Below are 87,954 nucleotides of genomic sequence, written 5' to 3'. Positions count from 1 at the left end.
ATAACAATAAATAAATACTTATGAAAAAGTTCCTTTTTATGTTGCTGTTAGTACTTGTTTACTCTATGGCATTTGTTAGTTGCATTAATGATGATGAATCAGAAGATAAGATAGATAAAGTAGAAATCTATATATCTCCATATACTAGTTTCTCCGGAGTAATACTCTCTCCTTTTGTTATTGAAGGAATGACTGTTAAGGCAAATAATAATAGTAATTATCAATTCATGGGATTTCAAGAAATTGAAGGATTTAATTTCAATCGCGGTAATGAATACAAATTGAGCGTGCAACGTACTACATTAGCAGATCCACCTCAAGATGCTTCATGTTATAGATATAAACTTATTAAAATTGAATCTGAAATTTCAAAAGGAGAAAAATCAGATGCTACACTATATATTTCATCTGAAACAGAGCCATTTAAAATAATAGATGATGCAAATATACAACCATCTCCAGGCATGAAATATAAAGAAAACGAATCGGATGAATGGAGAGTTGGACCATTTAACAGAGTATCCGGTTTTGTGTATGAGCCAGGATATAACTATGTACTCTCTGTAGAAAAAATTGTCTTGCCAGAGACAAAAGAATCATTATATCAACATATACAATACACACTAAAATCTATTATATCAAAACAGAAGGCAAACTGATCTCAGTTTTGGGATAGAATAAACAATATAACTTAAATAATATTTTATGAGAAACTTAATTTACCTTGTATTAATATCACTCTTTTCTATTTTTCAGAGCTGTGACAAATGTGATAATGAAGATGGAAAATGGGAAGCTATGAAATGGGAAAACGAAATTAAACTTCTGATTATAATAATATAATAGTTCCCGCTGCAGGTGGTGAATACACTTTCTCATGTCTTAATTATTCTCCATGGCTAATAAATGCAACAGAAATCTATAAAAATGATTGTAAAGAATTTATACGGGATAATGATTTATATAAAATTGAGACTAGTTTTGCATCAATAAAAATTATTAATAAAAAACTTATTGTTACAATTCTCCCAAATGGTACTCCAGAAAGAACTCTTAAAGTTCTTGTGACAGCCGGCGACGTCTTTGCCTATTTTACTTTTAATCAAGGGACCTTATTATGTTACTAACCAATAGCTTAATTTATATTATTCCTAAAATGCTAGTATTACTTGAGGTAGAATTTATCGAATAAAGCATATCATTTTTTATAAAAAATAGAAATATAATATATGTGAAACAAAATCTATAGTTTTCAAATAGCCACTCCATTTATACAAAAAAACGACTTCACACAAGTGAAGTCGTTTTCGTTTCTATATTGGTAAAAGAATATTAATAACCTAATTCTTTTTCTAAAGCCTCATATTCAGCTTTATTAAGTTTCCAATAGATGTTTAGAAGATAGTTACCCCAAAGCTGCTTGTTGTCTGGTTTCAACTGTTTAGCCTTTTCATAGAGAGGTTTAGCTTTCAAGTAAAGATCCTTGATCTTAGCTTCATTAGCAGTATATTTTGCATCTCCGATAGCAAGTTTTGAATTCTCCTCAACAATAGTCTGAGCTGGGAAGAAATAGCAATCGCCTAATTTTGAATAAGCTTCAGCTACTAACTCAGCATTCTTAGCTATGATTTTGTTGAATTCAGCAATTGCTGCATCATATTGTTTCTTCTCATAAAGGATGATACCTTTTACATACAAGAAATAAGGAGTCTCATTTTTTGCAATAAGAGAGTTGATTTGATTTAGTGCATCGTCCAATTTACCTTTCTGGATATAATAATCCATGATGTTTCCAACGAAATATTCCTGTTTTGGGAATTTCTCAGAACCTTCTTTAATAGTCTCGAGCCATTTTGCAGAGTCACCTGTCTCCTTGTTGCCATAAACTTCAGCAAGGCACATAAGAGCTCTATAACCCTCATCCTTATGATTCTTTCCTATTGCACCATACTTCAAGATTGCTTTATTGTCTTTCAAAGAATTAGCAGCTAAAGTTGCATAGCAAGATATCAAAGGAATCAATGTATCCTGTTTTACAACCTGGTTTTCTTCAAAGATTGGTTCGTTAACTACATCAACAAACATACCAAAGAACTTCAACGCTTTCTCATAATTACCATTGTTATAATAATCAGAACCACCGTTTGTCAAATTTGGACGAAGTTTAGCTAACACTTCAGCATTCTTTTTTCTGTATTTTGCTTTTTCAATTCGCCACTTTTCACTTTAGACTGTTCAGCCTCATCACATTTCAGATAATAATCATACATCTTAGCAAGGCTATTATACAACTTAGTTGTATCAGCTTTTCCACCTGGCAAGAATAATTTCATATTCTCTTCATCGTAAATTGATTTCTGAAAATCACCAGCAAGTTTCCATGTTTCAGGATCTCCAGCCGTTTCAGAGTTTGTCAAAGCTGGCTCAAGGATTTTTGCAGCTTCTTCAGGTTTACTTTTGTTTGATTTTGCCTCTTTTACAACGCTTACCTGAGCTTGAGCTAAGCAAGCAGTGAGCATAAGAGCAACCGTGAATAATACTTTCTTCATGATTTTACGGATTTAATAATAATATTTATTCTTCCTTATTTTCTTCATCGATAGAATCATCATCAAATGATTCGTTATCATCATACTGAGAATCATCAGTTAGGTTTTCTGTCAATATTACATCATTATCATCTGTATCCATATCTACAACATTATCCTCTTCTGATTCAGAAACTACCTTACAAACAGATCCGATAGTGTCATTTCTCTTCTCTAGATTTATCAGACGTACACCCTGAGTAGCACGACCCATTATACGTACATCTTTAACACCGAGGCGAATAGTGATTCCTGATTTGTTTATAATCATCAAGTCATTCTCGTCAGTAACTGTTTTTATAGAAACAAGTTTACCTGTCTTATCTGTGATATTCAAAGTCTTAACACCCTTACCACCTCTATTTGTCTTTCTATAATCTTCAATTTCAGAACGTTTTCCATAGCCCTGCTCAGAAACAACCATAATTGATTCCTTCTCAGGATCCTTAACGCAGATCATTCCTATTACCTCATCTTTATCAACTATATTTGGATCATTAGGATCTACAACATCCTCATCAAGAGTGATACCACGAACACCGGTAGCTGTTCTACCCATTACACGTACAGCACTCTCATGGAAACGTATAGCACGACCATTACGGTTTGCAATAAGAATCTCATTGTTACCATTAGTCATTCTTACCTCTATAACCTTGTCGTCTTCACGTATAGTGATAGCATTAACACCATTCTGACGAGGGCGAGAATACTGTTCAAGTAAAGTCTTCTTGATTACACCATTCTGAGTACAGAAGAGAACGTAATGTGAATTGATATAATTTGTATCAGTAAGAGTCTTAACGCGAAGGAAAGCTGTAACGCTATCATCCTTATCAAGATTCAATAGATTCTGTATAGCACGTCCTTTTGAATTCTTTGTTCCCTCAGTAATTTCATATACTTTAAGCCAGTAGCACTTACCTTTCTGAGTAAAGAACATCATAGTATTGTGCATAGTAGCTGGATAAATATACTCTACAAAGTCTTTATCACGAGTTTCACTACCCTTAGATCCTACCCCACCACGGTTCTGCGTACGGAATTCGCTCAATGGAGTACGTTTGATATATCCAAGATGAGAGATAGTAATAACCATCTGATCATCAGCATAGAAGTCTTCAGGATTGAACTCTTCTGAAGAGTATACTATTTCAGAACGACGAGCATCACCAAATTTCTCCTTAACGCCAATAAGTTCATCTTTAATAACTTTCCAGCATACTTCAGGATTATCAAGTATCTCTTGCAATGAAGCTATAAGTTTCATTAAATCTTCATATTCAGCATGAAGTTGATCCTGCATAAGTCCTGTGAGTTGACGAAGTCTCATCTCAACAATAGCCTTTGCCTGAATCTCGTCAAGTTCAAAACGATTCATAAGATTCTCTATTGCCTCATTCGGTGTTTTAGCGGCACGGATAATTCTTACTACTTCGTCAATATTATCTGATGCAATGATAAGTCCTTCAAGGATATGAGCACGTTCCTGAGCCTTACGTAAATCGAATTTAGTACGGCGAATAACTACATCATGTCTATGTTCAACGAAATTGCTTATAAGATCCTTAAGATTAAGCATCTGTGGACGACCATGTACAAGAGCAATATTGTTTACTCCGAAAGATGCCTGAAGAGCAGTCATTTTAAAGAGTTTATTGAGGACAACGTTAGCATTAGCATCACGTTTCAAATCAATAACAATACGCATACCTTCACGGTCAGACTCATCATTTATATATGAAATATCTTCTAACTTCTTATCTGATACAAGAGAAGCAATATTTTCAATAAGTTCCTTCTTATTTACATTATAAGGAATCTCATTAACTACTATTTTATCGTGATTTGTATGACTCTCTATCTCAGTTTTTGCACGCATTATAACACGTCCTCTACCTGTTAGGAAAGCATCTTTCACGCCACTTATACCATATATATATCCACCAGTTGGGAAGTCAGGAGCCTTAACATAATTCATCAACTCCTCTATAGTAATTTCATTATTATCTATATAAGCTACACATCCGTCAATAACCTCAGAGAGATTGTGAGGAGGCATATTTGTAGCCATACCAACTGCAATACCAGATGCACCATTAACCAATAGGTTAGGTATGCGAGTAGGCATAACAGTAGGCTCCTGAAGTGTATCGTCGAAGTTATTCTGAAAATCAACAGTCTCTTTATAAAGATCCTCCATCATCTCCTCACCGACTTTCTTCAAACGCGCCTCTGTATAACGCATGGCAGCCGGGCTATCACCATCAATAGAACCAAAGTTACCTTGTCCATCAACTATCGGATATCTCATCGCCCAATCCTGAGCCATTCTCACCAAAGCACCATATACTGAAGAGTCACCATGTGGGTGATATTTACCTAATACTTCACCAACTATTCTGGCTGATTTCTTATATGCTTTATCTGAGGTATTACCTAGTTCCATCATACCGAAAAGGATCCTGCGATGAACCGGTTTGAAACCATCTCGAACGTCAGGGAGAGCACGCGCAACAATTACCGACATGGAGTAATCTATATACGATGACTTCATCTCCTCTTCTATGTTAACCTTTATAATTCTGTCTTGTTCCAACATTTAAAGAAAATTTATTACACAATATTATTTGGTCATTCAAAAACCATGCTAAATTACAATTTTTATACAATATACGAAATAAAACCGACAAAAAAGTTAAATGCTATTATCATCAAAAAATAGCTATCCAAAAGATAAATAGTATATATAATAAAGAAGAAAAAAAGATTGCATATTTTATGTCAAATACCTATTCATTTACAAAGAAAAATAGTATATTGTCTTTGAAATATTATTATATTTTTGTAGGAATAATGAACCTCTTACGATAGTAGTTTGTTAATTACTATATATAGAATAACAAAAACATTAAAACAGCGGCTTGCTATATATAAAACTTCTTTATTTGGTAAACAATTGACTTTTTGGCACGTATTTTGTAATGTTTCTATTTATAACGAAGCAATATAGGATAAGTCATTATAGATTCCTTTTGCTTATCTCAAAAAGATACTATTGGTCGTTATAGTAGTATTCATTATTAATCTAAAAAATGGAGGATTATTAATATATGAACAATCAATTTACACAAAAAGTGTCTGATATCATAATGTATAGCAAAGAAGAGGCTAACCGCCTTGGAAACGGCTATATAGGTCCTGAACACCTGATGTTGGGACTGATTCGAGATGGAGAGGGTAAAGCCATTGATATATTGAACAATATGAATATCAATCTCAGACAATTAAAGAATGAGATTGAGAGTATATTGAGAAATGAAGCAAGTGACAATACCGACAGTGAAGCAATCAGATTTAATGAAAAAGCATCATTAATTTTAAAACTAAGCATTCTTGAAGCAAAACTCTTGCAGAGTCCTGCTTCTGACTCAGAACATATACTTCTTGCTATTATGAAGTCAAGAAACACAAATATTTGCCGTCTTCTTGAAGGTCATGACCTCAACTATGATACCATCTATAATGAGTTGAAAGTAAGCCATGAAACACATGGAGCTTCAGATTATTATGGGGATGAAGATGATGAAGATCTTGAAATGCCACCAAGCAAAAAAAAGTTCTTCAGGTCCGCAACAGACAACCAGAAAAAATCAGAAGTCTGCTAATGAGACTCCTATGTTAGATTCTTTCGGCATAGACATGACGAAAGCTGCCCTTGAGGGAAAGCTAGATCCGGTTATTGGACGCGAGAAAGAGATAGATAGAATTGTACAGATTCTTGGAAGAAGAAAGAAAAACAATCCTATCCTCATTGGTGAGCCCGGAGTAGGTAAATCGGCTATAGTAGAGGGCCTTGCACTCAATATAACTAAAAGAAAGGTGTCAAGAACTCTCTTTGACAAGAAGATTGTGACACTTGACATGACATCTGTTGTGGCAGGGACAAAATATAGAGGACAGTTTGAAGAGAGAATAAAGGAGATACTTAACGAGCTGAGAAACAACCCTAATATAATCCTTTTCATAGACGAGGTTCACACTATCATTGGTGCAGGAGCTGCATCAGGCAGTATGGATGCGGCTAATATTCTGAAACCAGCTCTTTCTAGAGGTGAAATACAATGTATTGGTGCTACTACACTCGACGAATATAGAGAGAGTATAGAAAAAGACGGTGCTTTGGAACGTCGTTTCCAGAAGATTATTGTGGAACCTACAAATCCGGAAGAGACTCTTCAGATTATTACTAATATAAAAGATAAGTACGAGGATCATCACAATGTAACTTACACAGATGATGCCTTGAAAGCTTGCGTGAAACTAACTGACAGATATATAACCGACAGATTCTTCCCAGACAAGGCGATAGACGCATTGGATGAAGCAGGCTCAAGAGCTCTTATGGGCAATATCACAGTACCTAAGGAGATTGAAGAACAAGAAAAAACTATTCTCGATTTCCAAAACAAGAAAAACGAGGCTGTTAAATTACAGAACTTTGAACTTGCTGCAAGTTACCGTGACCAAGAGAAGGAAGCAACTGCAAAGTTGGATGAGATGAAACTCAACTGGGATAAAGAGCAAAAAGAACATCGTGAAACAGTAAACGAAGAGGATATTGCCAACGTGGTTTCCATGATATCAGGAATACCGGTTCAAAGAATGGCTCAGGCTGAGGGCATGAGACTTCTTACAATGAAGGAAAACCTACTTGGTAATGTTATAGGTCAGGACAAGGCAATTGAGACTGTAGTTAAGGCAATTCAGAGAAACAGAGTAGGTTTGAAAGATCCAAACAAACCTATAGGCACATTCCTTTTCCTTGGTCCTACCGGCGTTGGAAAGACATATCTTGCTAAAGAACTTGCAAAGTTCATGTTCGGCTCTTCCGACTCACTGATAAGAATAGATATGAGTGAGTATATGGAGAAATTTACAGTCAGCCGACTTATTGGCTCTCCTCCTGGATACGTTGGATACGAAGAGGGCGGACAGCTGACCGAGAAGGTAAGACGTAAACCCTACTCTATCGTACTACTTGACGAATTAGAGAAAGCTCATCAGGATGTGTTCAACCTGTTGTTACAAGTTATGGATGAAGGAAGACTAACTGACAGTAGTGGCAGAACAGTTGACTTCAAAAATACTGTAATTATAATGACATCAAATGTAGGTACACGTCAGCTTAAGGAATTTGGTACCGGAATAGGATTCAATGCCGGCACAAAAGGAAATGATAAAGAGCATGCACGTTCTGTAACTACAAAGGCATTGAACAAATCATTTGCACCTGAATTCCTAAATAGAGTTGATGAGATAGTCAACTTCGAGCAACTTGAAGAGGATTCACTCATTAAGATTATTGATCTGGAATTGAAGGGACTGATAGATAGAGTAAAAGGGCTCGGATTCGAACTTATCGTTGATGATGAAAGTAAGAAATATATGGCTCAAAAGGGTTATGATTTACAGTATGGAGCACGCCCGCTTAAGCGTACAATACAATCATACCTGGAAGACAAGCTTGCAGAGACAATTCTTTCTGATAAGTTTAAAAAGGGAGATGTTTTGATAACATCATTTGACAGTGAAAATGAGACTATAAATATCACTCTTAAGCAGTAATTAGAATTAATTATAAAATAGTACAGACAAAATGTCAGATATTAAAATATCTGGCATTTTTTTTGCTTTAAAATAGTAAAATCAATAATAACTATAAAAATATAATATTATGCAGAAAGGTAATATTGGGGTTACAACTGAAAATATTTTCCCAATCATAAAGAAATTCTTGTATAGTGATCATGAAATTTTCCTTCGTGAGCTGGTTTCAAATGCTGTAGATGCGACTCAAAAACTCAAGACCCTTGAGTCTAAAGGTGATTTTAAAGGGGAATTAGGTGATCTGACCGTTAAGGTTAAAGTTGATAAAGATACAATAACAATATCTGATAGAGGTATTGGACTGACAGCAGAAGAGATTGACAAGTATATCAATCAGATTGCATTCTCCGGAGCCAACGACTTCCTTGAAAAATATAAGGACGACGCCAACTCTATCATAGGCCATTTTGGGTTAGGTTTCTACTCAGCATTCATGGTTGCAAAAAAGGTTGAGATTATAACAAAATCATATAAAGAAGGCGAAAAAGCAGTAAAATGGAGTTGCGACGGTTCTCCTGAATTTACATTGGAGGATGCTGAGAAAGCAGACAGAGGTACTGATATAATTCTATATATTGATGATGATTGCAAGGAATTCCTTGAACCTGCAAAAATAACTTCTCTTCTTACTAAATATTGCAGATTCCTTCCTGTTCCTGTTGCCTTTGGAAAGAAAAAAGAGTGGAAAGATGGAAAACAGGTTGACACAGATGAGGACAATGTAATAAACCAGACAACCCCTCTTTGGAACCGCAAGCCATCTGAACTTAAGGATGAAGATTACAAGAAGTTCTACCAAGAGCTTTATCCTATGGCAGATGAACCTCTCTTCTGGATACATCTGAACGTGGACTATCCATTCAATCTTACAGGTATTCTCTACTTCCCTAAGATTAAGAGTAACATCGAATTACAACGTAACAAAATACAATTATACTGCAATCAGGTATATGTAACAGACTCTGTAGAGGGTATTGTACCCGATTTCCTTACTCTTCTTCATGGTGTGATAGATTCTCCGGATATTCCTTTGAATGTATCTCGTTCATACCTACAGAGCGACTCTAACGTTAAGAAGATATCTACATATATCACAAAGAAGGTTTCCGACCGCTTGCAATCTATCTTCAAAAACGATCGTAAGGATTTTGAAGAGAAATGGGACAACCTGAAGATTTTCATCAATTATGGTATGCTTACACAAGAGGACTTCTATGATAAGGCCAATAAATTCTCTCTGATGAAGGATACACAAGGTAAGTATTACACATACGAAGAGTACAGAGAACTCATTAAGAGCGAACAGACTGACAAAGAGGGCAACCTTATCTATCTTTACGCAACAAATAAAGATGAGCAATACAGCTACATAGACGCTGCTGTAAATCATGGCTACAATGTTCTGATTATGGATGACCAACAACTTGACGTAGCAATAGTGAGCATGCTTGAACAGAAACTCGAGAAATCAAGATTTACAAGAGTAGATAGCGATATTATTGACCGTCTAATTGCTAAAGAGGATAAGAAAGAGCCTGAATTAGAGACAAATAAAAAAGAAATTCTATCATCTGTATTCCAAAGCCAGTTGCCGGTCATGAATAAGGTAGAGTTCAATGTAGAGGTACAGTCTCTTGGTGAGAATGCATCACCTATCATGATTACTCAGAGCGAATATATGAGACGTATGAAGGAGATGGCTAAAATTCAACAGGGAATGAGCTTCTACGGAGAGATGCCCGATATGTTCAACTTGGTTCTAAATGCTGACCATAAACTTATCAAGAACGTTTTGGCAGATTCAGAAGGTGCATGCAATACAGAAATCAGCCTATCAATGAGAAACTTGCAGAGTTGAGCAGTCGCCAGAATGAACTTAAGAAATCACAGGAAGGTAAAAAACAAGATGAGATTCCTCAAGCTGAGAAAGATGAACTCTCTGATATAGAGAAGAAATCATCTGAAGAAAAGAGTAAGAAACTGGGAATTCTTAGTGAATATGCAAGTAAAAACAGTACTATTCAACAGCTTATAGACTTGGCTCTTCTACAAAACAATATGCTTAAAGGTGAGGCTTTGACTAAGTTTGTAAAAAGAAGCATAAATCTAATCTGATTTTACGATAAATAATAGTTTATAATGCTAAGGCTTTGAAAATCTCTCACTTTCAAAGCCTTTTGCTTTTTAATTCATAAGTCCCCATTTTATCGTGGTTTGAGAGGGATTAATTTTCAGCAATTTTGTAAAAAAAGATACTATTACACTTGCATAATTAAAATAAGTCCGTATCTTTGCACCCGTTAAACGAAAACATTGGCCGCGTAGCTCAACTGAATAGAGTAGCTGACTACGGATCAGCCGGTTACAGGTTTGAATCCTGTCGCGGTCACTTTTTCTGATAACTCCATAATGATTGGCCGCGTAGCTCAACTGAATAGAGTAGCTGACTACGGATCAGCCGGTTACAGGTTTGAATCCTGTCGCGGTCACTTATAAAACGTACAATTTTATTGTACGTTTTTTGCTTTATGCCCCACCCGAGGCAAGTTCTGGGTCAGTCAGGATCATAGGCTCAGTCATTATTTTGATTGGCTCCAAAGTTTATTATTGGACTGATTTTAAAGAAACTTCTTCACCGGGCAAAAAAAATTCGAATTATCCGGCGATCGTATTATTCCAAAAAACCATATCTTATTTTGGAAAAAGGAAACATACTCTTTGCAAGATATTCGCGAAGTCGGCTTCGAAAAAGGTTTTATCAATGATTTCCGATTTAGCTTAAAGCTGATTACTAAAGATTTCAGATACGCTATATATCCCATCGGAACACTTTCTCAGAAACAATGGAAAAGGCTAGAAGAGGATTTCAAAAGACATGGCATAAAAGTACGTTATGAGTAATAGTAAAAAAAGCTATCGGAAGTTCCGATAGCTTTTTTACTATATGCAATATAATCTACGATAACACGCTATTATTTTTTGTCAGAAGATTCCGGAGCTTTGTCTATAAGTTCCATAAACTGATCCAATTTAGGAGTAATAATAATTTGTGTTCTACGATTACGCTGTTTTCCTAGTGCTGTATTATTATCGGCTATCGGATTATATTCACCACGACCAGCTGCAGTCAAGCGTTTAGGATCAACACCATAACTATTTTGAAGCACCTGTACTACAGAAGAAGCACGCAATGAACTCAAATCCCAATTGTTGCGAATATTAGGACGAATAATAGGATCCGTATCGGTATTACCTTCAACAAGTACATCATAGTCCTTATAGTCCATTATAATCTTAGCAATTTTACTTAATGTTTGTCCGGCTCTATCATTCACTTCATATCCCCCCGACTTATAAAGCATATTATCAGCCAAAGAAATATACACCACACCTTTCAAGACCTGGACATCCACTTCTTTAAGCTCATCACGACTTAGTGAACGAGTAAGATTGTTAGATAGTACCATATTCAATGAATCGGATTTTGATTTTGTTTCAACCAATTGTTTGATAAAGCGATTGGATGCATTAATCTCATCCACCAATTTTGAGATATTGATATTCCCCTGGGAATTCTGCTGTAAGCTTTTATCCAAAGATCCTTGCAAGGCAGAATATGCCGAACGTAGTTCCTGATTACTCTTTCTGGCTTCTGCCAAACGGTCATCAAGGCTTTTACCGCTAGCACGGCATTCAGCCAACTGAACTTGAGCATCTTGGTAAGATTGATTCAATTTGCCATTCTCTATTTGCAACGTCTTATAATCATCTTGTAGACCTACAAACTGTTTCTTACTTACACAACTGGTAAATAACAGGCAACCTACGAAAAGAGAAACTGAAAAAATATAACGTTTCATATTTACTATATTTTTGGTTAATATAATCTCATTCATTACTAATAACGCACTACACCTAACGTTAGTTATACAAACATACATAAATCTAGCATTACAAAAGAATTTATTATTGATAAGTAACAATATATTAGATTCTTTAAAATGTTAAAAAAGGAATTCATTAACTTATTTCATATGAATATTTAAACCAAATATAGCTTAAAATGAGAGCAAATGGTATCTTATTAAATAAGAAACCGAGTAACGATATAGTATTATCATCACTCGGTCCAATAAAGTTAGAATGAGGTATTTAAATAGTTAGAGGCTTTTCACAAAGCCTGAAAATATATTATTTTAAGCGATCCAACTCTTCCAAAGCATCATTCTTCAAAGCCATAATGGAAGCAGCTGTGTCTTCGCTTTCTTCTTTTAAAATATCTTCCGCCCAATGGGTATTGGCCTCTATGCGCTCACGTTCACGTATTTCCTTAGCCTTACGGGAATAAACAATCATGCGCAAGGACTGATCGTAAGTGAAGTAATTCCATACCCAATTCAAGAAAACAACAAGCTTATTGCGAACACCTAGAATAGAGCGTAAGTGAACCACAAGCCACACTACCCAAGCAAACCAGCCATGCATCTTTATTTTACTAAATTCTGCAACAGCACGATTGCGACCGACAGTAGCCATTGCTCCCAGATTAGTATAACTGAATGCTTTGGGTTCCTTACCTTTAGAAATCCGAACTAGATTCTTAGCCAATAACTTCCCTTGTTGAATGGCAACCTGCGCCAATTGTGGATGTCCATTAGGATAATCTTCATCGGCCAATTGAATACATTGATCACCAATCGCAAAGATATTATCATAACCTTCTACACGATTATAAGCATCCACTTTTATACGATTGCCTCTACCCATTACTTCTTTAGGTATATTTCCTATAGTGACACCTTTCACACCACTCACCCAAATAAAAGTACGAGTGGCAATCTCACTACCATCCCCCAACATTACTTTGTGATCCTGATAGTCCACTACCATCTTATTGAGTAGAATATTCACTCCCATTTCACGAAGGAATTGTTCGGCATGGCGAGAAGACTCTTCAGACATAGCGGAAAGTAAACGCGGTCCCGCCTCAACCAAATAAATATGCATTAAGCTGGTTGGCAAGTCCGGATAGTCGTTTGGAAGCACAAAGCGTTTCATCTCAGATAACACGCCGGCAATTTCCACACCCGTTGCACCGCCGCCCACAATAACCACATTGAGTAATTCCTGCTGTTCCAGTTTTGTGGCACACGTAAGTGCCCGTTCAAGATTGGCAAGAATAGCATTCCGCAACCCCATTGCTTCAGAAACAGTTTTCATAGGCATTGCTTCAGCTTCAATATGCTTGTTACCGAAGAAATTACTTGTTGTTCCCGCTGCGAATACTAAATAATCATATTCAGCCTTACCTATGGACGTTTGAATCATTTTACGTTCCGGAAAGACTGCCCGTACTTCCGCCATACGAAAGAAGAAGTTTTTTCTTCTTTGAAAATTCTTGCGGAAAGGGAAAGAAATAGAGCTCGGTTCTATACCTGCCGATGACACTTGGTAAATAAGAGGTGGAAATTGATGATAATTATTCTTGTCGAATAATACGACTTGAAAACCAGACTTCTTTAACTTGTTGGCTAGAGTTAAGCCGCCAAAACCACCACCTACAATAACTACACGTTTTTTTTCGTTTTTTGCAATGTTAAGACTCATATCTACATGCTTTTTATGCTTTTTATAATACCTATTGTAATCTGTTTTGTTCTGCAAAATTAGGAAAAAGCTAACATAAAAACATCATAAAACACAGTTCAAAATCATTTTTATCCAAATTAGATATAAAGAGCTTTGATTTTGCCACATAGAGGTTGCATTATACGAAATTTGTTAATTCCGTATTGCGCAAAAATATGATATATGTGTAATACTAACATAACACAAGATAGTTTGATCACTGAATAGTTAAAAGCATCACCATCTTCAAAGGCCAAAATCAAGACACAAAAGAAAACCAGCAATACTCATTCAGTTCATTTTTTTTGCATATTTATTCTGCATTGATTCATTTTGCACGATTACAGATTTTTGTTATTAAACAATATTTTTAGTGTTTTGATTGTTAATAGTAGAAAACAAAATAAAAATGAAAAAGAATACTCATGGGAATACTCGCTATTCTATGTGCTTTATTTACATTTACCTTTTATATTGGATCAATTCCAAAAGCCTGTAGTTATAAAAAAGAAACAACGTAAAAAGTTGAGAAATACATTTTTCTATGCTTTGGGATTATTATCCTAAGGCTTAGTTTTATTATCCTAAACCTTAGGATAATAAAACTGAAGTTCAGCACAACAAAATTGATAATATAATTTCTGACTATTCCACCTACTAACCAAACAAATATTTCTTGCTGTATTGGTTTCCTTTCAATTAATCTCAACCTTTACTTGGTAAGTAAAAAGGGCTCAACAGATATTTTTAAGTTGTTTTCATCCTTATTGATGTAGTCAGTTGCAATACTCTATTTGCCATAAAACAACAAAAATCCTAAAAAAATAAAAAAGTCCCACATTACTCTATAATGTGAGACTCCCAATATAAGTTATATTTTGAGCTATATCAGCATTTAATATTCAATTCAGCAAGAATAGCGCGCATCTTCTCAAAAGTAGTGATACGTGTAGGAACAAGCGGCAAACGAAGTTTATTCTCTATCAATCCCATAACGTTAAGCATAGCTTTCACACCTGCAGGATTACCGTCTACGAAAAGAAGAGAGAAGAGCTCTGTAAATTTATGATGAATCGTAAGTGCATTAGAATAATCCCCCTGAATAGCAAGACGAGTCATACGACTAAACTCCCTAGGGAATGCATTCCCGATTACAGAGATTACACCTACAGCTCCCAGTGTAATAAGAGGGAATGTAATTCCGTCATCTCCTGAAATAACATTAAAATTTGCAGGTTTATTCTTAATGATATCATCCATCTGAGTAATATTACCCGACGCCTCCTTAACAGCTACAATATTCTTAAAGTCTCTGGCAAGACGAAGAGTAGTCTCTGCAGTCATATTCACTCCGGTACGTCCAGGAACATTGTAAAGTACTATAGGTAGCTCTGTTGCCTCCGCTATAGCCTTATAATGCTGATAGATTCCCTCTTGTGAAGGCTTATTATAATATGGTACAGTAACCAGAACAGCATCAACGCCTGTGAAATCATCATTCTTCAATGTCTCCACAACAGTGCGTGTACAATTGCTACCTATGCCTAAAAGTATAGGAATACGACCGTTAACCCTTTCGATAACCACCTGTTTTATCTTATCTTTCTCCTCTTTTGTAAGAGTTGGAGTCTCGGCAGTGGTGCCAAGAACACATAAGAAATCAGTTCCGTTCTGAATCTGAAAATCGACCAAACGAACAAGTGAGTCATAGTCTACGCTATCATCTTCCTTAAAAGGAGTAATCAAAGCCACTCCCATTCCTTTTAATTTTGTCTGTATCATAAATAATTTATAACTTCTCGTATAATTGCTAACAAAAGTACAAATATTTTCTATTTTCACTAAATAAATGACATAATATTTACTAAATAAGCATACATTACATCATTCTATCATATTAAGGAATTCATCCTCGCTGACTATTGGCACTCCAAGTTTCTGAGCTTTCTCCAGTTTACTTGGTCCCATGTTATCTCCGGCAAGTATAAATGATGTCTTTCCAGAGATACTGCCGACATTCTTTCCACCGTTCTTCTCAATAATATCCTTATACTCATCTCTTGAATGATGAGAAAAGACTCCACTAATAACAATAGCTTTGCCTTCAAGCTTATCCGAATAGTTGACTTCCTCTTCTTTAGCACTCTCAAAATTAAGTCCGGACCCTTTAAGTCGCTCAAGAATATCAATATTCACCGGCTCTCTGAAGTAAGTTATGATACTTTGGGCTATTCTACCACCAATTTCATTCACCTGCATAAGCTCATCAAGTGTGGCTTGCATAAGTTTTTCTATAGATGGGAATGCCTTGGCAAGTAGCTTGGCGGTTGTCTCGCCGACAAATCGGATACCAATTGCAAAAAGTACTCTTTCATATGGTACATTGAGAGATTCTTTTATGCCTTTTATAATGTTTAATGCCGATTTTTCACCCATCCTATCAAGACCCACAATTTGGTCTGCAGTAAGAGAATAGAGATCTGAGATATCTTTTACTAAACCCTCTTGATATAGAAGATCCACCGTTTCAGGCCCCAATCCATCTATATTCATAGCCTTACGGCTGATAAAATGCTCAATTCTTCCTTAATCTGGGGAGGACAGGTCGAATCATTAGGACAATAGTATGCCGCTTCACCCTCATACCTTACAAGTTCACTCCCACACTCAGGACAATGAGTGATAAAATTCACCTCTTCACCAGCCATAGAGCGTGCTTCTTTGTCTACGCCAACAATTTTTGGTATAATCTCACCACCTTTCTCTACATAGACCATATCGCCAATATGCAGATCCAAACTCTTTATAATATCCGCATTATGAAGTGAAGCACGTTTCACAACCGTTCCTGCCAGTTGTACCGGATCAAGGTTGGCAACAGGAGTTACCGCCCCTGTTCTTCCTACCTGGAACGTCACCTCATTAAGTCGTGTACACTCTCTCTCAGCCTGGAACTTATATGCTATAGCCCAACGTGGAGATTTAGCCGTAAAGCCCAAGTTACGCTGCTGACGATAAGAATTTACCTTTAGAACTATTCCATCGGTTGCGACAGGCAGATTTTTTCTCTCAACATCCCAATAATTTATGAATTCATAAATCTCATCAAGTGTTTTAGCCTTACGCATCTGATCGAAAACCTTAAATCCCCAACTTTTGGCCTTAATAAGATTTTCATAATGTCCATCACAAGGGACATTCTCACTAAGTAGGTAATATAGGTATGCATCCAACTTTCGCGACGCCACTACAGATGAATTCTGAAGTTTTAAAGTTCCTGATGCTGCATTTCTTGGATTTGCAAAGAGAGACTCTTCACGCTGCTCACGCTCCTTGTTTAACTCATCGAAAACAGCCCAAGGCATCAAAATCTCTCCTCTTATCTCAAATTCATCAGGATAATCACCTTTATTTAGTACAAGAGGTATGGAACGTATGGTCTTTACATTTTCTGTAACGTCATCTCCATGAGTGCCATCCCCACGTGTAACAGCCTGAACAAGCTTTCCATTCTGGTAAGTGAGCGAGATAGATGTACCATCGAATTTAAGTTCACAACAAACTTCAAAATCTTCATTGAGTGATGTCTTCACCCTTTGATAGAAATCAGCCACCTCAGCAGCAGAATATGTATTACCAAGAGATAACATAGGGTATTTATGATCTACTTGCACGAACTCCTTGCTGATATCACTTCCTACACGCATGGTAGGTGAGTTTTCATCGTAATATTCTGGATGCGCAGCTTCCAAATCCTGCAACTCGCGCATCATGAAATCAAATTCCTGATCACTGATTTTAGGAGAATTCGATACATAATAATTATAATTGTGACGGTGGAGCTCTGCTCGCAGCTCGTCTATCCGCTCTTGAATTGTCATAAATGTAAGTATGATTATATAGAACAAAAGTAGGCAATTTTTTGTGTTATTGATTGAGACATGACATACTATTTTAGTACTTTTGCAGAAAATAAAATGGCAATGAGAATTGATATAATAACGGTACTTCCAGAAATGATAGAGGGCTTCTTTAACTGTTCTATAATGAGTAGAGCACAGAAGAAAGGTATTGCAGAAATTTACATACACAATCTGCGAGACTATACCCTTGACAAATATAGAAGAGTAGATGACTATCCTTTTGGCGGATGTGCCGGAATGGTTATGAAAATAGAGCCTATAGACAGGTGTATTTCTGCACTCAAAGCGGAACGTGATTATGATGAAATTATCTTTACAACCCCCGATGGAGAGCAATTCAACCAGCCTATGGCAAATTCTCTTTCGCTTTCAAAAAATCTCATGATCCTTTGCGGGCATTTTAAAGGAATAGACTATAGAATACGTGAACATTTTATTACAAAAGAGATAAGCATAGGTGACTATGTTCTTACAGGTGGAGAACTGGCTGCTGCTGTAATAGCCGACTCAATAGTAAGAATTATCCCGGGAGTAATTTCTGATGAACAGTCAGCTTTGTCAGATTCTTTCCAAGACAATCTACTTGCTCCTCCGGTTTACACTAGACCAGCAGAATACAACGGCTGGAAGGTTCCTGATGTTTTGCTCTCAGGTCATGAGGCTAAGATTAAAGATTGGGAATTTCAGCAGTCTCTTGAAAGAACTAAACGATTAAGGCCTGATTTACTAAAGTAAAATTTATAAACATAAAAATTGTTTATTTTAGTATTATTCTAATATAACATACAAAACTTAGTCTAACCAGTAAAGACTAAGTTTTTTTATTTGGCAACCCGGAAACAAATCTTTGCTAATCTTTAGAAATCGTCTGTTGTAATATTTTTTCGCAGTAATCTCACTCCTTTTCTCACAATTTTTCCCCTTTTCATCGAAAAATCACCCTACCCCATTCTTATTCGAGATTAAATATAGTTTCATTTGCAACTAAAGTTGCACTTTAATCCAGAATAAAAAGCATAAAAATACTCCTATTAATTAATAATAATTATGCAATTATCAATTAATAGGAGTGAATAAATATTTGGTAATATTTTTAGACTTCTAATCTACCGACCAAATCTTTTACAGAAGAAATAGAATGACGTTCAAGATAATCATTTATACCTTGAGCCACCTTAACTGTGATAGCAGGATCTATGAAATTAGCAGTACCTATCTGTATAGCTGAAGCACCGGCAAGTATAAACTCCACGGCATCTTTCCAATTCATTATTCCGCCTAAACCTATCACAGGTATGTTAACAGCTTTTGAGACCTGCCATACCATTCTTAAAGCTATTGGCTTAACAGCAGCCCCACTCATACCACCAGTAACAGTAGAGAGGATAGGACGCATCTTCTCTGCATCGATAGCCATTCCAAGCAATGTATTTATCAGAGAAACACTGTCAGCGCCAGCTCCCTCAGCTGCTTTCGCAATCTCTGTGATATCTGTTACATTTGGAGAAAGCTTTACAATCAATGTCTTCTTATATACATTCCTAACGGCCGAAACAACCTCGTCTGTAGCCCTAGGATTAACGCCAAAGGACATTCCTCCCTTCTTTACATTTGGACATGATATATTAAGTTCTATAGCAGGTATTTTATCAAGGTCATTAATAATAGCGGCAGTTTCCACATAATCCTCTACAGCGGATCCAGAAACGTTTACAATCATATTTGTATTGATATCCTTGATGGTTGGGTATATATGATCTACAAAGTAGTGTACACCTTTATTCTGCAATCCTACGGCATTTAGCATTCCCATAGGAGTCTCAGCCATCCTAGGATAAGGATTACCTTCACGATGAGCTAAAGTAGTACCTTTCACAATTATACCGCCTATCTCCTCCAAGTCCACAAAATCTTGAAATTCAGTACCATATCCAAATGTACCAGAGGCTGTCATAACAGGATTACACATATGTAACCCACATATATCTGTTCTTAAATCTGCCATAATAATCTATCTATATTAAATACCGGTCCTTCTGTACAAACACATAGATGACCCTCTTTCGTATTCTCAACACAACAAAGACAAGCACCAACGCCACAAGCCATCATATTTTCAAGAGATACCTCACAAGAAATCTCTTTACTCTTGGCATATTTGGCCACTGCTACCATCATAGGCTTTGGACCACAGCAGAATATCTTATCAAATATTTTATCGTTTAGTATAGAATGCTGCGTAACATACCCTTTTTCACCCATAGTACCATCTTCAGTTGTTACATATAGGTCTCCTAACTCTCTAAACAAATCTAGTTGCAGAAGGTCTTTAGACGACCTAGCACCGAGAAGGAAAGTAGGACGGATACCTCTTTTATTTAATTCAGCTCCTAGCATCAACATAGGGGCTGTACCAACACCACCCCCGACAAGCAGAGGCTCAGCTATTTCATCTTCGTAATTGAATCCATTTCCAAGAGGAAGAACTACATTAACGACGTCTCCTTTCTTTAAGGTTGACATCATTCTGGTGCCGTCACCTATGACCTGAACGAGAAACCAGACTTCATTAGCCTCTATATCTACATAATTAATTGAGATAGGACGTCTAAGAAAGGTTGTAGTTGAGTTATCGACTCTAATCTCAGCAAATTGTCCTGGAAGCATGTCAGGTAACTTGTCTGAATGAGTCATCTTGATGAGTACGTAATTGTCATGCAATCTATCATTTTGCGTGACAACGAGGTCTAAGATATGTTTTTTCATGAAATATAATTGGGTAAATTCATTCTTGTGCAAAGATAAATGAATTTACCCAATTAGTAAGTTATATTGCTATATTTTAGATATTACGATTCACTAGAAGGCCTGAAGGTCTCATATGTGCCATTATCAAAGAAAATTCTTATTTCAGTAATTTTCCTTGATGGCTTTTCTATGTACTTAATTTCCTGTCTTACAATCTCTTTAACCTGGTTTTCACTACTATTACCCCCATTTTCCTTGCGATTTTCAGAAATCACCCGATCATTGGGCGCAAATTCTAAAGTATCATCTGCAAAATCAAGGGTCAAAGAAGGAGATTCCGACGAATTTGCATCTTTCATTGCTCCCTCTCCATAAAGTAACCAGTTTAGATTAATATAGCTACAGCTCTTGTGGATCTTCATTATAATATCAAGACTAGTATTATTCCTTCCACTGAGTATATGAGAAAGAGAAGATGGGTTTATACCAATCTTTTTTGCAAACTGAATAGCAGTCATATTCTCATTTTGCATTATCTGTGCAATTCTTTCCTTCATTTTACAAAAGTTATTTGTAGTACATAGTACACAAAAGTAAAAATAATAAATTAGAAATGCAAATTTACATATTAGTTTTGTAATAAACACATTTGTAACTTTATATTGACATTTAGAAATGAGTACAATGTTATATTAATGTTATAATTGTAATAACAATATAAAGCAACGCTCTAATACAAAGGCTCATTATCCTAGTTTTCAATTACTTACAAGATCAAAATATAAGTTTTAGTAAGTATTAAGATTGTAAACTCTGGATTTATGCTTAATTATTTATCTTAATCTTTACCAAAATAGATATAAATAGCTGACTTTTAATAACTTATCATATGAATATATACTTCATATTTATCCATTGACAATTATAACCTTACATTGTACTGTTGTAAGTCAGTATTATTACATAAGTAATATTTGATATAATAATATAAAAATATACAACTTTAAACAATATGTTTTATAATTACAAATGTTATTTTACAAACGCAAACATTAATTTATTCCAATTGTATATTTTTGTAATCAACAAAAAGATGAGTGTGCAATTTTTAGAGCAATGACTCATTGCATTTTTTTCTCCGAATGAAAATTAACCAGGTCTACTCCGTTTCATAAAAAGGTGGATGCTAATTATAAAATTGGCCGCACGAGAAAAAAATAATAGTGCAAGAGCGAACATTGCAATTAATCATCGAAGTTAAGGAGCTGAGAAAAGAATTCAGTTTTTCTTTCAAAAAAATGAGAATCTGGAAATTAAAAAGAGCTATAGAGTGCGAAATTTACGCACGATTATGCGGAAAATAAAAAATAAACGATTCTCAAAAGGCAAAAAACAAGATAAATCGCTGATATTATGGCTATTAAACCAATATTCTATAAATGTAAAATGAATGCAGAAAAATAAATCAATAAAAAAATCCGGAAAATTCATATTTTGAACTTCCGGATCGCAAATTTATTGATCAGTTAATAGAATCTATCAATGAAGAATTTTAAAAACAAGTTCTTTCAAAAGATCTCCATTTGAAATTGAATTTCCCCCTATTCCTTTAGAGCTTGCATCACAACATCTGATATCACTAATAATATTCATCACCTTAACACCGGTATATTTATTCATTGCTGATAGGTAATCTTTAGCTTGCCAAGCAAACTTTAATCCTAGCTGTTGGGCAATACCCTGCTCATTCTTAACCGGTGCATAGTAAGCAAGCATTAAGTTTGAATAGAAATTAAAGAGCATAGAGAGAGTTAACTGTATAGGATTTGTCTTTGAATTGTCGTTAAAATATTTTACTATTTTGTTAGCCTTAAGAACATCTTTATATATTAATGCATTTCTAAGCTCTATATTATTGTAATCTTTGCTTATTCCAATATTTCTCTCAATATGGTCGCATGTAATTCTTTTCTCATTTTTTGACAAAGATATAATAAGCTTTTCCAATTCGCTCGACAATCTACTAAGGTCGGATCCAACAAATTCAGCCATAAGTTCAGCAGCTTTTGGCTCAATATCTATGGATTTTCTCTTTAAATATGAGGAAACAAACATAGGAATCTGGGCATCTTTCATCTTCTTCGAATCAAATAGGATGCCCACTTTCTGAATGTCAGCTGTCAACTTTTTTCTTTTATCAATTACTCCATTTTTATAGCATAATACAAGTATTGTTGTAGGCTGTGGATTTTGGAGATAAAATGATAGTTCATCAATATTATTGACATTTTGAAATTCTTTTATTATTACAACCTGATAGTCCGACATCATGGGATATCTCTTGGCTGTACTTATAATAGTTGCTATGTCTACATCATTACCATAAGCTATAATCTGATTAAATTCCTTTTCATTTTTTTTTAACACAGTGTCGCCTATAAAGTCGGCTATCTTATCAATATAATAAGACTCCTCTCCCATTAAAAAATAGACCGGTTTATAGTCGTGATTTCTCACTCCTTTAATGATATCTTCGTATGTTATTTCGTTTGCCATTTATAGTAAAATTACCAGTCAAATTTCAAGTGTTTAACAGTCTTCTTCTCATCAATTATCATCTTCAAAGCAGCTATTCCAATCTCAACATGTTCGTCTACAAATTGCTTTGTAACGGAAGAATCACTCTTGTCAGTTTTCACTCCTTCAGGTATCATTGGCTGATCAGAAACAAGAAGCAAGGCACCTGTTGGAATATGGTTATAAAAGCCCGTTGTAAATAGTGTAGCAGTCTCCATATCGACACACATAGCGCGAGTCCTTATAAGATAATCTTTAAACACATCATCATGCTCCCAAATACGACGGTTGGTTGTGTAAACAGTACCGGTCCAGTAATCTCTTGCATGGTCACGAATAGCTGATGAAACAGCTCTCTGAAGCATAAATGCAGGCAAAGCCGGAACTTCTGGAGGATAGTAGTCATTTGATGTTCCCTCGCCGCGTATAGCAGCTATTGGCAATATTAGGTCACCAAGCTTATTTTTCTTGTCTATACCACCACATTTACCAAGGAACAGACAAGCTTTAGGACTTATCGCACCAAGAAGGTCCATAATAATAGCAGCATTAGGACTACCCATGCCGAAGTTTATTATTGTTATACCCTCAGCAGAAGCCGAAGACATATTTGCATCACGACCTAAAACTGGCACTCCGAACTTCTGAGCAAAAATATCAACATAATTATTGAAATTGGTCAGAAGAATATACTCACCAAATTCATCCAACTGCCTTTTTGTATAACGAGGTAGCCAGTTTGCTACAATTTCTTCCTTTGTTTTCATTATCTTTTGTATTTTTGTATCGGTACTTGCCGAAATGTATATATGCAAAATTACTAAATGTTATCATTAAACTTACCATCATACGAACCAAAAATCTCTATAAAAGAGGGTAAAAGATTTATTTTCGATATATTAAGAAAAAAATATATCGCCCTCACTCCTGAAGAATGGGTAAGACAGAATTTTGTCCAATACCTTATTAATTTTAAAGGATTCCCAAAGGGATTATTAGCCAATGAGGTGAAGATATCACTGAATAATACAATAAAGAGGTGCGACACTGTACTATATTCTCGAGATATGAGCGCAAAACTTATTGTTGAGTACAAAGCACCGCACATAGAGATAACACAAGCTGTATTCGATCAAATTACACGTTACAACATGGTTCTTAAGGTAGAGTACCTTATTATCAGCAATGGCATGAACCACTATTGCTGTAAAATAGACTACACCAACAATTCTTACACTTTTTTGAAAGATATCCCATCATACGATATGCTATAGTAAGTGACGGCGATTCCTGACATACAATATGCTATAAGTAAATTATGGTGATTCCTGCTATGCCATATGTTATAATGCCTATTTCTGCTATACGATATTCTATAAGTAAATAATAGCGATTCCTGACATAAGATATGCTATAGTAAGTGATAGCTATTTCGCCATACGATATACTACAGTAGGTGATGGGTATTCCCGGCTTATTTCAGCAGATTTCTAAACTATCTGTGGAATTCCATATGAAACAAGAAAAGTCCTTGAAACAGGCTAAAACAACCTATTACAAGGACTTCTACTTATAATCTGTATATTATTTCTTTATACTGCTTAAATGTTGTTCTTCTACAACACCTGCCAACTCAGGGTCAACCATAATACGTCCGCAGTATTCGCATACAATAATTTTCTTACGCATACGGATATCAAGCTGTTTCTGAGGTGGAATCTTGTTAAAGCAACCACCGCAAGCATCACGCTGAACATATACTATACCAAGACCATTTCTTGAGTTCTTACGTATACGTTTGAATGCCTGAAGAAGACGTGGTTCAATCTTAGTCTCAAGAACCTTAGCCTTTTCACGAAGTTTCTCTTCCTCCTGCTTTGTTTCAGAAACGATTTCATCAAGTTCTGATTTTTTAGCTTCAAGGTCTTTCTGTCTCTCGTCAAGAGCTTCATTACTTTTTCCTATTTCTTCTTCTTTATCTTTAAGTTCAGCAGTAAACTCTTTAATCTTCTTCTCACAAAGTTCGATTTCCAAAGACTGGAACTCAATTTCTTTGCTCAAAACATCGTACTCACGGTTGTTACGTACGTTATCTTGCTGAGATTTATATTTTTCTACAGCAGCTTTACCTTTTTCAATATCGATTTTCTTTGCTGAAATACTCTTTTTCAGCTCGTCCATCTCCGATTTCAATTTGTCTATACGTGTGCTCAATCCTGCTACATCATCCTCAAGGTCTTGAACTTCTAGAGGAAGTTCACCACGCAAAGTCTTTATCTTATCAATTTCAGAAAGCATTGTCTGCAATTGATACAAAGCTCTTAACTTTTCTTCTACGGTTAATTCGGTAGGATCCTTTTTAACTTCTTTAGTCATAATTATTTATAAGTATTTAATCGGATTAGTATTTATCTTCGAGATTGTTACCTCCAAAGATGGAAATGCCTCCTTTATTATTGAATAAAATATTTCTTTTGTATATTGTTCACTCTCATAATGCCCTATCTCTGCAACCAGTATAGAGTCATTATAGTTGAAATAGTCATGGTATTTAACCTCACCTGTAATGAAGACATCAGCTTTACCTACTGCTTTCGGTATTAGAAATGAACCTGCTCCACCACATATTGCCACCTTCTGAATAAGGCGTCCGTTAAGTCTGTTATGTTTCAGACATCCAACCTCAAAAGTCTTCTTTATCTCCTTCAGGAATTCTAGTTCACTCATCGGCTCATCAAGTTCACCAATCACCCCTGCTCCCATCTGGTTCCATACATTCTTTACAGGATAGAAATCGAAAGCAGGCTCCTCATAAGGATGTGCCTTAATCAAAGCTTTTGTAACGCTGTTCTTAATAAAATCGGGTAAGATAGTCTCTATTCTCACCTCCTCTTCAGTATGCTCCTGACCTACCTCTCCACAGAAAGGTTTTGCCCCCTCATTGGCACGGAAAGTGCCCTCTCCTTTGAGGTTGTAACTACATGAATCATAATTACCTATATTGCCACAACCGGCTTCAAATAGAGTTCTTCTGACCTCTGTAGCCTGTTCCGTAGGAACAAAAGTAACCAGTTTCAGAAGCTTGTCACTTATAGGTTCAAGCACCTTGACGTTCTGGAGACCTATCTTCTCAGCAATCTTGAAGCTTACACCATTCATGGCATTATCAAGATTTGTATGCATTGAATAGATTACAATATCATTCTTAATTGCTTCTATTATACATCTTTCAATATAGTCCTTTCCGGAAATTGATTTATATCCCTTAAAAATAAGGGGATGATGTGATATGACAAGGTTGTATCCGAGAGCTACTGCCTCTTTTATAATAGCTTCAGTAACGTCTAGACACAACAAAGCCCCTGTAGCTTCCGTCTCTGTTAGTCCAACTTGCAAGCCAGCATTATCATAACTATCTTGCAAAGGCAGAGGCGCGAATGTCTCAAGGGCATCAATAATCTCCTTAATCTTCATGTCTCGTGAAAATTTGGATGTAAAGATAACCCATTATTTTCACTTTATGAAATAAAAGTGGCAAATTCTTCAATCTAAGGCTTTTCGCTACATGAACAGGAAGAGGTCGACCATATTCATCAAATGATTTCTTTGAAGCAAGATAGATGGTTATCATAAGTGAAAGCATGGATGCAGCCGTAGTAATCACTATTATCATAATCTGATATTTGATAGAAACGTTTGGTGAGCTACCTCCCAAAATCTGTCCAATCATTGTTCCAGGCAAGGCTACAAGCCCTGTTACCGCCATATTTGCAATTGCAGGACTGAAAGATTTTATCAGTGATTTCCTGATAAATGGTGCAGTAGCCTCACTTCGTGTAGCGCCGTTACCCAACAGATAGTAGTACAACTGCTCCTCTCTCTGTAGTCCGTCATAGAATGCATTCAAGCCAATAACGTTAACTCCTAGCATATTACCCATAATAATACCGAATATCGGTATAAAGTAGCGAGCAGAAAATATATTGTCTAGCTGCAGAACAAATCCTAAGAAGTAGAGCCCTATGAGCACTACTGTTACAAGAAAACCAACATATACCGGAATGAAGAAAATCTTTCTTTTAAGTTTTGTGCCACTCAGTGATGTTTCAGAGGCCACTCCAACCATTATAAATACCCATAAAAAGTTGATTATAGGGTTATCCCATTCAAAAAGGAATTTTAAATAGGCACCAATAAGGAATAGTTGGACAATCATTCTAGAAGCACCTATAAGAATAGGTTTCAGAAGCCCTGTATTATATTTCCACAAGAAATATACAGGAATAAGAAGTAGTAAAAGTCCTACTCCAAGGCTTAAAAAATCAATATCTATAGTTGTCATCTGTTATCACCATTTAGTTCAATAACCCTGTCACATGATGAAGCTAATAGTCTGTCATGAGATACTATAATTATAGTAGCACCTTTTCTTCTGATTTTATCAAGGAAGTTTACAACCATTCTGCACGAATCCGGATCAAGTGCAGAAGTAGGTTCATCAAGTATCATTATTTTTTTATTGAGCATTGCCGATACAGCAATCATGATTCGTTGTCGCTGTCCTCCTGATATTTCGGATACTCTCTTGTCATAAAGAATTGCATCCAGACCTAGTTCTTTGAATCTTTCAAAAAGAGTCTGCTTATTGAATGCATTCTTTCTATTTGCCTTAATTTTAAATGGTGTCTCTACCATTTCACCCACCCATTCGAAAGGCAATGATAGTTCTTGTGGTATCCACCCGATTTCTCGTCTGATACTCTCTGAACTATCTGCAGTGAGTTCTTTTCCATTTATAACTATTCTACCCTCTTGAATAGGTAAAAAGCCAAGCAAAGATTTCAATAGTGAGCTCTTTCCAGAACCCGATCCACCGGAGATACACACCATCTCACCATCCGCAACCTCCATTGATAGGGAGTTGAAGAGGTATCTGTCGTCGAACATTATTGATAGATTTTCTATTTTTATCATTGCTTATTTCAAAAAAAGCCGGGAGCATTCACTGCTGCCGGCTTTAATGTTTATATTATTTGTCAAAGATTTAATATGCTCTAGCAAACAGCACTCGTCTTTCCGATGGTTTACCGGTAACCATACACTTTCCTGGTGTAAGGCTCTCTTCATCAGCTTCCAAAGGAATACAGCGGATTGTTGCTTTTGTCTCATCCTTTATACGTTCCTCTGTCTCAGTAGTGCCATCCCAATGTGCCAAGATAAATCCACCTTTCTCTATCTGTTCCTTGAACTCATCATATGAGTCAACTTTCACGATATGTTCATCACGGTAATTCTTAGCCTTATTGAATATGTTTTCCTGAATCTCTTCAAGAAGATTCTTAACGTACTCTTCAATGTTATCGCATGATACAGTCTGTTTTTCAAGAGTATCACGACGCATAACCTCCATTGTGTTATTCTCAAGATCACGACCACCCATAACAAGACGTACAGGAACACCTCTCAACTCATAATCAGCAAATTTAAATCCTGGGCGCTTATTATCAGCATTATCATATTTCACAGAAACACCCATAGACTTCAACTTAGCCACGATACCTGCTACCTTCTCGTTTATTTTATCAAGCATCTCTGCGTTCTTGTAGATAGGAACGATAACAACCTGTATAGGAGCAAGATGTGGAGGTAATACCAATCCGTTATCATCCGAGTGAGTCATGATAAGTGCACCCATAAGACGTGTAGAGACGCCCCAAGATGTAGCCCATACATAATCAAGTTTATTCTCTTTATCAACGAATTGTACATCGAATGCCTTAGCAAAGTTCTGGCCTAGGAAGTGTGAAGTACCACACTGCAAAGCCTTACCATCTTGCATCAATCCCTCGATTGTGTAAGTATCAATAGCACCTGCAAAACGTTCGTTAGCCGATTTAACTCCCTTTATAACAGGAACAGCCATAAATTTCTCTGCAAAATCGCCATAAACGTGAAGCATCTTCTGTGCCTCTTCCTCAGCCTCCTGACGTGTTGCATGAGCTGTATGTCCCTCTTGCCACAAGAACTCTGCTGTTCTCAGGAAAAGACGAGTACGCATCTCCCAACGCATTACGTTAGCCCATTGGTTGCATAGAATAGGAAGGTCACGATAAGAACGGATCCAGTTTTTATATGTACTCCAGATGATTGTCTCCGAAGTTGGGCGAATTATAAGTTCTTCTTCAAGTTTGGCAGCCGGGTCAACTATAACACCAGAACCATCTTCTGCATTTTTAAGACGGTAATGAGTAACTACAGCACACTCCTTTGCAAAACCTTCAACATGTTCTGCTTCGCGGCTTAAGTATGACTTTGGAATAAGTAGAGGGAAATAGGCATTTACGTGTCCTGTTTCTTTGAACATGTCGTCCAACTGGCGCTGTATCTTCTCCCAGATAGCGTAACCATAAGGTTTGATAACCATACATCCACGAACTGGTGATTGCTCAGCCAAATCAGCCTTTACTACAAGGTCATTATACCATTGAGAATAATTCTCACTTCTTTTAGTAAGTTCTTTTAATTCTGCCATTGCTATATAGATAATTTCTTTTCTTAATTAGAAGTGCAAAATTAGTAAAAGCAGTGCAAATCACCAATGAAATGATTAAATATTATTCGTTTGAGCAGTAGTACTCATAACTATCTGCACAATCTTAATTGAGAGGACTTTACTAAATAGGATGTAACAATTTAAAAATGCCGACATTACCTGTTTGTCAATAATAGTTTACTCTCTTTTAGACTATTTTGAATAAACAGCACTTGAGTAGTAATGAAAGATGTTTGGCACTCTTTTTTGAATCATTAGCAGGCTAATAAATTAGTATTGCCTATAAACAGAGTAATTATAAACTGTATAAAAAGCAGAGTAAGATTCCAGTTTGCCAGAGAGAGAAAACCACGTTCCTTGGATATTTCATAGTAGAAAAGCCTTTTAACAGCAAAAAGAATCAAAAAATAGAGTATTATAATAGCCGGCAGAAGCCATAACCAGTTTAGGTCTAATATATTGCCTCTAGATGCAGAGTTTTCTGAACTTGTAAGCACTCCCATAATAAAAAGTGCAGGGAAACAGCACAAAGAGGAAATTATACCATTGACAGAAGTCAAACGTTTAACAAGAAAAGACAAAGCGAAGAGAAACAGCAAGAATATTGACGCTCCAACATAAAAGATGTCATTGCCTGTCTGAAAGCCAAGTGAAGATGCAATATTTAGTAGAAAATCCTTCTGAAAGAAGAAGACATATGCTATAGAAAAGAGTAAAAAAATAGTGCCATACGCAATATTAACATTGCGCATGACCCTAATATATGTTTTACTATAACTACTAAACATTTTTCACTCTACATTTTTTAAGTACAACAGCAGAACGTGCAGGTAAATATAACTTAAGCCACTCCTTCTGTTCTCTCTTATAGAGAGGATCAAAGTTTGTGAAGTGGTTCACAGAGTCATCTGCCAAGCCATTTCCACCAAAGTCTTTAGAATCAGTGTTCAGAACAACTTCATATTCTCCTGCAGTTACAAGGAAACCATAGTCTACGAACGATTTTACCGGGTTGAAGTTGAATATGAAAGTAAAGTTCTTTCTTGTAAAGGCCAGTACCTGATCATCATCATTTATACAGACCTCTTTTATCTTACTATCCTCGAACTCAGCGATTCCTGAAACAAGATGCATAAGTGACGAGTCAAAATCACCTAAATAGTGGTAACATAAGTTCTTGTTATCCATCAAGTCCCACTGCCTGCGAGCATATTTGTGCGACCATCCATTACCTTCACGTGGAAAATCAATCCATTCGGGATGTCCGAATTCGTTACCCATAAAGTTAAGATAGCCACCATTTATTGTTGTTGCAGTAAGCATGCGTATCATCTTATGCAGAGCAATACCCCTGTTTACCCTATAGTTCTCATCCCCTTTCTGAAAGTGCCAGTACATATCCGAGTCTACAAGACGGAAAATAATAGTTTTATCTCCTACCAAAGCCTGGTCATGACTCTCGGCATACGAGATTGTCTTCTCATCAGCTCTTCTGTTTGTCAATTCATAAAAGAGGTTTGAAGGTTTCCAATCCTCATCTATCTTCTCCTTTATTGTCTTGATCCAATAGTCAGGAATATTCATTGCCATTCTATAGTCGAAGCCGTATCCACCATTTTTAAATGGTGCAGCAAGACCAGGCATACCCGATACCTCCTCAGCAATAGTTATAGCCTTAGAGTTTATCTCATGGATGAGTTTATTTGCCAATGTAAGGTAACAGATAGCATTATCATCCTCCATACCGTTGTAATAGTCAGCATAGGTTGAGAAGTTCTGTCCCAGACCATGACTGTAATAAAGCATAGATGTCACTCCATCAAAACGGAATCCGTCGAAATGGAATACATCCATCCAATATTTGCAGTTAGATAGAAGGAAATGAAGAACCTCATTTTTACCATAATCAAAGCAGAGTGAATCCCAAGCCGGATGCTCTCTTCTATCTCCCGGATAGAAGTACTGATTTGGATCGCCGGCAAAGTTTGCAAGTCCCTCAACCTCATTCTTCACAGCATGCGAATGAACTATATCCATTATCACAGATATGTTATTCTTATGTGCTTCATCTATAAGCTGTTTCAGTTCATCAGGAGTCCCAAAACGTGATGATGGCGCAAAGAAACTTGATACATGATAACCAAAGCTACCATAGTATGGATGTTCCTGTATAGCCATAATCTGAATGCAGTTATATCCATCAGCAATAATTCTTGGCAGAACATTCTCTCTGAACTCATTGTAAGTGCCAACCTTTTCATCTTGCTGTGACATGCCAATATGGCACTCATAAATAAGCAATGGGTCTGTATTTGGCCGGAACACTCTCTTGCGGAACGTATATGGAGTCTCAGGTTCCCATACCTGGGCACAGAATATCTTTGTCTGCTGATCCTGAATGACTCTTGTTGCCCAGGCAGGTATTCTCTCACCTTCGCCTCCATTCCAGCATACAATCAATTTATATAGATTTCCATGACGGAGCCAGCTTATCGGGATTTTCAGTTCCCATATGCCGCTGTAGTGTTTTACCCTTTTTAGTTTATATTTCTCATTCTTCACCCAATTACAAAAATCACCAATAAGATAAATTTCGGTTGCATTAGGAGCCCATTCACGGAATATCCAATTCCTTTTATCCTTATGCATACCAAAATAGAGATATCCTGAAGCAAAATCAGATAGGCTATCTTGACCTTCAATAAGCTCTTTTTCCTTAGCAAGAGCATAGTTATGACGGCCTTCAATGGCTTCTTCATATGGTTTTAGCCATGGATCATTCTTCACGATCTCCAATTCTGAAATAATTTTTGTCATAGTTTATAGAATTATCAGATGAGAATTTTGAATATCAGTTTTTTTACTCCGTCAGATGATATGCCTGGTGCATGTCCATCTTCAGGGAAAAAGAGAGCAAACATACCTTTCTCTATTTTAATATAGTTCTCTGCTGCTCCTTTATAAAAAGTGATATCCTTAATCTCATCATACTTCTCTTCATTGAGAAGAGAGCGTGGGGTGTACCCCATTGACTCACATCCTGACAGAGGTATTTGGATATCTATATATCTATTATGAGTTTCAAGTTTTGCATCCTCCTTTGATTTTGGAGATACTTGTTGACAATTTGCATATAATTTGTCACCATCAATAATATATTTCCCAAGTTCAAGGTTATTGATATCACACTCTGCGATAAATTTTAAAACCTTATCAGACAATGGGATTATTGATTTATACTTATCTAAAAATTCAAGGTTATCAATTATCATGATCTTATTTTGTTTTATGAATACTCGAGTTTATACAAACATACAAAATATATTTAAAAAATGACCTACCAGAGAGATGATGTTATCGCTTTTTTAGAAGAATATCAAGCATCCTCTCATGAAGTAAACCATTAGAAGCCAAAACCTCCTTTCCGTCGTAGAAGTCAGGATTACCTGAATAGTCGGTAACCTTTCCCCCGGCATTCATTAGGATAAGAGATCCTGCTGCTATATCCCAAGGTCCAAGAAGTCCCTCTATTCGTGCTTCAAAACGCCCTGCAGCTACATAGCAAAGCTCGGCGGCGGCGGCACCCTGCAATCTTAGTCCGCCAATATTTCCATATAGAGTATGAATAATATACTCCGCCAATGGTTTATATGTGTCATGGTCATATGGGAACCCTAAAGCGATAAAAGCTTCTGAAAGTTCGTTTACATCCGAAACATGTATTTCTTTACCATTAAGATACGATTTAGAGCCTTTATAGGTCCAATATAGTTCATCACGGCATATCTCATACACCACACCAATTATAATCTCTTCACGGTTACGCAAAGCGATGCTGACGCAGTATGGAGCATTATTGTGTATGAAGTTTGTAGTACCATCCAGGGGGTCTATTACCCAGCAGTACTCTTCATCATGGTAGTTTGCAGAACCCTCCTCAGCAATAAAACCTGCCTCAGGAAGAAGTTCGTGTAGCTCTTTGACCAATTGCCTCTCCGACTCTTTGTCCACATACGACACATAGTCATGAGCATGTTTTTTCTCAACAAGCTCTTTTTGAAAAGAGGCACGCTCTTTACGAAGAAAAGCACCCGCTGAGAGTGCTATTTCACGAACCTTTACGGTTAATTTTTCTAAATCAAGCATAGCTTAATCTTTATTTCTTTTGAACATCAATATTTCCATATTTATAAACGCCCTTTCGGATAACGTTTCCAGCAGAATTTGTCTCAATAAAGGCACCATGTCTCTTACCCATTTTGAAGAAACCTTCGAATCGGTTTCCGTTTTTGTCTATCACTACACCGCTTCCGTCCTCTTTTCCATCCACGAAACTACCTGTATAAACACTTCCATCTTTCATCTTCAGAGTTCCTTTTCCCTGCATTATATTATTCAGGAAATCTCCCTCATACTCTTCGCCATTAGCCCAGGTATATTTACCTTTGCCTGTACGTTGATTGTGTACCCAATCGCCTTCATATATTGCTCCGTTATTCCATGCAAAGACACCATGTCCGTGCTCCTCGCCATCTTGGAAATCTCCGGTATATCTGTCGCCATTCTTATGTGTATAAGTACCTTTACCGGTGCGCTCACCCTCCTTATAATCACCATCGTATACATCTCCGTTGCTGAATGTGTAAGTACCTTTACCATGCTGGATATCCTTAACCCAATCGCCTTTATATACGTCACCGTTGATATAGTAAAATGTACCTTTGCCATTCTTCTCATCATCAAGCCAAGAGCCGACATATTTTGACTGGTCGGGCCATACCATGACACCATTACCATTCTTTTTGTCGTTTTTCCAGTCGCCTGAATATTTTGCTCCTGCTTTCCATGTATATGTACCTTTACCGTCTCTCTTATCTTTCAACCAACTACCTTTGTAAGTATCACCATTATAGTAGTACATAGTACCTTCACCTTCCTGATAATCCTTGTACCAAAGGCCTTCATATCGGTTATTGTTCATAAAGTAGAATGTTCCTAATCCATGTTGCTGATCCTGGAACCAGTTTCCTACATACTTCTCTCCATCTTTGAAAGTATAAGTACCCTCTCCTTCTCTTTTGCCGTTCTTATAATGACCTTCATAAACATCACCTGTTTTGAAAGTAGTTTTTCCTTTTCCGTTTGGATTACGTCCTTTGAGTTCACCTACGTACTCGCTTCCGTCCTTGAATGTATAACTACCGATTTTTATCTGAGCTGTAGTCTGTATACAGAAGAGAGTTGATATAATGATTGTATATATAGTTTTATTCATTTCAGTTTAAGTAATAGATAAGAATATTTCAAAGATACAATTTTATATAAAAAGAGTTGTAATAAATTACATTTTTTCACCCGCAACCACCTCAATTAAGTTTTGTTTAGAGAAGTATTTTTGAGCTAAAACCAAGATTTCTTCCTTTGTCACACTCTTTATTGCTTCTAAAGATTTCTGATAAAAATCGCTTGACAAAGAGGAGATAAATGTGTAAATCCAAGCATCGGATATAGAGAAAGGACCTTCATATGCACGACACATATCACCTATCATATAGCTTTTTACCATATTAAGTTCTTTGTCAGATACCATATCGTTGCATAGTCTATCCATTTCGGAGTAGACCTCGGTAATGATATATGGTATAAATTCATTTGCAGACTCGGTACTAATTGCAAGAATCCCACGGTGAGGATAAGATATCACTCCAGCTCCGATTCCATATGTATAGCCCTTATCTTCACGGATATTCGACATTAGTCTGCTTCCAAAATAACCTCCGAAGAGAGTTACCAGAACCCTTGATTTCAAGAAATCGGGATGTTCTCTGTCGAGAAAGAAACCACCCATTCTCAATGAGCTCTGAAGAGCATTTTCCTTACGTATAAAGATATGTTTCTCCTCGCAAGGCATTGGTTCTACATCAATGAAACTTGTGGCCGCTTTCACCTCTCCCCACTGCTCATCTCCAAAGGCTCTATCTATCTTGGTAACGATATCATCGGTAACCTTCCCGGAGACAAAAATGGTGACATTGCCCGAGTGATAATTCTTTCTGTAGAACTCCTTAAGATCTTCAATATTTATATTGCTGTAATCATCCAGATATGCATATTTCCCAAGAGGATGAGACTTACCGAAAAGGGATTCATTAAGTCTCTTTCTAGTCATCATATCCACTCTCTCACAGTTGACTAAATATTGTTGACGGTTGTTGTCGACAACTGTAGCAAACTCATTTTCAGGAAATGTAGGTTGCTTTACAATACCTGAAAGCACATCCAAAGTCTGATCAAAGTATTTGTTCAGCGAGTAGAGAGTCACGAAATTATAGTTCACAGAAGAGGACAAATCAAGCCATGCTCCATAGAAGTCAAGTTTCTCCGCTATTTGCTGTGAGCTACGGCCAAGACTACCTTCACGAAGCATTCTATTGGTGAACATTGATTGCAAAGTCTTATCCTGACTATGCTGCCCTCCACCAATCAATATGTCCAGGCGTATTACCTCTTCATCTCCAACGTTTATTTTGTACAGAGAGATGCCATTCCTAAGTTTTATAATCTCAGGATTAGGAATATCTATACTGTCTATTGGATGAACCGGTGGTATATCTTTTCTATTTAGCATCTTCTTATTATTTCAGTTTTGTTTTCAGAAATTCTTCTGCCCTCTCCAAATCCTCCGGAGTATCTATTCCTATTGTCTCAACATCACTTATTCCGACTTTAATCTTATAGCCGTTCTCAATCCATCTTAACTGCTCCAGAGATTCAGTCATTTCCAAAGCTGACTGAGGTAAGCGAGTTATCTCTTTAAGAACCTCTGCACGATAAGCATATAGACCGATATGTTTATAGTAAGTTTGCCTCTTTAACCAGTCAGCCTTATCTACTCCTCTGAGGAATGGAATCACTGAACGGCTGAAATAGATGGCATTCATTCTGTTGTCGACAACCACCTTTGGAGAGTTTACATTTTCCAATGCCTCAATGCCGTCACTCTCTGTATAAGGCTTTACCAAAGTGGCTATTTGAGTGGATTCATCCGAGAAACAGTTCTTTATAGACTCCAGCTGAGAACGTTGAATAAAGGGCTCATCTCCCTGAATATTTACCACAACATCATATCCTGCACCAACTTTTGTGTAGGCCTCATAACATCTGTCAGTACCGCTTTTATGGTTTGTCGATGTCATTACTACATTCCCTCCGAAGGATTTCACTGCAGCTTCAATTCTCTCATCATCAGTAGCTACATAAACCTCGTCCAACACTCCTGACACCTGTTCGAACACTCTCTGGATAACCATCTTTCCGCCGAGCATAGCCAAAGGCTTTGCAGGAAAACGCGTAGAAGCATATCTTGCGGGTATAATACCAATATATCTCATTTTTTATTCTACTTTTTATACATTTGCAAATGTATAAAAAACATTCAAATAAGTTTTCATGAATATACATCATTATACTATTGGGATAGGCTCTAACTGGGATACTCAGAAGAATATAGCATATGCAACAGAAGAACTTAATAAGATTTTTGATAAATATGTTGTAAGTACTCCAAAGGAGACTGAACCTATAGATATGCCCAATGACTATAAATTCATCAACTGTGTTGCTTCTGTTCATAGCGATATGAATAGAGACGAGTTGAAGGCTTGCTTGAAGTCAATAGAACGTCAGTGCGGAAGAGTCGCAGAAGACAAAGCAAAAGGTATAATAAAGCTAGATCTCGATATTATAAAGGAAGATGATATCGTTCTCAAAGAGAAAGATTTGGAGAAAGAGTATATTATCGAAGGACTTAAAGAGATAATGCAGAGAGGTAATAAAAAATAGTTCATTCATCATTGTGGTCTATTCAATCTTCACTGAAGTTTATATACTCATCAACTGTAGTCTATATAATCATCACTGAAGTCTCACTGTTTGGTTGTGAGAAAAACCAATCACAATAGTGAATGAACTATTATATTTTTGGGTCTCTACAATTTGCTATTCAAATGTAGTATCTATTCCTTCTTCAGAAGTTTCGTTCTCAAGCGAATTAGCCAATGGATCCTCGCAAGGGTTAAATCCTTCAGGAATAACAAATCTATCCTTCTGTGAATAACCTAATGACATGTCTTTATAAACCTTCTGCATATATATTGCCCATATAGGAAGAGCCATTGAAGCTCCCTGACCATAAACCATTCTGTCGAAGTGTATATCACGGTCCTCACCTCCTACCCATACTCCTGATACCAGTGAAGGTGTGAATCCCATAAACCAACCATCCGAGTTATTGTTTGTTGTTCCGGTCTTTCCTCCCATGTCGGCTGTAATGCCATATCTGCGAACTCTGCTACCTGTACCACCATTTACTACAGCACGAAGCATATCCAACATCTTGTAAGCACTCGATTCACTTATAACCTCATCCATCTGAGGAGTGAAGTTGGCAACAATGTTTCCATCACCATCCTCAATTCTTGTGACAAGAAGTGGTGCTGTACGGATACCCTTGTTAGCAAAAGCTGTATACGAGCTTACCATTTCAGCAACAGAGATTTCACATGGGCCAAGACATAGAGAAACTACAGGGTCTATCTGCCTATTCAATACGCCAAATGAGTGTATAAGTCTAACAAACGAATATGGACTAAGTTTACCCATAAGATAAGCAGTAACCCAGTTGTCTGAGTTTGCAAGTCCCCATTTTACTGTAACCATCTCACCATAATGCTTTTTGCTTGCATTTCTAGGAGTCCATGGCTGACCGTTTTCATCAATAAGGGTCTGTTCAACATGTCTCACCTGGTCACAAGGAGAAAATCCGTTCTCCATAGCAAGTGTATAGAGGAATGGTTTTATAGTAGAACCCACCTGACGTCGACCCACCATAGCCATATCGTACTGGAAATAGTTGTAGTTTGGCCCACCGACATAAGCTTTTACATATCCGGTTAATGGGTCCATAGACATAAATCCTGCACGGAGGAATGTCTTATAGTATCTTATTGAGTCCATAGGAGTCATGATAGTATCTTTCTCACCATCGTAAGAGAATACTGTCATCTCTGTCTTTGTATTGAAGGCTTTGCGTATCTCAAATTCTGTGTAGCCTGAATTCTTCATAACTCTATAGCGGTCAGTCTGACGCATTGAGCGTTCCAGTATACGTTCTACCTCTTCAGGAGAAAGATTGCTTGTAAATGGAGCAGTCTTCTTTCCCATCTTCTCTCTGAAGAAAAGGGGTTGTAGATATTTAGCAACATGCTCTTCTACTGCCTCTTCTGCATATCTCTGCATTCTTGAGTCTATAGTAGTATATATCTTCAGTCCATCTGTGTATATGTTATACTTAGACCCATCTTTCTTTCTGTTCTTGTTGCACCATCCGTATAGAGGGTTAGTCTCCCATGCTAGAGAATCCTCATAATACTTTTGTGACTGCCATGATGCATAATCACCTCTGTCAGGCTCATTTGCTGTCATTATAGTACGAAGATACTCGCGGAAATATGTTGCAAGTCCCTCTTTATGGTCAACACGATGATATTTCAGTACCAAAGGCAAAGCCTTTAAAGAGTCAGCCTCTGTTTCAGATAAATATCCGGCCTTTCTCATCTGGTCAATAACAACGTTACGTCTTCCTCTGACCCTATCGTTGAATTTTCTTGGATTATAATATGAAGGATTCTTACACATACCAACAAGAGTAGCGGCCTCTTCTATCTTGAGTTCACTTGGCTCTTTAGAGAAATATGTGTTAGATGCTGTTTTGATACCTACAGCGTTATTTAGGAAATCAAACTTGTTGAGATACATGGTTATAATCTCCTCTTTGGTGTAGTATTTCTCAAGTTGTACAGCTATAACCCACTCTATAGGTTTTTGGAACAGACGTTCCATAGTATTTCCTGCTGTAGGCGAGAAAAACTGTTTTGCAAGCTGCTGTGTGATTGTACTACCACCACCGGCATTCTCCTGCATAAATATACCACGTTTCACTACTGCTCTGAAAAAAGCTCTGGCATCTATACCTGAGTGGTCTCTAAAACGCACATCTTCAGTGGCGATCAAAGCATTTATTATGTTAGGAGATATCTGATTGTATCCAACATAGATTCTGTTCTGCCTACTAAAAGACCATGTTCCAAGCAACTTCCCATCGTCTGAAATAATCTCAGTTGCAAATTTAAGGTTAGGGTTCTCCAACTCCTCTACAGGCGGTACGTAACCTACCCAGCCCTTTGAAATTGCAGTAAAAGTAATAGTTATTGCCAATAATACCAGCACTAAGAGAGCCCATAGTGCATATATAAATTTCTTTCTCATCCTTTAAAATTCAGTATTTGCAAATGCAAATGTAGAGAAAAAACTTTCACATTCAATAAGTTTATAACAAAGTTCAACTAAATATATTATACGACAGAAATAATTTATTTTTTTTCATACCTTTGAACTCCGTAGCTGTAAATATGTAAATATCGACAATATGGAAAATAGAAGCTTAGTCACAATTGCCGAGCATAGTAAAGAGAAAATCCTTTACATGCTGGAAATGGCAAAAGAATTTGAGAAGAAACCTAACCGAAAGATACTTGACGGAAAGGTAGTTGCAACACTATTCTTTGAACCCTCTACTCGCACGAGACTCAGCTTTGAGACTGCTGCGAACAGATTAGGTGCAAGGGTAATTGGTTTCTCCGACCCAAAGGCAACAAGTTCCTCAAAAGGTGAGACACTCAAGGACACCATTATGATGGTAAGCAATTATGCAGATATCATTGTAATGCGCCATCATCTGGAAGGTGCAGCACGTTATGCCAGTGAAGTGGCTCCTATACCTATAGTAAATGCCGGTGACGGTGCCAACCAACACCCTTCACAGACAATGCTTGACCTCTATTCCATATTAAAAACTCAGGGTACACTCGACAATCTGAACATCTACATGGTGGGCGATTTAAAATATGGTCGAACAGTGCATTCTCTCCTAATGGCAATGCGCCACTTCAACCCAACATTCCATTTCATCGCTCCAGATGAGCTTAAGATGCCGGATGAGTATAAAGATTATTGCAAGAAAAACAATATTAAATATGTCGAACATACAGACTTCAACGAGGAGACTATAAAAGATGCCGACATACTTTACATGACTCGAGTTCAGAGAGAGAGATTCACAGACCTTATGGAGTATGAGAGAGTGAAAGATGCATATATTCTAAGATATGATATGCTACGCCTCACCAAGTCAAACTTGAGAATACTTCATCCACTACCAAGAGTAAACGAAATATCTTACGATGTTGATGAGAGCCCTAAAGCATACTATTTCCAGCAGGCGCTGAACGGACTATATGCTCGCCAGGCAATACTGTGCGACGTACTGGGAATTACTCTTGATGACATTATTGAAGACGGTAAAAAATAAGATAGCTATGAGTGAAAAGAAACAAGCCCTACAGGTTGCAGCCCTTGAGAACGGAACTGTAATCGATCATATACCTTCAGACAAACTGTTTACTGTGGTATCTCTTCTGAGACTGCAGAATTCCGACTTGAACATAACAATAGGAAATAACCTGCCAAGTAAAAAACTTGGGAAAAAAGGTATCATAAAGGTAGCAGACAGATATTTTACTGATGAAGAGATAAACCAGTTATCGGTTGTGGCCTCAAATATTCGCCTTAATATAATTCAGGATTATGAAGTTGTTGAGAAGAAAGAGGTTCAGCTACCCGATGAACTTATGGGCATAGTAAGATGCAACAATCCAAAATGCATTACCAACAACGAGCCTATGAAAACACACTTCCATGTAGTTGATAAAGAAAATGGTATTTTGAAATGTCACTATTGTGAGAAGGAACAAAATAAGGATTCAATAAAAACAATATAATAATATATGAAAGAAGACTGGAAACCAGGTACGATGATATACCCGCTTCCTGCCATTCTTGTGAGTTGTGGTAGCTGCGAAGAGGAGTATAATATTCTAACTGTCTCATGGGTGGGTACAATCTGTACAAATCCGGCAATGTGTTATATATCTGTTCGTCCAGAGAGATACTCATACCCTATTTTAAAAAAGAATATGGAGTTCGTGCTTAATCTGACAACAAAAGATATGGCATATGCAACGGACTGGTGTGGCGTACGATCAGGAAAAGATTACGATAAGTTTAAAGAGATGAATCTTACTCCTGAGAAAGGTAAGATTGTAAGCGCTCCTATCATCAAGGAATCTCCTCTCTGCATAGAATGCAAGGTTAAGGAGATTATTTCTTTAGGTTCACACGACATGTTTATTGCCGAAGTTGTCAATGTTAAAGCCGACAGCAGATACATTGATAAAGAGACAGGTAAACTCAATCTGGCAGAGACAAATCCGCTGGTATATGTTCACGGAGCTTACTACAATCTTGGCGAAAAGATAGGAAAGTTCGGATGGTCAGTTGAGAAAAAGAAATAATTATTACAAAGAAGCGATATTGTGCAATAAAATAACACCATTTTTATCGTTTTTATAAACTTTTGTTTCTTTTGTAATATAATATAACTAATTTTGTGAGCTCAAAATTGGTAACACAAATAACTTCCAAATTATTAATACAAATGAAAAGAGACGATTTGATTTTCGACATTATCGAAAAAGAACATCAAAGACAGCTTAAAGGAATTGAGTTGATCGCATCAGAAAATTTTGTTAGCGATCAGGTTATGCAAGCTATGGGCACATGCCTTACTAACAAGTATGCAGAAGGTTATCCTGGCAAGCGTTATTATGGAGGCTGTGAAGTAGTAGACCAGAGCGAACAAATAGCTATCGACAGACTTAAAGAGGTATTCGGTGCTGAATGGGCTAACGTACAGCCACACTCAGGAGCTCAGGCAAATGCAGCTGTCTTCTTGGCAGTACTTAACCCAGGCGACAAATTCATGGGATTAAACCTTGCTCATGGTGGTCATCTCTCTCATGGATCATTAGTTAATACTTCAGGTATAATATATACTCCCTGCGAATATAATTTGAATAAAGAGACTGGACGAGTTGACTACGAACAGATGGAAGAAGTTGCTCTTCGTGAGAAACCAAAGATGATCATCGGTGGTGGTTCAGCTTATTCACGTGAGTGGGACTACAAGAGAATGAGAGAAATCGCTGACAAGGTAGGTGCTATCTTGATGGTTGACATGGCTCATCCTGCTGGTCTTATCGCAGCCGGTCTTCTTGACAACCCATTGAAATATGCTCATATCGTTACATCAACAACTCACAAAACCCTTCGTGGTCCTAGAGGTGGCGTTATCCTTATGGGTAAAGACTTCCCTAACCCATGGGGCAAGACAACTCCTAAGGGTGAGATAAAGATGATGTCACAGCTTCTTGACTCTGCTGTATTCCCAGGTATCCAAGGTGGTCCTTTGGAACATGTTATTGCTGCTAAAGCTGTTGCTTTCGGTGAGTGTCTGCAACCTGAATTCAAAGAATACCAAAGACAGGTACAGAAAAATGCTGCTGCTTTAGCTCAAGCACTTATCGACAGAGGATTCACTATCGTTTCAGGAGGTACAGACAACCACTCAATGCTTGTTGACCTTCGCTCAAAATATCCAGATCTTACCGGTAAGGTAGCAGAGAAAGCTCTTGTTTCAGCTGATATCACAGTAAACAAGAACATGGTGCCATTCGACTCTCGCTCTGCCTTCCAGACATCAGGTATACGTTTGGGAACTCCTGCTATCACTACTCGTGGTGCAAAAGAGGAATTCATGCTTGAAATTGCTGAGATGATAGAGACAGTTCTGTCAAATGTAGAAAACGAAGAGGTTATTGCTCAAGTTCGCAAAAGAGTGAACGAGACAATGAAGAAATACCCATTGTTTGCATATTAATCAAAACAATATTTTCATTATAAAGGTGCAGAATATTATTCTACACCTTTATTTTTTTATTTTTACTACCATTTCCAAGAGAGATATGATTTCAGGAGCAAAAGATCTTACACAAGGGCCTATCTTAAGGCAACTGTATAACTTGGCTATCCCCATTATGGGAACCTCTTTTGTACAGATGGCATACAACCTTACCGACATGGCATGGGTTGGCAGACTTGGCAGCGAATCAGTCGCAGCCGTAGGCTCTGTAGGCATTCTTACATGGATGGCTTCATCTATCGCTCTTCTCAATAAAGTAGGATCCGAAGTCAGCGTAGGTCACTCTGTTGGAATGCAAGATGCTAAAATGGCACGTAACTTTGCTTCGCACAATATCACCATATCTTTTATTTTATCAATCATACTGGGAATTATATTCTTCAGCTTTTCCAGAAGTATAATAAGCTTATATGGTCTTAGTGACAGTATAACATTTAATGCAGTAAACTATCTTAAGATCATATCTACTGCTCTTCCTTTTGTCTTCATGTCGGCTGCCTTCTCAGGTATTTTTAATGCATGCGGAAGGACTATTGTGCCATTTTATATAAATGGTGTAGGGCTGATTATGAACATGGTCCTCGACCCTCTTTTTATTTTCGTATTCCATATGGGAACCAACGGAGCTGCAATAGCAACATGGATAGCGCAATTCACAGTCTTCATACTTTTCGTATATAAGTTGAAGTTCAAGAAAGCACTGTTCAATGGAATACCATTTATTGTTTCATTAAAAAAGGAATATACCAAAAAGATACTTAAGTTGGGAGTTCCTGTAGCTCTGCTCAACACCCTATTTGCCTTTGTAAACATCATCTTAGGCAAGAGCGCATCCGCTCAAGGAGGACACCTGGGACTGATGACACTTACCACTGGAGGACAGATAGAAGCTGTATCTTGGAATACCTCTCAAGGATTCTCTTCTGCACTAAGCTCGTTTGTGGCACAAAATTATGCTGCCGGAAAAAAGAATCGTATTACAAAAGCGTTTAAAATAACCATAGGTTTAGCCTCTTTTTTTGGACTCTTATCATCTTTTGCATTTATATTTTATGGAAATGAAATATTTTCTATATTTGTGCCAGAGGCAGAGGCATACACTACTGGTGGAAGGTATCTGACAATCGATGGTTATTCACAGATATTCATGATGATTGAGATAACTACACAAGGTATGTTTTATGGCGTGGGAAGGAGTTTGCCACCAGCTATAATAAGCATAGGATGCAACTATTTCAGAATACCACTCTCAATTTTTCTTATCTCTTTGGGAATGGGACTAGACGGAATTTGGTGGAGTATATCCATTACAAGTATAATGAAAGGTATAATTTGTATTATCTGGCTATATTTAATTAGAAAAAAACTATATATTAGGGATCAGTTTGCTTAGACAAACTTTTAACGATGTTTCTTTTTAAAATTTTTAATATGAAAAAAACTAAGATTTTAGTATTGTGCCTTTGCACAGGAATTGTATTTAGCGGATGTGGAAACATGAGTAACACTGCTAAAGGTGGCATAATCGGTGGTGGCGGTGGCGCTGCCTTGGGAGCTATAGTTGGTGGTCTTGTAGGTCATGGTAAAGGAGCTGCTATCGGTGCTGCTGTTGGTGCAGCAGTTGGCACCGGAGCTGGCGTTTTGATCGGTAAAAAAATGGATAAAGCTGCAGCTGAAGCTGCTCAGATTAATGGAGCTCAGGTTGAGCAGATTACTGACAGCAATGGTCTTCAGGCTGTAAAAGTTACTTTTGACTCAGGAATTCTTTTCGGATTCAACTCTGCAGCACTAAGCACTCAAGCTCAGAACTCTCTTACTAAGTTTGCTGCTATAATGAAACAGAATCCAACTATGGATATCGCTATCATGGGTCATACTGATAAAGTAGGTACTCAGGAAGCTAACTTGAAAGTTTCTACAAACCGCGCAGATGCTGTACAGAATTTCCTTATACAACAAGGAGTAAGTTCTACTCAGATTAAAGAGACTAAAGGTTTAGGCTTCAGCCAATATGACGACGCTCTTACTGCTGCTCAGAACAGACGTGTTGAGGTCTACATGTATGCAAGTAAGGATATGATTAAACAAGCTGAAGCTGGTAATCTATAATCCTTAAGAATAAACTTATTCTATTTAAATTCACTCAATGTCTGCTTATGTGTGACATTGAGTGAATTATATTAATACGCAACCAGATTTCTATGATAAAGAATAAAGCCTTAAGGTGGATTAGAAATATTATTATATTTTTCTTTGCATCTACTATCTTATCGGTTATACTACTTAGATTCATCCCTGTATATTTCACACCTCTCATGTTTATAAGAACTGCACAGCAGATAACTAAAGGAGAAGATGTGATATGGAAACATACATGGGTACCGAAAGAGAAGATTTCCAGACACCTGCCTATGGCTGTCATTGCATCCGAAGACAATAGATTCGCAGAGCACTCGGGATTTGACTTTGATGCAATAAACAAAGCGATGAAGGAAAACAGTAAGCGCAAAAAGCCTCACGGAGCTAGCACTATTAGCCAGCAGACAGCCAAAAATATATTCCTCTGGCCTCAATCATCATGGGTAAGAAAAGGATTCGAAGTCTACTTCACATGCTTAATTGAACTCTTTTGGAGCAAAGAGAGAATAATGGAGGTATACCTAAACTCCATAGAGATGGGAAATGGTATATATGGGGCACAGGCTGTGGCAAAAGCTCATTTCGATAAAGATGCAATCGACCTCACCAGAGGGGAATCGGCACTTATTGCAGCCAGCTTCCTAATCCGATAAGATTTAACTCAGGCAATCCATCTTCATATATGTATAGACGACAGAAGAAGATAATGAGACTGATGAGGCTTATGCCTAAATTCCCAAAAGAGACAGAAAAAATAGAGATTAATAATATAATCTCTATTTTTCTTTATTTACCCTCCTAAGTGCTCAATAATATTTTTTATAAATAATAAAGGCTTTGCTGAGTCAGCTGAGATACTTGGTCGATAAACGATAAAATGGCTGTACAATATCTGTTTCGTAATAATATAGGCTTTATCGAGTCTACTGAAGACCTGGTCTATCTGTAGAGATATCCTGCCAGTAAACGATAAAATGGTGTTCTTATTTTCATTTAATCTTACTCAATACCCTTTAAGGTAGGTAAACAGATACGATATTTCACAGCCAATATGCGAGTTATAAAAACAGAACTACCTCCCAATATTTGACAAATATATGAGTCGAGACCAATCAAATCACAACCGAAATAGATTAGTCCTCCGATGACACATGCCACAGCATAAATCTCTTTTCTGAAAATCAATGGTATTTCATTTATGAAGACATCTCTTATTACACCACCTGCCGCACCTGTTATACTACCCATAATAATTGCTACCCAAAATGGATATCCTAGTGCAATAGATTTACCTACTCCGACAACGGTGAAAAGAGATAAACCGATACTGTCGAATATAAAGAAGGTATTGTGCATATGAATTAGAAGCTTACCAAAAAGTATAACCCAAACCAGCGCAAGAGCTGTACATATAAGGTAAATAGGATTCTCCATCCAGGCTGGAGTTACATTAAGTAATAAATCACGAAGAGTTCCACCTCCAATTGCTGTAGCAAGACCTACAACATAGGCACCAAACCAATCAAAATGTTTGGCTGAAGCTAGCCGAATGCCACTGATAGCAAAGGCAAAGGTACCTATAAAATCTAGTATTTGAACGAATGTAATCATTAATTAAAATTTGAGGCAAAGAAACTAATTAATTCGAGAATAAAGCCTAATTTTGTATTAAGAAATATTTGATAAGAATGAAAATTACAATCATTGCCGGTGCTCGCCCTAATTTTATGAAAATCGCTCCATTGGCAAGGGCAATTAAAAGCGCTTCAGAAGCAGGGAAAGAGATTTCGTACAGACTTGTATATACAGGAAGTAAAAACGATACAAGCATAGAACCATCTCTCTTTTCCGACCTTAACTTAACTCCACCTGATTCATACCTAGAGGTTGAAAGCGATAACTTCTTTAAAAGAACCGCTGACATTATTGTTGCGTTTGCAGATGAACTTGACAAACATCCTGCAAATGCTGTAATTGTTGTAGATGACTTCACTCCTACCATGGCTTGCTCTCTTGTAGCAAAGAAGAAAGGAATTAAAGTGGTGCATCTGGTAGCAGGTATAAGATCATTCGATATGAACAAACCTAAAGAGGTAAACAGAATGATTATTGACGGTCTATCCGATATACTCTTCACAGCAGGAATGGATGCTAACAGAAACCTAAGCAATACAGGTACTGATATAAATAATATCTATTTTGTAGGCAACATACTTATAGATACACTACGTCTATCTCTTCCAAATATTACCCGTCCGGTTAATTTCGACATTCTTGGAATAAAAGAGAATGATTATGTTCTGCTTACACTGAACAAAAGAGATATTATCAATAATGACGAGAAACTGAAGGAAATTATAAATACTATAATAAACTCATCTTCAAAAAAGATAGTAGCTCCACTACATTCATATGTAAAGAGTAAAATTGAGAGCCTCGGCTTAAAGTCGGACAGACTATTAATTATACAACCTCAGTCATACTTATCGTTCATATATGCTGCAAAGAATGCATCAGCTATAGTTACAGATTCAGGTAACATTGCCGAAGAGGCTACTTTCATGAATGTTCCATGTATCACACTCGACAATTACACCGAACATAATGAAACAGTGACAAGTGGTACTAACCTTTTGATTGGTGAAGATTACAGCAGAATAAAGGAGAGCATGGAGAAGATTGCAAAAGGTGAATGGAAAAACAGTACACTACCTGAAAGATGGGATGGTAGAACATCTGAAAGAATAGTACAGATTCTACTCGAAGAGATATAACTCTCTGAGAGAACTACAGACTATACTTTAAGAGATATAGCCCGCTAACAGAATTACAACCCTACTCGAAGAGATTTCCCTCTGAGAGATACAGACTATACTTGAAGAGAGATAATCCAACGATAGAATTACAGATACTACTCTAAAAGTTCTGATCCTTCTGAATAATCTTTTTGAATACGCTTAACGTACTCATGTTCATCTGTTTTCATTTACGTTACTTTTTTGTGTAACGCTATTTTAGGACGGGATAAATTTATAAAAGAAGAGAGCGATACATCACTGTATCGCTCTCTTCTTTTATAATATCATGTTCTTACCATTTATAGTTCAAACCGAAGCTTAACAACTCCTGTATCTGAAAATAACTATGGTTATTTCCGCTTAGAGCAACACCATCATCAAAACGTGCATGAACGAACAACTTAGTTGATAGATATCTGTTCAATACGAAGTTGAAAGTATTTTCCCAGTTCGCAATAACATTATTGTACGTTGTAAAGTATTCTAGTTTTGAGTCCCACACCACACTTGGGAACATCTTCCATTGAAGTGTACCGGTGAACTTAGAACCGAATAGGTTTGCAGTACGATCTCCATCCTTAACATTAAACGTTGTTGTATTAATAATTCGGTCATTATCCTTTATGAATATGAATGTATAGGCAAATGGTGATGTAAGCAATGATAGAATATAATTCTTATTACTCTTCTTAAAGTCCATACCGAGTGTTAAATCCATCTGTGCAGGAGAAAGGATGTTAGATATCAAATCATTGGTATTAGTCTTATAGTTAGCGAAGAACTGTGTTTTAAAGTCCAAGCCAAGTGTATAGTACCAGTTCTTATGAGCCTGAACGCCCAATTTACTTGTAATTCTGAAAAGGTCGGCATTAGTCTTATACTTATGTACAGTATCTGATGGAGCTGTTATAAAACCAAGTTTTATCTCCATTCGGTTATCAAACTGAATCTTTTGACGGTCGTTATAATTTGCCTCTAGTATAAGTCCTGACAAAAGAGCATTTGTACTTTCACCACCTTTATACCAATTATCTGATATATAGTGCTGCGTGAACTGAGCATAACCATTGCCTTTGTGAGTCCAGAAGTTAGGACGTACCACAATCAACTCTCCCTCATTTAAATTCTCTACAGGAGCTTCAGGTTCAAGAAGACTTATCACATCCTCTTTTTTAGGTCTCTTCACTATTTTGTTATCATCCAGGAACTTCAGATTTTTAAAATCAGCCTCATTCTTTAATACTATCTCCGGTTTTTTCAGGTAAACATTCATTAAAATCTTATTTACCCAACTGTTAGTAGCTTTAGACTTTTCCAAATTATCATAAGGTAAGCTCGGACAACTATCATTTTTAAAACAAAGAATAGAATCTATTGCTGCGCTTCTATTTCTGTTATACATTGAGGGAGACCAATCTATATTGGAAATTTCCTCGATAGGCTCTTGATAATATGTAGTAGGAACAAACAATTTGTACAAATCCGGATTAGGAATTTCACTATATTGAGGAATTGTATCCAGATTATTCCACAAAGCATAATTAGCATAATATGCTGAACTCTTTTGAGCCAAAGAATCGTAAAAATTCGTTACAACATCATTACTATAATGTTTGTTTTCACGCCTTTGAGAATATGAACTAGTAAAGAAGTATGCCAGGCATGACAACAATACAAAATATTTTTTCATATTAATAGGGTTGAAGTGTTTATAATGCAAAAATACATTAAAAATTACATTAAGTATAATATACAACATATTTTAAGGAAGTAATTATAATTATTCTGCAATAAATTGATTTAAGTCATAATGTTTTTAATTAACTGCTATCTTATAAAAAAAAAGATTTTGTATTTTTGCAACTTTGATTTAATAGGTAATTTATAATTTTAAATAATATAGTTGTGGGAGAAACTAAGTATATTTTCGTAACCGGTGGTGTTGCTTCATCATTAGGTAAAGGCATTATTTCGTCATCAATAGGCAAATTACTTCAAGCTAGAGGATATAATGTCACAATCCAAAAATTTGATCCTTACATCAACATCGATCCAGGTACACTAAATCCTTATGAACATGGAGAGTGTTATGTAACCGTGGATGGTCATGAGGCCGACCTCGACCTAGGACATTATGAACGTTTCCTTGGAATTCAGACAACAAAAGCAAACAATATCACAACTGGTCGTATCTATAAAAGTGTTATAGACAAAGAGCGTAAAGGTGATTTTTTAGGTAAAACTATTCAAGTTGTCCCTCATATCACAGATGAGATAAAAAGAAATGTTAAGCTTCTAGGTTCCAAAAATAAATTCGATTTTGTTATTACAGAAATTGGAGGTACTGTAGGTGATATAGAATCTTTTCCATATCTAGAGAGCATACGTCAGCTGAAATGGGAAATGGGTCGCAACGCTCTATGCGTTCACCTTACATATGTTCCATATCTTGCTGCTGCTAAAGAGTTGAAGACTAAGCCTACACAGCACTCTGTTAAAGAGTTACAGTCTGTAGGTATACAACCTGACATTCTTGTTCTTCGTACTGAGCACCAACTAAGTGCCGAATTGAGGAAGAAAGTTGCTCTATTCTGTAATGTTGACGAGAACGCTGTTGTACAGTCAATAGATATGCCAACAATATACGAAGTCCCATTGAAGATGCAGGAACAGGGTCTTGACGAGACAATCCTTAAGAAAATGGGTATGCCTGTTGGAGAAGCTCCAGCTCTTATTCCATGGAAGAAGTTCCTAGAGAGAAGAAACAAAGCTAAAGAAACTGTTAAGATTGGTCTTGTTGGTAAATATGATCTTCAGGATGCTTATAAATCTATCTTAGAGTCTATCTCTCAATCAGCAACATACAATGATAGAAAAGCCGATATTCAATTTCTAAACAGCGAGAAGCTAACAGAAGAGAATGTTGAACAAAAACTTAAAGGCATGGATGGTGTTATCGTTTGCCCGGGATTTGGACAGAGAGGCATAGAAGGCAAGTTCGTAGCATTGAAATATACAAGAACACACAACATACCAACATTTGGTATTTGCCTTGGTATGCAGTGCATGACAATTGAGTTTGCAAGAAATGTATTGGGATATGAAGATGCAAATAGCCGTGAGATGGATGAGAAGACCCCACACAATGTAATTGACATTATGGAAGAGCAGAAAGCCATTACAAACATGGGAGGTACAATGCGTCTTGGTGCATACGACTGTGTAATAAGCAAAGATTCTAAGGCTTTTGAAGCTTACAAGAAAGAGCATATACAGGAACGTCACCGTCACCGCTATGAGTTTAATAATGACTATAAGAAAGAGTTTGAAGAGAATGGCATGAAATGTGTAGGTATTAACCCAGAGTCAGACCTGGTAGAGATTGTTGAGATACCTTCACTTAAGTGGTTTGTTGGTACTCAGTTCCATCCGGAATATAGCAGTACCGTACTTAATCCTCATCCTTTATTCCTGTCATTTATAAAGGCAGCAATTACTAAATAACAGATATATAAAGAATAAATCGTAAAGATGGATAAAAACACTTTAATTGGGTTCACGTTAATAGGAGCCGTTCTTATTGGCTTTTCTATTTTCAGCCGGCCTAGTCAAGCGGAGATTGATAGAGCAAAAAGACAGAAAGATTCTACTCAGATTGTTGAGCAGAGCAAACCTGTGCAACAAAACAATGCAAAGGCTGATGCTTTGGTAGAGAAAAATACCGTCGATTCTACATCTCTTTTCTTTAATGCTTCAAAAGGAGTTGAACAGCTAGTTACTATTCAGAATGATTTGGTAAAAGTTACTTTTACCAATAAAGGTGGTAGAGTTTGTTCGGCTATGCTGAAGAAGTACAACGGACAAGATGGTAAACCACTAGTCTTATTTGATGCTAAGGACTCAGGAATGAACTTTGCATTCGATGGAAAAGAGGGAAATATACTAACCAAAGATTACTACTTCCAGCCTATCAATGTAACAGATAGTACAGTTACAATGCGTCTTAACGCAAGTAATGGCGGATATATAGACTTTGACTACAAGTTGTTGCATGATAAATATATGATGAACTTCATACTTACTGCAAAAGGTATGAGCAACTTCTTCCCTACATCAACTAAGAGTGTAAATATCAACTGGTCTCAGAAAGCACGTCAACTTGAGAAAGGTTACACTTTCGAACAGAGATATACATCACTTACATACAAAGTTGTTGATGAGCACTCTGATTATCTTAGTGAAACCAAGAAGGATAGACAAGATATGACCGAGGACCTCAATTGGATTGCATTCAAGAACCAGTTCTTCTCATCTGTCTTCATCGCCGATCAGGACTTCACAAAGACTATACTTGAGTCAAATCCTCAGGAAGAGAACAGTGGTTATCTGAAAGATTATAAAGCTGATATGTCTACATTCTTTGATCCATCAGGAGCTAAGTCAACAAACATGCAGCTTTACTTCGGTCCTAACCACTTCAAAACTCTACATGCAAGTAATGACTTGAGTATCTCTAATAAAGATCTTGAACTTGAAGACCTTGTATATCTTGGATGGCCTGTCATACGTTGGATAAACAGATGGTTCACCATCAACCTCTTCGACTGGCTTTCAGGCTGGGGATTAAGCATGGGTGCCGTAATATTACTTATGACTATAATCGTTAAGGTCCTCGTCTACCCTGCTACTCGTAAGTCATATATGTCATCCGCAAAGATGCGTGTTCTTAAGCCATATATACAGGAGATAAATGAAAAGTATCCTAAGAAAGAAGACGCTCTCAAGAAGCAGCAGGAGACTATGGCACTATACAGCCAATATGGAGTAAGTCCTATGGGAGGATGTCTTCCTATGCTTATCCAGATGCCTGTATTCATGGCACTCTTCTTCTTTGTGCCAAACGCTATAGAGCTTCGTCAACAGAGTTTCCTTTGGGCACCTGACTTGTCAACTTATGATGACCTGATTAACTGGGGAACAAACATTCCTCTTCTTGGAAATCACCTTAGCGTGTTCTGTCTTCTGTTCAGTATCACTAATATATTGAACACAATTTACACAATGAAGCAGCAAGATATGAGCATGGGTGGTCAACAGCAGATGCCTATTATGAAGTGGATGATGTACCTTATGCCGGTTATGTTCATATTCATATTCAATAACTACTCTTCAGGTCTTAACTACTACTACTTTATTTCAGGTCTTATTGGTATCCTGACAATGGTAGTCCTAAGAGAGGTTACTGATGAGAAGAAACTTCTTGCTAAACTTCAGGCGAATAAAGCTAAGAATAGCCAGAAGAAAGGCACAGGAGGCGGATTGATGGGTAAACTTGAAGCTTTACAAAAAGAGCAGGAAAGAATACAGAAAGAAAAGATGAACAGATACAAAAAATAATTTGTTGATATAATATGAGGGGCAGAGTTTTACAATTCTGCCCTTTTTTAAATATTACCACCTATGAAAAAAAAGAAGATTCTAATTATGTCAGTTTCTTTATTGATAGCCTCAACAAGTAGTGGGCTAAATCTGTCCGATACAAAATCAGAGAATATTATCGGTAAACAGAACATTGAAATTAAAGACGGAGTTCTTACTCCTGAAGCTCTTTGGGCAATGGGAAGAATAGGAAGTCTTGACGTATCTCCTGATGGCAAGAAAATTGCCTACACAGTGACATACTACAGCGTACCACAGAACAAGAGCCATACAGAGATATATGTAATGGATGCTGATGGGAAAAACAACACCCTGCTTACACAAAGCGCATTCAGTGAGAACCAGCCAACATGGACAAAAGCAGGAAAGAAGATTACATTCCTCAGCAATGAAAGCGGAAGCAGCCAGATATGGGAGATGAATCCTGACGGAACAGACAGAAAGAAAATATCTGACTATGAAGGTGACATTGAGGGATTCAAATTCTCTCCTGATGGCAAACAGGTACTCTTCATCTCACAGATAAAGTATGGTAAACGAACTGTAGACATCTATCCAGACCTTCCAAAATCATCAGGTATCATTGTTAACGACCTTATGTACAAACATTGGGATGAGTGGGTAGAGAGCATACCACATCCTTTTGTTGCGCCATTCGACGGTGAAAAGATAGGGAAAGCAACAGATATAATGCTTGACGAACCATTCGAGGCTCCATTGAAACCTTTCGGAGGTATTGAGCAGCTTGCTTGGAGCTGCGATTCAAAGAGCATTGCATATACAAGCCGTAAGAAAGAGGGAATGGCATATGCCACCTCTACCGACTCGGATATATATCTATATAACCTCGAGAACAAGAGTACAAAGAATCTCTGCAAGAGCGAAGACAACCCTGACAAGAATATGGGTTATGACATCAATCCTAAGTTCTCACCAGATGGGAAATATATCGCTTGGCAAAGTATGGAACGTGATGGCTACGAGAGTGACAGAAACCGCCTCTGCGTAATGGAACTTGCTACAGGTAAGAAACAGTATGTTACCGAATCATTCGAATCGGGAGTAGACGATTTCTGCTGGACGAAAAACTCATCTAAACTCTATTTCATTGGAGTATGGCATGGTACAACCATGATATATTCAACAAACCTTAAGGGTGAAGTAAAAAAGCTTACAGATGGCATGTATGACTATGCTTCAGTAAATCTGTGCGGTGATAATATAATAACAACTCGTCACTCAATAAGTCATGCTGACGAAATATTTACACTCAACACAAAGAGTGGAAAAGTAGAGCAGCTATCTCACGAGAACGACCATATTTTCAAACAGCTCAAGATTGGAAAGGTAGAGGAAAGATGGACTAAGACTACAGATGGAAAAGATATGCTATCTTGGGTGATCTATCCTATCAACTTCGATCCAAACAAGAAATACCCTACCCTCCTATTCTGCGAAGGTGGTCCTCAGAGTCCTGTAAGCCAGTTCTGGAGCTACAGATGGAACTTCCAAATTATGGCAGCAAACGATTATATCATCATTGCTCCAAACCGTCGTGGTCTTCCAGGTTTCGGTATGGAGTGGCTGGAACAGATCAGCGGTGATTACGCAGGCCAGTGTATGAAGGATTATTTATCGGCTATTGACGATATATCTAAGGAATTATATGTTGACAAGAATCGTCTTGGTTGTGTTGGAGCAAGCTTCGGAGGTTTCTCTGTTTACTGGTTAGCAGGAAATCACGACAAACGTTTCAAAGCATTCATAGCACACGATGGCATCTTCAATATCGAACAGCAGTATCTGGAAACAGAGGAGATGTGGTTTGCAAATTGGGATATGGGTGGTGCATATTGGGAAAAGAACAATGCCATCGCACAGCGCACCTTTGCTAACTCACCACATAAGTTTGTTGACAAATGGGATACTCCAATACTTTGTATCCATGGTGAGAAAGATTATCGTATTCTGGCTTCACAAGGTATGTCAGCTTTCAACGCTGCAGTTCTTCGCGGTATTCCTGCAGAGCTTCTTCTATACCCTGATGAAAACCACTGGGTATTGAAACCACAGAATGGTATTCTTTGGCAGAGAACATACTTCAAATGGCTCGATAAGTGGTTGAAGAAATAAATCTATTATGATATAGAACAAAAAGGTGTACATCAGATGTACACCTTTTTTATGATGGTAGGTTATTCATGCAATGACAATATATATACTCCATACCTGTTGAATAACAGACAACAGAAAAAGTCTGTTTAAAGAATTAAGTATATCTACAATTGACACTGCAACTCTTTTATTAGATTACACGTATAGGCAATGCCTGTAAATCTTCATCACGTGACGATGAACCATATAGAAGCTGGTAGTCGCCTGTGAATACATCAAGATCATCTTTCTTGTCATTGTAGTATGAAAAAGCATCAGGAGTGAGTGTAAGAGTAACCTTGCACTTTTCACCTTGTTTTATTTCTACACGTTTAAACGCCTTAAGAGCTTTTATTGGAGCATCAGGGTTTGTCAGGCTCTTTACATATACCTGCACCACTTCAGCTCCATCTCTACCTCCCACATTTTCTACAGGATAGTAATCTTCACGCTCTCACCTGCTTTAATCTTATTTTTAGATAGTTTAGCCTGTCCGAAGTCAAACTTGGTATAGCTTAATCCGTAACCAAATGCATACTGAGGTACTCCATTAAAGTAACGGTAGGTACGGTTGGTCATCTCATAATCCATGAAATTAGGCAACTGATACGTAGACTTATAAAAAGTAACAGGAAGCTTTCCTGAAGGATTGTAATTGCCAAAGAGTATATCGGCAACAGCCTCACCACCCTCTTGTCCTGGATACCAAGCCTGAAGGAGAGCATCGTAATATGAGTCAACATTCTCAAATCCGATAGCCGAACCGGAGCAGTTGACATTCACTACAGGCTTACCTGTATCATGCATTGCTTTCAAGAATGATTGCTGAACCTCCGGTAGTTCGATAGTAGCACGTTCATGCCCCTCTCCCTCTTGTGATGAGGTGATACCACCAACATAGATAATTACATCGGCATCCTTAACTTTATCTTTAATAGCAGCGAAATCTGTAAACTTACGTTCATTTACATTTACCATCAAGTTGGATACAGAGCCTTTGGTTGCAGAGATATAATCTATCTCAATATTGTATTCCTCTCCTTTATTCACTTTATGGTTAATAGTAAGAGGACGACGGAAAGATTGAGAGAAGAGCTCACGACGCTGATCTTCCGTAAGCTTCATGCCTGGAGTGTATGTGAATGACAGTGGACGTGGTCTGAACCCGCCAATGCTATCTCCGTTAATTTTTATAGTAAAGTTATTTCCACGAACAGAGAAAGAGAGTTCACCGCTATTATCTGCCTTATATTTAGCAGTATATATAGCTGAAAAGTCGGATGTAGGTACCCCTTCACCAAACCCATAACCTCCCTCAGTCTGGAAATCTATATTCTTCACTTGAATAGATTTTATCGGTTCTCCTGTGAATGATTGATTTTTGAAGTAACGGGCAGAGAATCCAATCTCTCCATTGCTCATAACCTGATTATTCTTTGAGAACTCAATATAGTTATTTTCTATGCCGGAGCCCTGCTCAACGATGAAGTTTGCATTAGGCATAGCTTTTTTCAATCCTTCAAGAATAGTAGTACAGTGAGTAGGGACACCACTATAGTTACCGCGCATCATTATTTCGTCATCGATGTTAGGACCTACAACAGCAATATTCTTCAACTCTTTACTAAGAGGCAACAGACCATTGTTTTTAAGCAACACCTGACTTGAACGAGCCATATTCAATGCTTGGTCACGGTGAGCTTGGCAGTCGACTACACTTCCCGGTATTGATGCATATGGAGATAGTTCATCAGGATCTAGCAAACCTAGTTGGAAACGTCCTTTTAATACACGGCGCAATGAAACATCAATATCCAGTTCGGTGATAAGTCCATCCTTCAATGCCTGATTAAGCGACTGATAGGAACGACCGCACTCCAGGTCTGTACCATGCAACACAGCATCCACACTAGCCTCAGCAGGATTTTTATGTGTCTCATGTCTGCCAGGTATATAGAAGTCGTTTATAGCATCACAATCTGTAAGGATGATGCCTTCGTATCCCCAACGTTCACGTAATATATCAATAAGTAATCGTCCGCTGCTGCAACATGGCTTACCGTCGAAAGCAGAATATGCACACATCACCTCCTGTACGTTACCCTCTTTCACCAATGCCTTGAATGCAGGCAGATATGATTCCCACAAATCACGTTTGCTCACCACAGCATTAAACTCATGACGCAACGGTTCAGGACCGGAGTGTACAGCATAATGTTTAGCACAAGCGTGCGTCTTGAAATGATTAGGATCAGTACCTTGCATACCTACAACCACACTAACTCCCATTTTTGAGAGCAATAGAGGATCCTCACCAAAGCTCTCCTGTCCTCTTCCCCAACGAGGATCGCGTATAAGGTTAACGTTTGGGGCCCAAATGTAAGATTTGGAATTGAAGATACATATGGGCCAATCTCTCCGTCTCTTGGGATAGAGTTAAAGCGTCCACGTGCTTCGTCAGATACCATAGAGTATGTCTTTAACACCTGATTATCATCGAAGGTGGCAGCCAAAGCTATAGCCTGAGGGAACACTGTCACATCTGAGACACCCATCAAACCGTGACAAGCCTCACCCCACCAGTTGTAGGCAGGAATATTGAGCCGGTCAATAGAGAGAGAACGGTTCATCATCTGTGTGATTTTCTCTTCTACTGTCATAAGAGATAGAAGGTTGTCGATGCGCTCATCCACCGGCAATTTGGGATTCCAAAAAGGATGGTCATATGTCTCTCTGACTGTTATAGGCCTAACATTCTTGGAATTAGAATGCTGAGCACTTGCAACGCCGGATAGACAGAGTAATCCAACCAACAAAATGTTTTTCTTCTTCATAGTAATAACTCTTAAATTTACTTTTAGGTGGTTCGTTTTAATTTAAGGTTATTAAGTGTCACAAACTTAATGAAATAAATTGAAAAACATCAGTAAATAAATAGTATTAATATTCAAATAAATTATTGCCTATTGTTTTTTAGGACTCTTTTTTTATATATTTGTCAAGAAAAGTTATTCAATAAAACAGAACAAAGACAATAAAATTAATTTATACTACAAAATGAGAAACCGACTTATTATTCTTGCCTCTATAATAATGATGGCAGTAGCAGCAAATGCTCAATTAATTCGCACAGACGATCTTGAGAAGTACGCTAAAGAGAGATATGGTGAAAAATGGACTGAAGCAGCTGAAAACCTCGTCTCTACCCTTACTCTAGATAAGAACAACTCACTAACTTACATCCAAGTTATAGATTGCAAAAATCAGACTAAAGATCAATTGTATGTATTATTAAACTATTGGGCAACAGCATCATTCAACGACGCAAAATCTGTCATTCAATTGAACGACAAGGAGTTGGGATGCATAATAGTTCAGGCATATCTTTCTAATGTAGCCTCTCACGTTGGTGGAATTAACACTTATGAGATAAGTGTGAAACCTATCATAAAAATTGATATCAAGGATGGCAAGATAAGAGTTACTTATACAGTACAGAACTATGATGCTTTTATCGTTTCAGGAGGAGGAATCATGGGAGCCATGGGTGGTACTGTTCCAGTAACTGTGGAAGAAAAATGGGCGCTTGACGGATGTTTTCCTTTCGTTCCTAAAGATAAACATAAGAAGACATCTGCAAAAGCACTTATTATGACTCACGCATTCTCAAATGTAATAATGGACAAAATTGAGGAGGCAGTGAAAAATGGATTGGTGGGCAATGAGAATGATAATTGGTAACTAAGTTTTATTCCAAATATATTATAGGTCTGTACAGAGAGTACAGGCCTTTTTTATTGTACAAATTAAAAGCTCTCATTATGCCATAAACAGGGAGATGTAAGGTTATATTGTTCAGTTGACGGCGGCAACTGATGAGACGCCGACGACAACTGAATGGTCGGCGCTGACGACCGATGGGATGACGATGGCAAACAAAGAATTGTTTTACAATAAAAAGATTTCTTTACTGATTAGGTACACATGTAAAACTAATATAGTTTAACTATGATATTACAGATTATTTGGTATATTTATAAGCTAACATAACAGATAACCAATGATTTAATCAACCTTGATAAACTATAATTTATGAAGCAGATAAAACTTATTATGACATTATGCTGTCTTATGATGCTAATGGGATGTAAAAGCAGAACTTTCATCAATAATAATGATAGGACTAATATACTTCCTGCACTCTCTGTCAAGGGCAATTTTCTGATGAACAGTAATGGAGATACAGTTACACTGCGAGGTGTAAGCTACGGATGGCATAACTTCTGGCCACGTTTTTATAATGAATCATCCGCAAAATATATTATAAATCATTGGAGAGCTGATGTACTGCGTGCTGCTATGGGCGTAGACATTGATAAGAACAGTTATATAAACAGGCCGGACTTTGGCATAGAGTGCGTTAGCAAAATTGCCAATGCAGCAATAGAGAATGGTGCCTATGTCATAATAGACTGGCACTGCCATAACTTGAGGCTAAATGAGGCCAAGGAGTTCTTTACCAAGATGGCAAAGAGATATAAGGGTGTACCTAACGTAATCTATGAGTTATACAATGAGCCTATAAACGATAGTTGGACTGAGGTAAAGAACTACTCTATAGAGCTTATCAAAACGATACGAGCAATTGAGCCTAATGCAGTAATACTTATTGGCAGTCCCCATTGGGATCAGGACATTCATATTGCGGCAGATGATCCTATAACAGGGTTCAAGAATATTATGTACACCCTTCACTTCTATGCTAATACCCATGGACAATCACTGCGCGACAGAGCGGACTATGCTCTCTCTAAAGGACTTCCTATATTCGTTTCTGAATGTGCCGGAATGGAAGCTACAGGAGATGGACCTATAAATAGTGAAGAGTGGGGAAAATGGATTAATTGGATGAATAAGAATAAGATAAGCTGGGCAGCATGGTCAATAGCCGATAAGAATGAGACATGCTCAATGCTATACCCTTCAGCCTCATCGGAAGGAGATTGGAAAGATAATAATCTGAAAGAGTGGGCAAATATAGTTATTGAAGAGCTGACATCTTCTGACTTTGTTCCCGCTATTATTTCAGAATAGTACCTTTCATAATTACTATCTCGACAAGTTGAACTACATAAACAGTAATGCCTTTGATAAATTACTTATCAAAGGCATTACGTTATATCGAGTGTACATCTTGATTGAAGCATCTTACTGCCGAGTTCTACAACTCATCAAGCTGATTCAGAATCTCTTTATCAGTTCTCCAATTTCAGATGCACTTGTAATATCAAAATCCCTTTCAATGAGTTTGCCGTTCTTCCCTACGAGTACACAACGAGGAATTCCTTGAAAGTTAATCATTGTCTGAAATTGCTTCCATTCTTCATTGGTTATGTATATATGCTCACCCTTTATATTCTTTTCGCCCATCCACTTCTCACTGTCATCTTTCTCATTAATGGTGTTGATGTAGAGGAACTTCACCGGTTCGTCCTTCAATTCTTCAACAATTTTTTTCTGACTCATCATGCCTGAACGGCAGGGTCCACAACCCATATTCCAGAAGTCTAGTAAAAGGAGGTTACCTTTGTAAGGTGAAACGATTTTGTTCCATAATGCTTCCTGTTCTTCAGTCCAACCTGTTCCGATCTCTTCAGTGCCGATTTCTGTTGATTTCACAAAGTTGCGGAATTCATTGGTTATGGTTTGTGCCACCTTTATATTCTGAATGCCGGCCAAAGACTCACCAACCTTGTTTGCTATATAGTCAAGTCGTACTGAACGGTATTCACCAAGCTGACCAAGTTTATCATCCTTTTGGGTTCGCTCCATATCAAAAACAATGTGCTGCGATAACCAAAGGTCATTCATAAAAGTGCCTGCCATACCATAATCGTCGCAACGGTACTGATTTATTATATAACCATGCTCATCTCTATCATTGTTCCACTTATTGAGCATTTGACTATAAAGTGTACGATTCACAAATACCCACTGACTGAATTCGCAGAGTACGAGAGCATTGTTGAAAATAAGATCCTTGTTCTTCAACAATATGCCATATACTAAGTCATAATCAAGTGGAACATAATTTGGATTCATTTCTAACTTCACACTACCGTCTTCTGACTGTGTCTGAGTATACTGATTGGATTGATAATTTGACATTACATCCTCTACCTCAATACATTTGTTTGTCACAGCCGACATCATTACTATATCTTTTCCGAATGTGCTGAGCGGCGAATTGATGAGTGCCTGTCGGAATTCCTCATCTGCAATAATCTCGTTTGCCTGATTTGCCCAACGCTCAAGAACAGGCTGAACAGCATCCTTGCCTTTGGCAATCATCTCAGAAGCCTCTTTGTAATTGTATTCGTTCTTACCATATTTTTCAATGAGCTTAGGAAGAAGTGTGTTTATCACAGCAGATTCTCCCTTGCTGCGAAAAGTTTTAAATCTAGGACCTCTGTTGTCTGGAGCCGTTTCTATAGTAGTGAACATTTCAAGAGTGTCACCAGGGGTAATGAATAAGTTACCGAAAGAATTTATATATATGGACTGCGGATAGGGAAGATTGAGGTCGAGCGTAAAGCTATTGTTCTCGTCAATATTAGCGAATATCGTCTCCTCCTGCCTTGTAATCTGATTAGTTACTCTTGCTGTCGCACTTGCCACCATATTAGCAATCTCCTTCGGTAATTTTTTTATATGGATTTTTATCTGTGCCTTACCTCCCTCAAAAGCACTCTTGTATGGCAGATTGCTGAAATGCCATTTAGTATTGGGGGTGTAAGGCTGACTCATATAATAATCAAAGTCAAGTGATTCAGGATTGACCTCCCTTGCTCCCGAATTAGCTACCTCTCTTTTCGACTGCTTTGTCTTGGACTGTAGCTTTATGCCGTAATAGTTGCCGAGCATATTATTGCCCACCTCAATATAGTTGAGCTCCTTGACTTCAGCATCCAAAGGTTCAAAATATACGCTGCAGGTTGTTCCATCAACAGCCTGTTCGTGTGCCTTGATACCCTCTACGCGAAGGAACTTATACTCCTTGCCGGAATTGCGGTCCCTTAGTACTGTATTGTTGATGATAGACGAACCCTGTCCAAGGGTGCCACGAATTATAGTTGCTTCTTTCGTAAGTTCAATCTCAGTGATTGTCATCCATCTAGCTCTGTATTCTATTTCCGGGTTCTTGATAACCTTGCCTGCAATTATCTGAAGCGAGAAAAACAATGTAAAAAATAAGATAGTTTTAAGTCTCATAGTATTAATAATTAATTCCGCAGCTTTATTATTTCTAATAATTGCGAGTGTTTTTATAGACTAAGTTATAAGCTCTTGGCAATGTCATAATCTTCACCAACCAAAGTATTGTGAACAGAACAATATTAGAAAGAGGGAAATGGAAAAGATGGTGCAAACTGAATGCTATCAAGCTAATTTTGAACTTATTGTGTTTCAATATTTCATACAAAGATGTAAAAAAATAAGATAACGCCAAATCTTTTGTATAAATTTTTCACCTAATGGACATATTTTTCTACAAGTTTCTTTATCCTAAGGTTTAGGATATATAACCATAACTAAATTCTATTATTTACAGTTATTAAACGAGAAAGAGGTCATGATAGATTGGAGAATTGCCTGAACAGACATATGGTATTTTGTATAATAAAGAGAGATATTCAAGAGCCTGAGAGCAAAAGTATAGATAAAAAAAGAACCACTTTGTTAAGTGATTCTTCAAATTAAGTGAAGGAAATGAGACTCGAACTCACACGACATAACTGTCACTACCCCCTCAAAGTAGCGCGTCTACCAATTCCGCCATTCCTCCATTAAATTTCTACTGTGCCCAGAACAGGACTCGAACCTGCATGCCTTGCGACACACGCACCTGAAACGTGCGCGTCTACCATTCCGCCACCTGGGCCTCCGATTATACTCTCTTGTATAATATTGAGCGGAAAACGAGACTCGAACTCGCGACCCTAACCTTGGCAAGGTTATGCTCTACCAACTGAGCTATTTCCGCAATTTAGCCGCATTTGAGATTCATTATGTTTGTTTCTCAATTGCGGTTGCAAAGGTAATGCAATTTTCTAAATAACCAAATTTATGCAATATTTTTCTACATCATTTTTTTCTCTATTATCCTATCCTCAGGCCATCCTGTCGCGATAATCTTCATATCTGAACTCTTTATAGAACTCTAATTGATTGTTAATATGCCAGATAGCAATTGAAGGGTGATTAATGCCATTAAACATGTTTGTCTTCACCATTGTGTAGTGAATCATATCTTCGAATATAATTTTTTCTCCAATCTGCAGTTCATGATCGAATTTCCAGCTACCCATATAGTCTCCGCTAAGGCAACTGTTGCCACCAAGTCTATATATATTTCTTTTCTCATCACCATCCTCATACTTATGTCCCTCGAGTGTCTCCGTTCCCCTCACCTTTGGATAGTATGGCATCTCAAGACAGTCGGGCATATGACATGTAAAGCTAACATCGAGTATGGCAGTTTTTATACCTCTACTCTCAACGATATCAACCACTCTTGAAACTAATACTCCTGTCTGCCATGTAAAGGCTGAACCAGGTTCCAGTATAACTTCCAAATGAGGATATTTCTGCTTGAACGACTTAATAAGTGCTATGAGATGTTCCACATCGTAATCCTTTCTAGTCATAAGATGTCCCCCACCGAAATTTATCCACTTTATCTGAGAGAACCATTTAGAGAACTTCTCCTCAATATGCTGAAGTGTATGTTCGAAGGTGTACGAATCGGACTCGCAATGGCAATGACAATGTAAACCATCTATACCTTCTGGTAGAGTATCAGGCAATAAATCTGCTGTAACTCCGAAACGTGTACCAGGAGCACAAGGATTGTATAGTTCAACCTCTACCTCCGAATATTCAGGATTAATTCTTATTCCACAAGATATCTTCTCATCGCTCTTCTCAACAAATGGATAGAAGCGTCGGAACTGACTGAATGAGTTGAATGTTATATGACTGCTATAGTGCATAATATCATAGAACTCCTCCTCAACATATGCCGGTGAGTAGGTATGAGCTCTACTACCAAACTCTTGGAATGCAAGACGGGCTTCGTAAAGCGAACTGGCTGTGGTATGGTCGATAAACTCCCTGAAAATTGGGAAAGACTTCCACATGGCAAACGATTTGAAAGCAAGTATGATCTCTGCTCCGCTCTCATCGGCAACTCTCTTTATCAACGTGAGATTCTTTCTCAACAACTCCTCTTCCATTACATAGCATGGTGAAGGTATCTTTTCAATATCTATCATTATTCAACTATTTTAAATCTTGCAAACTTTAGCAAAAGCTGTTTTACTCCTGCATTCTCAAACTCCACTGTAGCCTTGCAGTTGTCCCCAACTCCCTCAATATTTGTCACATGTCCTCTTCCGAATCTCTCATGCTCTATCATGTTGCCAACAGCAAGTCCTGAAAGGTTTGCAGAGGCTTGTGGAGCACCTGCCTTTGACGAAGAGAGCGAAGATACTCTCTTTAGCGTCCTTCCTGTAGTAGGAAGCGGCACATTGACTTTTCTTGGCTGATATGTATCTCTGTTTTCAAACTTACTCTCCTGTGCCCATGGTGGAGTTGTGTAATCATTATTGCCAGAGGCTCTGTTCATTCGGAATGACGATGCATTTTCATCTACTTTCCTTGACAACATATCCTGCTGAGGTATCATGAGAAAACGTGAATCTATATCTTTTAAGAAACGACTTGGTGAGCTGCACTCCATCTTTCCATACCTCATTCTGTTCTTGGCAAATGAGAGTATACAATGGTCCTCAGCACGAGTTATGGCTACATAAAAAAGCCTTCTCTCCTCCTCCAACTGCCTATATGAATCCATTGACATGGCACTCGGGAAGAGCTCCTCCTCAAGACCTACTACAAACACATTCTTGAACTCAAGTCCCTTGGCAGAATGTATTGTCATAAGTGTTACTTTAGGGGCATCACTATCTTTGTCACTGTCCTGATCTGTAAGCAACGATATTTCTGAAAGGTAGTCTGTAAGGTAGATATTATTATCTCCCTCTTCCATACGTCCCTGGCAGAAGTCCTTCATACCATTTATAAGTTCCTCTACGTTCTCACGGCGAGACATATCTTCAGGATCGTTACTTTGGTAGAGTTCGTTCATGATACCACTCTGTCGTACTATCATCTCTCCCATCTGCGAAGCATCCTTATCGGTTACTGCCTCCATGAAATTTTTCATTATATCACGGAAGTTCTGAAGCTTTGCAGCGGTACCTTTATTTATTGACACTCCATATTGCAAAGGTTCTATAAGCACTTTCCACAGACTCACGCCATTGTCGGATGCTGCCTGAACTATTTTGCCAAGCGTAGTTTCACCTATTCCTCGTGCAGGATAGTTAATTATTCTCTTGAATGCCTCCTCGTCATTAGGATTTATCGTGAGGCGGAAATATGAGATAATATCTTTTATCTCCTTTCTCTGATAGAACGATAGGCCTCCATAGATTTTGTAAGGTATACTCTTCTTTCGGAACATCTCCTCAAATATACGGCTCTGAGCATTGGTACGATATAGTACAGCAAAATCATCATAACTATAGCCCTCTTTACGTTTAAAGGATAGAATCTTTCGTGAAACAATCTCTCCCTCTTCAACATCACTATAGGCGTTAACGACTTCTATTGGATCACCAACGCTTTTCTCCGAATAGATTTCCTTGCGTATCTGCTGACTGTTCTTCTCAATCAAACTGTTGGCAGCATGAACGATAGTTTTTGTGGAACGATAGTTCTGTTCCAGTTTGAAGAGTTTTACATTATCATATAATTTGGTAAACTTAAGAATATTTTCTATATTGGCTCCACGGAAGGAGTATATACTCTGTGCATCATCGCCTACTACGCATACATGCTGATGTTCGCGACTAAGCTGTAAAACTATGCTGTGCTGCGCAAAGTTTGTATCCTGATATTCGTCAACAAGTATATAACGGAACTGATCAGAGTACTTTTTAAGAATGAGTGGATTCTTGTCGAAAAGTATATATGTATATACCAGCAGATCATCAAAATCCATAGCATCACTCTGACGGCAACGATCACAATATTTTTGATATATTTCTTTAAACTTAGGCATTCTGTCATCCATTTCACTCCTTTGAGATGAGCCGGAGGCAGAATAGGCATAAGGTGATACTAATTGATTCTTAGCATTGCTTATCATTGACTGAACAGCAGCCGGTTTATAAGACTTGTCATCAAGCTGCATCTCTTTGATAATAGATTTAATAAGACTGCGAGAATCGGAAGTATCATAAATTGTAAAGTTGGAAGAAAAGCCTATGCTTGAGGCCTCATACCTTAATATGCGTGAGAAGATGGAATGAAAGGTACCCATCCAAAGATACCTTGCACTATCTCCTACCTGAGCACCAATTCTTTTCTTCATCTCTTTGGCAGCCTTGTTTGTAAAGGTAAGTGCAAGTATGGACCATGGCTTATATCCCATTTCCAGAAGATATGCTATTTTATAAGTCAGCACCCTTGTCTTTCCCGAACCAGCACCGGCAATAACCAATGATGGTCCGTCGTTATAAAGAACAGCCTGACGTTGACTTTCATTCAATTCATCAATATAATTCATCTTTAAAAAAATTGATTGCAAAGATAATGAAATTCAAAGATAGACAAAGTTTGATTTTGAGAGAACAAAAGAGATAGCAAATGTGTTTATTAATAAACAACCAATTCGAACAATTATGATACCATTAATAACTAACATTATAAATTCAATAATTATGGTCTTTACTATGCCTGCGCTCCCTTATCCAAATAATGGATTGGAGCCAATAATCAGCAGTTCTACAATTGAATACCATTATGGTAAACATTTGCAGACTTATGTTAACAACCTGAATTCACTCGTTCCAGGAACAGAGTTCGAAGGTAAAAACTTGGAATATATTGTTGAGAACGCACCCGATGGTGGTATATTCAACAATGCAGGACAGGTTCTTAACCATACTCTATACTTCCTACAGTTCGCTCCGGCAACTGAAAAGAAAGAGCCATGTGGTAAACTAAAAGAAGCAATAGACAGAGATTTCGGTAGCTTCGAAAATTTGAAGAAACAGCTCTCTGACGCTGCTGTTACTCTTTTCGGCTCAGGATGGGCATGGCTTTCTGAAGAAAAAGACGGAAAACTCACAATAGGCAAATATGCTAATGGAGATAACCCTTTAAGACATGGGAAACAGCCATTGTTAGGTATTGACGTATGGGAACATGCCTATTATCTTGACTTCCAGAACAAAAGAGCTGACCATGTTGCTAAAATATGGGATATCGTAAACTGGAATGTTGTTGAGAAGAGAATGAAATAATTCAAATCGATTGTAAAAACTCCGAAACTTAGTTTTCGGAGTTTTTTTATTACATGCTGCTGTTCATTATTTTAAATACGTATATTTGCATCCATAATTCATTTTTTAATGAGAGGAAAAACACTTTTATTATTATATATCCTGGTTTTGATTCCCATCATCTCATACTCGAAAGGTTCAGATGGTAAAAAGAAGATTCTCTTTATCTGCTCATACTCTACAGATAATGAATATTCAAGGACCAACATCTCCTCATTCATAAACACCTTCTCTGAACTTCAGGGTGATTATCAGTATGCTACCGAGGCACTTAATTGTACATCACTAGATGACCGTTACAGATGGGTAGATTACACACGAGCAGTTATGGAGAAGCATAAGGACGCCTCCATGGTGGTCCTGATAGGTACAGAGGCACTGGTAAGCTATTTTTCTCAGGTGGATCCTGAGATTAGAAAGATACCTGTCTTTGCAACAATGGGGCAGAAATATTGCGCCAGCATGGAAGGTAACGAGATACCTATACTATATGATAAAAATGTTGAGTTCGGATTAATTGATATTTTGGGGACAGCTAAGCAATTTAATCTTCAACTTTTCTATTACTATGATTATGAAGTAAAGAAGGATATTGAACTTATCAAACAGTTTTTCCCTAAAACGGAGAATATAGCAATATTGAGCGATAACTCCCTAAATGGTCTGTCGCACATGAGACAAATTAAGTCTGAGGTAAAAAAGAACTTCAAGAATCTTAAGCTAAAATATATTGACGGACGAAAGTTAAATACAGACCAAGCTGCCGAAAGATTTAAAAACCTGCCGGAAAACACCAGTGTAATGTTGTGTTGTTGGAAATATGACAAGAACAATATTGTATATATGGACAACTCAAAATATACCTTTATCAAAGCTAATCCCAATATGCCAGTTTTTAGTCTAACCGGCACTGGCATAGGCTATTGGGCTATAGGAGGATATATACCTCAATATCGTCCTTTAGGCATGGAGTTGGCTAAAAAGGCCTATGACTATCTTGAGACAGAAGATTGGAATGGACCTTTTATAAGCGGCTATTCGGATATCTTAAAACTTGATATGCATGAGTTGAAGAGATTGGATCTGATGGATGCAAACATACCTTCGGATGTGATTTATGTTAATCCTGATTTTGACTGGGGAGATTATGTAAGACTTTACAAATGGTATTTCATTTTAGGATCAGGCATATTTATTCTCATTTCTATAGGATTTATATACTCTTCTCTCTCCAATATTCATATCCGTCGTCTTAAACATAACCTGGAAAAGAAAGATGAACAGTTGGAACAAGAGAAAAATGAGCTTCTTAAGTATCAGAAAGAGCTAATTGTTGCTAAAGATAAAGCTGATGAGCTCAGCAGATTACAAAGTGCTTTCATATCTAACATGAGTCATGAAATAAGAACTCCATTAAATGCTATCGTAGGATTCTCTGAAGTTCTGATAAGCACCATAGATCCAACAGAAGAGCAGGATGAATATATAGGAATAATACAACATAACTCAGATCTACTTCTGAAACTGATAAACGACATTTTGGATCTGTCAAGGATAGAGGCAAAAAAGAAGAAACTATTCTTCGAAAAAGCAGACATTGTACCACATCTTGAGAGTGTCGTTTTATCAATGCGTCCAAATGCTAAAGAAAATGTAAATATACTATTTACACATAAGGAACCTAGCATAACTGTGGTAACCGACCTTGTCAGACTGCAACAGGTTGTAATAAACCTGATAGGTAATGCCATAAAATTTACAGACAATGGAAGTATCACACTTGACGTAGAAAACAGACCTGATGAGGAGATGATGTTACTGTCGGTTACCGATACCGGTTGCGGTATACCTGCCGATATGCAGGACAAAGTATTCGAGAGATTCAACAAAGTAAACGAATTTGCCCAAGGTACCGGACTAGGACTTGCTATCTGTGAAGCAACAGTAAAACAGTTCGGCGGTAAAATATGGATAGATAAATCATATACAAGTGGCACAAGATTTATCTTCACAATACCTACCAATCATAATGAGTCTAGCAATGAAGAGTGATTTTAAGGAACTACTTTTACAGCAAGCATCTAAGGTTATAGTTGAGCATATTGCTAAAAGAGTTATCTCTTCACCTGAGCTATTTAATGATATATATAATCTGACATTCGACAAGGATAAGAAAATCGCATGGCGCTCTCTTTGGGTATGCAACAAAATAAGTGAATCGCATCCCTCCTTCTTCGCAGACAGATATGACGAATTAATAAACAGAGCTATGAATGCAGAAGATCCAAGCATAATGCGCCTTACATTAAACATCATCCTGCACCTTCAACAGCCCCCAAATATCAATGTACCTTTTCTTGATTTCTGTATAGAGAACATGACTGCACTCGACAAGACCTCAGCATGTCAGGCGGTATGTATGAAACTGGCATACAAGATGTGTCGTTATAACCAACCAGAGCTGCTTTACGAGATCAAGACTTATATTGAGAATATGGATGAAGCATACTATAATGCAGCTGCTATTTGTACCAAAAACGCTATTTTGAAAAACATAAATAAGAATCGGTAATAAGATGATTCAATCTTTATATTAAAGAAGTCCTACCGCTACTGAAAAGAAAAAACTAATTATTGGCATACGAATAGTCGCATAATCACCGAAAATATAAATCAAAATAACAATTAACTTCATTTTTATTATTAAAAGATAAACCTCTTATTTATAGGCTATATATTAAAATATAACTACTGTTTATACCATTGTTATCAGAATAATTATTTTTTTGTTTAGGAAAATAGTATTCTATTGTATATATTTGTTTCTCAATTTTTATTGGCATGAAGTTAATCCTTGTTACGACACCAAATTATTTTATAGAAGAAGATAAGATTCTTACGGCACTTTTTGAAGAGGGATTGGACATATTACATATGTGCAAGCCATCAAGTGTGCCAATGTTTGCAGAGAGGCTTCTTACATTAATACCTTCTCAATATCACAAAAGAATCGTTGTTCACGGTCATTTTTATCTTAAAGAAGAATTTGGTCTTAAAGGAATTCATCTATCCGATAGAAACAATCAGATGCCGGAAAATTACAAGGGACTTGTCAGTACAACTTGCCATACCCTAGATGATATTTGCTTAAAAAAAACATCAAGCGACTATATTCTCTTCACCCCGGTATTTGAGAATGAAAGCCATGAGTGCGGCTCCTACCCGTTGCTCACAAAAGATATGCTACGTAATGCCAGCAAAATGGGTATCATCGATAAACGCGTTATAGCATTCGGAGGAATTAACGAAAATAATATTCCTGAAATAAAGGATTTAGGTTTCGGTGGAGTTGCTATAATGAATGGCCTTTGGAATAACTTTGATGCCTGTATTGACAGCGATTACCACACACTAATAGAACAATTACATCGCTTCAAAAAGCTTTGCGATTAGTTTTGTATTTTAATTTTAATAAGTAACTTTGTGGCTCTAATATTTATTGGTAACCCTACTATAAAAATGAGCCAAAATTCTCCTTTTAGAATTTTCTCGGGTACTAACTCGAGATACCTCGCAGAAAAAATCTGCAGCAGTCTAGGCTGCGAACTAGGAAACATGAATATCACTCACTTTGCAGATGGTGAATTTGCTGTTTCTTATGAAGAATCTATCCGTGGTAAACATGTATTTCTAGTACAATCAACCTTCCCAAATTCTGACAATCTTATGGAACTCCTGCTTATGATAGATGCTGCAAAAAGAGCATCTGCAAAAAGCGTTATTGCAGTTATTCCATACTTCGGTTGGGCTAGACAAGATAGAAAAGACAAACCACGCGTATCTATAGGTGCTAAACTTGTAGCTGACCTATTGAGCGTAGCTGGCATAGATCGTCTAATAACAATGGACTTACATGCCGATCAAATTCAAGGTTTCTTTAATATCCCGGTTGACCATCTGTATGCTTCAGGTATTTTCTTACCTTATATACAGTCATTAAACCTCGAGAACCTTGTTATTGCAACTCCAGACGTTGGTGGCTCAAAACGTGCTAGTACATATTCTAAATATCTTGGTGTTCCATTGGTTCTGTGTAACAAGACACGCGAAAGAGCGAATGTAGTTGCCTCAATACAGATTATAGGTGATGTAAAAGATAAGAATGTTATCCTTATTGACGACATGGTTGATACAGCTGGCACTATCACTAAGGCTGCTGATATTATGAGAGAGACAGGTGCTCGTTCTGTTCGTGCAATTGCATCACACTGTGTAATGTCAGGTCCTGCTTCAGAAAGAGTTGATAATTCAGTTCTTGAAGAAATAGTTTTCACAGACAGCATCCCTTATTTACACAAGTGCGATAAACTTAAACAGCTTAGCATAGCAGATATGTTTGCTGAAACAATAAATCGCGTGATGAATAATGAATCTATCTCAAGCCAATACATTATCTAATAGATATGATGACAATATAATAAAAAGGATGCACCTGTAAAGATGCATCCTTTTTTATCTACGTCTTATCTTATTTCGTCTTCTCCTATGCTTCTTAGAGCGATTATACTGCTGAATCCTCTTATATACCTGAAATACCACTAATAGAGCAACACTTGCCAGAATAACTATAACTAGGCCTGCACCTAAGTTGTCACCTTTCACCTTCGACCACATCTCCAGAACAGCTTCTGTTCTCTCTCCAGAGTCACGTATCATTGCGCAACGAGCGACTACACTCTTATCAGGGTATTGCACCTTGTCTATCTGTATTCTCTTAGCCTTTGGACCAAAGAAGTAGCTCAAATCGGAACAATAGTCAAGAGTTGTATCAATCTTCTTCTCGAGAATCTCATCAGTAGCTATAGAACTAACGTAGCCCGATGCATCCATGTTCTTCAGTGCAACATCAGAACGGCAGAGATAATTAATGAAGTAACTTGCTGCCTTAACATTGCGAGCATATTTAGGAATAACCCAACCATCGTACCACACATTACTTCCCTCTTGAGGCACTTCATAGTCAAGGCTCACTCCCACTGCTTTAGCCTCTTCAATAGCCCATACAGCATCACCACTCCATGTCATATTCAACCAAGCCTTATCCTTTGTCATCATCTCCTTGCCAAAGTCAGCTTCCCAACCGGCAATAGATGGTTTCATAGCCTTGAGGTACTTCTCTACAGTATCTATTGAAGCTTGAGAATAATCATTCATGAGGCGTTCTACTGTAACTTTACCTCTCTTAATTCTATCTCTGTTGGCATATATCAAGGCTGTACCATAAGCATCACGATAGCTATCTTTCATGAGCAGCTTGTTCTTGAACTTGCGATCCCATAGTGATTTCCATGTGCTTGCCTCTTCCTTAGTAACATGGTCGGCATTGTAAAGAATACCAGCCGTTCCCCACATGTAACCTATAGCATAGTGTGAAGCCGTTTTACCCTTCTGACTTATCTTGTTAAGCTGAGACACAATATATGGTGACTGATTATGAAGATAGTTAGGAGTCTTGCCAAAAGCTGTATCAATAGGGAGAAGAAGACCTTTTTTAAGCATTCGCTCTATGATATATTCTGATGGACAAACAACATCAAAATCCTCATGACCACGTTCAATCTTTGTGAGCATTATCTCATTGATATCAAATGTCTGATATATTATCTTTATATCTTCTCCAGTCTGCTCTTTATACCATTTAGGAAAATCTTCAAGTACACTTTCGTCGATATAATCGGCCCAGTTGTATACTTTAAGAACAGTTTCACGCGAATCACTGGAGTTATAGCAGCTGGTAAGTATGAATGTCATAAAGAATACCAGTGCCATGAATATATATTTCAACTTCTTCATCATCATGCCTCCTTTTTCTTACCCGCGCGACGGTTTATAATAATCAGCAGTACAAGAACCGCAATAAATATTATTGTTGAGAGTGGTCTCAACTCAGGTGTCAGCCCACCCTTACGTGCATCGGAATAAATATATGTTGAGAGTGTCTCAAGTCCTTCATTACCTATAGTAAATACAGTTACAGCAAAGTCATCTATAGAGAGTGTGAAAGCAAGGATGAAACCGGAAATCATGCCAGGAAGTATCTCAGGTACGATAACTTTACGAAGTGCCTGCATAGGAGTTGCACCCAAGTCAAGCGCAGCCTCGTAAATATTTGGATTCATCTGCTTAAGTCTAGGCAATACACTAAGTACCACGTAAGGAGTACAGAAGGTTATATGTGCCAATACTACCGTAATATATCCCTGAGAAATACCCCAAGAGACAAAGAGAAGAAACAGTGATATGCCAATAATAATATCTCCGTTGAGGATAGGTATATTGTTTACAAAGCTAAACACCTTACGCGATCCAGGTCTGAGACTATAAGCACCGATAGCTGTTATTGTGCCAAGCAAGGTCGACACAGTTGCTGCTATTATGCCAATAGTTATAGTATTAATAAGTGCATTAGCAAGTGAATGATGTGTCCCAGTGGCAAAAAGTGAAGTATATAGTTTCGTTGAGAAACCGCTCCAGTTCCCCAATACCTTTGCCTCAGTGAACGAATATATCATTATTATTATGATAGGTGAATATAGTAACAGAAGCAGTAACCATAGGTAACCATGTGCAAGTATTTTCTTTACCATAGTCCACCTCCTTCATCATTATCCTTATCATCGGAAGCAAATAGTGTGGTAGCTCCGATAAGGAAAAGCATTATGAGTGACAGCGCCGCACCATAGTTCCACAAGCTGTTGTTTATATTCTCCTGTATTGTCGTTCCAAATAGTTTTATATTATTCATTGTCAGCAACTCGGATATAGCAAAAGTTGATATAGTCGGCATGAATACCATAAGTATTCCACTCACGACACCCGGCATTGATAGAGGCACTATCACTTTGTAGAATATCTGAAAAGGTGTTGCCCCAAGATCTTCAGCTGCCTCAATATAACTTGAATCAAGCTTCTTTAAGGTATTATAGATAGGATAAATCATGAAAGGTATAAAGTTGTATACCATTCCGAATATCAATGCTTCCTCGCCTAAAGGTATACTCACAAAGTCGAACAGAGCAACTGTAGCCAAAGTACGGATAAGTATGTTGACCCACATAGGCAGTATGAAGAGCATAACTATGGTATCGGCATATTTCATCTTCATCCTTGTAAGTATATATGCTGCCGGATATCCGAATATTATGCATAGTACTGTCGTTACTATAGCTACTCCTATTGAGTAGACGAAAGTATTTACAGCCTCAGGATGTAAGAAAAATTTAGTAAAGTTGCCAAAAGTGAATCTTCCTGCATCATCCATAAAAGCATATAGTACTATCAGGAAAAGTGGCAATACCACAAATATGGCTGCAAATATCACATAAGGTATTGTCCAACTCTTACGTGAATTAAATATATTTCTGAATGAATTTAGCACTTTCTATCAGCTGTTATTATCTTTTTTATCAATAATTCTTATATTCTCTGGCAATACACCTATACCCACATGGTCTCCATTGTCCCATACATCATTGGTATCAACATAAACATCATCTCCCCAATCTGACATGATAGTGATATGGTAATGGTTACCTTTATATAGTATGAAATTTACATCACCTGTAAGTTTTCCATCTTCTTCATTATCGTAAAGAATGATATTCCCAAAGTCAATCTCAACATTTACTTTATCGCCTTTTGCATATTTCTGCTGTGGCATACATTCAAAATCGCAACCAAGGAAGTTTACATGGCTATCGTCTATAATCTCAGCCTCGAATGAGTTAAAAAGGATATCCTTTTTCATGATATGTATATCGAAAGGTTTGATAAGCAGACCAACCTTCTGCCCCACTTCGAAATGATGGTAGTCCTGAACTATAAATTCGTATCCATTAGCTTCTACAACCATCTCATAATGTACTCCCTTGAATATAGAAGATGTCACAACACCTGAAATCTGAGAAGCGTCAGAGTCTGAGAAAATGTACCAATCCTCAGGACGAACAACTACATCAACAGGAACATTCTGTCCAAATCCTTCATCCACACACTCAAACTGAACACCGGCAAATTCAACCAACTTATCATCCACCATAGTTCCGTTTAAAATATTACTTTCACCTATGAAATCAGCAACGAAAGAGTTGGCAGGTTCATTGTATATATCTACAGGGGTTCCTATCTGTTGTATCTTTCCCTCACTCATTACTACTATAGTATCACTAATAGTAAGAGCCTCTTCCTGATCGTGTGTTACATATACAAAAGTTATGCCTAGAGACTTATGCATTTCTTTAAGCTCCATCTGCATATCCTTACGCATCTTCAAGTCGAGTGCTGCCAATGGCTCATCAAGAAGAAGTACCTCTGGTTCATTGACTATAGCGCGTGCTATGGCTACTCGTTGTTGCTGACCTCCTGAAAGAGAGTTCACATCGCGGTATTCATAATCAGTCATACCTACCATACGAAGTGCACTCTTAACCTTCTTCTGTATATCTTGCTTTGACAGTTTCTTCAGTTTAAGACCAAAAGCGATATTGTCGAAAACATTAAGATGAGGAAAAAGAGCATACCTCTGAAAAACAGTATTTACAGGACGCAGATATGGAGGCGTCTTGCTTATCTCTTTTCCGGCTATCAGAATCTCACCTTCAGATATTGTCTGAAATCCTGCAATAGAGCGTAACAATGTAGTTTTACCGCATCCTGATGGACCTAATATGGTGACGAACTCACCCTTTTTAACATTGAGGTTTATGTTGTCCAAAGCTATTTTATCTCCAAAATACTTGGATACATTCTTTACCTCGATAATATAGTTTTTTTCTTGCATTTCAAAAATGAATATTTGGCATGCAAAATTAATATTTATAACAAAACAATTATTTATTTTTTTGCTATTAATAGGCCTGTATATTAATAAAATTTGCTGAACAGTTGGTCAATTTTGATTTTTGACTCTATTTCTCCCTAATTCTAAACAATAATGGTATAAAACAGGTTATTATATATGATAACATGATTAATCAAAGATCTTGAAAACTGAATATTTTCCACATTTTTATTACATAGACATGCATAAATTTCTATGAAGAATTAATATAAATATGATATTATATATATCTTTGTTAATCCTAATAAATAAACTTTTTATGAAAAAATTTATTTTGTCAGTTGCAGTAAGCTGCCTTTTTATTGCCGGGTGCAATAATTCTAAATCCTACAAAATATCAGGAACAGTTGAAGATATATCCAACGGTGATACAATATATCTTCAGGAGTATAAAAACGGCGAAATGATAAAACTGGATTCGGCAGTTATATCAAATGGCAAATTCATTTTCAAAGGAGAACAGGACTCCGTCGTCAACAGATATATCACATATCTTAAAGGGGACAAAAGAATATTCACTGACTTTTTCCTTGAGAATGGTGACATAAATGTTGTACTTGGACAGGAGAGCAAAGTTTCCGGAACTAAGAACAATGATATCTATCAGTCTTTTAAGGATAAGTTCATGGCCTTAAACAAAGAGATGAATGGTCTTTACATCAAGCTTCAGACTGATACAACTCTCACTGAAATGGACAAAGAGAAGCTTTCTAAAGAGATTGAAGCTAAAGATAAATCGGGTATGGATATGGTATTCAACTCTATAAAGGAGAATATAACCAACCCTGTAGGTATATATCTACTTCCACAGTATTCTGCTGCTTTCGACCTCAAGAAACAGGCAGAACTTATAAATGCCGTTCCTGCAAAATATATGAATAACGAGGTACTGAAAGCACTAAAAAATAGAGTAGATCTCGCAATGAAGACTGCTGTCGGTGAAAAGTACATTGACTTCTCTATGGAAAATGTTGACGGACAAAAAGTATCGCTATCCAATTATATAAGTGCAAACAAATATACATTAATAGACTTCTGGGCAAGTTGGTGCGGACCATGTAGAGCTGATATGCCAAATGTGGTAGCTGTTTACAATGAGTTTAAAGATAAAGGATTCGGTATTGTTGGTGTTTCACTTGACGAAAAAGCTGATGATTGGAAAGCTGCAATTGTTGAACTTGGAATAACTTGGCCACAGATGTCCGACCTTAAAGGATGGGAGAACGCAGCAGCACAACTTTATGGAATAAACTCAATACCTGCAACAATACTTGTAGACCAAAATGGAATCATTGTAGCAAGGAATCTCAGAGGTGCCGCTATCAAGGATGAACTGCTAAAACTTTATAAAGATGAAACTCCGATTCAAGAGTAGGATTCATATTTGATATTATTTTAAGGACCTTTATAACAAAAAAAAGTTATGAGGTCCTTTTTTTATTGTATGGACTGCTATAAATTCATATTTTTGTATTACATAATACAGACAAGTAGAAAGAATGTTTCACAATATATACGGCAAAGTTAAAATTGTACTTTTAACTGTTGCAGCAATTACTATTTCATCATCAATTACATCGTGTAAAGTAAATAACGGATCAAAAGATTTAAATGGGAATTTAAAAAGTGACAATGGGATTTCAATTGATAAAGAACTGTCCTCTAGAGTTGACAGTTGTTTCAATAAATACCTTGTCTATGGGCACAGTGCCATTTATCTCTTAGATTTAACAGCCGACAAACCTGTTTACTGGTACAATAAGGATTCACTGATGCACTCTGCATCGTGCATGAAACTACTCTCTGGAGTTGCCGGTCTGCATCTGTTAGGTACTGATTACAAATATGAGACCCGCCTTTATATCCGTGGAGATATAAATGGGGATACATTGAATGGAGATGTTACTTTTCAAACCGGGCTGGACCCACAGCTGCTAACCACCGACCTTAACCTCTTCACAAAAAGATTGAGACAAAAAGGAATAAGGAAGATAGATGGTAACATATATATTGATGCTGCATTAACAGAACCTGTAAAGGCTGAGGAACATTGGTATCCATGGGATCTTACGTTCAACAGATTCGGTCTATTATATAAAGGTGGCGACAGGGTGATGCGTGATTTCAAAGCATCGTTGAATGCACAGGGGATTAAGTACGATCCTAACAAGGTGAACTTAGCTAAGACTCCAGAAGGTTCAAGATGTATATATAAGTTCTATCGCCCAATAGGCAATGTGATAAAGAAGATGTGGGAAAACAGTTCTAACACACAGGGCACCTCCCTACTCTACACCATTGGTAAGGCAAGTAACGAAGAAGGAAACTTTGCAGAGAGTGGAATTGACTATATGAAGAAGTTTGTAACTGATGAGCTTAATATGCCCGAATCGTCTGCCGAGATACACGATGGCTGCGGATTGTGCATACACAACAAACTCACTCCAGAACTTCTGGTGAGTGTATTAAGATATGGTTATTATAACAAGCCAATATATGAAATGATGAAACGTTACCTGCCTATATCTGGAAAAACTGGAAGCATGCGTAGAGAGATATCAAACCCGAAGATTAGAGGAAAGATACATGCTAAGACCGGAACGCTGTCGCATCCATATGGTATAAGTACTCTGTCTGGGTTCTGCAAAGGAAAAAACGGACATCTGTTATGCTTTGCTATTATGTCATACGATATGTCTGTCTTGGATGCACGTATGATACAAAATAAAATGTGCGTGGAATTTACTAAATAACATTACAATAAATTATATAAAACATGAAAAGACAGTTACTTGTGGCTGCTCTAGCAGTAGCCCTTTCTTTAAACATGATGGCACAGGTGTCAAACCCTTTGCTGAATGAGTTTGATACTCCTTTCCAAATTGCTCCTTTCGAAAAAATAACTATCGATAACTATCGTGAAGCTATTCTTAAAGGCTTGGATGAGGATAAAAAAGAGATTGAAGCAATTATAAAGAATCCTGCAGCTCCTAATTTCGAAAACACTATTGCAGCTCTTGATCAGAGCGGAAAGCTTCTGGACAAGGCAGAAAGTACATTCAGCCCAATTTCCAGCAGTAACTCAACAGAGGCAACACGTGCTCTTCAGAAAGAGCTCTCTCCTCTATTTTCTGCTCACAGTGACGATATCTATCTTAACCCCAAGCTATTTACAAAGGTAAAACAGGTATACGATAACCAGAAGAAATTCAACCTTAACAAAGAGCAAAAAAGAGTTCTTGAGAAGATATACAAACGTTTTCTCAGAAGTGGTGCTAATCTATCCGACGATAAGAAAGAACAGTTGCGTAAACTGAATACTGAGATATCTATGCTACAACTCAATTTCAGCCAGAATCTGATGAAGGAGACGAACAACACTTATGTAACTGTAGATAAATTGTCAGACCTTGAGGGACTTTCTGAAGGTGATATTGAAGCTGCAGCTAAGATGGCAGAGACTCAGGGACAGAAAGGTAAATGGATGTTCAACATGCAACGCCCAAGCTGTAATCCGGTATTGGAGTATGCTAAGAACCGTGAACTCCGCAAAAAAGTATACGAAGCTTATTGCAACCGTGGTAACAAAGACAATCAGTTCGACAACAAAGAGATATCACGTAAGCTTGTAGTTCTACGTCTTCAGAAGGCTAAACTTATGGGCTTCAAAGACTATGCCTCTATGGCTCTTGACGATCGTATGGCAAAGAACTCTCAGAATGTTTACAATCTACTTAACTCTGTACTGACACCGGCTATTGCAAAGTCACAGGAGGAATTAAATGATATTCGTGAAGAGATTAAAAGAGATGGAGGAAACTTTGAACCTGAAGGATGGGATTACAGATACTATCTGAACAAAGCAAAACAGAGAAAATTCGCTGTAGATGAGGAGCAGATACGTCCATATCTTGAGATTAACAATGTACGTGAAGGTATCTTCTATGTAGCCAACAAACTTTATGGTCTCACATTCAAGGAGCGTAAAGACTTACCTGTATACGAACCAACTGCTCAATCTTTTGAGGTTATCGATAAAGATGGAAAGACACTTGCTATATTCTACAGCGACTATTACCCTCGTGATGGTAAAGGTGCCGGAGCATGGTGTACTGCTTTCCGCGGACAAGACTACAAAGGTAATGAAAGGATTATTCCTATCGTAGTGAACGTATGTAATATGACATCTCCTTCAGGAGACAAACCTGCACTTCAGAATATAGACAACGTTACTACAATGTTCCATGAATTTGGTCATGCACTTCATAGTTTCATGAGAGATGTGCATTATAACAACACATCAAATGTTGAACGTGACTTCGTCGAACTGCCTTCACAGATTAATGAGCATTGGGCTTTCGAACCGGAGGTGCTGAAGGTATATGCTAAGCACTATAAGACAGGTGAAGTTATTCCAATGGATCTTGTAAAGAAGATACAGGATAGTTCTAAATATGGACAAGGTTTCGCTACTGTTGAATATGTAGCTGCTTCTTTGGTAGATATGGACCTTCATACACTTACAAATGTTCCTGCTGACCTTAATGTGATGAAATTTGAGCAAGAGAAACTTGCTAAACGCGGTGTTCCTCGTCAAATCAAACCTCGTTACAGCGTAACAAACTTCAGTCACACTATGGGCGGTGGTTACACAGCAGGATATTATAGCTACATGTGGGCTGAGGTTCTTGATGCTGACGGTTTCCAGGCATTCAAAGAGACTGGCAATATCTTCAACCAGAAGCTTGCCGATAAGTTCCGTAAATATGTACTTACTCCTGGTGGTATAGACGATGGAATGACAATGTACAAGAATTTCCGTGGACGTGAACCTAAGACTGATGCACTTCTTGTGAACAGAGGACTAAAGTAATAGTTGCTAAAAACATACATAGAATATTGATTAACAATATATTAATATTCTAACATCATTATTAATCCCAAACTTTAGTTTACTTATCCTAAGCCTTAGGATAAGTATCCTGAAGCTTGGGATTAATGTTTTTAAGCAATGGATAATGAATCTTACAATCTATATGACTAAACTATTCATACCCATTACTAGAACTTCTCAAACCCTTTCTAGACACTCATTCCACATTATTAGTTTATCCATATTATTTCAGATATGGTACTTGTAGAAATGCAAAGACCTCCTTGCCATAAAGGACAAGGAGGTCTTTATATTAAATAGTTAATATCTTTTTTTAGAACCAACGAACATATGAGAAGTCCTGACGATGTGGCAGTTCTTTGTTCTTAGGATACATTCTGAATGCAGTCTTGAAACTACCTGAGTTAGATATACTGTATTTAACCTGGAATGTGAAGAGGTTACCCTCTCTCTTTATCATTTCAAGAGGTTCTACTGAGTAAACATGCTCCTTACCGTCAGTTGTAACAGCTGTAGTAACAATCTCAATTCCTATGGCATTATCAAGTCCCTTTTCATCAACTACCAAAGTCACTGTATATTCTTTACCAGTCTCTACATTTCCAAGTAGAAGTTCCTCGTTGACCTCTTTAGAAACGACCTCTATTGAATCCCATTTATCAGCTACTTCCTCTTTCCATGCAGCTATTTCCTTAGCCTTAGCAAAGTTATCTTTAACCAAATAACGGTATCTCATAGACTCTTTATTGTAGAACTTAGAATAGTAATCGTCAAGCTGACGCTTCATTGTATAGTGTGGAGCAACTTGTGCTATAGAGTTCTTTATAGTCTTTACCCAGTCATCTGAATAATCTTTTCCCTTCTTATCAAAGTAGAGAGGAATAATAGTATTCTCAAAGATAGAGTATATTGTAGCAGCATCAAGTTGATCCTGGAACTCCTGGTTCTGGTATGTACGTTTCTCTGTAAGAGCCCATCCGGCACCTTCACGATAACCTTCAAGCCACCATCCATCAAGAACTGAGAAGTTTATAACGCCATTCATAAGAGCTTTTTCACCAGATGTTCCCGATGCCTCTAATGGACGTGTCGGAGTATTCATCCAGATATCAACACCTGTAACAAGTCTTCTTGCAAGCTCCATATCATAGTTCTCAAGAAACAATATCTTACCAAGAAATTCAGGACGACGTGAAATCTCAACAATCATCTTAATTAGTCCCTGTCCTGCTCCATCATGAGGATGAGCTTTTCCTGCAAATATAAACTGAACAGGACGCTCTGGGTTATTTACTATTTTTGAAAGTCTGTCAAGGTCAGTAAATAACAGATGAGCACGTTTGTATGTAGCAAAACGACGAGCAAAACCTATAAGAAGAGCATTAGGATTGATCTTCTCCATAAGTGATACTATACGTGATGGATCACCTTGATTATTCAACCAAGTCTCGCTGAACTGCTTGCGGATATAATCAACAAGTTTGTTCTTAAGAGCCATACGCGTAGTCCATATCTCTTCATTGTCTACTCCATATATTGCCTCCCAGATATTCTCGTTTGACTGATCTTTGAGGAATTTGCTATCAAAATGCTTAGCATAAAGCTTATTCCATTCTGTAGCACACCATGTTGGGAAGTGAACACCATTGGTCACATAGTTTACATGGCTCTCTTCAGGGAAATAACCTTTCCATATTCCTGAGAACATCTCCTGAGAAACCTTTCCGTGAAGCCAGCTTACGCCGTTGACCTCCTGGCAAGTGTTACAAGCAAATGTAGACATACAGAATCTCTCGTTTGAATCTCCCGGATTGATTCTACCCATATCCATCAAATCCTGCCAAGAGATACCCATCTTCTGAGGGTAGCCTCCCATATATTTTCCGAAGAGACCTTCGTCAAAATAGTCATGACCTGCAGGAACAGGAGTATGAACAGTATATAATGAAGATGAACGAACAACTTCAAGAGCTTCCTCAAATGATAGACCCTTAGCAACATAGTTGCATATACGTTCTACATTACAAAGTGCAGCATGTCCTTCGTTACAGTGGTAAATATCTTTTTTAATTCCTAGTCTATCGAGCAGCATAACACCACCGATACCAAGAAGAATCTCTTGTTTCAGACGGTTTTCCCGGTCGCCACCATACAATTGATATGTGATAGGACGATCGTATTCGCTGTTTCTTTCATTGTCTGTATCCAAAAGATATAATGGAACTCTACCTACGTTTACTTTCCATACATTTGCATATACATGGTAGTCAAGATATGGAACATCCAATACCATTGGATGGCCATTCGCATCAAGAACTCTCTCAATAGGTAGTGAACTGAAATCTTGTGCGTCGTAGTTAGATATCTGCTGTCCATCTATAGAAAGGCTCTGAGAGAAATATCCATATTTATAAAGCAAGCCAACACCACACATATCAACATTGCTGTCTGATGCCTCTTTCATGTAGTCACCGGCAAGTACACCAAGACCACCAGAGAATATTTTCAATATATTCGTCATACCATATTCCATGCAGAAATATGCTACTGAAGGACGAGTAGAATCAGGTTTTACATCCATGTACTCTCTGAACATGTCATAGACCTTATTTATATCTTTGATTATATTCTCATCTTTTGCTATCTTCTCTAATTTTTCATAACTAAGGCGTTCCATCATAAGAACAGGGTTATGTCCTGATGATTTCCATATGTCTTGATCAAGTCCTCTGAATAGTTCTAATGCTTGATAATTCCAAGCCCACCAAATATTATTAGCCAGTTCATCCAATTTTTCCAATTCTACTGGAATTCTTGCCTTAACTGCTACATTCTTCCAGGAAGGAGTATTCGCATTACTAATTTTGATCTTCATATCTCAATGTTTAAATTAATTTTTGTTATTTGTTAAGTCTATTATAAGCATTATTCAATGCAATGTCATATGCTTCATAATAATAGGTTATAAAGTGTTTCCACAAAGCTTTTTCTGAAATTCTTGTGGCATTTGTTCTAGTTTTCTTTACATCATCATCCGATAGACGATAAAATTGTAAAATGGTATCTTTCACCTCTTTTGCAGCATCGAAATAGTTAAAGTCTGAACGGTGAACAACCTTTACCCCACTCTCAATGGTATTCTCCTTACCTTTCAGAGTCTCACTCCAAAGACCAAAACCTGCCAAATCGGTAGTAATAGTAGGTATATGGAATGCCACACTCTCTAATGGAGTATATCCCCATGGTTCATAGTAAGATGGATAAACAGTTAAATCAGCTCCTATAATAAAATCATAATAAGAGAGATTAATTACACCATCGTTACCATCAAGGTAGCAAGGCACAAATATATATTTTACTTTAGAATTCTTGCTGTTATTTATTCCTAAATAATTGAACATGCCTAAAATTCTATCCTCGTTCATATTGTTAAGCGAATGAGTGATGAACGGTTTGTAAAGGCTCTCGTTGCTCTTATCATCATTCTCAATTCTCTCTATAAGCTCTTTCCTTGGAGCACCGCACCAAGCAGGTACTGTAATAAATGCCAAGATTTCTCTGTCACCAAGTTCACCGCTGTTAGAGAGTTGATTTAGGCTCTCAATATATAAGTCTATACCTTTATTCTTGAATTCATATCTGCCACTTGTGCAAACTATAAGGGTATCATCATTAAGTTCTGTACCCATAAGCTTATTTGCGACATTGAGCATAACTTTTCGGGCATCTCTTCTACGTTTTGTGAATTCACTTCCTGATGGAACAAAATCATCTTCGAAACCATTCATAAGAATCACATCTGCAGGTTTGTCGAGCAATGCCTTGCACTCATTATCTGTAATCTGACTTACTGTTGTGAAACAGTCCACATTGTGAGCAGTTTGCTTCTCTATAGAGTGCTTAGCCTCCATATTGAGTTCATAAGCCATCTGATCACCATTGAAATAATTCAGATTATCATAAAGAGGTTTGTTATTACCGGCAATCGACCGGCCAATAGATGTAGCATGAGTAGTAAATATCGTAGCTACTTGTGGAAGGTTCTTTTTTATATAGAGAGCACCCATTCCTGTCATCCATTCATGAGCCTGAAATACTACCTTATTTTCATCTGAAAGGTAGAATTTGTAAAAACTTTCTACTACTTTACCAGAAGCGTAAGAGAACATTGAAGATTCATCATAATCTCCATATGAATGAAGTGAGTCGACATTGAAATCTTCCCACATTTTTCCATAAATTAAATCTTTATCTTTATAGAAATTTTTGAAGTCAACAAGCACTGCAATAGGACTGCCAGGGATATTCCACCTTCCAACCTTAAAAGTAAGATCTTCATTGTTTTTTGCAGAGATTCGCCAATCTTTACATAGATTTTCATTCTCTATGAAGTAAGGAGACTGCTTTTCATTCCAAACATCAGGACCAATAAATATAATTTTGTCATGATATTTCTCTTGAAGTGTCTTAGCTCTTGTAGAAAGAACCGTATAAATGCCACCTACTTTATTGCATACCTCCCAACTTGCTTCAAAAACATAGTCCGGGTTTATCAATTTGTTTATCATCTATTTACCTTAAGAAAGAATTTTATTCTAACATCGCAAAGTTAAGTGATTTTAATGGAATATCGAAATATAAATAAATCCATTTTTGTATTTAATCTGTAAATATTAAATATTTCTGCTAACTTTTCAATGTAATTATAGAAAAACGATACCATAGCACAGCTAAATGCTATGATTTATATATTATAAAATTATAGACACGCCTTTAATTTTCGCAGTAAAAGCCTGGTATTTAACTAATTACATATTAAAGTCATAACAATTCTAGCATAAAGTTTAGGAAACAGAGATATTACAATAGTATTACAATATATTTCTCTGTGATTGATATTGGTGAAAAACATTAGCCCCAACCCTTCTTTAATGGATTTAATAGTATAGCTGTACTGGAAAAATCCTAAATCTGCATCAAAACAGTTGCTATTAGATGCTAATTTCATAAGAAACATAGCATTGCACAATTTCAATGCATAGCAGATAGTATATTTTTTATTCCGAAATATATTATGGATCACTACATATTGCTTCCTGGATGCTTTATCTCAACTTATATATGAAACAACGATATGCAGAATTTTAAATTTATATTATTATTCTGTACAGAGTTATATCTAGTTAATTTACTTAGTAAGTAAAGAGCAAAATTATGGGAACTATATATCAATACATTTTGGTGAGCGATTTTTCAGAACTATATTTAGATGATGAGTATTTTGTACAAAACATTACAACATATCATCGAAAGTGATATACTCTATTCTGCACAAGGCATTACACAGCTATCGTAGATTTATTTGAGTAAAAAAAATTGTAAGACAATGGGAAGTAGCAATCATTGGAAAGGGATAAAATCATAAGCAGAAAGAAGATAAATTCCAAATGGTGCGCTGCAATTGGTCCGGAAATCAATGCACACTCATATATCATTCCTGGATTAGGTGATGCAGGTGATCTAGCATTTGGAGAA

Annotated in this window: 61 protein-coding genes, 5 tRNA genes and 6 pseudogenes; 31 read left to right on the top strand and 41 right to left on the bottom strand. The window is 37.3% G+C overall.

Annotation, left to right across the window (positions count from 1 at the left end):
* Positions 1-20: 20 nt before the first annotated feature.
* Both JCM15092_RS16545 and JCM15092_RS17200 read left to right on the top strand, forming a co-directional pair.
* Entirely contained in the window at positions 21-659 is a 639-nt protein-coding gene (locus JCM15092_RS16545) for a DUF4377 domain-containing protein (RefSeq protein ID WP_024994003.1), read from the top strand.
* A gap of 46 nt (positions 660-705) precedes the next feature.
* Positions 706-843 (top strand): hypothetical protein, encoded by a 138-nt coding sequence (locus tag JCM15092_RS17200; RefSeq protein ID WP_159101377.1) that lies wholly within the window; start codon positions 706-708, stop codon positions 841-843.
* Positions 844-1,332: 489 nt separating this feature from the next.
* On the opposite strand, the pseudogene JCM15092_RS15255 reads toward JCM15092_RS17200, so the two are convergent.
* Positions 1,333-2,549 (bottom strand): annotated as a pseudogene (locus tag JCM15092_RS15255) (tetratricopeptide repeat protein).
* 25 nt (positions 2,550-2,574) lie between these two features.
* Complete coding sequence (gene gyrA / locus JCM15092_RS06770) at positions 2,575-5,190, bottom strand: DNA gyrase subunit A (RefSeq protein WP_024994002.1); 2,616 nt, start codon at positions 5,188-5,190, stop codon at positions 2,575-2,577.
* Positions 5,191-5,701: 511 nt separating this feature from the next.
* On the opposite strand from gyrA, the pseudogene JCM15092_RS15250 reads away from it, so the two are divergent.
* The 4 genes and pseudogenes from JCM15092_RS15250 (at position 5,702) to JCM15092_RS06750 (ending at position 10,747) form a co-directional block, all read left to right on the top strand.
* Positions 5,702-8,216: pseudogene (locus JCM15092_RS15250) on the top strand (ATP-dependent Clp protease ATP-binding subunit).
* 109 nt (positions 8,217-8,325) lie between these two features.
* Positions 8,326-10,373: pseudogene (gene htpG, locus JCM15092_RS15245) on the top strand (molecular chaperone HtpG).
* A gap of 200 nt (positions 10,374-10,573) precedes the next feature.
* Positions 10,574-10,647 (top strand) — tRNA-Arg (locus JCM15092_RS06755).
* Positions 10,648-10,673: 26 nt separating this feature from the next.
* Positions 10,674-10,747: transfer RNA gene (locus tag JCM15092_RS06750), tRNA-Arg, on the top strand.
* A gap of 483 nt (positions 10,748-11,230) precedes the next feature.
* Here JCM15092_RS06750 and JCM15092_RS06740 read toward each other — a convergent pair.
* From JCM15092_RS06740 to ligA, 4 genes and pseudogenes are all read right to left on the bottom strand, one after another.
* The gene (locus JCM15092_RS06740) at positions 11,231-12,118 is read right to left on the bottom strand and encodes an OmpA/MotB family protein (protein ID WP_024994000.1); all 888 of its coding nucleotides are present in this window, start codon (positions 12,116-12,118) and stop codon (positions 11,231-11,233) included.
* A gap of 331 nt (positions 12,119-12,449) precedes the next feature.
* Positions 12,450-13,865: an NAD(P)/FAD-dependent oxidoreductase gene (locus JCM15092_RS06735; RefSeq protein WP_024993999.1), complete on the bottom strand. Its 1,416-nt coding sequence runs from the start codon at positions 13,863-13,865 to the stop codon at positions 12,450-12,452.
* 909 nt (positions 13,866-14,774) lie between these two features.
* Entirely contained in the window at positions 14,775-15,668 is an 894-nt protein-coding gene (gene dapA, locus JCM15092_RS06730) for a 4-hydroxy-tetrahydrodipicolinate synthase (protein WP_024993998.1), read from the bottom strand.
* A gap of 102 nt (positions 15,669-15,770) precedes the next feature.
* Positions 15,771-17,767: pseudogene (gene ligA / locus JCM15092_RS15240) on the bottom strand (NAD-dependent DNA ligase LigA).
* 102 nt (positions 17,768-17,869) lie between these two features.
* On the opposite strand from ligA, the gene trmD reads away from it, so the two are divergent.
* Positions 17,870-18,544 carry a tRNA (guanosine(37)-N1)-methyltransferase TrmD gene (gene trmD / locus JCM15092_RS06720; protein WP_024993997.1) on the top strand — a complete coding sequence of 225 codons (675 nt, stop codon included), beginning with the start codon at positions 17,870-17,872 and terminating at the stop codon, positions 18,542-18,544.
* Positions 18,545-18,902: 358 nt separating this feature from the next.
* Here trmD and JCM15092_RS06715 read toward each other — a convergent pair whose 3' ends face one another.
* From JCM15092_RS06715 to JCM15092_RS06695, 5 genes are all read right to left on the bottom strand, one after another.
* Positions 18,903-19,814: a dihydroorotate dehydrogenase gene (locus JCM15092_RS06715; RefSeq protein WP_024993996.1), complete on the bottom strand. Its 912-nt coding sequence runs from the start codon at positions 19,812-19,814 to the stop codon at positions 18,903-18,905.
* Positions 19,802-20,575: a dihydroorotate dehydrogenase electron transfer subunit gene (locus JCM15092_RS06710; RefSeq protein ID WP_024993995.1), complete on the bottom strand. Its 774-nt coding sequence runs from the start codon at positions 20,573-20,575 to the stop codon at positions 19,802-19,804. The genes JCM15092_RS06715 and JCM15092_RS06710 overlap by 13 nt, the downstream gene beginning before the upstream one ends.
* Before the next feature lie 83 nt (positions 20,576-20,658).
* Positions 20,659-21,114, bottom strand: coding sequence for a helix-turn-helix domain-containing protein (locus tag JCM15092_RS06705; RefSeq protein WP_084488485.1), 456 nt, complete (start codon positions 21,112-21,114; stop codon positions 20,659-20,661).
* A 982-nt stretch (positions 21,115-22,096) separates the two neighbouring features.
* A complete protein-coding gene (holA, locus tag JCM15092_RS06700) occupies positions 22,097-23,113 on the bottom strand; it encodes a DNA polymerase III subunit delta (protein WP_024993993.1) in 1,017 nt (338 codons plus the stop codon).
* 11 nt (positions 23,114-23,124) lie between these two features.
* Complete coding sequence (locus JCM15092_RS06695) at positions 23,125-23,901, bottom strand: AMP nucleosidase (RefSeq protein WP_024993992.1); 777 nt, start codon at positions 23,899-23,901, stop codon at positions 23,125-23,127.
* 57 nt (positions 23,902-23,958) lie between these two features.
* Between JCM15092_RS06695 and JCM15092_RS06690 the strand changes: the two genes are divergently transcribed.
* Positions 23,959-24,408, top strand: coding sequence for a type I restriction enzyme HsdR N-terminal domain-containing protein (locus JCM15092_RS06690; RefSeq protein ID WP_024993991.1), 450 nt, complete (start codon positions 23,959-23,961; stop codon positions 24,406-24,408).
* A gap of 310 nt (positions 24,409-24,718) precedes the next feature.
* Here JCM15092_RS06690 and JCM15092_RS06685 read toward each other — a convergent pair whose 3' ends face one another.
* From JCM15092_RS06685 to kdsB, 12 genes are all read right to left on the bottom strand, one after another.
* Complete coding sequence (locus JCM15092_RS06685; RefSeq protein ID WP_024993990.1) at positions 24,719-25,510, bottom strand: zinc ribbon domain-containing protein; 792 nt, start codon at positions 25,508-25,510, stop codon at positions 24,719-24,721.
* Between the two features lie 6 nt (positions 25,511-25,516).
* Positions 25,517-26,608: a Nif3-like dinuclear metal center hexameric protein gene (locus JCM15092_RS06680; protein WP_024993989.1), complete on the bottom strand. Its 1,092-nt coding sequence runs from the start codon at positions 26,606-26,608 to the stop codon at positions 25,517-25,519.
* Positions 26,598-27,476 (bottom strand): ABC transporter permease, encoded by an 879-nt coding sequence (locus JCM15092_RS06675; protein ID WP_024993988.1) that lies wholly within the window; start codon positions 27,474-27,476, stop codon positions 26,598-26,600. Before JCM15092_RS06675 ends, JCM15092_RS06680 begins: the two co-directional genes overlap by 11 nt.
* Positions 27,473-28,108 (bottom strand): ATP-binding cassette domain-containing protein, encoded by a 636-nt coding sequence (locus JCM15092_RS06670; protein ID WP_024993987.1) that lies wholly within the window; start codon positions 28,106-28,108, stop codon positions 27,473-27,475. Before JCM15092_RS06670 ends, JCM15092_RS06675 begins: the two co-directional genes overlap by 4 nt.
* A 70-nt stretch (positions 28,109-28,178) precedes the next feature.
* Positions 28,179-29,666: a proline--tRNA ligase gene (gene proS, locus JCM15092_RS06665; protein WP_024993986.1), complete on the bottom strand. Its 1,488-nt coding sequence runs from the start codon at positions 29,664-29,666 to the stop codon at positions 28,179-28,181.
* Positions 29,667-29,941: 275 nt separating this feature from the next.
* Entirely contained in the window at positions 29,942-30,439 is a 498-nt protein-coding gene (locus JCM15092_RS06660; protein ID WP_024993985.1) for a hypothetical protein, read from the bottom strand.
* Positions 30,440-30,467: 28 nt separating this feature from the next.
* Positions 30,468-32,504, bottom strand: coding sequence for an alpha amylase C-terminal domain-containing protein (locus JCM15092_RS06655; RefSeq protein WP_034541669.1), 2,037 nt, complete (start codon positions 32,502-32,504; stop codon positions 30,468-30,470).
* Positions 32,505-32,518: 14 nt separating this feature from the next.
* Positions 32,519-32,959: a NanQ anomerase/TabA/YiaL family protein gene (locus tag JCM15092_RS06650; RefSeq protein WP_024993983.1), complete on the bottom strand. Its 441-nt coding sequence runs from the start codon at positions 32,957-32,959 to the stop codon at positions 32,519-32,521.
* Between the two features lie 82 nt (positions 32,960-33,041).
* A complete protein-coding gene (locus tag JCM15092_RS06645; protein WP_024993982.1) occupies positions 33,042-33,833 on the bottom strand; it encodes an inositol monophosphatase family protein in 792 nt (263 codons plus the stop codon).
* A gap of 10 nt (positions 33,834-33,843) precedes the next feature.
* Positions 33,844-34,962, bottom strand: a complete 1,119-nt coding sequence (locus JCM15092_RS06640; RefSeq protein ID WP_024993981.1) for an MORN repeat-containing protein — start codon at positions 34,960-34,962, stop codon at positions 33,844-33,846.
* 66 nt (positions 34,963-35,028) lie between these two features.
* Positions 35,029-36,315, bottom strand: coding sequence for a M16 family metallopeptidase (locus JCM15092_RS06635; protein ID WP_024993980.1), 1,287 nt, complete (start codon positions 36,313-36,315; stop codon positions 35,029-35,031).
* Positions 36,316-36,322: 7 nt separating this feature from the next.
* A complete protein-coding gene (gene kdsB, locus JCM15092_RS06630) occupies positions 36,323-37,078 on the bottom strand; it encodes a 3-deoxy-manno-octulosonate cytidylyltransferase (protein WP_024993979.1) in 756 nt (251 codons plus the stop codon).
* A gap of 58 nt (positions 37,079-37,136) precedes the next feature.
* Here kdsB and JCM15092_RS06625 point away from each other — a divergent pair, with 58 nt between their 5' ends.
* On the top strand, positions 37,137-37,529 hold the full coding sequence (locus JCM15092_RS06625) for a 2-amino-4-hydroxy-6-hydroxymethyldihydropteridine diphosphokinase (RefSeq protein WP_024993978.1): 393 nt from the start codon (positions 37,137-37,139) through the stop codon (positions 37,527-37,529).
* A gap of 156 nt (positions 37,530-37,685) precedes the next feature.
* Here JCM15092_RS06625 and JCM15092_RS06620 read toward each other — a convergent pair whose 3' ends face one another.
* A complete protein-coding gene (locus JCM15092_RS06620) occupies positions 37,686-40,013 on the bottom strand; it encodes a transglycosylase domain-containing protein (protein ID WP_024993977.1) in 2,328 nt (775 codons plus the stop codon).
* A 160-nt stretch (positions 40,014-40,173) separates the two neighbouring features.
* On the opposite strand from JCM15092_RS06620, the gene pyrB reads away from it, so the two are divergent.
* The 7 genes and pseudogenes from pyrB (at position 40,174) to mtgA (ending at position 46,564) form a co-directional block, all read left to right on the top strand.
* Positions 40,174-41,115: an aspartate carbamoyltransferase gene (gene pyrB / locus JCM15092_RS06615; protein ID WP_024993976.1), complete on the top strand. Its 942-nt coding sequence runs from the start codon at positions 40,174-40,176 to the stop codon at positions 41,113-41,115.
* A gap of 1 nt (position 41,116) precedes the next feature.
* Complete coding sequence (gene pyrI, locus JCM15092_RS06610; RefSeq protein ID WP_024993975.1) at positions 41,117-41,584, top strand: aspartate carbamoyltransferase regulatory subunit; 468 nt, start codon at positions 41,117-41,119, stop codon at positions 41,582-41,584.
* A 6-nt stretch (positions 41,585-41,590) separates the two neighbouring features.
* Entirely contained in the window at positions 41,591-42,157 is a 567-nt protein-coding gene (locus tag JCM15092_RS06605) for a flavin reductase family protein (RefSeq protein WP_024993974.1), read from the top strand.
* A 143-nt stretch (positions 42,158-42,300) separates the two neighbouring features.
* A complete protein-coding gene (gene glyA / locus JCM15092_RS06600; RefSeq protein ID WP_024993973.1) occupies positions 42,301-43,581 on the top strand; it encodes a serine hydroxymethyltransferase in 1,281 nt (426 codons plus the stop codon).
* A gap of 88 nt (positions 43,582-43,669) precedes the next feature.
* On the top strand, positions 43,670-45,016 hold the full coding sequence (locus JCM15092_RS06595; RefSeq protein WP_024993972.1) for an MATE family efflux transporter: 1,347 nt from the start codon (positions 43,670-43,672) through the stop codon (positions 45,014-45,016).
* A gap of 38 nt (positions 45,017-45,054) precedes the next feature.
* Entirely contained in the window at positions 45,055-45,732 is a 678-nt protein-coding gene (locus JCM15092_RS06590; RefSeq protein ID WP_024993971.1) for an OmpA family protein, read from the top strand.
* Between the two features lie 92 nt (positions 45,733-45,824).
* A pseudogene (gene mtgA / locus JCM15092_RS15235) lies at positions 45,825-46,564 on the top strand (monofunctional biosynthetic peptidoglycan transglycosylase).
* A 197-nt stretch (positions 46,565-46,761) separates the two neighbouring features.
* Here mtgA and JCM15092_RS06580 read toward each other — a convergent pair.
* A complete protein-coding gene (locus JCM15092_RS06580) occupies positions 46,762-47,373 on the bottom strand; it encodes a trimeric intracellular cation channel family protein (RefSeq protein WP_024993970.1) in 612 nt (203 codons plus the stop codon).
* Positions 47,374-47,450: 77 nt separating this feature from the next.
* Here JCM15092_RS06580 and wecB point away from each other — a divergent pair, with 77 nt between their 5' ends.
* On the top strand, positions 47,451-48,536 hold the full coding sequence (wecB, locus tag JCM15092_RS06575; RefSeq protein WP_024993969.1) for a non-hydrolyzing UDP-N-acetylglucosamine 2-epimerase: 1,086 nt from the start codon (positions 47,451-47,453) through the stop codon (positions 48,534-48,536).
* A 316-nt stretch (positions 48,537-48,852) separates the two neighbouring features.
* Here the strand turns inward: wecB and JCM15092_RS06570 are convergent, their stop codons facing one another.
* The gene (locus JCM15092_RS06570; protein WP_024993968.1) at positions 48,853-50,250 is read right to left on the bottom strand and encodes a DUF3078 domain-containing protein; all 1,398 of its coding nucleotides are present in this window, start codon (positions 50,248-50,250) and stop codon (positions 48,853-48,855) included.
* 215 nt (positions 50,251-50,465) lie between these two features.
* Between JCM15092_RS06570 and pyrG the strand changes: the two genes are divergently transcribed.
* The 3 genes from pyrG (at position 50,466) to dpp5 (ending at position 56,132) form a co-directional block, all read left to right on the top strand.
* Positions 50,466-52,064 (top strand): CTP synthase, encoded by a 1,599-nt coding sequence (pyrG, locus tag JCM15092_RS06565; protein WP_024993967.1) that lies wholly within the window; start codon positions 50,466-50,468, stop codon positions 52,062-52,064.
* A 27-nt stretch (positions 52,065-52,091) separates the two neighbouring features.
* The gene (gene yidC, locus JCM15092_RS06560) at positions 52,092-53,957 is read left to right on the top strand and encodes a membrane protein insertase YidC (RefSeq protein ID WP_024993966.1); all 1,866 of its coding nucleotides are present in this window, start codon (positions 52,092-52,094) and stop codon (positions 53,955-53,957) included.
* 63 nt (positions 53,958-54,020) lie between these two features.
* Positions 54,021-56,132: a dipeptidyl-peptidase Dpp5 gene (dpp5, locus tag JCM15092_RS06555; RefSeq protein ID WP_024993965.1), complete on the top strand. Its 2,112-nt coding sequence runs from the start codon at positions 54,021-54,023 to the stop codon at positions 56,130-56,132.
* 172 nt (positions 56,133-56,304) lie between these two features.
* Here dpp5 and JCM15092_RS17510 read toward each other — a convergent pair whose 3' ends face one another.
* The 3 genes from JCM15092_RS17510 to JCM15092_RS17505 are packed head-to-tail and all read right to left on the bottom strand — an operon-like array spanning position 56,305 to position 58,987.
* Complete coding sequence (locus tag JCM15092_RS17510; protein ID WP_235782291.1) at positions 56,305-56,577, bottom strand: fibronectin type III-like domain-contianing protein; 273 nt, start codon at positions 56,575-56,577, stop codon at positions 56,305-56,307.
* A gap of 5 nt (positions 56,578-56,582) precedes the next feature.
* The gene (locus JCM15092_RS15230; RefSeq protein ID WP_235782294.1) at positions 56,583-58,508 is read right to left on the bottom strand and encodes a beta-glucosidase; all 1,926 of its coding nucleotides are present in this window, start codon (positions 58,506-58,508) and stop codon (positions 56,583-56,585) included.
* Complete coding sequence (locus tag JCM15092_RS17505; protein ID WP_235782290.1) at positions 58,421-58,987, bottom strand: hypothetical protein; 567 nt, start codon at positions 58,985-58,987, stop codon at positions 58,421-58,423. Before JCM15092_RS17505 ends, JCM15092_RS15230 begins: the two co-directional genes overlap by 88 nt.
* 223 nt (positions 58,988-59,210) lie before the next feature.
* Here JCM15092_RS17505 and JCM15092_RS06545 point away from each other — a divergent pair, with 223 nt between their 5' ends.
* Complete coding sequence (locus tag JCM15092_RS06545) at positions 59,211-59,894, top strand: DUF4468 domain-containing protein (RefSeq protein WP_034541668.1); 684 nt, start codon at positions 59,211-59,213, stop codon at positions 59,892-59,894.
* A gap of 351 nt (positions 59,895-60,245) precedes the next feature.
* Complete coding sequence (locus tag JCM15092_RS06540) at positions 60,246-61,247, top strand: glycoside hydrolase family 5 protein (RefSeq protein WP_024993963.1); 1,002 nt, start codon at positions 60,246-60,248, stop codon at positions 61,245-61,247.
* 147 nt (positions 61,248-61,394) lie between these two features.
* On the opposite strand, the gene JCM15092_RS06535 is transcribed toward JCM15092_RS06540, so the two are convergent.
* The 6 genes from JCM15092_RS06535 to JCM15092_RS06510 form a co-directional block, all read right to left on the bottom strand.
* Positions 61,395-63,425, bottom strand: coding sequence for a TlpA family protein disulfide reductase (locus JCM15092_RS06535; RefSeq protein WP_024993962.1), 2,031 nt, complete (start codon positions 63,423-63,425; stop codon positions 61,395-61,397).
* A 490-nt stretch (positions 63,426-63,915) separates the two neighbouring features.
* Positions 63,916-63,999 (bottom strand) — tRNA-Leu (locus JCM15092_RS06530).
* 15 nt (positions 64,000-64,014) lie between these two features.
* Positions 64,015-64,095 (bottom strand) — tRNA-Leu (locus JCM15092_RS06525).
* 29 nt (positions 64,096-64,124) lie between these two features.
* Positions 64,125-64,197 (bottom strand) — tRNA-Gly (locus JCM15092_RS06520).
* A 127-nt stretch (positions 64,198-64,324) separates the two neighbouring features.
* Positions 64,325-65,488 (bottom strand): carboxynorspermidine decarboxylase, encoded by a 1,164-nt coding sequence (gene nspC / locus JCM15092_RS06515; RefSeq protein ID WP_024993961.1) that lies wholly within the window; start codon positions 65,486-65,488, stop codon positions 64,325-64,327.
* Entirely contained in the window at positions 65,488-67,848 is a 2,361-nt protein-coding gene (locus JCM15092_RS06510) for an ATP-dependent helicase (RefSeq protein ID WP_024993960.1), read from the bottom strand. The genes nspC and JCM15092_RS06510 overlap by 1 nt, the downstream gene beginning before the upstream one ends.
* 154 nt (positions 67,849-68,002) lie before the next feature.
* Between JCM15092_RS06510 and JCM15092_RS06505 the strand changes: the two genes are divergently transcribed.
* The 5 genes from JCM15092_RS06505 to JCM15092_RS06485 all read left to right on the top strand — a co-directional run bounded on the left by JCM15092_RS06505 (position 68,003) and on the right by JCM15092_RS06485 (position 73,084).
* On the top strand, positions 68,003-68,587 hold the full coding sequence (locus JCM15092_RS06505) for a superoxide dismutase (protein ID WP_148296613.1): 585 nt from the start codon (positions 68,003-68,005) through the stop codon (positions 68,585-68,587).
* Positions 68,588-68,695: 108 nt separating this feature from the next.
* Positions 68,696-70,678, top strand: coding sequence for a sensor histidine kinase (locus tag JCM15092_RS06500; protein WP_024993958.1), 1,983 nt, complete (start codon positions 68,696-68,698; stop codon positions 70,676-70,678).
* Positions 70,668-71,198, top strand: coding sequence for a HEAT-like fold family protein (locus JCM15092_RS06495; RefSeq protein ID WP_024993957.1), 531 nt, complete (start codon positions 70,668-70,670; stop codon positions 71,196-71,198). Before JCM15092_RS06500 ends, JCM15092_RS06495 begins: the two co-directional genes overlap by 11 nt.
* A gap of 269 nt (positions 71,199-71,467) precedes the next feature.
* Entirely contained in the window at positions 71,468-72,079 is a 612-nt protein-coding gene (locus JCM15092_RS06490; protein WP_024993956.1) for a thiamine phosphate synthase, read from the top strand.
* Between the two features lie 66 nt (positions 72,080-72,145).
* On the top strand, positions 72,146-73,084 hold the full coding sequence (locus JCM15092_RS06485; protein ID WP_024993955.1) for a ribose-phosphate pyrophosphokinase: 939 nt from the start codon (positions 72,146-72,148) through the stop codon (positions 73,082-73,084).
* Positions 73,085-73,138: 54 nt separating this feature from the next.
* Here the strand turns inward: JCM15092_RS06485 and JCM15092_RS06480 are convergent, their stop codons facing one another.
* The 4 genes from JCM15092_RS06480 to JCM15092_RS06465 are packed head-to-tail and all read right to left on the bottom strand — an operon-like array spanning position 73,139 to position 77,465.
* Positions 73,139-74,485, bottom strand: a complete 1,347-nt coding sequence (locus JCM15092_RS06480; RefSeq protein ID WP_148296609.1) for an ABC transporter substrate-binding protein — start codon at positions 74,483-74,485, stop codon at positions 73,139-73,141.
* Positions 74,482-75,273, bottom strand: a complete 792-nt coding sequence (locus JCM15092_RS06475; protein WP_024993953.1) for an ABC transporter permease — start codon at positions 75,271-75,273, stop codon at positions 74,482-74,484. Before JCM15092_RS06475 ends, JCM15092_RS06480 begins: the two co-directional genes overlap by 4 nt.
* On the bottom strand, positions 75,267-76,064 hold the full coding sequence (locus JCM15092_RS06470; RefSeq protein ID WP_024993952.1) for an ABC transporter permease: 798 nt from the start codon (positions 76,062-76,064) through the stop codon (positions 75,267-75,269). The genes JCM15092_RS06475 and JCM15092_RS06470 overlap by 7 nt, the downstream gene beginning before the upstream one ends.
* A gap of 6 nt (positions 76,065-76,070) precedes the next feature.
* Positions 76,071-77,465, bottom strand: a complete 1,395-nt coding sequence (locus JCM15092_RS06465; RefSeq protein WP_024993951.1) for an ABC transporter ATP-binding protein — start codon at positions 77,463-77,465, stop codon at positions 76,071-76,073.
* Positions 77,466-77,784: 319 nt separating this feature from the next.
* On the opposite strand from JCM15092_RS06465, the gene JCM15092_RS06460 reads away from it, so the two are divergent.
* From JCM15092_RS06460 to JCM15092_RS06450, 3 genes are all read left to right on the top strand, one after another.
* On the top strand, positions 77,785-78,900 hold the full coding sequence (locus tag JCM15092_RS06460) for a TlpA disulfide reductase family protein (protein ID WP_024993950.1): 1,116 nt from the start codon (positions 77,785-77,787) through the stop codon (positions 78,898-78,900).
* Positions 78,901-79,024: 124 nt separating this feature from the next.
* Positions 79,025-80,278, top strand: coding sequence for a D-alanyl-D-alanine carboxypeptidase/D-alanyl-D-alanine-endopeptidase (locus JCM15092_RS06455; protein WP_024993949.1), 1,254 nt, complete (start codon positions 79,025-79,027; stop codon positions 80,276-80,278).
* Positions 80,279-80,301: 23 nt separating this feature from the next.
* Complete coding sequence (locus tag JCM15092_RS06450) at positions 80,302-82,398, top strand: M3 family metallopeptidase (RefSeq protein WP_024993948.1); 2,097 nt, start codon at positions 80,302-80,304, stop codon at positions 82,396-82,398.
* A gap of 334 nt (positions 82,399-82,732) precedes the next feature.
* Here the strand turns inward: JCM15092_RS06450 and glgP are convergent, their stop codons facing one another.
* A complete protein-coding gene (glgP, locus tag JCM15092_RS06445) occupies positions 82,733-85,294 on the bottom strand; it encodes an alpha-glucan family phosphorylase (protein ID WP_024993947.1) in 2,562 nt (853 codons plus the stop codon).
* A 25-nt stretch (positions 85,295-85,319) separates the two neighbouring features.
* Positions 85,320-86,987 (bottom strand): glycogen/starch synthase, encoded by a 1,668-nt coding sequence (locus JCM15092_RS06440; RefSeq protein WP_024993946.1) that lies wholly within the window; start codon positions 86,985-86,987, stop codon positions 85,320-85,322.
* Positions 86,988-87,867: 880 nt separating this feature from the next.
* On the opposite strand from JCM15092_RS06440, the pseudogene JCM15092_RS17040 reads away from it, so the two are divergent.
* Positions 87,868-87,954: pseudogene (locus tag JCM15092_RS17040) on the top strand (uracil phosphoribosyltransferase); the annotation flags it as partial.

The sequence above is a fragment of the Phocaeicola paurosaccharolyticus JCM 15092 genome (assembly GCF_000613805.1).
GTDB lineage: Bacteria > Bacteroidota > Bacteroidia > Bacteroidales > Bacteroidaceae > Phocaeicola > Phocaeicola paurosaccharolyticus.
Note: the sequence above shows the minus strand (reverse complement) of the source record. Positions and strands in the feature narration are given on the sequence as shown.

Bases quoted from the DNA above. Each gene is read 5' to 3' on its own strand.
- JCM15092_RS16545 (WP_024994003.1), top strand. From the start codon at position 21: ATGAAAAAGTTCCTTTTTATGTTGCTGTTAGTACTTGTTTACTCTATG.
- JCM15092_RS17200 (WP_159101377.1), top strand. From the start codon at position 706: ATGAGAAACTTAATTTACCTTGTATTAATATCACTCTTTTCTATTTTT.
- gyrA (WP_024994002.1), bottom strand. From the start codon at position 5,190: ATGTTGGAACAAGACAGAATTATAAAGGTTAACATAGAAGAGGAGATG.
- JCM15092_RS06740 (WP_024994000.1), bottom strand. From the start codon at position 12,118: ATGAAACGTTATATTTTTTCAGTTTCTCTTTTCGTAGGTTGCCTGTTA.
- JCM15092_RS06735 (WP_024993999.1), bottom strand. From the start codon at position 13,865: ATGAGTCTTAACATTGCAAAAAACGAAAAAAAACGTGTAGTTATTGTA.
- dapA (WP_024993998.1), bottom strand. From the start codon at position 15,668: ATGATACAGACAAAATTAAAAGGAATGGGAGTGGCTTTGATTACTCCT.
- trmD (WP_024993997.1), top strand. From the start codon at position 17,870: ATGAGAATTGATATAATAACGGTACTTCCAGAAATGATAGAGGGCTTC.
- JCM15092_RS06715 (WP_024993996.1), bottom strand. From the start codon at position 19,814: ATGGCAGATTTAAGAACAGATATATGTGGGTTACATATGTGTAATCCT.
- JCM15092_RS06710 (WP_024993995.1), bottom strand. From the start codon at position 20,575: ATGAAAAAACATATCTTAGACCTCGTTGTCACGCAAAATGATAGATTG.
- JCM15092_RS06705 (WP_084488485.1), bottom strand. From the start codon at position 21,114: ATGAAGGAAAGAATTGCACAGATAATGCAAAATGAGAATATGACTGCT.
- holA (WP_024993993.1), bottom strand. From the start codon at position 23,113: ATGGCAAACGAAATAACATACGAAGATATCATTAAAGGAGTGAGAAAT.
- JCM15092_RS06695 (WP_024993992.1), bottom strand. From the start codon at position 23,901: ATGAAAACAAAGGAAGAAATTGTAGCAAACTGGCTACCTCGTTATACA.
- JCM15092_RS06690 (WP_024993991.1), top strand. From the start codon at position 23,959: ATGTTATCATTAAACTTACCATCATACGAACCAAAAATCTCTATAAAA.
- JCM15092_RS06685 (WP_024993990.1), bottom strand. From the start codon at position 25,510: ATGACTAAAGAAGTTAAAAAGGATCCTACCGAATTAACCGTAGAAGAA.
- JCM15092_RS06680 (WP_024993989.1), bottom strand. From the start codon at position 26,608: ATGAAGATTAAGGAGATTATTGATGCCCTTGAGACATTCGCGCCTCTG.
- JCM15092_RS06675 (WP_024993988.1), bottom strand. From the start codon at position 27,476: ATGACAACTATAGATATTGATTTTTTAAGCCTTGGAGTAGGACTTTTA.
- JCM15092_RS06670 (WP_024993987.1), bottom strand. From the start codon at position 28,108: ATGATAAAAATAGAAAATCTATCAATAATGTTCGACGACAGATACCTC.
- proS (WP_024993986.1), bottom strand. From the start codon at position 29,666: ATGGCAGAATTAAAAGAACTTACTAAAAGAAGTGAGAATTATTCTCAA.
- JCM15092_RS06660 (WP_024993985.1), bottom strand. From the start codon at position 30,439: ATGCGCAATGTTAATATTGCGTATGGCACTATTTTTTTACTCTTTTCT.
- JCM15092_RS06655 (WP_034541669.1), bottom strand. From the start codon at position 32,504: ATGACAAAAATTATTTCAGAATTGGAGATCGTGAAGAATGATCCATGG.
- JCM15092_RS06650 (WP_024993983.1), bottom strand. From the start codon at position 32,959: ATGATAATTGATAACCTTGAATTTTTAGATAAGTATAAATCAATAATC.
- JCM15092_RS06645 (WP_024993982.1), bottom strand. From the start codon at position 33,833: ATGCTTGATTTAGAAAAATTAACCGTAAAGGTTCGTGAAATAGCACTC.
- JCM15092_RS06640 (WP_024993981.1), bottom strand. From the start codon at position 34,962: ATGAATAAAACTATATATACAATCATTATATCAACTCTCTTCTGTATA.
- JCM15092_RS06635 (WP_024993980.1), bottom strand. From the start codon at position 36,315: ATGCTAAATAGAAAAGATATACCACCGGTTCATCCAATAGACAGTATA.
- kdsB (WP_024993979.1), bottom strand. From the start codon at position 37,078: ATGAGATATATTGGTATTATACCCGCAAGATATGCTTCTACGCGTTTT.
- JCM15092_RS06625 (WP_024993978.1), top strand. From the start codon at position 37,137: ATGAATATACATCATTATACTATTGGGATAGGCTCTAACTGGGATACT.
- JCM15092_RS06620 (WP_024993977.1), bottom strand. From the start codon at position 40,013: ATGAGAAAGAAATTTATATATGCACTATGGGCTCTCTTAGTGCTGGTA.
- pyrB (WP_024993976.1), top strand. From the start codon at position 40,174: ATGGAAAATAGAAGCTTAGTCACAATTGCCGAGCATAGTAAAGAGAAA.
- JCM15092_RS06605 (WP_024993974.1), top strand. From the start codon at position 41,591: ATGAAAGAAGACTGGAAACCAGGTACGATGATATACCCGCTTCCTGCC.
- glyA (WP_024993973.1), top strand. From the start codon at position 42,301: ATGAAAAGAGACGATTTGATTTTCGACATTATCGAAAAAGAACATCAA.
- JCM15092_RS06590 (WP_024993971.1), top strand. From the start codon at position 45,055: ATGAAAAAAACTAAGATTTTAGTATTGTGCCTTTGCACAGGAATTGTA.
- JCM15092_RS06580 (WP_024993970.1), bottom strand. From the start codon at position 47,373: ATGATTACATTCGTTCAAATACTAGATTTTATAGGTACCTTTGCCTTT.
- wecB (WP_024993969.1), top strand. From the start codon at position 47,451: ATGAAAATTACAATCATTGCCGGTGCTCGCCCTAATTTTATGAAAATC.
- JCM15092_RS06570 (WP_024993968.1), bottom strand. From the start codon at position 50,250: ATGAAAAAATATTTTGTATTGTTGTCATGCCTGGCATACTTCTTTACT.
- yidC (WP_024993966.1), top strand. From the start codon at position 52,092: ATGGATAAAAACACTTTAATTGGGTTCACGTTAATAGGAGCCGTTCTT.
- dpp5 (WP_024993965.1), top strand. From the start codon at position 54,021: ATGAAAAAAAAGAAGATTCTAATTATGTCAGTTTCTTTATTGATAGCC.
- JCM15092_RS17505 (WP_235782290.1), bottom strand. From the start codon at position 58,987: ATGAAGAAGAAAAACATTTTGTTGGTTGGATTACTCTGTCTATCCGGC.
- JCM15092_RS06545 (WP_034541668.1), top strand. From the start codon at position 59,211: ATGAGAAACCGACTTATTATTCTTGCCTCTATAATAATGATGGCAGTA.
- JCM15092_RS06540 (WP_024993963.1), top strand. From the start codon at position 60,246: ATGAAGCAGATAAAACTTATTATGACATTATGCTGTCTTATGATGCTA.
- JCM15092_RS06535 (WP_024993962.1), bottom strand. From the start codon at position 63,425: ATGAGACTTAAAACTATCTTATTTTTTACATTGTTTTTCTCGCTTCAG.
- nspC (WP_024993961.1), bottom strand. From the start codon at position 65,488: ATGATAGATATTGAAAAGATACCTTCACCATGCTATGTAATGGAAGAG.
- JCM15092_RS06510 (WP_024993960.1), bottom strand. From the start codon at position 67,848: ATGAATTATATTGATGAATTGAATGAAAGTCAACGTCAGGCTGTTCTT.
- JCM15092_RS06505 (WP_148296613.1), top strand. From the start codon at position 68,003: ATGGTCTTTACTATGCCTGCGCTCCCTTATCCAAATAATGGATTGGAG.
- JCM15092_RS06500 (WP_024993958.1), top strand. From the start codon at position 68,696: ATGAGAGGAAAAACACTTTTATTATTATATATCCTGGTTTTGATTCCC.
- JCM15092_RS06495 (WP_024993957.1), top strand. From the start codon at position 70,668: ATGAAGAGTGATTTTAAGGAACTACTTTTACAGCAAGCATCTAAGGTT.
- JCM15092_RS06490 (WP_024993956.1), top strand. From the start codon at position 71,468: ATGAAGTTAATCCTTGTTACGACACCAAATTATTTTATAGAAGAAGAT.
- JCM15092_RS06485 (WP_024993955.1), top strand. From the start codon at position 72,146: ATGAGCCAAAATTCTCCTTTTAGAATTTTCTCGGGTACTAACTCGAGA.
- JCM15092_RS06480 (WP_148296609.1), bottom strand. From the start codon at position 74,485: ATGATGATGAAGAAGTTGAAATATATATTCATGGCACTGGTATTCTTT.
- JCM15092_RS06475 (WP_024993953.1), bottom strand. From the start codon at position 75,273: ATGGTAAAGAAAATACTTGCACATGGTTACCTATGGTTACTGCTTCTG.
- JCM15092_RS06465 (WP_024993951.1), bottom strand. From the start codon at position 77,465: ATGCAAGAAAAAAACTATATTATCGAGGTAAAGAATGTATCCAAGTAT.
- JCM15092_RS06460 (WP_024993950.1), top strand. From the start codon at position 77,785: ATGAAAAAATTTATTTTGTCAGTTGCAGTAAGCTGCCTTTTTATTGCC.
- JCM15092_RS06455 (WP_024993949.1), top strand. From the start codon at position 79,025: ATGTTTCACAATATATACGGCAAAGTTAAAATTGTACTTTTAACTGTT.
- JCM15092_RS06450 (WP_024993948.1), top strand. From the start codon at position 80,302: ATGAAAAGACAGTTACTTGTGGCTGCTCTAGCAGTAGCCCTTTCTTTA.
- glgP (WP_024993947.1), bottom strand. From the start codon at position 85,294: ATGAAGATCAAAATTAGTAATGCGAATACTCCTTCCTGGAAGAATGTA.
- JCM15092_RS06440 (WP_024993946.1), bottom strand. From the start codon at position 86,987: ATGATAAACAAATTGATAAACCCGGACTATGTTTTTGAAGCAAGTTGG.